At 71.8% G+C, this 113067-nt stretch carries 102 protein-coding genes, 2 tRNA genes, 4 pseudogenes and 1 riboswitch (1 of these 109 cut by a window edge); of the genes and pseudogenes, 67 read left to right on the forward strand and 41 right to left on the reverse strand.

Annotation, left to right across the window (positions count from 1 at the left end; translation table 11 throughout):
- Window position 1 precedes the first annotated feature (1 nt).
- From ACQCO7_RS36035 to ACQCO7_RS36125, 19 genes are all read left to right on the forward strand, one after another.
- Window positions 2–1810: a DUF5941 domain-containing protein gene (locus ACQCO7_RS36035; RefSeq protein WP_464075739.1), complete on the forward strand. Its 1809-nt coding sequence runs from the start codon at window positions 2–4 to the stop codon at window positions 1808–1810.
- Window positions 1807–2544 (forward strand): phosphocholine cytidylyltransferase family protein, encoded by a 738-nt coding sequence (locus tag ACQCO7_RS36040; RefSeq protein WP_464075740.1) that lies wholly within the window; start codon window positions 1807–1809, stop codon window positions 2542–2544. Before ACQCO7_RS36035 ends, ACQCO7_RS36040 begins: the two co-directional genes overlap by 4 nt.
- Window positions 2532–3593, forward strand: coding sequence for an iron-containing alcohol dehydrogenase family protein (locus tag ACQCO7_RS36045; RefSeq protein WP_464075741.1), 1062 nt, complete (start codon window positions 2532–2534; stop codon window positions 3591–3593). The genes ACQCO7_RS36040 and ACQCO7_RS36045 overlap by 13 nt, the downstream gene beginning before the upstream one ends.
- The gene (locus tag ACQCO7_RS36050; RefSeq protein ID WP_464075742.1) at window positions 3571–4350 is read left to right on the forward strand and encodes a CDP-alcohol phosphatidyltransferase family protein; all 780 of its coding nucleotides are present in this window, start codon (window positions 3571–3573) and stop codon (window positions 4348–4350) included. The genes ACQCO7_RS36045 and ACQCO7_RS36050 overlap by 23 nt, the downstream gene beginning before the upstream one ends.
- Before the next feature lie 44 nt (window positions 4351–4394).
- Complete coding sequence (locus tag ACQCO7_RS36055; protein WP_464077373.1) at window positions 4395–5240, forward strand: glycosyltransferase family 2 protein; 846 nt, start codon at window positions 4395–4397, stop codon at window positions 5238–5240.
- 136 nt (window positions 5241–5376) lie between these two features.
- Window positions 5377–6306 carry an ABC transporter permease gene (locus ACQCO7_RS36060; RefSeq protein WP_464075743.1) on the forward strand — a complete coding sequence of 310 codons (930 nt, stop codon included), beginning with the start codon at window positions 5377–5379 and terminating at the stop codon, window positions 6304–6306.
- A complete protein-coding gene (locus tag ACQCO7_RS36065; protein ID WP_464075744.1) occupies window positions 6299–7081 on the forward strand; it encodes an ABC transporter ATP-binding protein in 783 nt (260 codons plus the stop codon). The genes ACQCO7_RS36060 and ACQCO7_RS36065 overlap by 8 nt, the downstream gene beginning before the upstream one ends.
- 359 nt (window positions 7082–7440) lie before the next feature.
- Window positions 7441–8343 (forward strand): squalene synthase HpnC, encoded by a 903-nt coding sequence (hpnC, locus tag ACQCO7_RS36070; protein ID WP_464075745.1) that lies wholly within the window; start codon window positions 7441–7443, stop codon window positions 8341–8343.
- Window positions 8340–9290 (forward strand): presqualene diphosphate synthase HpnD, encoded by a 951-nt coding sequence (gene hpnD / locus ACQCO7_RS36075; RefSeq protein WP_464075746.1) that lies wholly within the window; start codon window positions 8340–8342, stop codon window positions 9288–9290. The genes hpnC and hpnD overlap by 4 nt, the downstream gene beginning before the upstream one ends.
- A gap of 121 nt (window positions 9291–9411) precedes the next feature.
- Entirely contained in the window at window positions 9412–10803 is a 1392-nt protein-coding gene (gene hpnE / locus ACQCO7_RS36080; protein ID WP_464075747.1) for a hydroxysqualene dehydroxylase HpnE, read from the forward strand.
- Between the two features lie 107 nt (window positions 10804–10910).
- Window positions 10911–11978, forward strand: a complete 1068-nt coding sequence (locus ACQCO7_RS36085; RefSeq protein WP_464077374.1) for a polyprenyl synthetase family protein — start codon at window positions 10911–10913, stop codon at window positions 11976–11978.
- Between the two features lie 122 nt (window positions 11979–12100).
- A complete protein-coding gene (gene shc, locus ACQCO7_RS36090) occupies window positions 12101–14191 on the forward strand; it encodes a squalene--hopene cyclase (protein WP_464075748.1) in 2091 nt (696 codons plus the stop codon).
- Entirely contained in the window at window positions 14191–14832 is a 642-nt protein-coding gene (locus tag ACQCO7_RS36095) for a phosphorylase family protein (RefSeq protein ID WP_464075749.1), read from the forward strand. The genes shc and ACQCO7_RS36095 overlap by 1 nt, the downstream gene beginning before the upstream one ends.
- A gap of 5 nt (window positions 14833–14837) precedes the next feature.
- Window positions 14838–15860: an adenosyl-hopene transferase HpnH gene (hpnH, locus tag ACQCO7_RS36100; protein ID WP_010356626.1), complete on the forward strand. Its 1023-nt coding sequence runs from the start codon at window positions 14838–14840 to the stop codon at window positions 15858–15860.
- Entirely contained in the window at window positions 15857–17014 is a 1158-nt protein-coding gene (gene ispG, locus ACQCO7_RS36105) for a flavodoxin-dependent (E)-4-hydroxy-3-methylbut-2-enyl-diphosphate synthase (RefSeq protein WP_464075750.1), read from the forward strand. Before hpnH ends, ispG begins: the two co-directional genes overlap by 4 nt.
- Window positions 17015–17043: 29 nt before the next feature.
- Window positions 17044–18996, forward strand: coding sequence for a 1-deoxy-D-xylulose-5-phosphate synthase (gene dxs / locus ACQCO7_RS36110; protein WP_464075751.1), 1953 nt, complete (start codon window positions 17044–17046; stop codon window positions 18994–18996).
- A complete protein-coding gene (locus tag ACQCO7_RS36115; protein WP_464075752.1) occupies window positions 18993–20378 on the forward strand; it encodes an aspartate aminotransferase family protein in 1386 nt (461 codons plus the stop codon). Before dxs ends, ACQCO7_RS36115 begins: the two co-directional genes overlap by 4 nt.
- A 116-nt stretch (window positions 20379–20494) precedes the next feature.
- Complete coding sequence (locus tag ACQCO7_RS36120) at window positions 20495–21106, forward strand: helix-turn-helix domain-containing protein (protein ID WP_464075753.1); 612 nt, start codon at window positions 20495–20497, stop codon at window positions 21104–21106.
- A complete protein-coding gene (locus tag ACQCO7_RS36125; RefSeq protein ID WP_409118904.1) occupies window positions 21103–21228 on the forward strand; it encodes a DUF6126 family protein in 126 nt (41 codons plus the stop codon). Before ACQCO7_RS36120 ends, ACQCO7_RS36125 begins: the two co-directional genes overlap by 4 nt.
- 29 nt (window positions 21229–21257) lie before the next feature.
- Here the strand turns inward: ACQCO7_RS36125 and ACQCO7_RS36130 are convergent, their stop codons facing one another.
- Window positions 21258–22058: a tyrosine-protein phosphatase gene (locus tag ACQCO7_RS36130; RefSeq protein WP_464075754.1), complete on the reverse strand. Its 801-nt coding sequence runs from the start codon at window positions 22056–22058 to the stop codon at window positions 21258–21260.
- 205 nt (window positions 22059–22263) lie between these two features.
- Here ACQCO7_RS36130 and ACQCO7_RS36135 point away from each other — a divergent pair, with 205 nt between their 5' ends.
- The 18 genes from ACQCO7_RS36135 to ACQCO7_RS36220 all read left to right on the forward strand — a co-directional run bounded on the left by ACQCO7_RS36135 (window position 22264) and on the right by ACQCO7_RS36220 (window position 42831).
- Entirely contained in the window at window positions 22264–24336 is a 2073-nt protein-coding gene (locus ACQCO7_RS36135; protein WP_464075755.1) for an alpha-galactosidase, read from the forward strand.
- 275 nt (window positions 24337–24611) lie between these two features.
- Window positions 24612–24774: riboswitch (cyclic di-AMP (ydaO/yuaA leader) on the forward strand.
- On the forward strand, window positions 24775–25788 hold the full coding sequence (locus ACQCO7_RS36140; protein WP_464075756.1) for a peptidoglycan DD-metalloendopeptidase family protein: 1014 nt from the start codon (window positions 24775–24777) through the stop codon (window positions 25786–25788).
- Window positions 25789–25989: 201 nt separating this feature from the next.
- A complete protein-coding gene (locus ACQCO7_RS36145) occupies window positions 25990–28716 on the forward strand; it encodes an exo-rhamnogalacturonan lyase family protein (RefSeq protein WP_464075757.1) in 2727 nt (908 codons plus the stop codon).
- Window positions 28713–29759 (forward strand): GDSL-type esterase/lipase family protein, encoded by a 1047-nt coding sequence (locus ACQCO7_RS36150; RefSeq protein WP_464075758.1) that lies wholly within the window; start codon window positions 28713–28715, stop codon window positions 29757–29759. Before ACQCO7_RS36145 ends, ACQCO7_RS36150 begins: the two co-directional genes overlap by 4 nt.
- A complete protein-coding gene (locus tag ACQCO7_RS36155; RefSeq protein ID WP_464075759.1) occupies window positions 29743–30456 on the forward strand; it encodes a DUF6250 domain-containing protein in 714 nt (237 codons plus the stop codon). The genes ACQCO7_RS36150 and ACQCO7_RS36155 overlap by 17 nt, the downstream gene beginning before the upstream one ends.
- 149 nt (window positions 30457–30605) lie before the next feature.
- The gene (locus tag ACQCO7_RS36160) at window positions 30606–31391 is read left to right on the forward strand and encodes an SGNH/GDSL hydrolase family protein (protein ID WP_464077375.1); all 786 of its coding nucleotides are present in this window, start codon (window positions 30606–30608) and stop codon (window positions 31389–31391) included.
- A gap of 327 nt (window positions 31392–31718) precedes the next feature.
- Entirely contained in the window at window positions 31719–32483 is a 765-nt protein-coding gene (locus ACQCO7_RS36165) for an SIMPL domain-containing protein (protein ID WP_464075760.1), read from the forward strand.
- Window positions 32484–32715: 232 nt separating this feature from the next.
- Window positions 32716–33888 carry an MBL fold metallo-hydrolase gene (locus ACQCO7_RS36170; RefSeq protein ID WP_464075761.1) on the forward strand — a complete coding sequence of 391 codons (1173 nt, stop codon included), beginning with the start codon at window positions 32716–32718 and terminating at the stop codon, window positions 33886–33888.
- Between the two features lie 317 nt (window positions 33889–34205).
- Window positions 34206–36353 carry a sensor histidine kinase gene (locus ACQCO7_RS36175; protein ID WP_464075762.1) on the forward strand — a complete coding sequence of 716 codons (2148 nt, stop codon included), beginning with the start codon at window positions 34206–34208 and terminating at the stop codon, window positions 36351–36353.
- A gap of 117 nt (window positions 36354–36470) precedes the next feature.
- Complete coding sequence (locus ACQCO7_RS36180; RefSeq protein WP_464075763.1) at window positions 36471–36908, forward strand: roadblock/LC7 domain-containing protein; 438 nt, start codon at window positions 36471–36473, stop codon at window positions 36906–36908.
- Between the two features lie 5 nt (window positions 36909–36913).
- The gene (locus tag ACQCO7_RS36185; RefSeq protein WP_109363650.1) at window positions 36914–37279 is read left to right on the forward strand and encodes a DUF742 domain-containing protein; all 366 of its coding nucleotides are present in this window, start codon (window positions 36914–36916) and stop codon (window positions 37277–37279) included.
- On the forward strand, window positions 37257–37877 hold the full coding sequence (locus tag ACQCO7_RS36190; protein WP_010356656.1) for a GTP-binding protein: 621 nt from the start codon (window positions 37257–37259) through the stop codon (window positions 37875–37877). Before ACQCO7_RS36185 ends, ACQCO7_RS36190 begins: the two co-directional genes overlap by 23 nt.
- Before the next feature lie 28 nt (window positions 37878–37905).
- Window positions 37906–38439 carry a GAF domain-containing protein gene (locus ACQCO7_RS36195; RefSeq protein ID WP_464075764.1) on the forward strand — a complete coding sequence of 178 codons (534 nt, stop codon included), beginning with the start codon at window positions 37906–37908 and terminating at the stop codon, window positions 38437–38439.
- Window positions 38440–38588: 149 nt separating this feature from the next.
- Window positions 38589–39617: an L-threonine 3-dehydrogenase gene (gene tdh / locus ACQCO7_RS36200; RefSeq protein WP_464075765.1), complete on the forward strand. Its 1029-nt coding sequence runs from the start codon at window positions 38589–38591 to the stop codon at window positions 39615–39617.
- Window positions 39618–39626: 9 nt separating this feature from the next.
- Window positions 39627–40916, forward strand: coding sequence for a glycine C-acetyltransferase (locus ACQCO7_RS36205; RefSeq protein ID WP_464075766.1), 1290 nt, complete (start codon window positions 39627–39629; stop codon window positions 40914–40916).
- 43 nt (window positions 40917–40959) lie between these two features.
- Entirely contained in the window at window positions 40960–41862 is a 903-nt protein-coding gene (locus tag ACQCO7_RS36210) for a LysR family transcriptional regulator (RefSeq protein WP_464075767.1), read from the forward strand.
- Window positions 41863–41898: 36 nt separating this feature from the next.
- A complete protein-coding gene (locus ACQCO7_RS36215; protein WP_464075768.1) occupies window positions 41899–42426 on the forward strand; it encodes an N-acetyltransferase family protein in 528 nt (175 codons plus the stop codon).
- 48 nt (window positions 42427–42474) lie between these two features.
- Window positions 42475–42831 carry an MmcQ/YjbR family DNA-binding protein gene (locus tag ACQCO7_RS36220; protein WP_464075769.1) on the forward strand — a complete coding sequence of 119 codons (357 nt, stop codon included), beginning with the start codon at window positions 42475–42477 and terminating at the stop codon, window positions 42829–42831.
- A 1-nt stretch (window position 42832) separates the two neighbouring features.
- On the opposite strand, the gene ACQCO7_RS36225 is transcribed toward ACQCO7_RS36220, so the two are convergent.
- The gene (locus ACQCO7_RS36225; RefSeq protein WP_464075770.1) at window positions 42833–43750 is read right to left on the reverse strand and encodes a transketolase family protein; all 918 of its coding nucleotides are present in this window, start codon (window positions 43748–43750) and stop codon (window positions 42833–42835) included.
- 210 nt (window positions 43751–43960) lie between these two features.
- Between ACQCO7_RS36225 and ACQCO7_RS36230 the strand changes: the two genes are divergently transcribed.
- Complete coding sequence (locus ACQCO7_RS36230; protein WP_464075771.1) at window positions 43961–45163, forward strand: IS110 family RNA-guided transposase; 1203 nt, start codon at window positions 43961–43963, stop codon at window positions 45161–45163.
- A 53-nt stretch (window positions 45164–45216) separates the two neighbouring features.
- On the opposite strand, the gene ACQCO7_RS36235 is transcribed toward ACQCO7_RS36230, so the two are convergent.
- Window positions 45217–45942: a thiamine pyrophosphate-dependent enzyme gene (locus ACQCO7_RS36235; RefSeq protein WP_464075772.1), complete on the reverse strand. Its 726-nt coding sequence runs from the start codon at window positions 45940–45942 to the stop codon at window positions 45217–45219.
- A gap of 137 nt (window positions 45943–46079) precedes the next feature.
- Between ACQCO7_RS36235 and ACQCO7_RS36240 the strand changes: the two genes are divergently transcribed.
- The 3 genes from ACQCO7_RS36240 to ACQCO7_RS36250 all read left to right on the forward strand — a co-directional run bounded on the left by ACQCO7_RS36240 (window position 46080) and on the right by ACQCO7_RS36250 (window position 49052).
- Window positions 46080–46153, forward strand: a tRNA-Pro gene (locus ACQCO7_RS36240).
- A gap of 154 nt (window positions 46154–46307) precedes the next feature.
- Window positions 46308–47081: a TIGR03084 family metal-binding protein gene (locus ACQCO7_RS36245; RefSeq protein ID WP_464075773.1), complete on the forward strand. Its 774-nt coding sequence runs from the start codon at window positions 46308–46310 to the stop codon at window positions 47079–47081.
- Window positions 47082–47282: 201 nt separating this feature from the next.
- Complete coding sequence (locus ACQCO7_RS36250) at window positions 47283–49052, forward strand: ABC transporter ATP-binding protein (RefSeq protein ID WP_464075774.1); 1770 nt, start codon at window positions 47283–47285, stop codon at window positions 49050–49052.
- A 197-nt stretch (window positions 49053–49249) separates the two neighbouring features.
- On the opposite strand, the gene ACQCO7_RS36255 is transcribed toward ACQCO7_RS36250, so the two are convergent.
- From ACQCO7_RS36255 to ACQCO7_RS36270, 4 genes and pseudogenes are all read right to left on the reverse strand, one after another.
- Window positions 49250–49645, reverse strand: a complete 396-nt coding sequence (locus ACQCO7_RS36255; RefSeq protein ID WP_464075775.1) for a (2Fe-2S) ferredoxin domain-containing protein — start codon at window positions 49643–49645, stop codon at window positions 49250–49252.
- 7 nt (window positions 49646–49652) lie between these two features.
- Entirely contained in the window at window positions 49653–50192 is a 540-nt protein-coding gene (locus tag ACQCO7_RS36260; RefSeq protein ID WP_029184246.1) for an NUDIX hydrolase family protein, read from the reverse strand.
- Between the two features lie 15 nt (window positions 50193–50207).
- Window positions 50208–51315: pseudogene (locus ACQCO7_RS36265) on the reverse strand (amidohydrolase family protein).
- A gap of 1 nt (window position 51316) precedes the next feature.
- The gene (locus tag ACQCO7_RS36270; protein WP_464075776.1) at window positions 51317–52720 is read right to left on the reverse strand and encodes a glutamine synthetase family protein; all 1404 of its coding nucleotides are present in this window, start codon (window positions 52718–52720) and stop codon (window positions 51317–51319) included.
- A 428-nt stretch (window positions 52721–53148) separates the two neighbouring features.
- Here ACQCO7_RS36270 and ACQCO7_RS36275 point away from each other — a divergent pair, with 428 nt between their 5' ends.
- A complete protein-coding gene (locus ACQCO7_RS36275) occupies window positions 53149–54021 on the forward strand; it encodes a Cof-type HAD-IIB family hydrolase (protein WP_464075777.1) in 873 nt (290 codons plus the stop codon).
- Here the strand turns inward: ACQCO7_RS36275 and ACQCO7_RS36280 are convergent.
- On the reverse strand, window positions 54018–54734 hold the full coding sequence (locus ACQCO7_RS36280; protein ID WP_464075778.1) for a response regulator: 717 nt from the start codon (window positions 54732–54734) through the stop codon (window positions 54018–54020). The genes ACQCO7_RS36275 and ACQCO7_RS36280 overlap by 4 nt on opposite strands.
- A gap of 868 nt (window positions 54735–55602) precedes the next feature.
- Window positions 55603–56286 carry an ABC transporter ATP-binding protein gene (locus ACQCO7_RS36285; protein ID WP_464075779.1) on the reverse strand — a complete coding sequence of 228 codons (684 nt, stop codon included), beginning with the start codon at window positions 56284–56286 and terminating at the stop codon, window positions 55603–55605.
- A 389-nt stretch (window positions 56287–56675) separates the two neighbouring features.
- On the opposite strand from ACQCO7_RS36285, the gene ACQCO7_RS36290 reads away from it, so the two are divergent.
- Window positions 56676–57893, forward strand: coding sequence for a sensor histidine kinase (locus ACQCO7_RS36290; protein WP_464075780.1), 1218 nt, complete (start codon window positions 56676–56678; stop codon window positions 57891–57893).
- 62 nt (window positions 57894–57955) lie between these two features.
- Here the strand turns inward: ACQCO7_RS36290 and ACQCO7_RS36295 are convergent, their stop codons facing one another.
- Window positions 57956–58429 (reverse strand): hypothetical protein, encoded by a 474-nt coding sequence (locus ACQCO7_RS36295; protein WP_464075781.1) that lies wholly within the window; start codon window positions 58427–58429, stop codon window positions 57956–57958.
- A 176-nt stretch (window positions 58430–58605) separates the two neighbouring features.
- Between ACQCO7_RS36295 and ACQCO7_RS36300 the strand changes: the two genes are divergently transcribed.
- Both ACQCO7_RS36300 and ACQCO7_RS36305 read left to right on the forward strand, forming a co-directional pair.
- On the forward strand, window positions 58606–59250 hold the full coding sequence (locus tag ACQCO7_RS36300; RefSeq protein ID WP_464075782.1) for a PASTA domain-containing protein: 645 nt from the start codon (window positions 58606–58608) through the stop codon (window positions 59248–59250).
- A gap of 97 nt (window positions 59251–59347) precedes the next feature.
- A complete protein-coding gene (locus ACQCO7_RS36305) occupies window positions 59348–60589 on the forward strand; it encodes an amidohydrolase (RefSeq protein ID WP_464075783.1) in 1242 nt (413 codons plus the stop codon).
- Here the strand turns inward: ACQCO7_RS36305 and ACQCO7_RS36310 are convergent.
- A complete protein-coding gene (locus ACQCO7_RS36310) occupies window positions 60558–61361 on the reverse strand; it encodes an alpha/beta fold hydrolase (protein ID WP_464075784.1) in 804 nt (267 codons plus the stop codon). The two genes, ACQCO7_RS36305 and ACQCO7_RS36310, sit on opposite strands and share 32 nt — an antisense overlap.
- Window positions 61362–61458: 97 nt before the next feature.
- Here ACQCO7_RS36310 and ACQCO7_RS36315 point away from each other — a divergent pair, with 97 nt between their 5' ends.
- Entirely contained in the window at window positions 61459–62232 is a 774-nt protein-coding gene (locus ACQCO7_RS36315; protein ID WP_464075785.1) for a sulfite exporter TauE/SafE family protein, read from the forward strand.
- Here ACQCO7_RS36315 and ACQCO7_RS36320 read toward each other — a convergent pair.
- A complete protein-coding gene (locus ACQCO7_RS36320) occupies window positions 62159–63043 on the reverse strand; it encodes a methylenetetrahydrofolate reductase (RefSeq protein ID WP_464075786.1) in 885 nt (294 codons plus the stop codon). The two genes, ACQCO7_RS36315 and ACQCO7_RS36320, sit on opposite strands and share 74 nt — an antisense overlap.
- A 94-nt stretch (window positions 63044–63137) precedes the next feature.
- Between ACQCO7_RS36320 and ACQCO7_RS36325 the strand changes: the two genes are divergently transcribed.
- Window positions 63138–63950, forward strand: a complete 813-nt coding sequence (locus ACQCO7_RS36325) for a cobalt-precorrin-6A reductase (protein ID WP_464075787.1) — start codon at window positions 63138–63140, stop codon at window positions 63948–63950.
- Here the strand turns inward: ACQCO7_RS36325 and ACQCO7_RS36330 are convergent.
- The 4 genes from ACQCO7_RS36330 to ACQCO7_RS36345 all read right to left on the reverse strand — a co-directional run bounded on the left by ACQCO7_RS36330 (window position 63937) and on the right by ACQCO7_RS36345 (window position 67954).
- Window positions 63937–64386 (reverse strand): hypothetical protein, encoded by a 450-nt coding sequence (locus ACQCO7_RS36330; RefSeq protein WP_464075788.1) that lies wholly within the window; start codon window positions 64384–64386, stop codon window positions 63937–63939. The genes ACQCO7_RS36325 and ACQCO7_RS36330 overlap by 14 nt on opposite strands.
- Window positions 64387–64435: 49 nt before the next feature.
- A complete protein-coding gene (locus ACQCO7_RS36335; protein ID WP_464075789.1) occupies window positions 64436–66496 on the reverse strand; it encodes an MDR family MFS transporter in 2061 nt (686 codons plus the stop codon).
- 128 nt (window positions 66497–66624) lie between these two features.
- Window positions 66625–67407, reverse strand: a complete 783-nt coding sequence (gene cobF, locus ACQCO7_RS36340) for a precorrin-6A synthase (deacetylating) (RefSeq protein WP_464075790.1) — start codon at window positions 67405–67407, stop codon at window positions 66625–66627.
- A 49-nt stretch (window positions 67408–67456) separates the two neighbouring features.
- Complete coding sequence (locus ACQCO7_RS36345) at window positions 67457–67954, reverse strand: DUF309 domain-containing protein (protein WP_464075791.1); 498 nt, start codon at window positions 67952–67954, stop codon at window positions 67457–67459.
- 53 nt (window positions 67955–68007) lie between these two features.
- Between ACQCO7_RS36345 and ACQCO7_RS36350 the strand changes: the two genes are divergently transcribed.
- A tRNA-Pro gene (locus tag ACQCO7_RS36350) sits at window positions 68008–68081 on the forward strand.
- A gap of 77 nt (window positions 68082–68158) precedes the next feature.
- Here ACQCO7_RS36350 and ACQCO7_RS36355 read toward each other — a convergent pair.
- Window positions 68159–68878 (reverse strand): FadR/GntR family transcriptional regulator, encoded by a 720-nt coding sequence (locus ACQCO7_RS36355; protein ID WP_464077376.1) that lies wholly within the window; start codon window positions 68876–68878, stop codon window positions 68159–68161.
- Window positions 68879–68968: 90 nt separating this feature from the next.
- On the opposite strand from ACQCO7_RS36355, the gene ACQCO7_RS36360 reads away from it, so the two are divergent.
- On the forward strand, window positions 68969–70156 hold the full coding sequence (locus tag ACQCO7_RS36360; RefSeq protein WP_464075792.1) for a fumarylacetoacetate hydrolase family protein: 1188 nt from the start codon (window positions 68969–68971) through the stop codon (window positions 70154–70156).
- Window positions 70157–70181: 25 nt separating this feature from the next.
- On the opposite strand, the gene ACQCO7_RS36365 is transcribed toward ACQCO7_RS36360, so the two are convergent.
- From ACQCO7_RS36365 to ACQCO7_RS36380, 4 genes are read right to left on the reverse strand one after another with little or no spacing between them, the layout of a single operon-like run.
- The gene (locus tag ACQCO7_RS36365; protein ID WP_464075793.1) at window positions 70182–72563 is read right to left on the reverse strand and encodes a beta-xylosidase/alpha-l-arabinosidase; all 2382 of its coding nucleotides are present in this window, start codon (window positions 72561–72563) and stop codon (window positions 70182–70184) included.
- A gap of 9 nt (window positions 72564–72572) precedes the next feature.
- Window positions 72573–73469 carry a carbohydrate ABC transporter permease gene (locus tag ACQCO7_RS36370; protein WP_464075794.1) on the reverse strand — a complete coding sequence of 299 codons (897 nt, stop codon included), beginning with the start codon at window positions 73467–73469 and terminating at the stop codon, window positions 72573–72575.
- Entirely contained in the window at window positions 73469–74371 is a 903-nt protein-coding gene (locus ACQCO7_RS36375; protein ID WP_464075795.1) for a carbohydrate ABC transporter permease, read from the reverse strand. The genes ACQCO7_RS36370 and ACQCO7_RS36375 overlap by 1 nt, the downstream gene beginning before the upstream one ends.
- Window positions 74368–75678: an extracellular solute-binding protein gene (locus ACQCO7_RS36380; RefSeq protein ID WP_464075796.1), complete on the reverse strand. Its 1311-nt coding sequence runs from the start codon at window positions 75676–75678 to the stop codon at window positions 74368–74370. The genes ACQCO7_RS36375 and ACQCO7_RS36380 overlap by 4 nt, the downstream gene beginning before the upstream one ends.
- A 344-nt stretch (window positions 75679–76022) precedes the next feature.
- On the opposite strand from ACQCO7_RS36380, the gene ACQCO7_RS36385 reads away from it, so the two are divergent.
- Complete coding sequence (locus ACQCO7_RS36385) at window positions 76023–77045, forward strand: LacI family DNA-binding transcriptional regulator (protein ID WP_464075797.1); 1023 nt, start codon at window positions 76023–76025, stop codon at window positions 77043–77045.
- A gap of 323 nt (window positions 77046–77368) precedes the next feature.
- Here ACQCO7_RS36385 and ACQCO7_RS36390 read toward each other — a convergent pair whose 3' ends face one another.
- Window positions 77369–77737 carry a hypothetical protein gene (locus ACQCO7_RS36390; protein ID WP_464075798.1) on the reverse strand — a complete coding sequence of 123 codons (369 nt, stop codon included), beginning with the start codon at window positions 77735–77737 and terminating at the stop codon, window positions 77369–77371.
- Between the two features lie 144 nt (window positions 77738–77881).
- On the opposite strand from ACQCO7_RS36390, the gene ACQCO7_RS36395 reads away from it, so the two are divergent.
- The 3 genes from ACQCO7_RS36395 to ACQCO7_RS36405 all read left to right on the forward strand — a co-directional run bounded on the left by ACQCO7_RS36395 (window position 77882) and on the right by ACQCO7_RS36405 (window position 83206).
- On the forward strand, window positions 77882–80941 hold the full coding sequence (locus tag ACQCO7_RS36395; RefSeq protein WP_464075799.1) for an AfsR/SARP family transcriptional regulator: 3060 nt from the start codon (window positions 77882–77884) through the stop codon (window positions 80939–80941).
- A 75-nt stretch (window positions 80942–81016) separates the two neighbouring features.
- Complete coding sequence (locus tag ACQCO7_RS36400; RefSeq protein WP_464075800.1) at window positions 81017–81376, forward strand: zinc ribbon domain-containing protein YjdM; 360 nt, start codon at window positions 81017–81019, stop codon at window positions 81374–81376.
- Between the two features lie 144 nt (window positions 81377–81520).
- Window positions 81521–83206 (forward strand): SulP family inorganic anion transporter, encoded by a 1686-nt coding sequence (locus tag ACQCO7_RS36405; protein ID WP_464075801.1) that lies wholly within the window; start codon window positions 81521–81523, stop codon window positions 83204–83206.
- On the opposite strand, the gene ACQCO7_RS36410 is transcribed toward ACQCO7_RS36405, so the two are convergent.
- The 3 genes from ACQCO7_RS36410 to ACQCO7_RS36420 are packed head-to-tail and all read right to left on the reverse strand — an operon-like array spanning window position 83193 to window position 84525.
- Entirely contained in the window at window positions 83193–83534 is a 342-nt protein-coding gene (locus ACQCO7_RS36410; protein WP_464075802.1) for an ArsR/SmtB family transcription factor, read from the reverse strand. The two genes, ACQCO7_RS36405 and ACQCO7_RS36410, sit on opposite strands and share 14 nt — an antisense overlap.
- Window positions 83518–83739 (reverse strand): hypothetical protein, encoded by a 222-nt coding sequence (locus ACQCO7_RS36415; protein WP_464075803.1) that lies wholly within the window; start codon window positions 83737–83739, stop codon window positions 83518–83520. Before ACQCO7_RS36415 ends, ACQCO7_RS36410 begins: the two co-directional genes overlap by 17 nt.
- Before the next feature lie 60 nt (window positions 83740–83799).
- The gene (locus tag ACQCO7_RS36420; protein ID WP_464075804.1) at window positions 83800–84525 is read right to left on the reverse strand and encodes a TetR/AcrR family transcriptional regulator; all 726 of its coding nucleotides are present in this window, start codon (window positions 84523–84525) and stop codon (window positions 83800–83802) included.
- Between the two features lie 107 nt (window positions 84526–84632).
- On the opposite strand from ACQCO7_RS36420, the gene ACQCO7_RS36425 reads away from it, so the two are divergent.
- The gene (locus tag ACQCO7_RS36425; protein WP_464075805.1) at window positions 84633–86069 is read left to right on the forward strand and encodes an MFS transporter; all 1437 of its coding nucleotides are present in this window, start codon (window positions 84633–84635) and stop codon (window positions 86067–86069) included.
- Window positions 86070–86257: 188 nt separating this feature from the next.
- Here ACQCO7_RS36425 and ACQCO7_RS36430 read toward each other — a convergent pair whose 3' ends face one another.
- Window positions 86258–86830 (reverse strand): Uma2 family endonuclease, encoded by a 573-nt coding sequence (locus ACQCO7_RS36430; protein WP_464075806.1) that lies wholly within the window; start codon window positions 86828–86830, stop codon window positions 86258–86260.
- A 183-nt stretch (window positions 86831–87013) separates the two neighbouring features.
- On the opposite strand from ACQCO7_RS36430, the pseudogene ACQCO7_RS36435 reads away from it, so the two are divergent.
- Window positions 87014–87498 (forward strand): annotated as a pseudogene (locus ACQCO7_RS36435) (Uma2 family endonuclease).
- Window positions 87499–87565: 67 nt separating this feature from the next.
- Here the strand turns inward: ACQCO7_RS36435 and ACQCO7_RS36440 are convergent.
- The 4 genes and pseudogenes from ACQCO7_RS36440 to ACQCO7_RS36455 all read right to left on the reverse strand — a co-directional run.
- Window positions 87566–87844 (reverse strand): annotated as a pseudogene (locus ACQCO7_RS36440) (ornithine decarboxylase); the annotation flags it as partial.
- Between the two features lie 87 nt (window positions 87845–87931).
- Window positions 87932–88753 (reverse strand): SAM-dependent methyltransferase, encoded by an 822-nt coding sequence (locus ACQCO7_RS36445; protein ID WP_464075807.1) that lies wholly within the window; start codon window positions 88751–88753, stop codon window positions 87932–87934.
- A 109-nt stretch (window positions 88754–88862) separates the two neighbouring features.
- A complete protein-coding gene (locus ACQCO7_RS36450) occupies window positions 88863–90194 on the reverse strand; it encodes an enolase C-terminal domain-like protein (protein ID WP_464075808.1) in 1332 nt (443 codons plus the stop codon).
- 17 nt (window positions 90195–90211) lie between these two features.
- Window positions 90212–91552 (reverse strand): gluconate:H+ symporter, encoded by a 1341-nt coding sequence (locus tag ACQCO7_RS36455; RefSeq protein ID WP_464075809.1) that lies wholly within the window; start codon window positions 91550–91552, stop codon window positions 90212–90214.
- Window positions 91553–91720: 168 nt separating this feature from the next.
- On the opposite strand from ACQCO7_RS36455, the gene ACQCO7_RS36460 reads away from it, so the two are divergent.
- The 3 genes from ACQCO7_RS36460 (at window position 91721) to ACQCO7_RS36470 (ending at window position 94392) form a co-directional block, all read left to right on the forward strand.
- Complete coding sequence (locus ACQCO7_RS36460) at window positions 91721–92293, forward strand: TetR/AcrR family transcriptional regulator (protein WP_010356745.1); 573 nt, start codon at window positions 91721–91723, stop codon at window positions 92291–92293.
- A 159-nt stretch (window positions 92294–92452) separates the two neighbouring features.
- Complete coding sequence (locus tag ACQCO7_RS36465) at window positions 92453–93631, forward strand: acyl-CoA dehydrogenase family protein (RefSeq protein ID WP_464075810.1); 1179 nt, start codon at window positions 92453–92455, stop codon at window positions 93629–93631.
- A 2-nt stretch (window positions 93632–93633) separates the two neighbouring features.
- The gene (locus ACQCO7_RS36470) at window positions 93634–94392 is read left to right on the forward strand and encodes an SDR family NAD(P)-dependent oxidoreductase (RefSeq protein ID WP_464075811.1); all 759 of its coding nucleotides are present in this window, start codon (window positions 93634–93636) and stop codon (window positions 94390–94392) included.
- On the opposite strand, the gene ACQCO7_RS36475 is transcribed toward ACQCO7_RS36470, so the two are convergent.
- Window positions 94389–95174, reverse strand: coding sequence for a GntR family transcriptional regulator (locus ACQCO7_RS36475; protein ID WP_464075812.1), 786 nt, complete (start codon window positions 95172–95174; stop codon window positions 94389–94391). The two genes, ACQCO7_RS36470 and ACQCO7_RS36475, sit on opposite strands and share 4 nt — an antisense overlap.
- Before the next feature lie 207 nt (window positions 95175–95381).
- Between ACQCO7_RS36475 and ACQCO7_RS36480 the strand changes: the two genes are divergently transcribed.
- The 4 genes from ACQCO7_RS36480 to ACQCO7_RS36495 are packed head-to-tail and all read left to right on the forward strand — an operon-like array spanning window position 95382 to window position 98889.
- Window positions 95382–96404, forward strand: coding sequence for a sugar ABC transporter substrate-binding protein (locus tag ACQCO7_RS36480; protein ID WP_464075813.1), 1023 nt, complete (start codon window positions 95382–95384; stop codon window positions 96402–96404).
- Window positions 96404–97453, forward strand: a complete 1050-nt coding sequence (locus ACQCO7_RS36485; RefSeq protein ID WP_464075814.1) for an ABC transporter permease — start codon at window positions 96404–96406, stop codon at window positions 97451–97453. The genes ACQCO7_RS36480 and ACQCO7_RS36485 overlap by 1 nt, the downstream gene beginning before the upstream one ends.
- Before the next feature lie 5 nt (window positions 97454–97458).
- Window positions 97459–98337 (forward strand): ATP-binding cassette domain-containing protein, encoded by an 879-nt coding sequence (locus tag ACQCO7_RS36490; RefSeq protein ID WP_464075815.1) that lies wholly within the window; start codon window positions 97459–97461, stop codon window positions 98335–98337.
- Window positions 98338–98355: 18 nt separating this feature from the next.
- Complete coding sequence (locus ACQCO7_RS36495; RefSeq protein ID WP_464075816.1) at window positions 98356–98889, forward strand: GNAT family N-acetyltransferase; 534 nt, start codon at window positions 98356–98358, stop codon at window positions 98887–98889.
- On the opposite strand, the gene ACQCO7_RS36500 is transcribed toward ACQCO7_RS36495, so the two are convergent.
- Window positions 98798–99730: a helix-turn-helix domain-containing protein gene (locus ACQCO7_RS36500; protein WP_464075817.1), complete on the reverse strand. Its 933-nt coding sequence runs from the start codon at window positions 99728–99730 to the stop codon at window positions 98798–98800. The two genes, ACQCO7_RS36495 and ACQCO7_RS36500, sit on opposite strands and share 92 nt — an antisense overlap.
- 103 nt (window positions 99731–99833) lie before the next feature.
- Between ACQCO7_RS36500 and ACQCO7_RS36505 the strand changes: the two genes are divergently transcribed.
- On the forward strand, window positions 99834–101273 hold the full coding sequence (locus ACQCO7_RS36505; protein WP_464075818.1) for an MFS transporter: 1440 nt from the start codon (window positions 99834–99836) through the stop codon (window positions 101271–101273).
- A gap of 317 nt (window positions 101274–101590) precedes the next feature.
- Here the strand turns inward: ACQCO7_RS36505 and ACQCO7_RS36510 are convergent, their stop codons facing one another.
- The 3 genes from ACQCO7_RS36510 to ACQCO7_RS36520 are packed head-to-tail and all read right to left on the reverse strand — an operon-like array spanning window position 101591 to window position 104556.
- On the reverse strand, window positions 101591–102595 hold the full coding sequence (locus tag ACQCO7_RS36510) for a Gfo/Idh/MocA family protein (RefSeq protein ID WP_464075819.1): 1005 nt from the start codon (window positions 102593–102595) through the stop codon (window positions 101591–101593).
- A 40-nt stretch (window positions 102596–102635) separates the two neighbouring features.
- A complete protein-coding gene (locus ACQCO7_RS36515; RefSeq protein ID WP_464075820.1) occupies window positions 102636–103403 on the reverse strand; it encodes an SDR family oxidoreductase in 768 nt (255 codons plus the stop codon).
- 10 nt (window positions 103404–103413) lie between these two features.
- Window positions 103414–104556 (reverse strand): phytanoyl-CoA dioxygenase family protein, encoded by a 1143-nt coding sequence (locus ACQCO7_RS36520; protein ID WP_464075821.1) that lies wholly within the window; start codon window positions 104554–104556, stop codon window positions 103414–103416.
- A gap of 150 nt (window positions 104557–104706) precedes the next feature.
- Here ACQCO7_RS36520 and ACQCO7_RS36525 point away from each other — a divergent pair, with 150 nt between their 5' ends.
- A complete protein-coding gene (locus ACQCO7_RS36525; protein WP_464075822.1) occupies window positions 104707–105744 on the forward strand; it encodes a LacI family DNA-binding transcriptional regulator in 1038 nt (345 codons plus the stop codon).
- 54 nt (window positions 105745–105798) lie between these two features.
- Here ACQCO7_RS36525 and ACQCO7_RS36530 read toward each other — a convergent pair whose 3' ends face one another.
- On the reverse strand, window positions 105799–106953 hold the full coding sequence (locus tag ACQCO7_RS36530) for a Gfo/Idh/MocA family protein (RefSeq protein WP_464075823.1): 1155 nt from the start codon (window positions 106951–106953) through the stop codon (window positions 105799–105801).
- 133 nt (window positions 106954–107086) lie between these two features.
- Here ACQCO7_RS36530 and ACQCO7_RS36535 point away from each other — a divergent pair, with 133 nt between their 5' ends.
- From ACQCO7_RS36535 to ACQCO7_RS36545, 3 genes and pseudogenes are all read left to right on the forward strand, one after another.
- Window positions 107087–108097: a LacI family DNA-binding transcriptional regulator gene (locus tag ACQCO7_RS36535; protein ID WP_464075824.1), complete on the forward strand. Its 1011-nt coding sequence runs from the start codon at window positions 107087–107089 to the stop codon at window positions 108095–108097.
- Between the two features lie 125 nt (window positions 108098–108222).
- Window positions 108223–108351, forward strand: a pseudogene (locus tag ACQCO7_RS36540) (SDR family oxidoreductase); the annotation flags it as partial.
- 33 nt (window positions 108352–108384) lie between these two features.
- Window positions 108385–109008, forward strand: a complete 624-nt coding sequence (locus ACQCO7_RS36545) for an NADPH-dependent F420 reductase (RefSeq protein ID WP_464075825.1) — start codon at window positions 108385–108387, stop codon at window positions 109006–109008.
- 51 nt (window positions 109009–109059) lie between these two features.
- On the opposite strand, the gene ACQCO7_RS36550 is transcribed toward ACQCO7_RS36545, so the two are convergent.
- The 5 genes in view from ACQCO7_RS36550 to ACQCO7_RS36570 are tightly spaced (at most 9 nt apart) and all read right to left on the reverse strand, a layout consistent with a single transcriptional unit that may run on beyond the window.
- Window positions 109060–110130 carry a class I SAM-dependent methyltransferase gene (locus tag ACQCO7_RS36550; RefSeq protein ID WP_464075826.1) on the reverse strand — a complete coding sequence of 357 codons (1071 nt, stop codon included), beginning with the start codon at window positions 110128–110130 and terminating at the stop codon, window positions 109060–109062.
- Window positions 110127–111350, reverse strand: coding sequence for a glycosyltransferase (locus tag ACQCO7_RS36555; RefSeq protein WP_464075827.1), 1224 nt, complete (start codon window positions 111348–111350; stop codon window positions 110127–110129). Before ACQCO7_RS36555 ends, ACQCO7_RS36550 begins: the two co-directional genes overlap by 4 nt.
- Window positions 111347–112150, reverse strand: coding sequence for an alpha/beta fold hydrolase (locus ACQCO7_RS36560; RefSeq protein ID WP_464077377.1), 804 nt, complete (start codon window positions 112148–112150; stop codon window positions 111347–111349). The genes ACQCO7_RS36555 and ACQCO7_RS36560 overlap by 4 nt, the downstream gene beginning before the upstream one ends.
- Window positions 112151–112159: 9 nt before the next feature.
- Window positions 112160–112453 carry an acyl carrier protein gene (locus ACQCO7_RS36565; protein ID WP_409118616.1) on the reverse strand — a complete coding sequence of 98 codons (294 nt, stop codon included), beginning with the start codon at window positions 112451–112453 and terminating at the stop codon, window positions 112160–112162.
- Window positions 112450–113067, reverse strand: partial view of a beta-ketoacyl synthase N-terminal-like domain-containing protein gene (locus tag ACQCO7_RS36570; RefSeq protein ID WP_464077378.1) — the end only. The gene runs 3930 nt beyond the window's last position; only the last 618 of its 4548 coding nucleotides appear in the window; its start codon lies beyond the right edge, outside the window; its stop codon occupies window positions 112450–112452. Before ACQCO7_RS36570 ends, ACQCO7_RS36565 begins: the two co-directional genes overlap by 4 nt.

Below are 113067 nucleotides of genomic sequence, written 5' to 3' on the forward strand. Positions count from 1 at the left end.
GTTGTCGACCGCCATCCTCACCGGCACTCCGGTCCCCGGATCGTCGATCGAGGCGGATCTGAGGTCCCTGGGGTTCGAGGTCAGGGTTGTCGAGGGCGCCGAAGAGGCGGAACGGGCCATAGCCGAGTCCCCGTGCGAGGGCCGCGTCGCCCTGGTCGACGCCCGGTTCGTGGGGCATGTGCACGCGCTGCGGCTGGCCCTCACCGACCCCCGGTTCCCGCTGTCCGCCGTACCCGGCGCCGTCACCGCCCGCCCCGACGCCCGCGCCGCCCTGACGCGGGCCCTCGCGCGGGAGACCTCTGCGGGCGGCCGTACGGCGATAGCCGTCGACAGCGTCGCCGACCGTGTCGTCCAGGCCCTCGACGCGGAGGGCACCCCCCTGCACCGCCCCGCGCTGGGCAGCCTCGTGGCCGTCGTCCCGCAGGACCCGCAGGCTCGCAACGAGGCCCGGCAGGCGGTCGCCGCCGTCGACGACGAGGCCGTACGCCTCAAGTCCTCCGTGAAGTCCGGCGACGGCTTCTTCACGACCTTCTTCATCAGCCCCTACTCCCGCCACCTCGCCCGCTGGTGCGCGCGCCGGGGCCTGACCCCGAACCAGGTCACCACCGCCTCCCTGCTCACGGCCCTGGTCGCGGCGGGCTGCGCGGCGACCGGCACGCGCGGAGGGTTCGTCGCGGCCGGCATCCTGCTGATCGTGTCCTTCGTCCTGGACTGCACGGACGGCCAGCTGGCCCGCTACGCGCTCAAGTACTCGACCCTCGGCGCCTGGCTGGACGCGACCTTCGACCGGGCCAAGGAGTACGCGTACTACGCGGGCCTCGCCCTCGGAGCGGCGCGCGGCGGCGGCAGTGACGATGTATGGGCCCTGGCGCTCGCCGCGATGGTCCTCCAGAGCGTCCGCCACATGGTCGACTTCGCGTACCACGAGGCCGAGGACGACGTAGCGCCGCCCGCGACCGGCCCGGTCAAGAAGGTCGGCCTGTCGGTGTGGATACGCCGCATGATCATCCTGCCGATCGGCGAACGCTGGGCGATGATCGCGGTCCTGACGGCCGTCGCGACCCCCCGCATCACCTTCTACGCGCTGCTGATCGGCTGCGCCTTCGCCGCCGCGTACACCACGGCCGGCCGCGTCGCCCGCTCGGTCCGCCGCCGCACCCCGAACACGGACCGCTCCGCGCAGGCGCTGGCGGACATGGCGGACAACGGCGCGCTCGTCGCGGTCCTGCACCCCCTGAGCCGACGCATGGGCGTACGCGACCACGGCACCGTCTCCCGCGTCGGCACGGTCGTCGGCGTCACGGCACCCCTGCTGCTCGCCGCCGCCCTCACGGGATACGGCAGCCGCTGGCCCCTGATTTTCGCCGCGCTCTACGTCCTCGGCTCCGCGACCGCCACCGCCCTGCCCCTCAAGGGCAGCCTGGACTGGCTGGTCGTCCCCCTCTTCCGCACCGCCGAATACACCACCGTTCTGTTGCTCGCGGCCCAAGCCGACGTGAACGGAGCGCTTCCGGCGGCTTTCGGGCTGGTGGGTGCCGTCGCCTACCATCACTACGACACGGTGTACCGCATCCGCGGTGGCGCCGGAGCGCCGCCGGCCTGGCTGGTGCGCGCCATCGGGGGGCAGGAAGGACGGACGCTGCTCGTCTGCGTCCTCGCCGCCCTGCTCGACGGGAAGCCGTTCACGCTCGCGCTCACGGCGCTCGCCGTGGCCGTCGCCCTGCTGGTGCTCGTCGAGAGCATCCGCTTCTGGGTCGCCGCACACAAAGCCGGCGCCCCTGCCGTACACGACGAAGGAGAACCCGCATGATCGGCCTCGTGCTGGCGGCCGGCGCCGGCCGGAGACTGCGCCCCTACACCGACACCCTGCCCAAGGCACTGGTGCCGGTGGACGGCGAGACGACCGTCCTCGACCTGACCCTCGGCAACTTCGCCGAGATCGGCCTCACCGAGGTCGCGATCATCGTCGGGTACCGCAAGGAGGCCGTGTACGAGCGCCAGGCGGCGCTGGAGGCCAAGTACGGCCTGAAGCTCACCCTCATCGACAACGACAAGGCCGAGGAGTGGAACAACGCCTACTCCCTGTGGTGCGGCCGTGACGCCCTGCGCGACGGCGTGATCCTCGCCAACGGCGACACCGTCCACCCCGTGTCGGTCGAGCGGACGCTGCTGGCCGCGCGCGGCGACGGCAAGCGGATCATCCTCGCGCTGGACACCGTCAAGTCGCTGGCCGACGAGGAGATGAAGGTCGTCGCCGACCCCGAGAAGGGCGTCCGGAAGATCACCAAGCTGATGGACCCGCTCGATGCGACCGGCGAGTACATCGGCGTCACCCTCATCGAGGGCGAGGCCACCGACGCGCTGGCCGACGCGCTGAAGACCGTCTGGGAGACCGACCCCCAGCAGTTCTACGAGCACGGCTACCAGGAGCTGGTCAACCGCGGCTTCCAGATCGACGTGGCGCCCATCGGCGACGTCTCGTGGGTCGAGATCGACAACCACGACGACCTGGCCAAGGGGCGGGAGATCGCATGCCAGTACTGACCCGGCTGATCCCGTCGCCGGTCGTCGTGGACATCCGCCGGGGTGCCCTCGACGACCTGGCGTCGGTACTCGCCGACGAGCGCATCTCCCATTCGGGGAAGCTGGCGATCGCGGTGAGCCCCGGTTCCGGGGCGCGGCTGAAGGACCGTCTCAAGCCGATGCTCCCGGGCGCGAGCTGGTACGAGGTCGGAGGCGGCACCCTCGACGACGCGATCGAGCTCGCCGGTGCCATCAAGGCCGGCCACTACGACGCGGTCGTCGGACTCGGCGGCGGAAAGATCATCGACTGCGCGAAGTTCGCCGCCGCCCGGGTCGGGCTGCCGCTGGTGGCCGTCGCCACCAACCTGGCGCACGACGGCCTGTGTTCACCGGTCGCGACTCTCGACAACGACGCGGGCCGCGGTTCCTACGGCGTGCCGACCCCGATCGCCGTCGTGATCGACCTGGACCTGGTCCGCGACGCCCCCGTCCGCTTCGTGCGCTCCGGCATCGGCGACGCCATCTCCAACATCTCGGCCGTCGCGGACTGGGAGCTGTCGAACCAGGTCAACGGCGAGAAGATCGACGGCCTCGCCGCGGCCATGGCCCGCCAGGCGGGCGAGGCGGTGCTGCGCCACCCCGGGGGCGTCGGCGACGACGGGTTCCTCCAGGTCCTCGCCGAGGCGCTGGTCCTCACCGGGATCGCGATGTCCGTCTCCGGCGACTCGCGGCCCTCCTCCGGCGCCTGCCACGAGATCAACCACGCCTTCGACCTGCTGTTCCCCAAGCGTGCCGCGGCCCACGGCGAGCAGTGCGGACTCGGTGCCGCGTTCGCCATGTACCTGCGGGGCGCGCACGAGGAGTCCGCGTACATGGCGGAGGTCCTGCGCCGCCACGGACTGCCGGTGCTGCCGGAGGAGATCGGCTTCAGCGTGGACGAGTTCGTCCAGGCCGTCGAGTTCGCCCCGCAGACCCGGCCGGGCCGCTACACGATCCTCGAACACCTCGACCTCAAGACCGACCAGATCAAGGACGTCTACGCCGACTATGTCAAGGCCATCGGTAGCTGAACTCCGGCCGGTAGTCCACCCCGCCGGGGTCAAGGACCGCCGCAGCGGCGAGCACTGGATGGGCCGCCTCTACATGCGCGAGGTGTCCCTCAGGATCGACCGCTACCTGGTCAACACCCGCGTCACACCGAACCAGTTGACGTACCTGATGACGGTCTGCGGCGTCCTGGCCGCACCCGCCCTGCTGGTACCCGGCATCACCGGTGCCGTGCTCGGCGTCGTCGCGGTCCAGCTCTACCTCCTGCTGGACTGCGTGGACGGCGAGATCGCGCGCTGGCGCAAGCAGTACTCGCTGGCCGGGGTCTATCTGGACCGTGTCGGCGCCTACCTGACCGACGCGGCCGTCCTCGTCGGTCTGGGCCTGCGTGCCGCCGACGTGTTCGGCACCGGGCGCATCGACTGGCTGTGGGCGTTCCTCGGGACGCTCGCCGCGCTCGGCGCGATCCTGATCAAGGCCGAGACGGACCTGGTCGGGGTGGCCCGGCACCAGAACGGGATGGCGCCGGTGAAGGAGTCGGCGTCCGAGCCGCGCTCCTCCGGGATGGCGCTGGCCCGCAAGGCCGCCGCCGCGCTCAAGTTCCACCGGCTGATCCTCGGCATCGAGGCGTCCTTGCTGATCCTGGTCCTCGCGGTCGCCGACCACTACCACGGCGACCTGTTCTGGACCCGCCTCGGCACCGCCGTCCTGGCCGGTATCGCGCTGCTCCAGACGCTGCTGCACCTGGTGTCGGTGCTGGTCTCCAGCAGGCTGAAGTGACCACCGCCGAGGCCGGCCCGAAGGTCGGCGCCGTCGTCATCACGATGGGCAACCGTCCCGAGGAACTGCGGGCGCTGCTCGACTCGGTCGCCAAGCAGGACGGCGACCCGGTCGAGGTGGTCGTGGTCGGCAACGGTTCGCCCGTCCCCGACGTACCCGAGGGCGTGCGCACGGTCGAGCTGCCGGAGAACCTCGGCATCCCGGGCGGGCGCAACGTCGGCATCGAGGCGTTCGGGCCGAGCGGGCGGGACGTCGACATACTGCTGTTCCTCGACGACGACGGCCTGCTGCCGGAGCACGACACCGCCGAGCTGTGCCGCAGGGCGTTCACGCAGGACGCGCGGCTCGGGATCGTCAGCTTCCGCATCGCCGATCCGCGGACGGGGGTGACGCAGCGCCGGCACGTGCCGAGGCTGCGGGCCTCCGACCCGATGCGCTCCTCGCGGGTCACGACGTTCCTCGGCGGCGCCAACGCCGTACGCACCCAGGTGTTCGCCGAGGTCGGCGGGTTGCCGGACGCGTTCTTCTACGCCCACGAGGAGACCGACCTCGCCTGGCGGGCGCTGGACGCGGGGTGGGGGATCGACTACCGGTCCGACATGGTGCTGTTCCACCCGACGACGGCGCCCTCGCGGCACGCGGTCTACCACCGGATGGTGGCCCGCAACCGCGTGTGGCTGGCCCGCCGCAACCTGCCCGCCGTCCTGGTCCCGGTCTACCTCGGGGTGTGGCTGGCGCTGACCCTGGTCCGCCGGCCCTCCATATCCGCGCTGAAGGCGTGGTTCGGCGGTTTCCGGGAAGGCTGGAGAACCGACTGCGGCCCACGCCGGCCGATGCGGTGGCGTACGGTGTGGCGGCTGACCCGACTGGGCCGTCCGCCGATCATCTGAAAAGCTCGTCCCCCAGGCCCGGTCGGCAACGGGAATCCGGCGACAGGGCCTACCAGGTCACCCCCGGCCGCGCGACGGCCCCCGCCTCGTGCCAGGCCCGCCCAGGCCGCGCATCCCGAGACGAAAGTTTCCGCTTGTGAGTGAGAGAACCCATGAAGGCGGCGTCATGACGAGTGAGCCCCCGTCACCGGACGACGGACTCACGCCGCTCCAGCTCGCCGAGAAGTACGGCCTCGCGGTCAGCGGCGCACGGCCGGGCCTGCGCGCCTACGTCCGCCAGCTGTGGGGGCGGCGCCACTTCATCCTGGCCTTCTCCTCGGCGAAGCTGGCCGCGCAGTACAGCCAGGCCAAGCTGGGCCAGCTGTGGCAGGTGGCGACGCCGCTGCTGAACGCGGTCGTGTACTTCCTGATCTTCGGGCTCATCCTGAACGCCGGGAAGGGCATGCCGAAGGACGTCTACATCCCGTTCCTCGTCACGGGCATCTTCGTCTTCACCTTCACGCAGAGCTCGGTCATGTCGGGCGTGCGGGCGATCTCCGGCAACCTCGGCCTGGTGCGCGCGCTGCACTTCCCGCGCGCGTCCCTGCCGATCTCCTTCGCGCTCCAGCAGCTCCAGCAGCTGCTGTGGTCGATGCTGGTGCTGTTCCTGGTCGTGATGGCGTTCGGCAGCTACCCCGACCTGTCCTGGGCGCTGATCGTGCCGGTGCTGGCGCTCCAGTTCCTCTTCAACACCGGCCTCGCCCTGATCTTCGCCCGCGCGGGCGCCAAGACCCCCGACCTCGCGCAGCTCATGCCGTTCGTGCTGCGGACGTGGATGTACGCGTCCGGCGTCATGTTCTCCATCCCGGTGTACCTCGCGGAGCGGCCCGGCTGGGTCTCCACGGTGCTCCAGTGGAACCCGACGGCCGTCTACATGGACCTGATGCGTTTCGCCCTGATCGAGGACTACGGCTCGTCCAACCTCCCCGACCACGTCTGGATGGTCGCGGGCGGCTGGGCCGTCCTGTTCGCCGTCGGCGGCTTCGTGTACTTCTGGCAGGCGGAGGAGAGGTACGGCCGTGGCTGAGCAGAACCCCAGGGTGCCCACCGTCATCGCGCAGGACGTGCACATCGTCTACCGCGTCAACGGCGCCAAGGGCGGCAAGGGCAGCGCGACCGCAGCGCTGAGCCGGATCGTCAGGCGCGGGAAGACCGGCGAGGAGCGCGGTGTCCGCAAGGTCCACGCGGTACGGGGGGTGTCGTTCACCGCGTACCGGGGCGAGGCGATCGGGCTGATCGGCACCAACGGCTCCGGCAAGTCGACGCTGCTGCGGGCGATCGCCGGGCTGCTGCCGCCGGAGAGCGGCAAGGTGTACACCGACGGGCAGCCCTCGCTGCTCGGCGTGAACGCGGCCCTGATGAACGACCTGACCGGCGAGCGCAACGTCGTCCTCGGCGGGCTGGCCATGGGCATGTCCCGGGAGCAGGTCAAGGAGCGCTACCAGGAGATCGTCGACTTCTCGGGGATCAACGAGAAGGGCGACTTCATCTCGCTGCCGATGCGCACCTATTCCTCCGGGATGGCGGCGCGGCTGCGCTTCTCCATCGCCGCCGCCAAGGACCACGACGTCCTGATGATCGACGAGGCCCTCGCGACCGGCGACCGCAAGTTCCAGGTGCGCTCCGAGGAACGCATCCGGGAGCTGCGCAAGCAGGCGGGCACAGTGTTCCTCGTCAGCCACAGCAACAAGTCGATCCGCGACACCTGCGACCGGGTCCTGTGGCTGGAGCGCGGCGAGCTGCGGATGGACGGTCCGACGGACGCGGTGATCAAGGAGTACGAGAAGTTCACGGGCAAATAGCCCGCCGGACACCGGGGCCCCGTCGGAACCTTCCGGCGGGGCCTCGCGTCTGCAAAAGAAATGTCAACTCGGCGGGCCCCAAGGAATCTTGACGGCAATCGGTGTGTTGTTGTGATCTGCGGGAGACCCCGACGAACCACCGTGCGCTGTACAACGTAAGCTGTAGCGGTCTCGAATCGCGGCAAGTGGGGCGATAACGTGCGCGGACGACTTCAGCTGGGACACCGCCGCGCGGGGGTCCGGGCGGCGTGTCCGAAATAGTGTGTATTGGGTCGGCAGTGTAGAACGGGAGATGTGACGGCAATGGCTACGGAGACCCCCAGGACCGACGCACAGCGTGCCGTCTTGGGCGGCGGCCGATGACCGACACCACCCTCGCGCACGACGCCCGCGGCACGCGCGGCACGCTCGACAAGGCCGCCGACGAGAACTTCCCCGTCGCCCCCTTCTTCCTCCCCCGCGCCTGGCGCGACGACCTCATGGCCGTCTACGGCTTCGCGCGCCTCGTCGACGACATCGGCGACGGCGACCTCGCCCCCGGCGGCGCGGACGCCCGCCTCCTCGGCGTCCCCGCGTCGCAGGCCGACGACCGCGTGGCCATGCTCGACGCCTTCGAGGCCGACCTGCGCCGCGTCTTCGACGGCACACCCCGCCACCCCCTCCTGCTGAACCTCCAGCCCACGGTCCGCCGCCGCGACCTCACCCCCGGGCCCTTCCTGGGCCTGATCGCCGCCAACCGCCAGGACCAGCTGGTCAGCCGCTACGCGACGTACGACGACCTCCTCGCCTACTGCGAGCTGTCCGCCAACCCGGTGGGCCGCCTGGTCCTGGCCGTCACCGGCACCGCGACCCCCGAACGGATCCGCCGCTCCGACGCGATCTGCACCGCCCTCCAGATCGTCGAACACCTCCAGGACGTCGCCGAGGACCTCGGCCGCGACCGCATCTACCTGCCCGCCGAGGACATGGACCGCTTCCGTGTCACCGAGACCGACCTCGCGCAGGCGCACGCCGGCGCGTCCCTGCGCGCACTGGTCGCGTTCGAGACGGAACGCGCCTGTCAACTCCTGAATGAAGGCGCCCCCCTTGTGGGTAGCGTCACCGGCAGGCTCAGACTGCTGCTCGCGGGGTTCGTGGCGGGGGGACGGGCGGCGGCGCACGCGATCTCCGCCGTCCGGTACGACGTACTTCCCGGCCCGCCGAGGCCCGGCAAGCTCAGGCTGCTGCGCGAGGTGGGCGTGACCCTGCGAGGAGAGGGGTGATCCGGTCCGTGGAACCGTCACCGAACGTGTCCGCGCCGGTACTCGCCGCCTACAGCTACTGCGAGGCCGTCACCGGCACACAGGCCCGCAACTTCGCTTACGGCATCCGGCTGCTGCCCACATCCAAGAGACGCGCGATGTCCGCGCTGTACGCGTTCTCCCGACGCGTCGACGACATCGGTGACGGCGACCTGAAACCCGAGGTGAAACGCACCCGGCTCGACGAGACCCGCGCCCTGCTCGCGCGGGTGCGCGTGGGCGACGTCGCCGAGGACGACACCGACCCCGTCGCGGTCGCCCTCGCCCACACCTCCCGCGTCTACCCGGTCCCGCTCGGCGGACTCGACGAGCTGATCGACGGCGTCGAGATGGACCTGCGCGGCGAGACCTACGAGACCTGGGACGACCTCAAGACGTACTGCAAGTGCGTCGCCGGAGCCATCGGCCGGCTCTCCATCGGCGTCTTCGGCACCCGCCCCGGCGCGCGCGGCGTCGAGCGGGCCCCCGAGTACGCCGACACCCTCGGCCTCGCCCTCCAGCTCACCAACATCCTGCGCGACGTCCGCGAGGACGCCGAGGGCGGCCGTACCTACCTCCCCGCCGACGACCTCGCCAAGTTCGGCTGCGCGGCCGGCTTCGCCGCCCCATCGCCCCCGCCGGGCTCCGACTTCGCGGGCCTCATCCACTTCGAGGTACGGCGCGCCCGCGCGCTGTTCGCCGAGGGCTACCGCCTGCTGCCGATGCTGGACCGGCGCAGCGGCGCCTGCGTGGCCGCGATGGCCGGGATCTACCGGCGCCTGCTCGACCGCATCGAACGCGACCCCGAGGCCGTCCTGCGCGGCCGGGTCTCGCTGCCCGGCCGGGAGAAGGCGTACGTCGCCGCGCGCGGCCTGTCCGGACTCGACGCCCGGCACGTCTCCCGGCAGACCGTCAGGAGGCACCCCTGATGGGCGCACACGCCCCACAGGTACCCCGGGCAACCTCACGCCCCGGCGCGGCGTCCCTGTCTGCGACAGCCCCCGGTGCACAGTTCATCCACCACCGCGGGGGACCGGGAAAGGGCGCACGATGACCGACGAGAGCACCGGCCGCTCCGCCGTCGTCGTCGGCGGCGGCCTCGCCGGGGTCACCGCGGCGCTCGGCCTCGCGGACGCGGGCGTGCAGGTCACCCTCCTCGAAGGCCGGCCACGCCTCGGCGGCCTCGCGTTCTCCTTCCAGCGCGGCGAGTTGAGCGTCGACAACGGCCAGCACGTCTACCTGCGCTGCTGCACGGCCTACCGCTGGTTCCTGGAGCGCATCGGCGGCGCCGGACTCGCCCCGCTCCAGCCCCGGCTGGACGTACCGGTCGTCGACGTCGCCAGACCCGAGGGACGGCGGCTGGGCCGGCTCAGGCGGGACGCCCTGCCGGTGCCGCTGCATCTCGGGCGCAGCCTCGCCACGTACCCGCATCTCTCGCTCGCCGAGCGCGCCAAGGTGGGCCGTGCCGCGCTCGCGCTGAAGGGGCTCGACCTCGCCGATCCGGCGCTGGACGACCAGGACTTCGGCGGCTGGCTGGCCGCGCACGGCCAGTCCGCGCGGACCGTCGAGGCCCTGTGGGACCTGGTCGGGGTCGCCACCCTCAACGCGGTCGCCGCAGACGCCTCGCTGGGGCTCGCCGCGATGGTGTTCAAGACCGGTCTGCTGTCCGACCCGGGCGCCGCCGACATCGGCTGGGCCCATGTGCCGCTGGGCGAACTGCACGACCGGCTGGCCCGCAAGGCGCTCGACTCCGCGGGCGTGAACATCGAGGTCCGAACACGCGTCACCTCCATCTCCCGCCGGGACAACGGCCGGTGGACCGTGGAAGTTCCCGGCCGCGCCCTCGAGACCGACGCGGTCGTCCTCGCCGTACCCCAGCGCGAGGCGTACGACCTCCTGCCGGACGGCGCGCTCGACGCCCCCGAGCGGCTGCTGGAGATCGGCACCGCGCCGATCCTGAACGTGCACGTGATCTACGACCGGCCGGTCATGAACGTCCCCTTCCTCGCGGCCCTCGGCACCCCCGTGCAGTGGGTCTTCGACCGCACCGCCGCCTCCGGGCTCACCGGCGGCCAGTACCTGGCGCTGTCCCAGTCGGCCGTGCGGGACGAGATCGACGCGCCCGTGGCTTCGCTCCGCGAGCGCTACCTCCCCGAGCTGGAGAAGCTGCTGCCGAAGGCGCGCGGCGCCGCCGTACGCGACTTCTTCGTCACCCGCGAGAAGACCGCGACCTTCGCCCCCGCCCCCGGCGTCGGGCGGCTGCGTCCCGGCGCCCGCACGAAAGCCCCCGGCCTCTACCTGGCCGGCGCGTGGACCGCCACCGGGTGGCCCGCGACCATGGAGAGCGCGGTCCGCAGCGGTACGAACGCGGCGGACGCCGCGCTCGGCGCGCTCGGCCGGCCACGCCCCTCCCGGCTCTTCGCATCAGAGGAGGCCGCCTGATGCTCCACCAGCACAGCACGGCAGGTTCCCGCACCTCCGGTACCGCGGCCCCCGATCACGCCGCGCACGCCGCGCACACCGCGACAAGAGGAGAAACTGTGCCCACTGTGCCCCCGGCCTCGCCGGCCGCCGCTCGAAGGACCGCGGTGGACGTGGCCGCGCTCCTGGAGCGCGGACGCACCCTGGCCAGCCCGGTGCTGCGGGCCGCCGCGAGCCGGCTCGCACCCCCCATGGACACGGTCGCGGCCTACCACTTCGGCTGGATCGACGCCCTGGGCAACCCCACCGAGGGCGACGGCGGCAAGGCCGTCCGCCCCGCGCTCGCCGTGCTCTCCGCCGAGGTCACCGGCGCCGACCCGGCCGTCGGCGTACCCGGCGCGGTCGCCGTCGAGCTGGTGCACAACTTCTCCCTCCTGCACGACGACCTGATGGACGGCGACGAGCAGCGCCGCCACCGCGACACCGTCTGGAAGGTGCACGGCCCCGCCCAGGCGATCCTCGTCGGCGACGCCCTGTTCGCGCTCGCCTACGAGGTCCTCCTGGAGTCCGGCACCGCCGGCGCCGGCCGCGCCGCACGCCGGCTCACCGCCGCCACCCGCGCCCTCATCGACGGGCAGGCCCAGGACATCTCCTACGAGCACCGCGACCGCGTCAGCGTCGAGGAGTGCCTGGAGATGGAGGGCAACAAGACCGGCGCCCTCCTCGCCTGCGCCTCCTCCGTCGGGGCCGTCCTCGGCGGGGCGGGCGAGAAGGACGCCGACACCCTGGAGAAGTACGGCTACCACCTGGGCCTCGCCTTCCAGGCCGTCGACGACCTCCTCGGCATCTGGGGCGACCCCGACGCGACCGGCAAGCAGACCTGGTCCGACCTGCGCCAGCGCAAGAAGTCCCTGCCCGTCGTCGCCGCGCTCGCGGCCGGCGGCAGCGCCTCCGAGCGGCTCGGCGACCTGCTCGCCGCCGACGCGAAGAGCACCGACTTCGCGAACTTCTCCGAGGAGGAGTTCGCGGCCCGCGCCGCCCTCATCGAGGAGGCGGGCGGCCGGGAGTGGACGGCCGCGGAAGCGCGCCGCCAGCACACCATCGCCATCGAAGCCCTCGGCGACGTGGACATGCCCGAGCAGGTACGGGAGAAGTTCACGGCGCTCGCCGACTTCGTCGTCGTACGAAAGAGATGATCACTATCGGTCGAATAGCCCTCGCGTAGTCGCCGGCCGGTGCCGCGAGGAGAACGGAAGCACCGGCCGACGGCGGACCCACAGCAGCACGACTTCGCACGACTGCACTGATAGGGGAAGCCATGACAGCGACGACCGACGGAAGCACCGGTGCGGCACTCCCGCACCGCGCTGCCTCGGCCAGCGACACCGACATCACGATCCCCGTGGCGGCCGGGGTACAAGAAGCCGCCGAGCGCGCGATGCGCCGCGCCACCGACCACCTGCTCGCCCACCAGGACGCGCAGGGCTGGTGGAAGGGCGACCTGGAGACCAACGTCACCATGGACGCCGAGGACCTGCTCCTGCGGCAGTTCCTCGGCATCCGCGACGAGAAGACCACACAGGCATCCGCCCTCTTCGTCCGCGGCGAACAGCGCGAGGACGGCACCTGGGCCACCTTCTACGGCGGCCCCGCCGACCTCTCCGCCACCGTCGAGGCGTACGTCGCGCTGAGGCTCGCCGGGGACGACCCCGGGGCGCCGCACATGGCGAAGGCGTCCGCCTGGATCCGTGCGCAGGGCGGTATCGCCTCCGCCCGCGTCTTCACCCGGATCTGGCTCGCCCTGTTCGGCTGGTGGAAGTGGGAGGACCTGCCCGAACTCCCGCCGGAACTCATCTACTTCCCGCGCTGGTTCCCGCTGTCGATCTACAACTTCGGCTGCTGGGCCCGGCAGACCATCGTCCCGCTGACCGTGGTCTCCGCGAAGCGCCCGGTACGCCCGGCGCCCTTCCCGCTGGACGAGCTGCACACCGACCCCTCGGTGCCCAACCCGCCCAAGCCCCTCGCCCCGCTGGCGAGTTGGGACGGGCTCTTCCAGCGGCTCGACAAAGTCGTGCGCGGCTACCGGCCGTTCGCGGTGCGCAGGCTCAGGCGTTCCGCGCTGAACTCCGCCGCCCGCTGGATCGTCGAGCGGCAGGAGAACGACGGCTGCTGGGGCGGCATCCAGCCGCCCGCCGTGTACTCCGTCATCGCGCTGTACCTGCTCGGCTACGACCTCGAACACCCCGTCATGCGCGCCGGGCTTGAGTCGCTGGACCGGTACGCCGTGTGGCGCGAGGACGGCGCCCGGATGATCGAGGCGTGCCAGTCGCCGGTGTGGGACACGTGCCTGGCGACCATCGCGCTCGCCGACGCCGGAGTGCCCGCCGATCACCCGCAGTTGGTGAAGGCCGCCGACTGGATGCTCGGCGAGCAGATCGTGCGGCCCGGCGACTGGTCCGTGTCGCGGCCCGGACTGCCGCCGGGCGGCTGGGCGTTCGAGTTCCACAACGACAACTACCCCGACATCGACGACACCGCCGAGGTCGTCCTCGCGCTGCGCCGGGTCCGCCACCACGACCCCGAACGCGTGGAGAAGGCGATCGCGCGCGGGGTGCGGTGGAACCTCGGGATGCAGTCCCGGGACGGGGGGTGGGGCGCCTTCGACGTCGACAACACCAGCCCCTTCCCCAACCGGCTGCCGTTCTGCGACTTCGGCGAGGTCATCGACCCGCCGTCCGCCGACGTCACCGCGCACGTCGTCGAGATGCTCGCGGTCGAGGGCCTCTCCCACGACCCGCGCACCCGGCGCGGCATCGCCTGGCTGCTGGCCGAACAGGAGCCGGACGGCTCGTGGTTCGGGCGCTGGGGCGTCAACTACGTGTACGGCACCGGGTCGGTGGTCCCCGCGCTCGTCGCCGCCGGGCTGCCCGCCCAGCACCCCGCGATCCGGCGGGCCGTGACCTGGCTGGAGCACGTCCAGAACGAGGACGGCGGCTGGGGCGAGGACCTGCGCTCCTACCAGAAGTCCACGAAGTGGGCGGGCAGCGGCGACTCCACGGCGTCCCAGACCGGCTGGGCGCTGATGGCGCTGCTCGCGGCGGGCGAGCGCGACTCCCGCGCCGTCGAGCGGGGCATCGCCTGGCTCGCCGAGACCCAGCGCGAGGACGGCTCCTGGGACGAGCCGTACTTCACCGGTACCGGGTTCCCGTGGGACTTCTCGATCAACTACCACCTGTACCGGCAGGTGTTCCCGCTGACCGCGCTCGGGCGGTACGTCAACGGGGAGCCGGTGTTCGCGAGGACACCGGACCCGGCGCAGAGGGGGGCCGGTTCAGGCGGCCGGCCTTCCGCGGTCCGGGGTTCGAGGGAAGCGCCCTCCGCCGGGTCGCCCGAAGTCAAGGCGAGCTGATGGGGGCCCCGCCCGCCCCGGCCCCGCTGCTGATCGCCTGTGCGCTGGGGATCGAGCATGTCGCCCTGCGCCTGGGGGACCGCGGTGGGGCCGCCGGGCCCGTGACCGTCCTGCGCACCGGGATGGGGCCGAGGGCCGCCGAGCGGTCGGTCGGGCGGGTGCTCGGGGACCCGGTGCTGGCGGGGGCCGCCGTCCTCGCCACCGGGTTCTGTGCGGGGCTCGCTCCCGGGATGCACCCCGGTGACCTGGTGGTCGCCGAGGAGACCCGGGACCCGCGCGGGAGCGTCCCGTGCGTGGACACGGAACTGCTCGTCAAGGAACTCGCCCGCACCCTGCCGGGGTGCACCGTCCACACGGGCCCCCTCGTGGGGTCCGACCACGTCGTCCGGGGCCCGGAGCGTTCCGCGCTCAGGGCCACCGGCGCGATCGCCGTGGACATGGAGTCCGCCGCCACGCTCCTGAGCGCCGTGCGCGCGGGCACACGCCCCGTTGCGGCCGTCCGGGTGGTCGTGGACGCTCCAGAACATGAACTCGTCCGGATCGGCACGCTGCGCGGTGGAATATCGGCTTTCCGCGTCCTTCGTTCCGTCCTGCCTTCTTTCTTCGAATGGCACCGTAATGTGCTGCTCCCTCGGAGGTGAGCCAGATGGCCATGCCGCTGCGTCAGTCCATCAAAGTCGCCACATACCTGGTCGAACAGAAGCTCCGTAAGCGGGACAAGTTCCCGCTGATCGTGGAGCTGGAACCCCTGTTCGCCTGCAACCTGAAGTGCGAGGGCTGCGGAAAGATCCAGCACCCGGCCGGTGTCCTCAAACAGCGCATGCCCGTCGCACAGGCGGTCGGCGCGGTCCTGGAGTCCGGCGCGCCGATGGTGTCCATCGCGGGCGGCGAGCCCCTGATGCACCCTCAGATCGACGAGATCGTGCGCCAGTTGGTGGCCCGGAAGAAGTACGTCTTCCTCTGCACCAACGCCCTGCTGCTGCGCAAGAAGATCGAGAAGTTCACGCCGTCGCCGTACTTCGCGTTCACCGTGCACATCGACGGGCTGCGCGAGCGGCACGACGAGTCGGTGGCCAAGGAGGGGGTGTTCGACGAGGCCGTGGAGGCGATCAAGGAGGCCAAGCGGCGCGGCTTCCGCGTCACCACCAACTCGACGTTCTTCAACACCGACACCCCGCAGACCATCATCGAGGTCCTCAACTACCTCAACGACGACCTCAAGGTCGACGAGATGATGATCTCGCCCGCCTACGCCTACGAGAAGGCCCCCGACCAGGACCACTTCCTCGGCGTCGAGCAGACCCACGAACTGTTCCGCAAGGCGTTCTCCGGCGGCAGCCGGCGCCGCTGGCGGCTCAACCACTCCCCGCTCTTCCTGGACTTCCTGGAGGGCAAGGTCGACTTCCCCTGCACGGCGTGGGCGATCCCCAACTACTCCCTCTTCGGCTGGCAGCGCCCCTGCTACCTGATGGCCGACGGCTACGTCCCGACGTACCGCGAACTCATCGAGAAGACCGACTGGGACAAGTACGGCCGGGGCAAGGACCCCCGCTGCGACAACTGCATGGCCCACTGCGGCTACGAACCGACCGCGGTCCTCGCCACCATGGGCTCGCTGAAGGAGTCGCTGCGGGCCATGCGCGAGACCGTCGCCGGAAACCGCGAGTGACCTCCGTCCCTCTGGGCGTCCCCGAGGTACCGGCCCGTCCGATCGCCGCGCGACGCGTCTCGCGGCGGATCGACGTCGGGCCGGTACCGGTCGGGGGCGGGGCCCCCGTGTCGGTGCAGTCGATGACGACGACCCGTACGTCGGACATCGGCGCGACCCTCCAGCAGATCGCCGAACTCACCGCGTCCGGCTGCCAGATCGTCCGCGTCGCCTGTCCCACGCAGGACGACGCGGACGCGCTCGCGACCATCGCCCGCAAGTCGCGGATCCCGGTGATCGCGGACATCCACTTCCAGCCGAAGTACGTGTTCGCCGCGATCGAGGCGGGCTGCGCGGCGGTCCGCGTCAACCCCGGCAACATCAAGCAGTTCGACGACAAGGTCCGCGAGATCGCGCGGGCCGCCCGCGATCACGGGACGCCGATCCGGATCGGGGTCAACGCGGGTTCGCTGGACCGGCGGCTGCTCCAGAAGTACGGGAAGGCGACGCCGGAAGCGCTGGTGGAGAGCGCGCTGTGGGAGGCGTCGCTGTTCGAGGAGCACGGGTTCCGGGACATCAAGATCTCCGTCAAGCACAACGACCCCGTCGTCATGGTCGAGGCGTACCGGCAGTTGGCCGCGCAGTGCGACTATCCGCTGCACCTCGGGGTCACCGAGGCCGGGCCCGCGTTCCAGGGGACCGTCAAGTCGGCCGTCGCGTTCGGGGCGTTGCTGGCCCAGGGCATCGGCGACACGATCCGCGTCTCGCTGTCCGCGCCGCCCGCCGAGGAGGTCAAGGTCGGCATCCAGATCCTGGAGTCCCTGAACCTGCGGCAGCGGCGGCTGGAGATCGTGTCCTGCCCGTCCTGCGGGCGCGCCCAGGTCGACGTGTACAAGCTGGCCGACGAGGTCATGGCCGGACTCGACGGCATGGAGGTGCCGCTGAGGGTCGCCGTCATGGGGTGCGTCGTCAACGGCCCCGGCGAGGCGCGGGAGGCCGACCTCGGGGTCGCCTCCGGGAACGGCAAGGGGCAGATCTTCGTGAAGGGCGAGGTCGTCAGGACCGTACCCGAGTCGAAGATCGTCGAGACCCTGATCGAGGAGGCGACGAAGATCGCCGCCCAGCTGGAGAAGGACGGCGCCGGGGCGGGAGAACCGGCCGTCACCGTGAGCTGAGAACAGCACGGACCGAAGGGGGACCGAGCGTGACGATTCTGGAGAGCATCCGGCAGCCGCGAGACCTGAAGGCGCTGAACGAGCCGCAGCTGCGCCGACTGTCCGAAGAGATCAGGGAGTTCCTGGTGCACGCGGTCGCCAGGACCGGCGGCCACCTCGGACCCAACCTGGGCGTGGTGGAGCTGACGATCGCCCTGCACCGGGTGTTCGCCTCGCCCGTCGACCGCATCCTGTGGGACACCGGCCACCAGGCGTACGTCCACAAGCTTCTGACGGGCCGTCAGGACTTCTCCAAGCTGCGCGGCAAGGGCGGCCTCTCCGGCTACCCCTCCCGCGAGGAGTCCGAGCACGACGTCATCGAGAACAGCCACGCCTCCACCGCGCTCGGCTGGGCCGACGGCCTCGCCAAGGCGCGGGACGTGCAGGGCGAGAAGGGCCACGTCGTCGCCGTCATCGGGGACGGCGCGCTGACCGGCGGCATGGCCTGGGAGGCGCTCAACAACATCGCCGCCGCCAAGAACCGGCCCCTGATCATCGTCGTCAACGACAACGAGCGCTCCTACGCGCCCACCATCGGCGGCCTCGCCAACCACCTCGCGACCCTGCGCACCACCGACTCCTACGAACGCGTCCTCGCCTGGGGCAAGGACGTCCTCCAGCACACGCCGGTCGTCGGACGGACCGTGTACGAGGCGCTGCACGGCGCGAAGAAGGGGTTCAAGGACGCGTTCGCGCCGCAGGGGCTCTTCGAGGACCTCGGCCTGAAATACGTCGGCCCGATCGACGGGCACGACATCAAGGCCGTCGAGTCCGCGCTGCGCCGCGCGAAACGCTTCCACGGGCCCGTGCTGGTGCACTGCCTCACGGAGAAGGGACGCGGATACGAGCCCGCCCTCGCGCACGAGGAGGACCACTTCCACACCGTCGGCGTCATGGACCCGGAGACCTGCGAGCCGCTCGCACCCTCCAACGGGCCTTCCTGGACTTCGGTGTTCGGGGAGGAGATGGTCAGGATCGGGGAGGAGCGGGACGACGTCGTGGCGATCACCGCCGCGATGCTGCACCCCGTCGGGCTCGGCAGGTTCGCGCAGCGGTTCCCCGATCGGGTGTGGGACGTGGGGATCGCCGAGCAGCATGCGACGGTGAGCGCGGCGGGGCTGGCCACCGGGGGGCTGCATCCCGTCGTCGCCGTGTACGCGACCTTCCTCAACCGGGCTTTCGACCAGCTCCTCATGGACGTCGCCCTGCATCGGTGCGGGGTGACGTTCGTCCTCGACCGGGCCGGGGTGACCGGGGTCGACGGGGCGTCCCACAACGGGATGTGGGACATGTCGATCCTCCAGGTGGTGCCGGGGCTGCGGATCGCCGCGCCTCGGGACGCCGATCAACTCCGGGCGCAGTTGCGGGAGTCGGTGGCCGTGGACGACGCGCCTACGCTGATCCGGTTCCCCAAGGAGTCGGTGGGGCCCTCGATTCCGGCCGTCGAACGGGTCGGGGACATGGACGTGTTGCGGGCGGGGGCGGACGTACTCCTCGTCGCCGTCGGGGTGATGGCGCCGGTCTGTCTCCAGGCCGCCGAGCTGCTGGCGGCTCGGGGGATCGCGTGCACGGTCGTGGATCCGCGGTGGGTCAAGCCCGTCGACCCCGAGCTGCCCGCTCTTGCCGCACGGCATCGGCTCGTCGCCGTGGTGGAGGACAACTCCCGTTCGGGCGGGGTGGGGTCGGCGGTCGCGCTGGCCCTGGGGGATGCCGAAGTGGACGTTCCCGTACGGCGGTTCGGGATTCCGGAGCAGTTCCTCGCGCACGCGAAGCGGGGGGAGGTGCTGGCGGACATCGGGCTGACGCCGGTGGAGATCGCGGGGCGGATCGGGGCCAGCCTCGCGGTCAGGGAGGCGGGTGCCGGTGGGCGTGGGGAGTTCGCGGATCCCGCCGTCAAGGACGCCGACGGGCAACCCGGCGGCGCAGTCAAGGAGAAGGAATGAGCACGGAGTTCGACCTCGGCGCCCTCCTCGCCGCGCGCGGCGGCGAGCGCTACGAGCTGCACGGCAGGCACCTCAACCCCCAACTGCCGCGCATGCTGCACACCATCGGCTTCGACAAGGTGTACGACCGTGCCGAGGGCGCCCACTTCTGGGACGCCGACGGCAACGACTACCTCGACATGCTCGCCGGGTTCGGGGTCATGGCCCTCGGCCGCCACCACCCCGTCGTCCGCAAGGCGTTGCACGACGTCCTCGACCTCGACCTCGCCGACCTCACGCGCTTCGACTGCCAGCCGCTGCCCGGAATCCTCGCGGAGCGGCTCCTCGCGCACAGTCCGCACCTGGACCGCGTGTTCTTCGGCAACAGCGGCACCGAGGCGGTCGAGACGGCGCTGAAGTTCGCGCGGTACGCGACCGGCAAGCCGCGCGTCCTGTACTGCGAGCACGCCTTCCACGGCCTGACCACCGGCGCCCTCTCGGTCAACGGCGAGGACGGCTTCCGGGACGGGTTCGCGCCGCTGCTGCCCGACACGGCCGTCCCGCTCGGCGATCTCGACGCGCTGGCGCGGGAGTTGCGCAAGGGCGACGTCGCCGCGCTGATCGTCGAGCCGATCCAGGGCAAGGGCGTGCACGAGGCGCCGCCCGGGTATCTGCGGGGCGCGCAGGAGCTGTTGCGCAGGCACAAGGCGCTGCTCATCGCCGACGAGGTGCAGACCGGGCTCGGGCGGACCGGGGACTTCTACGCCTACCAGCACGAGGACGGGGTCGAGCCGGACCTCGTGTGTGTCGCCAAGGCACTGTCCGGCGGGTACGTGCCCGTGGGGGCGACGCTCGGGAAGGACTGGATCTTCAAGAAGGTCTACTCGTCGATGGACCGCGTCCTCGTGCACTCCGCGAGCTTCGGGTCCAACGCGCAGGCCATGGCCGTCGGGCTCGCCGTCCTCAGCGTGATGGAGAACGAGCAGACCGTCGCCCATGTCCGCCGGGTCGGGGAGCTGCTGAAGTCCCGGCTCGCGGCGCTGGTCGGGAAGTACGAGCTGCTCGCCGACGTGCGCGGGCGCGGGCTGATGATCGGCATCGAGTTCGGGAAGCCGTCCTCGCTGAAGCTGCGCAGCCGGTGGGCGATGCTCCAGGCCGCCCGCAAGGGGCTGTTCGCGCAGATGGTGGTCGTCCCGCTGCTCCAGCGCCACCGGATCCTCACGCAGGTCTCCGGGGACCACCTGGAGGTCATCAAGCTGATCCCGCCGCTCGTCGTGGACGAGGCGGACGTCGAGCGGTTCGTGGACGCGTTCACCGAGGTGATGGACGACGCGCACGGCGGGGGCGGGCTGATGTGGGACTTCGGGAAGACGCTGATCAAGCAGGCGGTGGCGAACCGGTGACCGAGCGGGTGTCGGCGGGTCGGTGACCGTGCGGGCGGCGGCGAGCCGCTGATCCGGGATTTTGCCTGTGAGGCAAGAAATTTGCCTCACAGGCAAGCTCGCGGCTGAATGGACGCATGAGCACTCCGGACGCCGAGCCGACCACGGCCCTCCCGGCGATGGCCCCGCACCTGCGGGCCCTGCGCCGCCGCGCCTCCCTCACGCTGGAGGCCGCCGCGCGGTCCGCCGGGCTCTCACCCGCCTACCTCTCCCGGCTGGAGACCGGTCAGCGCCAGCCCTCGCTGCCGATGCTGCTCGCGCTCGCCCGGGTCTACGGTACGACGGTCTCCGAACTCCTCGGCGAGACGTCCGCCGTACGGGACGCGGTCGTGCGCGCCGGGGACATGGAGCCCACCGAGGCGGGCGGCTGGACGTACGTCCAGGCCGGGGCCGCCGGGCGCGGGATGCAGGCCCTGCGGGTGCGGGTGCCGCACGGCGCACAGGGCGACATCGTGCGCGTGCACCCCGGCGAGGAGTGGCTGTACGTCCTCACGGGGCGCCTGCGCCTGACCCTCGGCGACTCCACGCACCTCCTCGACCCCGGGGACAGCGCGCACTTCGACTCGCTGACCCCGCACCGCATCGCCGCGCGCGACGCGTCCGGCGTCGACCTCCTGTTCGTCCACACCCTGCTACAGAGCCCCACGGCCACGCTGTGCCTGGGGCCCAACCCTGGAGACACACCATGAGCGACAACCGTGAGGAAGGCTTCCCGCGCGCGCTGTGGATCAGGCTGCTGATCTACGTCGTCGGCGGTCACATCCTGGCGCTGTTCATCTGGTTCCTGTTCGAGGCGGGCTCGCGGCAGTAGGCGGGGCCGGGGGCCGGGGCTGCGGGGGATCACTCCAGGAAGCGGTCCTTCAGGCGCGCCCGCAGCTCCGGCGTCACCCCGAGGCCCCGCTCCAGATACGCGTCCACCGACCCCCAGTGCTCGTCGATCGCGGCGAAGGCCGCCTGGAGGTACTCGACGCGGGCCTCGAACAGGGGGCTGAGGAGTTCGGTGACCTCGGGGTCGCGCGCGGGGGGCACGGAGCCGTCCGTCCGGCGCAGCTGGTAGCGGCGGTGGGTCGCGTTGGACTCCAGGTAGTCCGCGACGATCGCCTCGCGCTCGACGTCCAGCGCGAGGAGCGTCACCGCGATCGACAGGCCCGCGCGGTCCTTGCCGGCGGCGCAGTGCATCAGCGCGGGCGTGCTGTCGTCGGCGAGGGCGGCCAGCACCCGCGCGTGCTCGGGCGTGCGCCCCTTGATGATCGTCCGGTACGAGGCGATCATCCGCCCGGCCGCCTTGCCCCCGCCGAGAAGCTCGCGCAGCTGCTCGATCCTGCCGTCGCGGACCATCGCCCAGAACTCCGCGCCGTCCGCCGGGTCCGACAGCGGCAGGTTCACGTTCCGCGTGCCCGGCAGCTCGACGTCCGGGCCCTCCAGCTTCTGGTCCGCCGCGTTGCGGAAGTCGAAGACCGTGTGCAGCCCCAGCGAGGCCAGGAACGCGGCGTCCTCCTCGGTCGCGTGCGCCAGATGGCCGCTGCGGAACAGCACGCCCTGGCGCACCCGGCGCCCGTCGGTCGTCGGCAGGCCTCCGACGTCACGGAAGTTGCGCACACCTGCCAGCTCGGGTTCGGTCGAGGGGATCTGCTGCGTCACGGGGTCTCCCTCCCAGTCGGTCCCGGACCGGCGCGGCTCAGGAAAATGGCCGGTGGGACACGCTGTCGACGATACGACATGGGGGTGACACCCCATGAGTTGTCCACAGGCGTTGCAGGCGGCCCCGGGGACCCCCGATGATGTTGCTGTCTGGTCGTACGTGTTCGTATGTGTTTTAACTGATTTTCGATCGTGTGAGGGTCTGATGCTGGAAACCGCTGAGAACGGGCGTACGTGGCTCCTGTCGGGCCCCACGAGCAGTTACGCCCTCCACCTCACCGAGCGCGGCGAGCTGCTGCACCTCCACTGGGGACCGGCGATCGCCCTCGCCGACGCCGAGGCGCTGGCGGCCGTCCCGCTGCCGCACGGCTCGTCCTTCGAGTCCGCACTCGACGGCCGTGAGGAGTACCCCGTCGAGGGCGGCCCCCGCTTCACCCGCCCCGCGCTCTCCGTGCGCACGCCCGCGCGCCGGGGCACCGAGTGGACCTTCGACGCGTACGAGGCGGATGGCGACGAACTCCGGCTCGCGTTCCGCGACGGCGGACTGACCGTCGCGCTGCACTACCGGATGCGCGGGGACGTCGTCGAGCGCTGGGCCGTCCTCGGCAACGACGGCGGCGAACCCCTGGAGCTGCTGCGCGCCGACTCCGCGACCTGGACCCTCCCGCACCGCGAGGGCTGGCGCCTCTCCCAGCTCCACGGCCGCTGGGCGGCCGAGTCCCGCCTCACGCGCACACAGCTCACCTACGGCGAGAAGGTCATCGGCAGCCGCCGCGGCCACACCGGCCACCCGCACCTGCCCTGGGTCGCCCTCGACACCGACGCCACCGAGGAGACCGGCGAGGTCTTCACCACCGCCCTCGGCTGGTCCGGCTCCTGGCGGATCGCCGTCGCCCAGCTCCCCGACGCACGCGTACAGATCACCGGCGGCGCCGGACACGACGACTCGGGCCTGCTCCTCCTCGCCGACGGCGACTCCTTCACGACGCCCGTCTTCGCGGCCCTGTGGTCCGACGGCGGCTTCGGCGGCGCCAGCCGCGCCTGGCACGCCTACCAGCGCGAGCACGTGATCCCGGACGCCGGCCAGGACCGCCCGGTGCTGTTCAACTCCTGGGAGGCGACCACCTTCGACATCTCCGAGGAGCAGCAGCTCGTCCTCGCGCGCAAGGCCGCCGACATCGGGGTCGAGCTGTTCGTCGTCGACGACGGCTGGTTCGGCAAGCGCGTCAGCGACCGCGCGGGCCTCGGCGACTGGACGCCCAACCCCGACCGCTTCCCCCAGGGCCTCAAGCCCCTCGCCGACCAGGTGCACGGTCTCGGGATGCGGTTCGGCATCTGGGTCGAGCCCGAGATGGTCAACCCGGACAGCGACCTCTACCGCGCGCACCCCGACTGGGTGCAGTTCCAGGAGGGCCGCACGCGCAGCGAGTTCCGCAACCAGCTGATGCTGAACCTCGCGCGCGAGGACGTCCAGGAGTACCTCTGGGAGCAGCTCGACACCCTCCTGTCCAGCGCCCCCATCGACTACGTGAAGTGGGACTTCAACCGCTGCTTCACCGACGCCGGCTGGCCCGGCGACCCCTACCCGCAGCGCCTGTGGGTCGACCACGTGCGCGCGCTGTACCGGCTCCTGGACCGGCTGCGCGCCGCGCACCCCGGCGTCGCCTTCGAGTCCTGCTCGGGCGGCGGCGGCCGGATCGACCTCGGCATCCTCAGCCGCACCGACCAGGTGTGGACCTCCGACAACACCGACCCGCTGGACCGGCTCGCCATCCAGCACGGCTTCAGCCAGATCCACCCCGCGCGCGTGATGGCCGCCTGGGTCACCGACAGCCCCAACACCCAGCTCAACCACCGGGTCAGCTCGCTGAAGTTCCGGTTCGTCAGCTCCTTCGCCGGGGTGCTCGGCGTCGGCGGGGACCTCTCGGAGTGGACCGACGCGGAACTCGCCGAGGCGCGCGAGTGGGTGGAGCTCTACAAGAAGATCCGGCCCGTCGTCCAGCAGGGCGACCTGTACCGGCTGCGCGCCCCCGAGGGCGGTCTCAGCGCCGTGCAGTACGTGCGCGGTGACGACACCGTCGTCCTGGCCTGGCTCCAGGCCCAGCACTACGGGGAGACCGCACCGGCGGTGCGGCTGCGCGGACTTGACGCGACGGCGTCGTACGAATGCCTCGAAACCGGCGAGATCCACCGGGGCGCGGTGCTGGTGCATCACGGGCTGCGGACCGGGCTGAGCGGTGACCTCGATGCGGCGGTATTCCGGCTGCGCCGCATCTGAGGTTTCTGTCCGAATTGGGAAATCTGTGAATCGGTTGCGTGAGCAGGGTCATATTTCTGGCCCTGCGCTACGCGTCATGCGCACGTAATAGGCCGGATTTTCAAGGGGATTCAGGGGTTCGGAGGGTTTTCGCGCGGTGTGCGCGGACGGTCGAAACACACCGTGAATCGACAGGAAAGAGATTCATATACAACTTCTGCTTGTCCCCGTGCGTCCGCGTCGCCTACGTTCATCACCAATCCGGGCGGACGCCGAATCCTGCCGCAGTCCGGAGCCGAACACACCCACCAAGGAAACGGCAGGAGCGGGGGACCCACAGGCAGTTCCGCCTGGTCCGGTCTTCCGGAGCAGGCTTGGGGTTAAGCGGTGCCTCGGCACGGCCGGACATCTCCTGTCCGCACCCGACAGCTCACCTCGTAGGCGCAGGAGAGGAAATCCATGCCCGCCAGGGGTAAGCACCGCCGCCCGAAGCCGCCTCGTTTCTCCCGGTCGCTCGCCGTGGCCGGAACGGGTGGCGCGGCGCTCGCCATTCCGCTCATCGGGGCCACCGGGGCACACGCCCAGACGGCGTCCGCCGCGGGCACCACCACCGCCGCCTCCGTGGCGCCGGTCTCCGGGAAGACCGTCCAGGCCGTCCCGGTCGCACGCACGGCCTCGGCGACGACGTCGGCCACCACCCGCAGGACGACCACCTACACCGTCCGCTCCGGCGACTACCTCTCGAAGATCGCCGAGGAGCAGAACCTCACGGGCGGCTGGCAGCGGCTGTACGAGGACAACCGGGACGCCGTCGGCTCCGACCCGTCGCTGATCCACCCCGGGCTGCGGCTGTCGCTCGGCGCGAAGGCGGCGCGGGCGGAAAGCTCCTCCGGCTCCTCGTCGTCGAGTTCGTCGTCCGGCTCGTCCTCCTCCGACTCGCGGTCGTCGCAGCGGTCGTCGCAGAAGTCGCAGGGTTCCTCGGACTCCTCGGCTTCCTCGAAGGGCTCCTCCTCTTCCTCGAAGAGTTCCTCCTCGAAGGCCACCACCGAGAGCGCCTCGTCCTCCTCCGGCTTCACCCTCCCCGTCCGGGGCGCGATCATCGGCACCGGCTACCGCGTCGCCGGCAGCATGTGGTCCAGCGGCTACCACACGGGCGTCGACTTCGTCGTCCCGAGCGGTACGACCCTGCGGGCGGTCGGCGCCGGTACGGTCGTCGCGGCCGGCTGGGGCGGGGCGTACGGCAACCAGGTCGTCATCAAGCTCGCGGACGGCTACTACGCGCAGTACGCGCACCTCTCGGCGCTCAACGTCTCGGTCGGCCAGACCGTCAGCGCGGGCCAGCAGATCGGCTACTCCGGCGCCACGGGCAACGTGACCGGAGCGCACCTGCACTTCGAGATGCGCACGACCCCGGACTACGGCTCGGACATAGACCCGCTCGCGTACCTCCGCTCGCACGGGGTCTCCGTCTGACACCAGCGTCGCCCGACACGCCTCCGAAGGCCGGACCCCCGATCCCCGGGTCCGGCCTTCGGGGCGTTCACCAAGCATGACCCTGTCGGTTCTTGCGCGATCATGATCGTTCTGTTGCGGTCGTGTGGCATCCGTCGACAGCCGGGAAAGCGCGGGCACACAGTGATCTCCGTCCCCCGCAAGCGCTTTCCTGGAGGTCCCGTGTCCGGCGTCCACCGACGTACCGTCATCAAGGGCGCCGCAGTCGCGGCAGCCGCCACCTCGTTCTCCTGGGCCCTGTCCCGCCCCGCAGCCGCGGCGTCCGGCACGGCCGCCGGCACCGAGCTGCACTGGCTGGAGGGCGCCCCCGACGCCCACGCCGGCACCACCTGGGGCGTCCCCTGGGCGCGCGGTACGCACAGATCCGGACAGCCCCTGAAGCTGACGACCGCCGACGGCACCGACGTCCCCGTCCAGACCTGGCCCACCGCCTACTGGCCCGACGGCTCGGTCAAGTGGACGGCCCACGCGATCGCCCCCGACGCCCCCCGCTCCGAGCGCTACCTCCTCGACGCGGGCACCCCGGCCGCACCGCGGCACCGGGTGGCGGTCCGGCGCGCGAAGGGCGGCGTCGAGGTCTCGACCGGCGTCCTGACGGCGCTCTTCGCGGCGAAGGGCGCCGACACCGTCGTACGGAGTCTGAGGCGCGGTGGGGTCGAGGTCGCGCGGGACGGGCGGCTGGTCGCGCTGCGGCAGGGGAGTGTGCAGGGCGGGGCCGAGGTGGAGGCGTTCGCCGGGCGGGTGGAGAAGGTGGAGGTCGAGCAGGACGGGCCGGTGCGGGCCGTGGTACGGGTCGAGGGTCGGCACCGGCACGGCGGGCGGGGGTGGCTGCCGTTCGTGCTGCGGTTCGCGTTCTCGGCCGGTGCGGAGTCGTTCCGGCTCGTGCACACCTTCGTCTGGGACGGCGAGCAGGAACCCGGCCGCGACCAGGGCGACTTCCTGCGCGGGCTCGGGGTGCGCTTCACGGTCCCGCTGCGCGACCAGGCGTACGACCGGCACATCCGCTTCGCCGACTCCGGCGGGGGCCTGTTCGCCGAGGCCGTCCAGGGCATCACCGGCCTGCGCCGCGACCCCGGTGCGGCGGTCCGGGCCGCGCAGGTCGCCGGGGAGAAGCTGCCCGACCTCGCGACCTGGGACACGCGCGTGTCCAGCCGCCTCGCCTACATCCCCCAGTGGGGCGACTACACGCTGGCCCAACTCACCGCCGACGGCTACCAGATCCGCAAGCGCACCAAGGCCGGGCACGGCTGGATCCCGGCCGCCGCCGGTCAACGGGCCGGTGGATTCGGGTACGTCGGCGGCGCGAGCGGCGGACTCGCCTTCGGCGTACGGGACTTCTGGCAGCGCCACCCCACCCAGCTCGACGTGCGCGGCGCCGCGAGCAGCGCCGCCGAGGTCACCCTCTGGCTCTACGCCCCGGAAGCCCAGCCGCTCGATCTGCGCTTCTACCACGACGGGTTGGGCCAGGACACGTACGACAAGCAGTCCGACGGCGGCCTGGAGATCACGTACGAGGACTACGAGCCCGGCTTCGGCACCCCGTACGGGATCGCGCGGACCAGTGAACTCACGTTCTGGGCCGTGGAGAAGACACCGGCCGCCGCTCAACTCGCCAGTTTTTCCAGAGCCGTTGCGACCCCGCCCCTTCTGACCGCCGCACCCGGGCGCCTGCACGCCGCCGGGGTGTTCGGCGACTGGGCGCCCGTCGACCGCTCCTCGAAGGCCCGCACGGCGATCGAGGACCACCTCGACGACCTGTTCGCCTACTACCGCGACCAGCGCGAGGAGCGGCGCTGGTACGGGTTCCTCGACTACGGCGACGTCCAGCACACCTACGACACCGACCGGCACGTCTGGCGCTACGACGTCGGCGGATTCGCCTGGGACAACTCGGAGTTGGGGACCGACCTCTGGCTCTGGTACCACTTCCTGCGCACCGGCTCCGCCGAGGTGTTCCGGTTCGCGGAGGCGATGACGCGGCACACCGGCGAGGTCGACGTCTACCACCTCGGCAAGTGGGCGGGCCTCGGCACCCGGCACGGCGTCCAGCACTACGCGGACAGCGCCAAGCAGGTGCGGATCTCGACGGCGGCCAACCGGCGCTTCTTCTACTACCTCACGGGCGACGAGCGCACCGGCGACCTGCTGCGCGAACTCGCCGACGTGGAGCTGACGTTCCTCGCCGTCGACCCCCAGCGCAAGGTCCGCACCGACGGCTACACCCCCGGCGACCGGCACGCCCTCTCCGTCGGCTTCGGCACCGACTGGGGCGGCATCTCGGCGGCCTGGCTCACCGAGTGGGAGCGACGCGGACCGCGGGCGGAGCGGGCCCGCACGAAACTGGTCAACTCCCTGCGGACCATTGCCGCGCAGCCCAACGGCTTCTTCACCGGAACCGGTCTCCTCGACGCCGACACCGGCCGGTTCGCGCTCACGGCGAGCACAGCGGTGAACGTGTCGCACCTCAGCGCCGTGTTCGGGCTCGTGGAGACCACCAGCGAGATCGTCGCTCTCCTGGGCGACCAGGAACCGGAGTTCCGCACGGCCTGGCTGAACTACGCCCGCTACTACAACGGAACCGACGCCCAGAAGCGCGGACTCACCGGCTCCACCTGGAAGTCGGCCCTCCCGGCCGCCCACTCCCGCATCACCGCGTACGCCGCCCGCCACCAGGACGACCCCGCCCTCGCGAGCCGCGCCTGGAAGGAGTTCTTCACCGGCGCCGACACCTACTTCCCGTCGAACGACTGGTCCCGCGTCACCGTTCCCACGCCCCACGTCCTGCGCACCACACGGGAGATCCCCTGGGTCTCCACCAACTCCTCGGCGCAGTGGGCGCTCGCGGCGATCCAGAACCTCGCCCTGATCGGAGATGAGATCCCGTCATGAAACGCCTCCTGATACCGGCGCTCGGCCTCGCCTTCCTCGTCCCGCAACCCGCCCACGCGGCCGGCACGGACACGGTCCGCCCCGACGACCGCCGCCTCGCCTACGAGGGCCACTGGAGCCGCAGCGCCGAGGCCGCCGTGACCGTCAACTCCGGTTCCCGGCTGCGCTTCTCCTTCACCGGGAACACCGTCCACGCCCTCTTCGACGTCGCCTCCGTCACGGTTCCCGCGCAGGTGTACGTGTCCGTCGACGGCGGCCCCAAGCAGCGGTACGCCGTCGACCGCCCCGACATCGGGATCACCGCGCAGGGGCGCGGACCGCACACCGCCGAGCTGTCCGTGAAGGACGTGTTCTCGCGGGTGAACCGGTGGGTGCCGCCGCTCCAGACGGGGGTGACACTCACCGGGCTCAAGGGGCGGGTGATTCCCCGACGCGCCGAGCACGAGCGGCAGTTCGCGTTCTACGGCGACTCCGTCACGCAGGGCGTCAACGCCCTGTGCGGCAGCAGCACGTCCGACTGCGCCGACGGAACGGCCGCCTACCCGACGCTGGTCGCCGACGCGCTGCACGCCTCGCTGACGCAGGTCGGGTTCGGGCGGCAGGGCGTGATCCTCACCGGGAACGGGGGAGTGCCGAACGCCCGGGACGCGTACGGCTGGAACTACGCCGGATCGGCGGCGAGTCCGGACCGTAAGGCCGATGTCGTCGTGGTCAACCAGGGGTCGAACGACGCGGCGTACGGGGCCGAGGAGTTCACCGCCGCCTACCGTGCGTACCTCGCGCTGCTGCGTCGAGCCGCCCCGCACGCACGGATCTTGGCGCTGCGACCCCTCAACGGCACGCACGCGGCGGACGTTTCGGCGGCCGTCTCCCAACTCGCCGATCCACACACCGAGTTCGTGGACACCACCGGATGGATCTCCGCGGACGATCTCAACGACGCGGTCCACCCGAGCGTCCAGGGTCACCGTAAGGTGGCGGACCGGTTGATCACCTTGCTGACCCCGACCGAAGGAGCGCACCGACATGACGACCACGCGTAGAGCGTTCGGCGTCCTCGCGGCGGGAGCCGCCCTCGCCGCCGTCGCCCCCGCGACGCGGGCCGCCGCCGCACCCCGCCGCCGGCTCCTCGCCCACGACGACTTCTGCCACGGGCTCGGGAAGTGGGCCGTGGAGCTGGAGAAGGGCGGCACGGTCACGGCCTCGCGGGGCGTGCTGGAGGCCGACGTGCCCGCCGGGGCGACCATCTGGTTCCGGCAGCCCCTCCAGGGGCCGTACGTCATCGAGTACACCGCCACCCCCGTCTCCGCCGGGGGTGTCAACGACCGGGTCTCCGACCTCAACAACTTCTGGAACGCCGTCGACGTGCGCTCGCCGGACGACATCTTCGCGACCGCGCGCGGGGGCGCGCTCGCGGAGTACGACTACCTGAAGACCTACTACTCCGGGTACGGCGCGAACTACAACACGACGACCCGGCTGCGGCGGTATGTCGGGGAGGCGGGGGTCCGGCCGCTGATCTACGACTACACCGAGCCGCTGCTCGTCGCGAACGAGCCGAACCGGGTGCGGATCGTCTCCGACGGGTCGACCGTGCGGTGGTGGGACAACGGGCGGCTCGTCTTCGACTACAGCGACCCCGAGCCGTACACCGGCGGGCACTTCGCCTTCCGGACCACCTGGAGCCATTTCCGGATCGAGGGATTCCGGGTGTGGTCCCTGCATCACGGACGCCGCTGAGACCCCGGGTTATTCCCGGATTGGGCAACTCTTTAGGAGTGGCTTATCTCACCGTCCGTCAACCCTTTATTACGGTCGCGTAGGTCACATTCGAAGGTGAATCATGGGCTGTTGTGGCAGACGATTCGAAGAGTGACAGCAAGACAGTGATGATCGGGTCGTACGTGGCGGTGGGGGACAGCTTCACCGAAGGCGTCGGCGACCCCGGCCCCGACGGGGCGTTCGTCGGCTGGGCCGACCGGTTCGCGGTACTCCTCGCGGACCGGCGGGCCGAGGGCGACTTCGCGTACACGAACCTCGCGGTGCGCGGGAAGCTGCTCGACCAGGTCGTCGCCGACCAGCTTCCCCAGGCCGCCGCGATGGCCCCCGACCTGGTGTCCCTGTGCGCGGGCGGCAACGACATCCTGCGGCCCGGGACCGACCCCGACGAAGTCGCCGAACGGTTCGAACTCGCCGTCGCGCAGATGGTGTCCGTAGCCGGCACGGTGATGGTGACGACCGGGTTCGACACCCGGCAGATGCCGGTCCTCAAACACCTGCGCGGCAAGATCGCGACGTACAACGGACACGTCCGCGCCATCGCCGACCGGTACGGGTGCCCCGTCCTCGACCTGTGGTCCCTGCGCTCCGTCCAGGACCGCAGGGCCTGGGACGACGACCGGCTCCACCTGTCCCCGGAGGGGCACACGCGCGTGGCGCTGCGCGCGGGGCAGACGCTGGGCCTCGACGTCCCGGCCGACCCCGAGCAGCCGTGGCCCGCGCTCCCGCCGCGCGGGCCGCTGGACGTCCGGCGCGACGACGTGCACTGGGCGCGCGAGTACCTCGTGCCGTGGATCGGGCGCCGACTGCGCGGCGAGTCCTCCGGGGACCATGTGACGGCGAAGGGCACGTTGTCGCCGGACGACATCAAGATGCGGATCTCGGCGGTGGCCTGAGGCTCGGGCGGGGGCCTTCGGCGACTGCGCACGAGGCGGCGGCGGTGCGGTCCGGGTTCCGTGGGCGGGTGTGGCGCGGTGACCTGGGCCGGACGGTCACGAGGCGGCGGCGAGCGGCCCGAGGGCGGCCGGTGCGCGGCGCCGGATGCCGTCCCAGGTCCGCCGGATCGGCGCCGCCCGCTTGTCACGGGGGCTCGGCCAGTGAGGTGATCGTGCGGGAGTGGTGCGGGTGGGGGCCGTGATGCGGGTGCTGGGATGGCCGGACGCCTCCGGGGGTTTCCCGGATGGCGGAACGTCGTCCCCGATCTGCGTAAAGGACCGGCCCGCATGCCCCGTTCCCGTACGTCCCGCGCCACCGCCGCGCTCGCCGTGACCTTCCTCTCGCTGGGCCTGTCCGCGCCCGGTGCCGCCGCGCTGGACGCGGGGCACGCGTCCGCACCCGTCGCCGCGCGGGCCGCGTCCGCACCGGCCACGGTCACCGTGACCGGGGACGGCAGCGCGAGCGCCGAGCCCGATCTCGCGGTGCTGGGCATCGGGGTCGAGGCGACCGCGAAGACCGCGAAGGCGGCGATGGCCGCGCAGAACAAGGCGGCCGACGCGCTGCTGAAGGCGGTGCGCGGGCAGGGGGTGGCCGACAAGGACGTCCACACCGACGGCATCTCCTTGAGCCCCGTCTACGACTACACGGACGGCACCTCCGTGCTCACCGGGTACCGGGCCGCCCAGTCCTTCACGGTCAAGGTCCGTGTCATCGACCGCACCGGCACCGTCCTCCAGGCCGTCACCGACGCCACCGGCGACGCGGGCCGCGTCAACTCCGTCGTCTTCGACCTCGCGAACCGCGAACCCCTCCAACGCGCCGCCCGCAAGGCCGCGTTCACGGACGCCCGCGCCAAGGCCGAGCAGTACGCCGCGCTGAGCGGCCGGCACCTCGGCCGCCTGGTGACCTTGAGCGAGGGCAGCACGGGGTACGCGACCCCGGCCCCGCCGATGGCCGCGGACATGCCGGCCGGCGGCCTCGGAGCCGTACCGCTGGCGCCGGGCGAGATCAAGGCGACGTCCTCGGTGACGGTGGTGTACGAGCTGGACTGAGCGGGATCGTGTGCGCGGGCCGTCCGGGCTGGGGCTCGGGCGGCCTGCGGTGTTTCGGGGGAATCAAGTCGGCTGTCGCGGCGTTTTCCCGGGTGGTCCGGCGATGCCGGGGCACGGCGCGGCTCGGCCGGAGCGGTTCGGTGGAGGGTTCGCGCAGGGTCCTGGGGGCCGGGCCGGTTGTCAGAGGGGCCGACCATAATGGGAAGTCTCAGCAGAACCATCTGGAGGTACCGTGGCCGGTTCCCGTTCCCTCAGCTCCGGGCTCCGCGCGTTGACACCCGCGGCGTTCGGCGTGGACCCGAGCGGTGAGCGTATGGCGCGGATCCGCAGATCGCCGCATTTCAAGGACGGGGTCTTCGTCAATCCCGGGGCCCCCTCGGCCCCACGGGACTCCGGTACGGCCGTGGACTTCGTGAAGGGCCTCTTCGACAAGGACACCCGCCCCCACCGCGCCCCCTCCGGCACCATCCCCGTCCACGCGACGACCCTCGCCGACCTCGCCAAGCCCCCGGCGACGGGCCTGCGCGTGACCTGGATGGGCCACTCCAGCGTGCTCGCGGAGATCGACGGCCACCGCGTGCTGTTCGACCCGGTCTGGGGCGAGCGTTGTTCCCCCGTACCCTTCGCGGGCCCGAAGCGCCTGCACCCCGTACCCCTCCCGCTCGCCGCCCTCGGCCCGGTCGACGTCGTCGTCATCTCGCACGACCACTACGACCACCTCGACCTGCCCACGATCAAGGCGCTGGCCGGCACGGACACCCTGTTCGCGGTCCCCCTCGGCGTCGGCGCGCACCTGGAGCACTGGGGCGTCCCCGCGGACCGCCTGCGCGAGCTGGACTGGCACGAGGAGACCAAGGTCGGCGGCCTCACCCTGACCGCGACCCCGGCCCGCCACTTCTGCGGACGCGGCCTGCGCAACACGCAGCACACGCTGTGGGCGTCCTGGTCGGTCGCCGGTTCCGAGCACCGGATCTACCACAGCGGCGACACCGGCTACTTCGAGGGCTTCCAGGACATCGGCGCCGCGCACGGCCCGTTCGACATCACGATGATCCAGATCGGCGCGTACTCGGCGCTGTGGCCGGACATCCACATGACGCCCGAGGAGGGTATGCGCGCCCACCTCGACCTCCAGGGCGGCGCCCCGTCCGGCGTGATGATGCCGATCCACTGGGGCACGTTCAACCTCGCGCAGCACCCGTGGGCGGAGCCGGGGGAGTGGACCCTGGCGGCGGGCGAGGCCGTCGGCCAGGCCGTCGCCGTACCGATCCCGGGCCAGCCCTTCGAACCCGGCGGCGAGCTGCCGACGCGGGCCTGGTGGCGGAGCATCTCGGCGCCGCTGGAGAAGGAGTGGCCGGTGCCGGCGGTGTCGCGGAGCGATCTGGGGCTCGTCGGCGAGGGCTGAGACCGGCCGTACGCCGGGGTGGGGTTCTTCGGGACCCACCCCGGCTTTTTGTCTGGCCAAAGCGAACACGCTGAGTGACCGACATCCGGGGCGGGTGTCCGGCTTCCGTACGGGACCGCTTGAGACCGTCCCTGATCAGTTCTTTTCCCTACGTGACACCCGCCGGTGACGGGTTATCGGGCAGGCGTGCGAGCGCTCATACCAGAGCGGGACGATTGCCGCAGGAGTTCGCCAACTGCCCGCCGTACCTGCCTCGTTGGCAACTACTGTGAGTCGCCGCACAGCCAGGGACCCGACGGATCAGGACGAGGACACGGATGTCGCACCTCCGCGCACCCGCCGCACGAGCAGACCGCCGTGAGGGCGGACGGCACGGACGACCGGTCGCCCGCACGGCCGAGACCCATATACGGCCGCACCTTCTGCGGCTCGCGGTACTGCCGCCGACCGCCGTCGCGCTCGGCGCGTGCGCGGTCGTGCTGTTCACCGTGCGCGCCACCGACGTCCCGCTCGGCCCCACCCTGTGGGCCGTCCTCGCGGGCGCGGTCGTCGTCACCGGCGCGGGGATCGGGGTCGCCGCCGTCGCCGCCGGGCGTACCGCGCGGTCGGTCACCGACCGGATCGACGCGCTGCGGCGGGCCGCCGCGCGCGGTGAGGCCGATCTGCGGGCGCTGGTCGAGGCGTTACGGCGCGGGGAGGCGCCGCCTCAGCGCCGTACGCGGGGGCTGCCGCCCGGCGACGCCGACGAGTTCGAGCTGCTCGCGGCGGATCTCGCGCGGGCGCACGACGGGGCCGTGGCGGCGGTCGTCCAGGCGACGCAGCTGTCCAGCCGGACCGGGAGCGAGCAGAAGCTGGAGGTGTTCCTCAATCTCGCGCGGCGGCTTCAGTCCCTGGTGCACCGGGAGATCCTGCTCCTCGACGAGCTGGAGAACGAGATCGAGGATCCCGACCTGCTGAAGGGGCTCTTCCACGTCGACCATCTCGCGACGCGGGTGCGGCGGCACGCGGAGAACCTGGCGGTGCTGGGGGGTGCGGTGTCGCGGCGGCAGTGGAGCCACCCCGTGTCCATGACCGAGGTGCTGCGGTCCGCGATCGCCGAGGTCGAGCAGTACTCGCGCGTGAAGCTGGTCCCGCCCGTCGACGGTGACCTCCGGGGGCACGCCGTCGCGGATGTCATCCACCTCCTCGCGGAGCTGGTGGAGAACGCCACGGTCTTCTCCGCCCCGCACACCCAGGTCCTCCTGCGCGCCAACCTCGTCACCTCCGGCCTCGCGGTCGAGGTCGAGGACCGGGGCCTCGGTATGCCGCCGGAGGAACAGTCCCGCATGAACGCGCTCTTGGCGGACCCCGACCAGGTCAACGTCGGCCGCCTGCTGGCCGACGGCCGGATCGGCCTGTTCGTGGTCTCCCAGCTCGCCCGCCGGCACGGCATCAGGGTGCGGCTCCAGAACAACATCTACGGCGGGGTCCAGGCGATCCTGGTGGTGCCGCAGGCGCTGCTGGGGGCGGCGGGTCGGGGGCCTTCGGGTACGACGACGGCGGGGCCCCAGCCGATGGACGGCACCGGCATCGTCGTACCGGAGGCCGCGCCGACCGCCACGCCGCCGCACGGCACGCGCGCGATGCCGACGGCCACTTCACCGCAGGGAATGCGGGCGACGCCGACGGCCGCCGCCTCACCGCAGACCACGCACACATCGCCCCCCGCCACCCCGGGTCCCCGCCACGCGAGCCCCCGGACGGTACCGAGAGCCAACGGCACGCAGCCCGCCGCCGGGGCACACCGGGTCAACGGCACGCATCCTGGGGGGCACAGCGCGGACGCCTCTGCCCCTGGGACCGGTACGCGGCCCACGGGCACGGGTTCCGAGGGCGGGCACGGCGGCGGTGGCCCGGCGGGGGGTACGCATCGGGGCGACGGTGCGGGAACGGGTGGTGCCGGGTACGGCGTCGGGGGCCAGGCCACGGGGGGTGTGCCTCGGGTCGACCCCGCCGGTCCGCCCCCTGGGCCCGCCCCCCTCAACGGCACGTACCCCACCGACCCCGCCCGCCCCGCCCCCCTCCCCATGCGCAACACCCGGGACGCGCGGCCCAACCCCGCCGAGGCGCGGCCCGGGATCAGGGTCGGGGACCGGGCCGCCGTCGAGGAGATGCAGGGGGAGGTGCCGGTACCGAGGGTGGGGGCCGTGCGGGGGACGATCGGGAAGCCCCGGCTGCCGCGGCGCCGGGCACAGGAACACCTGGCTCCGCAGTTGCGCGGGGGCCCCGTGCAGAGGCCCGAGAACGAGGAGCCCGGGGGACACGATCCGGGACTGATGGCGGCGTTCCAGCGGGGGATGGGCCTCGCGGAGGCACAACTCGGCATGGAAACGGACCGACTCGGCCAGGCCCACGCCCCCGACACCCCCCTGACCTCCCCCACGCCCCTCACCCCGCCCTCCGACGGAAACCCCCTCTCACGATGACCCCGTTACCAAACCCCACCACCCCGTCCCCCGAGCCCTCCACCCATCGCGGCCCCCCGAACCACCCCGCGCCCCCACCCCACATCTCCACAACCCCCCTCAAGGAGTCGATCCACCATGGCGAGCGACGCGCCGGCCACCGGGCAGGTATCCGATCTCGACTGGCTGATGAGCGGCCTCGTGCAGCGTGTGCCCCACACGACGAGCGCGGTGCTGCTGTCGTGCGACGGGCTCGTGAAGTCCGTGCACGGGTTGGACCACGACAGCGCGGACCATATGGCGGCGCTGGCGTCGGGCCTGTACTCGCTGGGCCGCAGCGCGGGCGTGAGGTTCGCGGACGGCGGGGACGTACGGCAGGTGGTGGTGGAACTGGACTCCGCGCTGCTGTTCGTGACGACGGCCGGATCGGGGACCTGTCTCGCCGTGATGGCCGGCAGGGAGGCCGACGCGGCGGTGCTCGGCTACGAGATGGCGATGCTCGTCAAGAGCGTACGGCCGTACCTCGTGACCGCCCCCCGCCAGCACCCCGTCGAACCCCCGGCGATGAGGTCGTGAACGTGATGGCGGCCGACGGGCCGTGGCTCGACGACGCGGCCGGCCGCCTGGTGCGTCCCTTCACCGTGAGCAACGGCCGCACCAGGCCCACCGTCGCCCTGGACCTGATGTCGCAGGTACGGGCCACCGGGACGAGCCCCCTCGGCTATCTGGGCCCGGAGCACGCGCAGGCGCTCGACCTGTGCCGCGCCCCGGTACCGGTGGCCGAGGTGGCCGCCCATCTGAAACTCCCGGCGGCGGTCACCAAAGTGCTGCTGTCGGACCTGGTGGACTGCGGGGCTCTGACCACGAAACCCCCGGAGTTCCACCACAACCCCACCGACCGGGCCCTACTGGAGGCGGTGCTCGATGGACTACGACGACAGCTGTGAGTACGACGCGTACGGCTCCCGCGATGATCAGACCCCGTTCCCGACCGCGCTGAAGGTGCTGGTCGCGGGCGGGTTCGGGGTCGGCAAGACCACCTTCGTCGGCGCGGTCAGCGAGATCGCGCCGCTGTGCACGGAGGAACTGCTCACGACCGTCAGCGCCGGCACCGACAGCCTCGACGGCGTCGAGAACAAGGTCGAGACGACCGTCGCCATGGACTTCGGCCGCATCAGCCTGGACCCCGACCACGTCCTCTACCTGTTCGGGACGCCGGGCCAGCAGCGGTTCTGGTTCATGTGGGACGAACTGTGCGAGGGCGCTCTCGGCGCGGTGATCCTCGCGGACACGCGCCGCCTCCAGGACTGCTTCGCGGCCGTCGACTTCTTCGAGGAGCGCGGCCTCGGATTCATCGTCGCCGTCAACGAGTTCGACGGCGGCCACCGCTATCACCCGGAGGAGGTCCGGGCCGCTCTGGACCTCAACCCGGCGATCCCGGTGGTCCGTTGCGACGCGCGGATCTCCGCGTCCGGCGTCCAGACCCTGCTGACCCTCGTCAAGCACCTCATCGCCCACACACCCGCTGAGAACGCCCGCGCATGACCCCCAACTCGCAGAGAGGAGCCCTGGGATGAGCTACGGACCGCCGCGGCCGGTGGGGCGGCTGCTGGTCACGCCGGAGGACCGGGAGGCGCCCGCACGGGCCCGGAGGCTGAGCCGACTCGGCCTCGGGAAACGCGCGGAGCCGATGCTGGACCGCCTCGCCGAACGCCTCGCGGAGATCACCCGGACGCCGTACGCGATGGTCAACTTCGTGGGCGAGGAACGCCAGTTCTTCGCCGGTCTGTACGTCGCACCGGGCGCCAAAGGGTCGTTGGAGCGCGAGCTTCCCCGCGACCACGGCTACTGCCCCCATGTCGTCGTCAGGCGGCGGGCGTTGGCGCTCGGCGACGTCGGCGACTATCCGCGCTTCGCCGGCAACCCGATCGTGGATGAGTACGGCGTCCGCTCCTACCTCGGCGCCCCCCTGATCGACAGCACCGGCATGGTCCTCGGCACGGTCTGCGTCGCCGACCTCACGCCAAGGGCCTGGGGGACCACGGGACTTGAGACGGTCAAGGCGACCGCCGCCGAACTCGTCGTCCGGCTGGAGGAGAGGGCGTGAAGCGGATCTGCGGCGCCGCTTAAGAAAAGCTCGATGGACCGGGGCGGCCCGGGTACGGCAGATTCGTCGTCGTATCCATCCCCCTCCCCGGACCCGGGTCACGTCGTCGTGCCCGCGAGGCCGGTCGACTCACGTCAGGAGCCGCTGCGTTGAAGGCGCTGGTCAAGGAGAAGGCGGAGCCGGGACTGTGGCTGCGGGACGTCCCGGAGCCGGCGGTCGGCGCCGGGGACGTACTGATCAAGGTGCAGCGCACCGGGATCTGCGGCACCGACCTGCACATCCGGTCCTGGGACGGCTGGGCGCGGCAGTCGATCCGGACGCCGCTGGTCGTGGGGCACGAGTTCGTCGGCGAGGTCGTGGAGACCGGCGCGGGCGTCACGGACGTCGCGATCGGCGACCGGGTCAGCGGCGAGGGGCACCTCGTGTGCGGGAAGTGCCGCAACTGCCTCGCCGGGAGGCGGCACTTGTGCCGGGCGACGGTCGGTCTCGGGGTGGGCCGGGACGGCGCGTTCGCGGAGTACGTCGCGCTGCCCGCGTCCAACGTGTGGGTGCACCGCGTCCCCGTGGACCTCGACGTCGCCGCGATCTTCGACCCGTTCGGCAACGCCGTGCACACGGCCCTGTCGTTCCCCCTCGTCGGGGAGGACGTCCTCATCACCGGCGCCGGTCCGATCGGCTTGATGGCGGCGGCAGTCGCCCGCCACGCCGGTGCGCGCAACGTCGTGATCACCGACGTCAGCGAGGAGCGCCTCGACCTCGCGCGGAAGGTCGGCGTGAGCCTCGCGCTGAATGTGGCGGAGCGTCAGATCATCGACGGGCAGCGGGAGTTGGGGCTGCGCGAGGGCTTCGACGTCGGCCTGGAGATGTCCGGCCGCCCCGAGGCCCTGCGCGACATGATCGCCAACATGACGCACGGCGGCAAGATCGCGATGCTGGGCCTGCCGACCGAGGAGTTCCCCGTCGACTGGTCCCGGATCGTCACCTCGATGATCACCCTCAAGGGCATCTACGGCCGCGAGATGTTCGAGACCTGGTACGCGATGTCCGTCCTCCTGGAGGGCGGCCTCGACCTCGCCCCCGTCATCACCGGCCGCTACGGCTACCGCGACTTCGACGCCGCCTTCACCGACGCCGCGAGCGGCAGGGGCGGCAAAGTCATCCTCGACTGGACGAGCTGAAGGATCACCATGTTCGACTCCGTACGCGACGACCTGCGCGCCACCCTCGAAGAGATCCGCGCCGCCGGGCTCCACAAGCCCGAACGCGTCATCGACACCCCGCAGTCCGCGACCGTCAACGTCAGCTCCGGCGGCCGGCCCGGCGAGGTCCTCAACTTCTGCGCCAACAACTACCTCGGCCTCGCCGACCACCCCGACGTCATCGACGCCGCGCACCGCGCCCTCGACCGCTGGGGTTACGGCATGGCCTCCGTCCGCTTCATCTGCGGCACCCAGGAGGTCCACAAGGAGCTGGAGGCCAGGCTCTCGCGGTTCCTCGGCCAGGAGGACACGATCCTCTACTCCTCCTGCTTCGACGCGAACGGCGGCGTCTTCGAGACGCTGCTCGGCGAACAGGACGCGGTGATCTCCGACGCCCTCAACCACGCGTCGATCATCGACGGCATCCGCCTCTCCAAGGCCCGCCGCTTCCGCTACGCCAACCGCGATCTCGCCGACCTGGAACGGCAGTTGAAGGAAGCGGGGTCGGCCCGGCGCCGCCTGATCGTCACCGACGGCGTCTTCTCCATGGACGGCTACCTCGCGCCGCTGAAGGACATCTGCGACCTCGCCGACCGGTACGACGCGATGGTCATGGTCGACGACTCCCACGCCGTCGGCTTCACCGGGCCCGGCGGACGCGGCACCCCCGAGCTGCACGGCGTCATGGACCGGGTCGACATCATCACCGGCACCCTCGGCAAGGCCCTCGGCGGAGCCTCCGGCGGGTACGTCGCCGCCCGCGCCGAGATCGTCGCGCTGCTGCGCCAGCGCTCACGGCCGTACCTGTTCTCCAACACCCTCGCGCCGGTCATCGCGGCGGCCTCCCTGACCGTCCTCGACCTCCTGGAGTCCGCCGGTGACCTGCGGGAACGGCTCGCCGAGAACACGGCGCTGTTCCGGCGGCGGATGACCGAGGAAGGTTTCGACATCCTCCCCGGCGAGCATCCCATCGCGCCGGTGATGATCGGGGACGCGGCGAGGGCGGGGCGCCTCGCGGAGCTGCTGCTGGAACGCGGGGTGTACGTGATCGGGTTCTCGTACCCGGTGGTGCCGCAGGGGCAGGCGCGGATCCGGGTGCAGTTGTCCGCGGCGCACTCGCTGGAGGACGTGAACCGGGCGGTGGACGCGTTCGTGTCGGCGCGGGAGGAGCTGGAGGCATCGGCCGGGGCGGAGCTGGAGGCGTTGGCCGGGGCGGGGCTGGAGGCGTCGGCCGGGGTGGAGCCGGGGGCGTCGGCCGGGGCGGAGCTGGAAGGCTGAGGGCATTTCGAGAGGCTTGGGGCATCTTGCGATAATCGGACCCATGATCGAAGCTCGGCGGCTCCACATCCTCCGCGCGGTGGCCGACCACCGTACGGTCACCGCGGCTGCCGCCGCGCTCTACCTCACCCCCTCCGCCGTCTCCCAGCAGCTCGCCGCGCTGGAACAGGAGACCGGCCACCGCCTCGTCGAACGCGGCGCCAAGGGCGTACGGCTCACCCCGGCCGGCGAGATCCTGCTCGGCCACACCAACGCCGTGCTCGCCCAACTGGAGCGCGCGGAAGCCGAGTTGGCGGCGTACAGCAACGGCGAGGCGGGCACGGTCACCGTCGCCGCGTTCGCGACCGGCATCGCGCTCGTCGTCGCGCCCGCGATGACCCGGCTCGCCCGCACCGCGCCCGGCATCCGGCTGCGCGTCCAGGACGCGGAGGGGGACGCGAGCCTGCCGATGGTCCTCGACCGGCAGGTGGACGTCGCCGTCGCCGTCGAGTACCGGGGCGCCCCCGCCGCCGACGACCCCCGCCTCACCCACGTACCCCTCTACGCGGAACCCTTCGACGCGGTCCTCCCCTCGCACCACCGCCTCGCGGACACGCCCGAGGTCCCGCTCGCGGAGCTGGCCAAGGACACGTGGGTCGGCCCCTACCCCGGCAACCCCTGCCACGACGTCGCCGTCCTGGCCTGCGAGAACGCCGGTTTCCAGCCGCGTATGGAACACGCCTCGGACGACTTCCGCGCGGTCGTCGCGCTGGTCGCCGTAGGCGCGGGAGTCGCCCTCGTACCCCGTTCCGCCCTGCTCGGAACCGATCTCGCGGGGGTTTGTGTCCGGCCCGTGGACGGGATCGCGCCGACGCGGCGGGTGTTCGCGGCGATAAGGCGGGGCGCGGAGACACATCCGCTGATCAGACCTGTCCTGGAGGCGCTGGGCGAGGTGAGTCATCCGTAACGGGGGCGTTTCGCGCCGAGGGTAACGTCCCGGGACATGACGCGCTTGGTGAGTGATGACCCGATCGTACGACTGGACCCCTCCGCCCTCGACGGCCTCGCCGGCCTCCTTGTCGAGGTCGTGGACGACGGCGCCTCCGTCGGCTTCCTCGCACCGCTGGACCCTGCGGAGGCCCTGGCCTGGTGGTCCGAGCGGGCGGCCGACCCCCGGCTCGCGGTCTGGGTCGCGTACGACGGTCCGCGCGTCGTCGGAACCGTGTCGCTGGCGTACCCGGACAAACCCAACAGCCGGCACCGGGCGGAACTGGTGAAGCTGATGGTCGCGAAGGACGCGCGGGGGAGGGGGCTCGCGCGGCGGCTGCTGGACGTCGCCGAGGAGGCCGCCGTCGCCGCCGGGGTGACGCTGCTGCATCTCGACACCGAGACCGGCAGCCCCGCCGAGCGGCTGTACGAGGGGGCCGGGTGGACGCGGGTCGGGGTGATCCCGGACTACGCGGCCGATCCCGGCGGGGTACTGCGCCCGACCACCTTGTACTACAAGCGGGTTGGGGTCCTTGAGGGGTAACCGTCCTGCGGAGGGTGACTGTCAGTGGTGGCCGGTACGGTCTGGAACATGCCGGACGCCGAAGATGTACGCCGAATCGCCCTGTCGCTGCCCGACACCACGGAGAAGACCGCCTGGAACATGCCGACCTTCCGGGTCGCCGGGAAGATGTTCGTCACGCTCCCCGAGGACGAGACGTCCATCGCGGTGCGCTGCCCCAAGGAGGAGCGCGACGAACTCGTCCTCGCCGAGCCGGGGAAGTTCTGGATCGCCGGCCACGAGGCCCAGTTCGCGTGGGTGCGGGCGCGGCTCGCGGAGGTGGAGGACGAGGAGGAGCTGCGGGCGATCCTCGCGGACTCGTGGAGGCAGGCCGCGCCTACGCGGCTGCTGGAGGCGTATCCGGGGCTGGGGGTGACGGAGGTGTGAATCAGACGGTTGCCGGCCCGCGTCCCTTCAGGAAGCTCCCGATCCGCTCCCGCAGGGACCCGGCGTCCAGACCGTGAGCTGCCGTGTGCTCCTCGACCGTGCCGTACCTGCGCAGTTCACGGCGGCCGACCCCGAGGCCGAGGACCCTGTGCGGGCGGTCCGCCAGCGCGTCGTTCGCGGCCGATGCCGAGGTGCCCGCGAGGTACGGCTCGACCAGGACGACGTCCGTGCCCGCCGCGTCCGTCGCCCGGCGCAGCGCCTGTGCGTCGAAGGGGCGGACCGTCGTGCCGTACAGGACCGTCACGTCCAGGCCCTCCGTCGCCGCGAGCACCGCGTCCAGCGTCGGCCCCACGGCGAGGACGACTCCGCGCCGGCCCTCCCGTACGGTCAGGAAGCCGTGCCCGTCGACCGGGCGGGCCTCGTCGTTGGACAGTTCCGACAGCCGGACGTACACCTTGTCGTCCCCGGCGGCCACCGCGTGCCGCAGCAGCGTCTCGGCCTCGTCGGGGTGGCCGGGGACGTGGACGGTCCAGCCGTCCAGCGTGTCCAGCAACGCGACGTCGCCGGGCGACATGTGCGTGAAACCGCCCGCGGGCCAGTCGTACGACGCTGCCGCGCTGACCAGCACCGCGCCCAGGTCCTGGTGCCCCAGATCCAGCTTGACCTGCTCGAAGGGGCGCTCCACGAGGAAGCTGGCGAAGGTGTGCATGACCGGGCGCATACCGGTGAGCGCCAGCCCCGCGCCCGCGCCGATCAGCAGCTGCTCCCTGATGCCGACGTCGATGACGCGGCCGGGGTGGCGGCGGCGGGCTTCGGCGAAGCTGTCGGAGCCGATGACGGCGAGGACGACGGCGAGGCGGGGGTCTTCGTCGAGGAGACGAGTGAGGGTGGGGGCGAGGCGGTCGCGCATGGTGTCCATGAGGGTTCCCTAAGAATGTGAGGCGGTCCGGGAGGACCGGGTGTGGCTGATGAGGGTCTGTCGTTGATGGCTCGGAAGGAATGGCCGCCCGGTCCTCCAGGACGCTCCGACCACTGATTGAGAACTGCGGTCATCGCTGGTTAGGGACCTGTCGGCGGGGTGTTCTTCGGACCATGAAGTACTGGTCACGAGGGGTACGGAGCGACGGGCTTGAGCACACGGCAGGCGCGGATATGGGTCGGCATCGACGCGGGGAAGGGGCACCACTGGGCGGTGGCTGTGGACGCCGACGGCGAGACGCTGTTCTCGACGAAGGTGATCAACGACGAGGCCCAGATCCTCACTCTCATCGAGACGGCCCGTGAGCGGGCTGATGAGGTGCGGTGGGCGGTGGACATCTCCGGCCGGGCCTCCACCCTGCTGCTGGCCCTGCTGGTCGCCCACGGGCAGCAGGTCGTCTACGTCCCCGGCCGGACGGTCAACCGCATGTCCGGCGCCTACAAGGGCGAGGGCAAGACCGACGCCAAGGACGCCCGTGTCATCGCTGACCAGGCCAGAATGCGACGGGACTTCGCCCCGCTGGACACGCCCCCGGAGCTGGTCTCCACCCTGCGGGTGCTGACGAACTATCGGGCAGACCTGATCGCCGACCGCGTCCGCCTGATCAACCGGCTCCGCGACCTGCTGGTGGGCATCTGCCCCGCGCTGGAGCGGGCCTTCGACTACTCCGCGGCCAAGGGCCCGGTCGTCATGCTGACCGAGTATCAGACCCCGGCCGCCCTGCGTCGGATCGGCGTCAAGCGGCTGACGACCTGGCTGGAACGCCGCAAGGTCCGCGGCGCTGTCGACGTCGCGGCCAAGGCCGTCGAGGCCGCCCAGTCCCAGCAGATCGCACTGCCCGGCGAGAAACGGGCCGCCAAGCTGGTCTGCGACCTCGCCCACCAGCTCCTGGCCCTGGACGAGCGGATCAAGGACCACGACCGGGAGATCCGCGAGACCTTCCGCACCGACGACCGCGCCGAGATCATCGAGTCCATGCCCGGCATGGGCCCCATCCTCGGGGCCGAGTTCGTCGCCATCGTCGGGGACCTGTCCGGCTACCGCGACGCGGGCCGTCTGGCCTCGCATGCCGGCCTGGCCCCGGTCGCCCGGGACTCCGGCCGCCGCACCGGCAACTACCACCGGCCCAAGCGCTACAACCGGCGCCTGCGGCACATCTTCTACATGGCCGCCCAGACCGCGATGATGCGACCCGGACCTTCCCGGGACTACTACCTCAAGAAGCGGGCCGAGGGACTGCTGCACACGCAGGCCCTCCTCTCGCTTGCCCGCCGCCGGGTCGACGTGCTCTGGGCGATCCTGCGTGACAAGAGGCTGTTCACCTCCGCCCCACCGGTCACGCAGGCGGCTTGACACGGTCATTGAGATTCCTTCGGAGTGCCGGTGCTTTTGTTTTTTGTGGGGCTTCAGCCCCGTCGGGCCTGGGCCGGGTTCTTCGGTTCCACCTGTGCGATCACCGCGTGCGGTCGCCCGGCGTGCGGTGTCGTGTACGCCTCGTACAGGGCCGTGTGGTCCCGTCCGTCGACCGTGGCCGTCGACCACCCCGCCGCCTCGAACCGCGCGGCGATCCCGCCGGGCCGGGCGTGGCCGGCGGAGGCGTTGTCGACGACGACCGTGTGCAGGCGGTCGAGGCCGGCCGGACCGGCGTACGCGATGGCCTCGTGGTTGCTGCCCTCGTCGAGCTCGGCGTCGCCGGTCAGGACCCAGACGGCGGGGTCGGGCCGGTCCTGGGCGCGCAGGCCCAGCGCCGTACCGACGGCGAGCGGCAGACCGTGCCCGAGCGAGCCGCTGCCGATCTCCGCGCCGGGGACGAGGACGCGGTCGGGGTGGTGGCCGAGGGGCGAGTCGTACGAACCGAAGCCGTCCAGCCACTCCACCGGCAGGAACCCCTTCGCGGCGAGGACCGCGTAGTACGCCATCGGCCCGTGCCCCTTGGACAGCAGGAACCGGTCCCGCTCCGGATCCTCGACCCGCTCGGGCGTGACCCTCAGTACCCGGTCGTACAGCACCCACAGCACGTCCAGCGTCGACGTCGCCGCCGGTCCGTGCTTCTCCGCGCCGGTCATCCGCCCCATCAGCCCGGCCAGTTCCTCGTACCCGTACGTCCGGCGTGTTCCCTCGGTGATCGTCATGCCATCGATCGTGCAACCTCGACCAAGCTTGAGGTCAACTCCGCTCCGCCGCGGAAAGGGATGCGCGACCAGCGATCCGAGTGCGGTATATTTTCCCTGCGCGTTCAACCAGGGGAAACCCCAGGTCAAACGGGCAACGGGACGTGGCGCAGCTTGGTAGCGCACTTGACTGGGGGTCAAGGGGTCGCAGGTTCAAATCCTGTCGTCCCGACTGTGAAAGTCGGAGGCCGTGCCAGAGAGATCTGGTACGGCCTCCGATCTGTTTGTGTGTGTGGGGGGGGCGCCGTCGAGGAAGAGACATCGGGGAGGGCCCCTCGGGTGTCTCGGTAGCCTGGCCGCACCCGATCAAGGCGAAGGCGACCCCGATGCTTGATTACGGTCTCGACCTGTCCGGCGTGGAACACGGCCTCGCGCTGCCCGACCTGGTGGCCGAGGGTGCCGCTCTCGACGCGCTGGCGTCCGCCCGGCCCGACTGGACCCTCCCGACTCCCGCACGGGGCTGGACGATCGCCCACCAGATCGCCCACCTCACGGCGGCCGACGCGAACGTCCTCGTCGCCCTGCGCACACCGGACGCCTTCGACGCGGTCCTGAAGCGCACGGAAGCCGGGGGCGCCGGGTACGCCGATGCCGAAGCCGCGGAGGGCGCGGCCATGCCTCGCGCAACTCTGCTGGAACAGTGGCGTGTTGGCCGTACGGAGGTCGCGGCGGCACTGCGCGAGATCCCGTTGGACCACGAATTCCCTTGGTACGGCTCCCGGTTGACCCCGGCCCTCATGATTCCGCTCCGCCTGATGGAGACCTGGGCCCACGGCCAGGACATCTACGACGCCGTGGACGTACCGCACCCTCCCACGGGCCGCCTCCGGCACGTCGCCGCCCTGGGCGTGATCGGCCGCGAACTCTCCTTCTACGCAGCCCAGTTGCCCCCCCCGACCCACCCCTTCCGCGTGACCCTGACGAGCCCCGACGACCAGACCTGGACCTGGGGTCCGGAGGACGCCGGACAGCAAGTCCATGGCAGCGCGGTGGACTTCGGTCTTCTCGTCACCCGGCGCAGAACTCCGGCGGAGACAGGGCTCGTTGCGGTGGGGGAGGATGCGCGGACGTGGCTCGGGATCGCCCGCGTCTTTCTCTGACGCCGTACGCGTTTCTTTGTTCGACCCGGCCGGAAATCCCTGCCGCCGCCGAAAAACGCTTGGACGTTGCCCCCGCCCGCGCGGGAGACTTCCCGTTCCTCCTCCGATTTGTCCCGCTTGCGCGTGCCGTTTTTCGCGTGCCCGGGGCCTGAGCGATGCAGGGACGGGATGGATACGGCTGAATCACGCAAGGGCGCGGTGATGCTCGCCCTTCGGTACTACGGACGGGAGTTGGGGCGGCTGAAATGGCTGGCGCTGCCGGCGTTGCTGCTGCCCGCGCTGGGGAACGCGGGCATCAACTACGTGGCGCCGCTGGTGGTGGCGAAACTGGTGGGGCGGATCGCGGACGACGGGGATGTGGTCGTCTCGACCGCGCTGCCGTACGTCGTGGGGTTCGCCGTCGTGATGCTGACGGCCGAGGTGCTGTGGCGGATCGGCATCCACTGCCTGAACCGGGTCGACGCGCTCGGCATCGAGAACCTGTACGTCGTCGGCATGGACGAACTCTTCGCGAAGGACGCCGCGTTCTTCCACGACAACTTCGCGGGGTCGCTCACCAAACGGGTGTTGAGTTTCGCCGGCCGGTTCGAGGAGTTCGCGGACACGCTGGCTTTCGAGATCGTGGGGAGCCTCGTACCGCTCGTGTTCGGGTCGATCGTGCTGTGGCAGTACGAACCCTGGCTCGTCGTCTGCCTGTTGACGATGATCGTGCTCACGGCCGTCGGGGTGACGCCGCTGATCCGGCGCAGGCAGCGGCTTGTTGCCCAGCGCGAGGAGGCGATCGCCCGGGTGTCGGGGCACGTCGCCGACAGCCTCATGAACATGGACACCGTGCGCGCCTTCGCCGCCGAGGAGCGCGAGGCCGCCGAACACCGGGTGCGGGTCGCGGAGTCGAAGCGGCTGACGCTGAGGTCGTGGGACTACGGGAACCTGCGCATCGACACGTTCGTCGCGCCGATGTCCGTCCTCACCAACGCACTCGGTCTGCTGCTCGCGGTCACGCTGGCCGGGGGCGGGCACAGTGTCGAGGGCGTCATCGTGGCGTTCATGTACTTCATGAGCGCCACGCGCATCATGTTCGACTTCAACAGGATCTACCGGCGCATGGAAGGCTCCATGACCGAGGCGGCGCAGTTCACCGAACTGCTGCTCACCTCGCCGACCGTCGTCGACCCGCCCACCCCGGAGCCGCTGGCACCGCGCTCCGCCGACGTCCGCTTCGAGCAGGTCACCTTCGCGCACGGCGGGGGCAACCCCCTCTTCGAGAAGCTCGACCTGGACGTGCCGAGCGGGACGAAGATCGGGCTGGTCGGCAGGTCCGGCGGCGGGAAGACGACGCTCACGCGGCTGCTGCTGCGGATGACCGACATCGACGGCGGACGCATCCTCGTCGGCGGCCAGGACATCAGCCGGCTGCGCCAGGCCGACCTGCGCGGCCTCATCGCGTACGTCCCGCAGGAACCCGCCATGTTCCACCGCAGCCTGCGCGACAACATCGCCTTCGCCCGGCCCGACGCCACCGACGCGGACATCCGCCGCGCCGCCGAGGCCGCCCACGTCACGGAATTCGCCGACGGGCTGCCGGAGGGCTTCGACACGATGGTCGGCGAACGGGGCGTCAAACTCTCCGGCGGCCAGCGCCAACGCGTCGCCCTCGCCCGGGCGATCCTGCGCGACGCACCGATCCTGCTGCTCGACGAGGCGACGAGCGCGCTGGACTCCGAGAGCGAGATCCTGGTGCAGGACGCGCTGTGGCGGCTCATGGAGGGCCGTACGACGCTGGTCGTCGCGCACCGCCTCAGCACCGTCGCCGGGATGGACCGGCTCGTCGTCCTCGACCGGGGGCGGATCATCGAGCAGGGGAGCCACGGGGAGTTGCTGGCGGCGGAGGGGGCGTACGCGAAGTTGTGGCAGCACCAGTCGGGCGGGTTCCTGGACGATACCGAGGAGCCGACGGGGGTGAGGGCGTGAGGTGAGGGGCGGACGAGGGCGTTGTACCGGGACTGCGGTACGTCGTCCGCCTCTCGCGGGTGGCGCGGGCGCGTACGACGTTGATGGAGCAGGTCGTGCGGGGGCGACGGGGGGAGGGAGGCGCTCGGCGTCGATGGCGCCCCTCTCGCCGCCGCCCCCGAGCCCTGCCCCCTCACGGACGCCCCCGAGCTGCCCCCTCAGCGCCGATTCCGCGCCTTGCTCCCCCTCGGCGCCTTCACGAACTGCATCTCCAGCGTCACCGGCGGCTCGGCCACCCCCGGGCCGCCCGCCTCCGCCCACGCGATGACCTCCTCCGTCGCGTCGTCGTCCGTGGCGAAGCCGATCCACACCGCCCGCGCCCCGGCGAGGCGCGCGGCGGTGGACGGCTGGACGACGATGACGTTCGCCTGGTCGCAGGGCCCGAGGCAGTCGGTCGTACGGACCGTGAACGTACCGCCGGACGCGGCGGCCGAGGCGCGGAGCCGGTCGAGCTGCCAGCCGTGGTCGAAGCCGGGGTGCTTGCGGCGGTCGCCGCAGCAGCAGCCCCTGCACACCACGACCGTGCAGGGGGCGCCGCGCTGGGAGGGGAACATCAGAACGTCAGGACGCGGAGAGGCCGACGTGCGCGAGGGCCTGGCGCAGCAGGAACCCGTGCCCGCCGGGCATCTCGCTCTGCACGGCCGGGGACGCGGCCTCCTGCGGCTCGAACCACACGAGGTCCAGCGCGTCCTGACGCGGCTGGCAGTCACCGGTCACCGGAACGATGTACGCCAGCGACACCGCGTGTTGACGCGGATCGTGGTAGGGAGTGACGCCCTGCGTGGGGAAGTACTCGGCCACCGTGAACGGCTGGAGCGCGGCCGGCAGCCGGGGCAGCGCTACCGGCCCGAGGTCCTTCTCCAGGTTGCGCAGCAGGGCGTCGCGGACGCGCTCGTGGTGCAGGACCCGGCCCGAGACCAGGGTCCGGCTGACGTCGCCGTCCGGTCCGATGCGCAGGAGCAGGCCGATGCTGGTGATCTCGCCCCGCTCGTCCACGCGGACGGGCACAGCCTCGACGTACAGGATCGGCATCCGGGCGCGGGCCAGTTCCAGCTCGTCCTGGCTCAGCCAACCGGGCGTGGTCTCGGTCATGTCAGACATTGCTTGATCATACTTTCAGAACCGGTCGGACAACCGGTAGACCCGGCGGGCGTTCTCCGCACCCGCCCACCGCGCGAGACGTACCGCGTCGGGCGGACTCAGCTCGCCCGCGTCCACCCGGTCCTGGAGCAGATCCCCAAGACCCCGGCGGAACGCCAGCGCGCCGAGCGCGTAGAACTCGGCCAGACCGTACGCGTCGGAGCTGTACAGCAGCTTGCCGAACGGTGTCATCTCCAGCGCCTCCGCCAGCACGGCCCGCGCCCGCACCGGCCCCACCTGGTGCAGCGTGAGCCCCACATCCAGGTACACCTGAGGAAACACCGAGGTCAGATAGCTCGCCTGCCGCTGAAACGGCCAGCAGTGCAGCAGCAGCACCGGCACGTCCCCCGGAACCGCGCGCAGCCAGTCGGTGAGCAGACTCGGGTCCACCTGATGCAGCCGGATGTCCCTGTCCCCGAACCCGGTGTGCAGCTGGAGCGGCAGTTTCAGGTCCACGGCCGTCCACAGCAGATGGCGGACGAGTACGGGGTTGTCGAGGCGCCCCGCGTCCCCGAGCCACTCCCGGGCGGCCCGCTCGATCTCCTGCGCGGTCGGGCGTGTCGGCGCGAGGGCGAACCCGGTGCGGTAGGCGGCCACCGACTTGACGCCGACGACTCCCGGGGCGCGCACGGCGTCGTGCACGGCCCGCGTGAACTCCTCGGCGTAGGCGCTCGGTTCGACTCCCCGCGCCTTCAACTCCTCGGCGACCGGCTCCAGCCGGACCACCTCGTACGCGGTTGTCCGCGCGGCGTCGGCGAGTTCGGCCGGGGTGGTGAGGGGGAGCGGGGTGTGGCCGGTGTCGACGAGGAAGGCGCCGGTGCGGGAGGCGTGCAGGAAACGCCGGTTGACCTCCTCGGCGCCCAACTCGGCGCGCCGGTCCAGGTATTCGTCCGGCGGCGCGTGCGGCGGGAGGTCCAGGACGGGCGCGCAGTGGCGCCGTACCGCGACGCCCGTCGGGGTGTCGAAGGGGGTGACGCCGCCCTCGGTGAGCAGGGACTCGAAGGCGGGGCGGGTCGTGGGCGGCCACGCCGTGGCAGTGGTGGTCCACCAACTCCAGTTCGGCGAGCGCCTCGTGGACCCGCATGTCAGTAGGCCCAGCGGTAGGCGGCGGCGATCTGCTCGTCGTCCAGGCCCTGTACGGCGTCGAGTTCGCCCTCGCGGACCGCGAGCACGGCGTCCGCGAGGAGCGGGCCGAGGGCGGCGCGCACGACCTTGTCCTCCCGGAACTCGGCGACGGCCTCGGCGAGGGAGGCGGGCAGCCGGCGTACCCCCTTCTTCCGGGCCTCGGCCGGAGTCAGCGCGGCGGGGTCGCCCGTCGTCTCCTCCGGGAGGTCCCTCTGTGCCGCGAGTCCGTCGAGCCCGGCGGCGATCAGGCCGGTCAGCGCCGCGTACGGGTTCGCGGCCAGGTCGACCGGCTTCACCTCCAGGTTGGCCTGCTCGGCGCGGTGGCCCTTCGTGCCGGGGACCAGACGGACGGCCGTCTCCCGCGTCTCCAGGCCCCACGCGGTGAACACCCCCGCCCACTGGGACGGTTTGAGCCGCAGATAGCTCGCCGGACTGGGCGCGGTGAGCGCCATCAGCGCGGGCAGGTGCGCGAGGACGCCGGCCGCGAACGACTCCGCCTCCGGGGTCAGGCCGTGCCTGCGGTCGCCGCCCGTGTGCAGGTTGCGGCCCTCGCGCCACGCGGAGAGGTGGACGTGGCCGCCGTTGCCGACCCCCGTCGCCGCCACCGCCGGGGCGAACGAGACGCGCAGACCGTGTTGTTGCGCGACCGCGCGGATCGTCTGCCGGGTCAGCGCGCAGCGGTCGGCCGCCGCGACCGGGTCCGCCGCGCCCACCGAGATCTCGAACTGGCCCGCCGCGTACTCCGGATGGACCTGGTCCACGTCCAACTCCTGCGCCGCGCACGCCTCCAGCAGGTCCGCGAGGAACGCGCCCAGCTCCACCTGGCGCGTCGCCCCGTACGCCGGAGCCGTCGTCACCGGCACGAACGCGCCGGGGGTCGCTGTGTCCAGGCCCAGCATCCACTCGACCTCGATCGCCGCGCGGAAGGCCACGCCGTGGTCGAGGGCCGCGCGCTCGGTGATCCTGCGCAGGGCCGTGCGGGAGCAGCCCGGGTGCGGCTCGCCGTCCTGCGTGATCCGGTCGACCGGCGCCCACGCCCAGCCGGGCTGCGCGGCCAGCACCGTCAGCAGGTCCAGGTCCGGGTAGAGGCGCAGGTCGCCGTCCGGGGAGCCGAGGACATCCGTCGTGGCGATGTGGTCGTTCGCGAGGAACGTGTCGAACACCGGCGACATGCCCACACCCCAGGCCGCGGCGGCGGGGAGCTTCGCCGTGGGGACCGTCTTCACGCGGTGCACGCCGGCCGTGTCCACGTACGCGAGGACGACGCCGTGCACCTTCCGGGCGGCCAGGGTCTCGGCGAGGGACACGGCCCGCTGGACATCACCCGGCCTGCCGCCGGGGATCGGGTCGGTGAGGGTGGTCATAGAGGGCGCTCCTCGGGCAAGTCGGGCTTTCGGGTCAGGGTTTCACGTCCGGGGGATGGGGGTGGGGCGGTTGGGGGGTGCGTCGGGGTGCGGGCGGGGTGGGGAGCTGAGGGGCGGGTGGGGCGGGGCGCCGGGTGGTGAGTGAGAGCGGTGGGGGTGAGGCGGCGGAGGGGCGCGGGCGGGGTCGCGGCGGTGGGCGCCGGGGTCGTTGCACGGGATGCCTGTGGCGTGGGGTGTTTGTGGCACGGGGTGCTCGTGGTGCCCAGCTCCGGTGGGCGCCGTGCCTGTGCCGGTGGCGTTCGGCGGTGGAGTTCACCCGTACCGGTGTCCTCCTGTGCCGGGGTGTTCCCGCCGGTGGGACGGGGCGGGGGGCTTTCGGGTGCCCCGGTAGTCTGACAATCGGCCCGCCTCCGTACAGAAAGCAGGACATGCCCTCCTCCGCCGCGCCCCATCTCGCCCCGACCGAGCCGTCCGCCCCCGCCGCCGACATCCGGCTGATCGTCACCGACATGGACGGCACGCTCCTCGACGACGACAAACGGCCACCGCGGGGTCTCGGGGACATGCTGGGCCTGCTGCGCGAACGCGGCATCCTCTTCAGCCCGGCCAGCGGACGCCAGTACGCCACCCTGGAGCGTGACTTCACCGGCCTCGCCGACGGCATGGTCTTCATCGCCGAGAACGGCACCTACGTCGTCCGCGACGGCCGCGAACTCAGCTCCGACCCGCTGGACCCCGCCGTCGCCGCCGAGGTCGTCCACACCGTACGGCGGCTCGCCGCGGCCGGGGTCGACGTGGGTGTCGTCGTCTGCGGCAAGCGGTCCGCTTACGTCGAGCAGACCGACGCCCCGTTCCTCGCCGAGGTGCGCCGCTACTACCTGCGCAACGAGATCGTCGAGGACGTCACCACCGTCGACGACGACATCATCAAGGTCGCCCTCTACTCCTTCGGCTCCGCAGAGCGGACCGTCGCCCCCGCGCTCGCCGACTTCGCCGAGGCCCACCAGGTCGTCGTCTCCGGCGAACACTGGGTCGACATCATGAACCGCACCGCCAACAAGGGCGCCGCCCTCCGCCGCCTCCAGGGGGAACTCGGCATCACCCCGGCCCAGACCATGGTCTTCGGCGACTACCTCAACGACCTGGAGATGCTCGACGCCGCCGAGTGGTCCTTCGCGATGACCGGCGCCCACCCCGAGGTGATACGCCGGGCCCGCCACCTCGCCCCCTCCAACAACGACAACGGCGTCCTGCGCACCATCGCCCGCGTCCTGGACCTCGGCCCCGGCGCCGCCCGCTAGACCGGGTTCACCTGCCCGTGCTGCCAGGCCCACGCGGCGATCTCCACCCGGTTCCTCGTCCCCAACTTCACCTGCGCGCTGGAGAGATGCGTCTTCACCGTGGACAAGGAGACGAACAGCTCGGTCGCGATCTCCGCGTTCGTCCTCCCCAGCGCCACCAGCCGTACGACCTCCAGCTCCCGGTCCGTGAGCGGGTCGGCCGGCGAGGGCGCCGGCGCGCTGGACCTGGCGGCGCGGCTCTCCTCCTGCCGCGTCAGGTGCTTCAGCAGCCGGACCGTCACCGACGGTGAGACCAGCGAGTCGCCCGCCGCTGCCGCCCGCACCGCCTCCGCGAGCAGCGTCGGCCCCGAGTCCTTCAGCAGGAACCCGCACGCCCCGCCCCGCAGCGCCCCGTACACGTACTCGTCGAGGTCGAACGTCGTCACCACGACGACCCTCAGCGGATCCTCCACGCCCGGCCCCGCCAGCAGCCGCGTCGCCTCCAGGCCGTCCAGCCTCGGCATCCGGATGTCCAGCAGACACACGTCCGGCCGCATCCGCCTCGCCAGCGCCACCGCCTCCTCCCCGTCCGCCGCCTCCGCGACCACCGTCATGTCCGGCTGCGCGTCCAGGAAGAACCGGAACCCCGTACGCACCATCTCCTGGTCGTCGGCGATCAACACCCTGATCGGGGCGGCGGGGTTCGGCGTCGGAGCGGGGGAGGGGGCGGTCATGGGACAGATCATGCCTCACGGGGAGGATGGGGGCGGGCGTGCGCCTTGGCGGGGGTTCGAGGGGGCGGGGGAGACGGGCTCGGGTCGGGGAGAGGGGGCCGGATGCCTGGTTCTGGGGTGAGGGGAGAGGGTTGGGGCGCTGGGCTCGGGATGGAGAGAGGGGGGCGGGGCGCTGGGCCTGGGTCGGGGAGCGGGGGTCGGGGCGCTGGGCTCGGCGCGAGGGGAGAGGGGCGGGGCGCTGGGCCTGAGGTGGGGAGAGGCGGCCGGGGGGCTGGGATTGGAGTGGGGAGAGAGATCCGGGGCTGTGGGGCCGGGGTGGGGAGAGGTGGCTGGGGTGCTGGGCCCGGGGTGGGTCGAGGAGGTGAGGTCGTCGAGCCTGTGGTGAGGTGGGGCGGCCGGGGTTCTGGGCCTGGAGTGGGCAGAGAGGGCGTGGCCTTCGAGTTTGCGGTGAGGTGAGGCGGCGGTGGTATCGGGTCTGGCATGGGGTGAGGGGATGGGGGTGTCGGGTCTGGAGTGGGCCGAGGGGGCGTGGCTTTCGAGTTTGCGGTGAGGTGAGGCGGCGGTGGCATCGGGTCCGGCGCGGGGTGAGGGGATGGGGGCGTCGGCCCCTGGGCGTGCCGAGGGGATGAGGACGCTGGTCCCCGGGCGGGCGGAAGGGGTGGGGGCGTCTGCTCCTGGGCGGGCCGAGGCTGTGGGGGCGCTGAGAAGGGCCGTTGTCGGTGTGGGGGCGTTTTGTCACGTGGCCTTGCCTTCTTTCTCGGGTTCCTCCGGGTCGTGGCGTGTCCGACGGGTTCCGTGGGTCCGGGCGCTGTGCTGGTGGGGGCGTTCGCCGGGAAGCCGGTTCGTGCGGGCCCGTGCTCCTGTGCCCTCAGGCCACCGTGTACTGCGTGTGCCCGCTGATGCGGCCGTCCCTGACCTGGAGGATGCGACCGCAGTGGGCGGCGACGTCGGGGTCGTGGGTGACCATGACGAGGGCGGCTCCCTGGGCGCGGGTGACGGACGTCAGGAGCGTGACGACCTCCGTGCTGGTGCGCTGGTCGAGCGCGCCGGTCGGCTCGTCGGCGAAGACGACGTCCGGCTCCATGACGAGGGCGCGGGCGATGGCGACCCGCTGTGCCTGCCCACCGGACAGGGCGCCGGGGCGGCGCGCCTCAAGCCCCTCCAGACCGAGCGGCGCGAACCAGCGGCGGGCCCGCTCCACCGCCTGCCTGCGCGGCACGCCCTCCAGCATCAGCGGCAGCGCCACGTTCTCCTCGGCCGGCAGCTCGGGCAGGAGCTGGCCGAACTGGAACACGAAGCCGAACCGCTTGCGGCGCAGCGCGCTCAGCCGGTTCTCGCCGAGCCGCTCGATGCTCTCGCCGCGCAGCATGACCGTCCCCGAGTCGGGGCGGACGATGCCGGCCAGGGTGTGCAGCAGCGTCGACTTGCCGGAGCCGGACGGACCCATGATGGCGAGCGAGTCGCGCTCCTGGACCTGGACGTCCACGCCGTCGAGCGCGACGGTCGAGCCGTACTTCTTCACGAGGCCGAGACCGGCCAGAACGGGGGTCATGAGAGGGAGAGCCTTTCGCCAGGGGGTGAGTGAGCCTCTGCTCAGCGTTCGAACTTCCAGGTGACGGAGGACGGCGTCGCCTTGACGACGCGGACCGGTATCCCGACGCTCCGCCCGTCGTCGACTGCGTACCCACCACGCCCACGGCGGCGGCACAGCCCACCAGACCGATCACGAACCCGTCGCGCCGCATGACATGCCTCCGAACCATGAGCAGGGGAGAAGAGGAGGAGAGGCGAAGCGACCGTTTCGCTCCGTGCCTCCACTCTCGCCGCCCGACCCCGCCCTCCGCCTCGGCCGTCCGGCCAGGTTCTCGGCCCGTTTCACCCACTCGCCCTCGGCCGTTCGGCCGATACGGGGAGGGATCCGGCGGCGCTACCGTGATCGCCATGTCATCAGTCACCGGCAGGGCCCGGGGCTGTGCACGGGGCCTGGCTGTCGGGACCCTGCCCGCCGCCGCGGTCCTGGACCTCATGTACACCGAATCCGTGGGCGGGTCGGTCTGGGCGGCGGGCGCCGTCCTCGCCGCAGGCATCGCCGCCGTGCTGTGGCCCGTGAAGAAGCGGCCCGCCTGGCTCACCGAGCAGATCCGCACCGCCGTACCCGCCCTGTTCTCCCTTCTCTACACGGGCGTGATGCTGGGCCTCGGAAGGCCGGCGGCGTTCGGGCCGGGCGAGGTCCTCGTCCTGCTCTGCCTTCTCTTCCTCGCCGTGCGGCAGGTGCCGGGGCCGTGGGCCGCCGGGTGCGCCGTTCTGAACGGCCTCGCGCTGTTCGCCCTGCCGGTGCGCTACCTCCAGTCCTTCTCCCTGCGCGACGACGAGTTGCTCGCGGCGCTGGTCATCGGCCTGGTGCTCGTCGGGCCCGTCGCCGGGATCGCCGGATATCTGCGGTCGCTGGACTACCGCCGCGTCGTCGCCGTGGGGGAGACCCGGCGGGCCGAGCGGCTCGCCATCGCCGCCGACCTCCACGACTTCGTGGCGCATCACGTGACCGGCATCCTCGTCCAGACCCAGGTCGCCCGCATGATGTCCGACGCCCCGCAGTACGAGATCGACGGCGTCCTCGCCGGCATCGAGCGCGCCGCGACCGAGGCGCTCGCCTCGATGCGGCGCACGGTCGGCGTCCTGCGGGACGTCGGACCCGAGGCCGTCGAACACCGCCCCGTCGGCGACCTCGACGGCGTCCACGAACTCGTCGACCGCTTCCCCGGCCCCGGCCAGCGCGCGATCCTCCACCGCGACCCCGAACTCCCCTCCGGCCTCCCCCACGAGATCCAGGCCGCCGCCTACCGAGTCGTCCAGGAGTCCCTCACCAACATCCGCCGCCACGCGGCCGACGCCACCGACATCCTCGTCACCCTCTTCCCCCACGCCGGCCGCCTCGTCGTCATCGTCCAGGACAACGGCCACGGCACCACCCACCTCCCCACCGAGGCCCACGGCGGCGGCTTCGGCCTCGTCGGCCTCAAGGAACGCGTCACGGCCCTCGACGGCGAACTGACCGCGGGGCCGCGACAGGGGGAGGGATGGGAGGTCCGGGCGGAACTTCCGACAGGGGTGAAGTCCCGGGCGAGGAGCGGGGGCACGGGGGAGAGGGAGCCGCGGTGAGGCGGAACCGGGGCTGGAGGAGGGTGCCGTCTGTACTCAGGGACGGCCGAGCCCTGGGCGGGTCACGGCCGGTAGGCCGACGGCGGGCCTGTGCGTATGCCGAGGAGGCTCATCTGCACCAGAGCGGGGCGGGCGTCGGTACGGCCCGTGGCATCGGCGGCGAGGGAGACCATGCGGGCGCGCAGTTCCTCGGCGGGCTCGGACAGGGCGTACGTGCGCAGGACGAGTTCCAGCATCACCGCGTCGAACTCCGCTCCGAAATCCGGGTACCGGTCCGGGTCTCGCTCAGCCTCGGCCCGGACGACGCGCCACCCACCGCCCTCGGACGCGCCCACCGGGCCGAACTCGGCCCGGTAGATCTCGTGCCCCGTCCAACTCCTCAGCAGCCGGACGGTGTCCCCCTCGGAGGCCACGTTCCACTTGCCCTCCATCTCCCGGCTGACGTGACCGAGCCGGATCGCGTCCCACTCGTCGTCACTCCATACGCAGGTGGGAAGCAGGGCCAAGGACTCCGGGCGCACCAGGGAAGTCTCCATGGGCGGGATCGTAGTCGCCCGTTTTTCCTCGCCGCGCAGGGCGAACCGGCAACCCCGGTCGATCGCGGCTCCACCGAACCGGCATCGAACACAAAATCACGGAGCGTTCACGTCGTCGCCACATTCAGTACACGGGCCGCATCATGGTCCTCCAGCACCGAAATGTGGGGGGAACCATGCACCAGCGCACCGTCATGACCGTTCTGGCCGCTACCGGGATTCTGGCCCTCTCGGCCTGCAACCCGGCCGCGAGCGACAGCGGCAGTGCGAAGACCAGCCCCGCCGCGTCGGCACCCGGCACGCCCGCGCCGGCGGACACGGCCAGGACCGGCAGCGCATCGGCAAAGGCCGGCACGTTGCCGGAGATGAAGGGCAAGGGTCTTCAGGCCGCCCAGGACCAGGCGCAGGCCGCCGGGTTCTACCACCTCACGTCGCACGACGCTCTCGGCCGTGGACGGATGCAGGCTTTCGACCGGAACTGGAAGGTCTGCTCGCAGACCCCGGCCGCCGGTGGGCATCCGACGGACACGAAGGTGGACTTCGCGGCGGTCAAACTGGCGGAGAGCTGCCCCGCCAAGGACGAAGGCGCTGTGCGGCAGGCGGGATCGACGATGCCCGACTTCAGAGGCAAGTCGGTCAAGGCCGCCCGCCAGTCCCTCGACTCCTCCACCGGCATCACCGTCAATGACGTCTCGGGCGAGAGCCGCATGATCCTCCTGGAATCCAACTGGAAGGTGTGCACCCAGACCCCGAAGCCGGGAGCCAAGCTCGACGGGCAACCCGTCGAGTTCGGCGCGGTGAAGTTCGGGGAGTCCTGCTGACGCCCGGTGCGCGGCTGGACCTGGCCGGCCGTCTTACGAGCCCCTTCCCGCCCGCGAGATACCGTGCGCCCACGCCCCGCCCAAGGAGGGAAACCCCATGCCGGCCCCCCACACCCTCGACCTCACCGCGGCCTTGGAGGCCGGTGACCTGGAGGGGTTCTACCAGGACCTCCACCGCCACCCCGAACTCGCCTTCGAGGAACACCGCACGGCAGGCAGACTCGCCGCGCGCCTCGAAGCCGCCGGTTACGAGGTCACGGAGGGCGTCGGAGGCACCGGCGTGGTCGGTGTGCTGCGCAACGGTGACGGGCCGGTCGTGTGGCTGCGGGCCGACATGGACGCACTGCCCGTGCGGGAGGCGACGGGGCTGCCGTACGCCTCGACGGCCGACGGGGTGATGCATGCCTGCGGTCACGACCTGCACGTCACCTGGCTCGCGGCTGCCGCCGAGGCGCTGGCCGGTGGGCGGGATGTGTGGGCGGGGACGGTCGTGGTGATCGGGCAGCCCGGGGAGGAGGCCGGGAGCGGCGCGGCGGCGATGGTCGCGGACGGGCTGCACCAGCGGTTCCCCCGGCCCGATGCCGTTCTGGGGCAGCATGCCGCGCCCGGTCCCGTGGGGTTCTATCCGCACACCCCCGGCCTGACCATGTCCGCCTCGGACGACATCGACGTCGTCGTGCACGGCGTCGGCGGGCACGGTTCGCGGCCCGAGTCGACGGTCGATCCCGTCGTCATCGGCGCGTACATCGTCACCCGGCTCCAGACCGTCGTCGCCCGGGAGATCGCGGCGAGCGAGTCGGCCGTTCTGACCGTGGGCGCGTTCCAGGCGGGGGCCACGCACAACGTCATTCCCGCCGAGGCGCGGCTCGCCCTCAACCTCCGTACGCAGAACCGGCGTACGCGGGACAAGGCGCTCGACGCGATCCGGCGGATCGTCACCGGCGAGTGCGGCGCGGCCGGTTGTCCGCAGGCGCCCGAGGTGGACGTGGTCTCCAGCTATCCCGTCACCGTCAACGACGCCGCCCTCGACGGGCGTATCGCCGCGACGCACCGGCAACTCTTCGGCGAGCACACCGTGTTCGACTTCGGGCCCGTGATGGGGAGCGAGGACTTCTCCGAACTCGCCCCCGAAGGCGTCCCGTACGACTACTGGTACGTCACCACCACCCCCGCGGACGTCTGGGAGGCGGCGGAGGGCGAGGAGTTGAGGGAGAAGTTCGCAGGCGTGCCGGGAAACCACAGCCCGTTGTTCGCCCCCGACCTGTCGGTGCTCGTGCCGGGGGCGCGGACCCTCGTCTCGGCGGCCCTCACCGTACTGCTGAGTCCAGGAACCGCGTGAGGTCCCCGAACACCTCCGCGCGGTTCGTCTCCGCGAACACCTCGTGCCGGGCCCCCGGGTAGACGCACGAGGTCAGCGAGCCGCCCTCGGCGAGCCGCTCCACGCCGGGGCGGCTCCCGGCGAGGGGGACGAGGCGGTCGTCCTCGCCGTGCAGCCACAGCACCGGCACCCGCCCCACGTCCCCGCCCGAAGCGACCGCTCCCAGCGACGCCGAGAACGCCTCCAGCGTCGCCCGCTTCATCGCCCCGTGCCACACCAGAGGGTCCGCCGTGTACGCCGCCCCGACCGCCGGGTCCCGCGAGAGCGCGGCGGGGCTGATCGGGACGTCCGGGATCTCGTCGTACGCCAGGAGCCGGCCCGGCAGCGCCCAGTCCCCGATGACCGGCCCGGACAGGACCAGCGCGGCGAGCTGTTCGCCGAGGCGCTGAGCGAGGCGGGCGGCGATCAGGCCGCCCATGGAGTGGCCCACGACGACCAGCGGCACCCCCGGCCACGCCCCCCGCGCCACCGACACCACCGCCTCGGCGTCCGTGACCACGTCCTCGAAGTCCCCGACCAGCACCCGCTCCCCGTCCGACAGCCCGTGCCCGGCATGATCCGGCCCCAGCACAGCCGCACCGTGCGCCCGCAGCACCCCCGCGACCTCCTCGTACCGGCCGAGGTGCTCCCCGTAGCCGTGGACCAGCAGCGCGACGTACCGAGGCCGGGGCGCCGGCCACTCGTGCACCGCGATGCGGCCCTGTACGCCGGTCAAGTAGCGGATGTCGGCCACATTGCCTCCGATGATCTGAAAAGCGCCGTCATGGGTTTCACGCGGTGAGACGGTCTTTCCCTACCCCGGATGCATGGGCATAGCATCGGTCAACGCAATGAACACGATGACTCTGTGGCACATCACCGGCTGGGAGTTCGCCGCCCTCGCCCTCGCCGCCCTCCTCGTCGGCTTCTCCAAGACGGCCGTCAGCGGCGCGAACACCGTCAGCCTCGCCGTCTTCGCGGCGGTCCTGCCGGCCCGCGCGTCCACCGGCGTCCTGCTGCCGATCCTGATCGCCGGGGACGTCCTCGCCGTCCTGACCTACCGTCGGCACGCCCACTGGCCCACGCTGTGGCGGCTCTTCCCGGCCGTCGCGGCGGGGGTGATCGTCGGGACGGTGTTCCTGGTGTGGGCCGACGACGAGGTCGTACGGACCTCGATCGGGGCGATCCTGCTGCTCATGGCGGGGGTGACGGTGTGGCGCCGGCGCCGGGCCGACTCCGCCGACGAGCCCGACGCCGTCGTCACCCGCGCCGGGCGGCTCAAGGCGCGGTCGTACGGGGTGCTCGGGGGGTTCACGACGATGGTCGCGAACGCCGGGGGGCCGGTGATGTCGATGTATCTGCTGTCCGCCGGGTTTCGGAAGCTGGGGTTCCTGGGTACGTCCGCGTTCTTCTTCCTGATCGTCAACGTGTCCAAGGTGCCCTTCAGCGCCGGGCTCGGGCTCATCGACGGGAACTCGTTGCTGCTCGACGCGGCGCTGGTGGTGTTCGTCGTGCCGGGGGCGGTGATCGGGCGGTGGGCCGTCGACCGGATCAACCAGCGGTTGTTCGAGAGGCTCGTGATCGCGGCGACCGTGCTGGGAGGGGCGCAGCTGCTGCTCCGGTGAGCCACGCCGACGTCGCCTCCAGGCCGCCGAACGTGTAGAAGTGCAGGGCCACTTCGCCGTGCCGCGCCGCGACGAGGTCCGCCGCGAGCGCCTCCAGGAAACGGTCCGGGCCCGCCGTACCCATCAGGTGCGTCAGCGAGAAGCCGTACTTGCGGGCTATGCCGGTGCTCGTGCTCACGCCGAAGCGGCGGGCGTACGAGACGAGACGCCGTACGCCGGCCGGGCCCGGGACGCCGATGCGTACGGGGACGTCGATGCCCCTCGCCCTCGCCTCCTCCAGCCACGCCAGGACCGGTTCCACCGCGAAGCCGAACTGGGTGGTGACGGTCGCCGTGAGGGACTGTTCCTTCAGCGCCGCCGTCTTCTCCTCCAGCGCCGACCACAGGGCCGGGGTGCCGATCGCCGGGTGGCCCTCCGGGTAGCCGGTGATGCCGACGTGCCGTACGCCGTGCTCCTCCAGCAGGCCCGAGCGGATCACCGACAGGGCGTCGGGGTACGGGCCGTGCGGGGTCGTGGGGTCGCCCGCGACGACGAACACGGACTCCGTCGCCCCCGCCGAGCGCAGGGCCGCGAGGGTTTCGCCCAGCTCGGCCGGGGAACGCAGGCGGCGGGCCGAGAGGTGGGGTACGGGTGTCAGGCCGTGCTTTCCGACAGCCCGCGCGGCGTCGATCCTGGTGTCCAGGTCCTCGGACGCGAGGTGCGTGATGTTGACCCGGGTCCCCGGCGCGAGCGCCGCGCCCTCCAGGGCCGGGGCGTCCTTGCCGGTCATCTCCAGGGACGCGTCGAGGAACAGGGGGTGCGGGGCCGTCATACGTCGTCGAGTTCCTCACCTGGTGAAAGGGGCGGACCAGGCTAACAAGCGGGGGTACGGCCGCGCTGTGGCGGACGTCTCGTAGGGTCGGGGCATGCATGTGCTGATCCTCGGGGGGACGACGGAGGGGCGGGAGCTTGCCGCCGCGCTGAGCGGGGTGGGGGCGGCCGGCTCCGAGGCGCGGGGGGTTGCTGCCGAGGTGAACGGGGTACGAGGGTCCGCTTCCGAGGTGCAGAAGGTCGCCGTGCGGGTGACCACTTCGCTCGCCGGACGCGTTTCGCGGCCCGGTGCCCTCGCCGGGGACGTGCGGATCGGGGGGTTCGGTGGGGTTGACGGGCTCGCTGCGTGGGTGCGGGAGCATCGCGTGGACGCCCTCGTCGACGCCACCCATCCCTTCGCCTCGCGGATCACCGCCAACGCCGTCGCCGCTGTCGCCGTCACCGGGGTGCCGTTCGTCGTGCTGCGGCGGCCGGGGTGGGAGGCGGGGGAGGGGGACCGGTGGTACGACGCCGGGTCCCTCGCGGAGGCCGCCGCGTTGCTGCCCCGGCTCGGACGGCGGGTGCTGTTGACCACCGGGCGGCTGGAGCTGGCGGCCTTCGCCCGGGTCGCCGGGGCGCATTTCGTCGTACGGTCCGTCGAGGCGCCCGAGCCGCCGCTCCCGGCCGACTGCGAAGTGCTGCTCACGCGTGGGCCGTTCACCGTCGAGGACGAACTCCGGTTGCTGCGGGAGCGCCGTATCGACGTCGTCGTGACGAAGGACAGCGGGGGCACCGCGACGGCCGCGAAGCTGAGTGCCGCCCGGGAGTCGGGGATACCGGTGATCGTCGTACGCCGGCCCCCGGCGCCGTACGGGGTGGACCTGGTCGGCGATGTCGCGGGTGCGGTCGCGTGGGTCAGGGGGCTGTGACCGACGCCCGCAGGCGGTCGATCGTACGGAGGATCCCGGCGCGGTTCTTGGCGGACTTGATCCAGGTGGGGAGCTTGCCGACGTAGGTCATCCGGCGGTGCTCGTGCTCGTGCCAGGGGGCGTGTTCGCGGAGGTCGGCGGCGACGAAGTCCCGCAGGACGGTGAGGTGTTGGAGGTTGTAGGCCCAGATCGTGCCGTGGCGGGTGCCGGCCTGGAGCCAGAGGGACAGGGAGTGCGGGTCGGGTCCACAGCCTCCCTCCCGGACCCAGGACAGTCCGCACGAGCGGCAGACCACCCGCCTCTGCGAGGCTCCCCCGGCCGTCCCGCGCCGGTGCTCGCGGTGCGCGAGGCGGTCGCAGCGTGGGCAGTGCACGAGAGCCGAGTCCGCGTAGTGGAACAGCTCCGTGCGGAGGTCGTAGAAGCGGGTCGGGGACATGGGAGGAGTATGCGAGGGGGTGGGGGGTGAGGCATCCGGTTTTCGGCACCTACCCCGCCGTGACCTCCTTCCGCTCCCGCATCCCGCTGCTCAGGTCCTCCACCAGGAGCCTCTTCGCGATCGCGTCCACCGCCGCGTGGAGGTCGCCGCTCGACGGGCGGCCCAGGTCGCGTTCGATGTGGTCCTTCAGCCAGTCGCCCCATGCCTCCGAGATGATGTGGGCCTCTCGGGTGCCCGCGTCCGTGTGGGAGAGGAGGGTGCCGGTGCGGGTGAGGTAGCCCTCCTCGACCATGCGGTCGAAGACCGGGAGGAGGACCTCCGGGGGGAGGTGGCGGCGGGCCGCGATGAGGCCGAGGCTCGCGTGGCCGACCATGCGGGTGTGGAGTTCGACCTGCATGACGGCCCACGCGCCCGCGATGTCGAGGCGGGTGTCGGAGTCCTCGACGATACGGCGGGTGGTCTCCAGGTCCGTGCTGCCGATGATTTTGGCGACCGAGGTTTCGAGGACTCTGCGGGAGTCCGTGCCGCTGGGGGACGCGAAGCCCTCGCCCATGTCCGTGGAGCCCGCGCGGGCGCTGTCGCGCAGCGGGACCTGTTTCAGCAGCAGGGCGACCAGGAAGCCGAGCGCCGCGATCGGGACCGTCCACAGGAACACCGTCTGGATGGTGTCGGCGTACGCGCCGATGATCGGCCCGGCGGCCCGCGCGGGCAGGTGGTGGACGCCGTCCGGGCTGCTCGCGGCCTTCGTCAGCGACGCCACGTCCGCCGTACCCGTCGCCGCCGCCTCGCGGATGCCGTCCCGCAGGTTGGGGGTCAGCGCGTTCGTGTAGATCGTGCCGAAGACGGCCGTACCGAAGGAACTCCCCAGCGTACGGAAGAAGGTGACGCCCGAGGTCGCGGTGCCGAGGTCCGCGTACTCGACCGTGTTCTGCACGGCGATCGTCAGGACCTGCATGCACAGCCCGATCCCGAAGCCGAGGACGAACATGTACAGCGACTCCAGCCAGGCCCCCGTATCCGGCCCCATCCGCGACATCAGGAACAGCCCGAGCCCCATCACCAGCGAGCCGATGATCGGGAACACCCGGTACCTGCCGGTCTGGCTGATCACGTTGCCGCTGCCGATCGACGCGATCAGCAGGCCGATCACCATCGGCAGCGTCCGTACCCCGGAGACGGTCGCCGAATCGCCGTCCACGTACTGGAGATAGCTCGGCAGGTACGTCATCGCGCCGAGCATCGCGAACCCGACGATGAAGCTGAGCACCGAGCACACCGTGAACACCGGGTTGCGGAACAGCCGCATCGGCAGCATCGGCTCCGCCGCCCGCGTCTCCGTCCAGCAGAACAGGCCGAGCGCGACCACACCGCCCACGAACAGGCCGACGATCACACCGGAACCCCACGCGTACTCGTTGCCGCCCCAGCTCGTCGCCAGGATCAGGGCGCTCGCGCCGACCGCGACCAGCGCGATGCCGAGGTAGTCGATGACCGGGCGGGACACGGACTTGACCACCGGGATCGTGCGGGCCGCCGCGATGACGACCACGATCGCGATGGGTACGTTCACGTAGAACGCCCACCGCCAGGTGAGGTGGTCCGTGAACAGGCCGCCCAGCAGCGGGCCGATCACCGTCGCCACGCCGAACACCGCGCCGATCGCGCCCTGGTACTTGCCGCGCTCCCGCAGCGGGATGACGTCCGCGATCAGCGCCATCGCCGTCACCATCAGGCCGCCCGCGCCGATGCCCTGCACCGCGCGCCACGCGATCAGCAGCGGCATGTTCGTCGCAAGGCCGCACAGGAACGAGCCCGTGATGAACACGATCGCCGAGACCTGGAAGACCACCTTGCGGCCGAACAGGTCGCCGAACTTGCCGACCAGGACCGTCGCGACGGTCTCCGCGAGGAGGTACGCCGTCACCACCCACGACATGTGGGAGGCGCCGCCGAGGTCCGACACGATCGTGGGCAGGGCCGTGCCGACGATCGTCTGGTCCAGGGCCGCGAGGAGCATGCCCAGCACGATCGTGACGAACACGACGTTGCGGCGGCGGGGGTCCAGTACGGGGGGCTGCGCGGCCGGTGGGGAATCCTGGGTGACGGTCACGGGGACACCATCGCGCCGGGGAGTGGGAGGCGCACGCGGGGAGGGCCGACCGGGGGGTGTCCGGTGGGGGCGGGTGGGTGTTGGCGGGGGACGCCGGGTACGGGGTGCCGGTCACCCCTCCTTCGGGCTCACCCCTCCTCGGGCCTGCGCCGCAGCAAGTACGTGTCCATGATCCACCCCTTCCGCTCCCGCGCCCGAGCCCGCGCCTCCTCGATCCGGGGCGCCGCCTCCGCGATCGGGCCGGACACCAGGATCTCGTCCGGTGTGCCGATGTACGCCCCCCAGTAGATGTCTATGTCCTCCCCGTTCTCCTGCGCGAGCCCCCGGAACGCCTGGTGCGCGTCCAGCATCACCACCACGTCGTCCACCCCCTCCGGGAACCCCTCCGCGAGCCGCCGCCCGGTCGTGATCTGCACCGGCCTCGCCACCCGGTTCAACCCCGTACGGTGCCGCGCGACCAGCGCGGAGACACTGCTGACGCCCGGGATCACGTCGTACGCGTACGCGACGTTCCCCCGCGCGAGGACCTCGTCCAGGATCGCGATCGTGCTGTCGTACAGCGCCGGATCGCCCCAGACCAGGAACGCGCCGGTCTCCCCGTCGGAGAGTTCCTCGGTGATCAGCCGCTCGTAGATGTCCGCGCGGGCGCTGCGCCAGTCGCCGACGGCGGGGGAGTACGCGGCGGTGCCCGCCGTACGGTCCCGCTCCGGGTCGCGGGCCTCGACGACCCGGTACGTGCCCTCCGGCACATGCGTCCGCAGCATCTCCCTGCGCAGGTCCGTGAGGTCGCTCTTCACCTCGCCCTTGTCCAGGACGAAGAACACGTCCGCCTCCCGCATCGACCTGACCGCCTGGAGGGTCAGGTGTTCCGGGTCGCCCGCGCCGATACCGATGACAAGAATCCTTCGCACGTCCCCGAGTGTGCCGTACGGCACTGACAACGAGGTCGGCGCGGGGTGATCAACGCAGTCCCGGCGCCCGCGCCGCCGGGTCCACGGGGTGTCCGTCGACCTCGTCCGCGAGGGCCCGTGCCCAGGTCACGACGCCGGGGAGATCCATGCCGTACGCCGCTCCGGCCCACCGCTCGACCTCGTCCGCACCGCGCCGCAGCAGCCGTACCCCGCCGGTCCGGTTGCCCCGCGCCGTGTGCGTCAGCCCCACGGCGAGCTGCGCGAGCGCCCGCCACAGGGGGCGCTCCTCCTCGGGGCCCGTCTTCCAGGCGTCCTCGAAGACCTCGTGGGCGTGGAACGGCTTACCGGCGTCGAACAACGCCTGCGCCTCGGTGACGGTCTCCTCGGGACGGCGTGCGATCCCCTCCGGCTGCCTCGGCACGCCCTCCTCCCCGTACGCCAACGGCCGCCCCAGCCCGTCCCTGGGCCGCGCACTCCTCGCCCGACCCGCACTGTCCCTGTCCCGCGCCTCAGCCATACCCCGATTGTCCCGCCTGCGGAGCGGCATGCCGGGTGGGGTAGAGTTCGGTTCGCGCGATCGCACATGTGTGGGCCGCGCATCGGGACGTGGCGCAGCTTGGTAGCGCACTTGACTGGGGGTCAAGGGGTCGCAGGTTCAAATCCTGTCGTCCCGACTTAGATAGTCGCAGGTCAGGGGCCTTGCCGGAGAGATCCGGCAAGGCCCCTCGATCGTTTTCGGGGACCAGGGAGTTCATGCGGCATCGCCGGGCATTCCGGGCGACTGGGCGATCTCCTGTTCGGCGGCTTCGATGATGGCCAGTACGGCCGCCGCCGCGGCTGCGGGATCGCGGGCCTCGACGGCTTGCACGATGGCGCGGTGCCTGGGCAGCGAGGCTTCCACCGCGCCGGGGGTCCGGGTGCTGACGAGGAAGCTGTGTTCCAGCGCGATGTCGACAGCGCGGCCCAGTGAGCCGAGGAGACGGTTGCCGCTGGCGTCGAGCAGGGCCCGGTGGAAGGCGATGTCGGCCTCGACATAGCCGCTGCGGCCGGGTTCCGTGGCCGCGGCCTCCATGGCCGCCAGGGCGTCGTACAGGGCTCGTACATCGTCGGGGCCGGCCCGGTCGGCGGCGAGCCGGGCCGCCTCGGGCTCGACGATCCGGCGGAGTTCACCCGTGTCGCGCAGCAGAGTCGTGGCGTTCCCGGCCTGTTTCCAGCGCAGCACGTCACGGTCCAGGTGGTTCCAGTGCTCCGGGGGCAGCACGCGCGTGCCGGTGCGCGGGCGTACGCGCAGCATCCCCTTGGCCACCAGTGCCTTGACCGCTTCCCGCACCACCCCTCGGCTGACGCCGATCTCGGCCGCGAGCGCGTCCTCGATCGGCAGCGGATCACCCGGCTCCCACGCGCCACCCACGATGCGCCGCCCGAGCCCGTCGACCACGCGCTGATGCGTGGTCGGGAAGTGCACCACGATCTCCGCTCACCCCCTGGACGGCATTCATCGAATCATTTAATGATTGCACGGCCCCCGCGACTCCCACTGAGCCCCAGGAGAGCATCGATCGTGGAATCGGCAGCAGCACGCCCTCGTCCGGTCCTCACGGCCGGCTCCGTCCTGCCGGTGGACGCCGGCCGAGCCGCGCTCGTCGCGCGTGTCCACGACCCGGAAGGGGACGGGCCGTGTGTGGCCGCGGTCCGCGGCGGTCAGGTCGTCGACCTGACCGCCATCGCACCCACCGTCTCCGACCTCGTGGAACGCGACGACGCGGTGGAGGTCGTCCGCGAGGCCGACGGCGGACGTGTCTGGCGCCTGGACGAACTGCTGGACGCGCCGGCCGGTCGCCGTGACGTTCCGCGTCTGCTCGCCCCCGTCGACCTGCAAGTGATCAAGGCCGCGGGCGTCACCTTCGCCCGGAGTCTGCTGGAACGCGTCATCGAAGAGCGCACGGGCGGCGATCCGGCGCAGGCCGCGCGGATACGGGCCCGCGTCGGGCAGGCGGTGGGCGGCACGCTCGACGGCATCCGTCCCGGATCGCCGGAAGCGGACAAGGCCAAGGAACTGCTCGCCTCCGAAGGACTGTGGTCGCAGTACCTGGAGGTCGGGATCGGGCCGGACCCGGAAGTGTTCACCAAGGCCCCGGTCCTGTCCGCGGTCGGCACCGGCGCCGACATCGGCGTGCTCGGCGCCTCGGTGTGGAACAACCCCGAGCCCGAGGCCGTCCTCGTCGTGGACTCGCGCGGCCGGGTACGCGGCGCGACGCTCGGCAACGACGTCAACCTCCGCGACATCGAGGGCCGCAGCGCCCTGCTGCTGTCCCGCGCGAAGGACAACAACGCCTCCTGCGCGATCGGCCCGTTCGTCCGCCTGTTCGACGAGGACTTCGACCTCGACACCGTACGCGGGCTCGACATCGACCTCCGGATCGACGGCACGGGCGGCTACGTCCTGCGTGGCAGCAGTTCCATGCGCGAGATCAGCCGCGATGTACTGGACCTGGTGGCCGCCACGCACGGTCCGCACCATCAATACCCGGACGGCTTCGCGCTGTTCACCGGAACGCTGTTCGCCCCCACCGAGGACCGCCAGGCACCCGGCGCGGGCTTCACCCACGAGTACGGCGACATCGTGCGGATCTCCAGCCCGCGACTCGGTGCTCTGGTCAACACCGTCGTCACCAGCGAACAGGCCGCGCCGTGGACGTTCGGCGTGGGAGCGCTGATGCGCAACCTCGCCCGGCGCGGCGTGCTGTGAGCTGACGAAGACTCGCATGCTCGGTTCATGTCCGGGGGACCGGCTCCTGCCCGATCGTGGCGTGCAGGCGCCGGGTGTGGTCCACGTGGCGCGCGGCCCCGGTCAGCAAGACCCTGGCCGTCAGGCGAGGTTGAGCGCTGGACGCGGCCAACCGCACTTCCAGCTCGCCCGGTTCGACGACGCGCCGCCCGTCGCGTCCGGTGAAGGAGGCGACGTCGGCCGGGACCGTGACATGCAGGCGCCGGGCCTCACCCGGCTCCAGCTCGACCCGGGTGTAGCCGACGAGGCGCTGCACCGGCTGGACGACGGAGGCGACCGGGTCGTGCAGATAGACCTGGACGACTTCGGTCCCGGACCGCCCGCCGGTGTTGCGGACGGTGAAGGCGAGGGCGAACTCGCCGTCCGTCGGGGCCTCTTGGACGTCCACGGTGAGGTCTGTCCAGTCGAACCGCGTATAGGACAGGCCGTGGCCGAAGGCGAACGCCGGGGTCGGGTCGACGCTGGACACCTTCCCGGCGTGGGCGAGCCGCGCCCCGAGGTACGTGGCCGGCTGGGAGCCCGGCCCGCGCGGCACGCTGACCGGGAGGCGTCCGGAGGGCTCGGTACGGCCGCTGAGCACTCCGGCGATCGCGTGGGTGCCTTCCTCGCCCGGGAAGAAGGACTGCACGATCGCGGCGGACTCCTCCACGGCGCGGCCGAGGGCGTACGGCCGGCCCGCGAGCAGGACGGTGACCACGGGTGTCTCCAGGTCGAGCAGGGCGTCGAGCAGGTGCTGCTGCGCGCCGGGCAGCACCAGCGAGCCGGCGTCGCATCCCTCGCCGGTGGTGCCCTGTCCGAAGAACCCGGCGCGGTCACCGAGCACGACCAGGGCGATGTCGGCCTCGCGTGCCGTCCGGACGGCCTCGGGGATGCCGGAGAGGTCTCCGTCGTCGATTCCGGTGCCGTGGGCGAGCGTGATCTCGGCGTCGGGGAACTCGGCGGTGAGAGTGGCGTGCAGGGTGGGCAGTTCGATGCCGGGTGGGGTGCCGGGGTGGTGGACGCCGATGTGCTGGGGGAAGGAGTAGCAGCCCAGGACGGCGTTGGGCTCGTCGGCGTTGGGGCCGAGGAGGGCGATGCGGCGGGGCCTGGTGAGCGGCAGGGTGCCGTCGTTGCTCAGCAGCACGACCGCTTCCTCGGCGATCGTGCGGGCCAGCGCGCGGTTGTGCGGACTGTCCAGGTCGATCCGGCCGCGCAGGGCGTCCGGGTCGTCCGGGTCCGCGCCGTCGAGCGCGGCCGGTACGGGGTTCCAGTCCGGGTCGAGCAGGCCGAGCGCCGCCTTCTGGGTGAGTACCCGGCGCAGGGCGCGGTCGACCAGCGCCTCCGGCACCCGGCCGTCGGCGACGGCCTCGGCCAGGGGTGCGCCGTATGTCTTGACGTTGGGCAGTTCGACGTCGATGCCCGCGCGCAGTGCCGTGCCGGCGGCGTCGGCCCAGTCGGCCGCGACGCCGTGCAGGGTTGTCAGGAAGGCGATGGCGAAGTAGTCGGCGACGACCGTGCCGTCGAAGCCCCAGGTGTCGCGCAGCAGCCCGGTGAGCAGTCCCTCGTCGGCCGCCGAGGGTATGCCGTCGGTGTCGGTGTAGGCGTTCATCACCGATCGGGCGCCGCCTTCACGGATCGCCATCTCGAAGGGCGGCAGCAGGACGTCGGCGCGTTCGCGCGGGCCCATGGAGGAGGGGGCGAGGTTGCGGCCGGCGCGGGAGGCCGAGTAGCCGGCGAAGTGCTTGAGAGTGGCGACGATCCCGGCGGACTGAAGGCCCCGCACGTAGGCCGTTCCGATGGTGGCGACGAGGTACGGGTCCTCGCCGATGGTCTCCTCGACCCGGCCCCAGCGGGCGTCGCGCACCACGTCCAGGACGGGCGCGAGTCCCTGGTGGACGCCGACGGCACGCATGTCGCGGCCGATCGCGGCGGCCATCCGCCGCACCGTGTCCGGGTCGAAGGTGGCGCCCCAGGACAGCGGAACGGGGTAGGCCGTCGCCCCCCAGGCGGCGAAGCCGGCCAGACACTCGTCGTGCGCGAGAGCGGGGATGCCGAACCGGTTCGTGGCGGCGATCCGGGCCTGGGTGCGGGCCAGCGACAGCGCGCCCACGGCGGGGTCGACCGGGACCGTGCCGAAGGGCCGGGTCAACTGGCCCAGCCCGGTGGGCAGAAGCGCGTCGAGATCGACGGCCTCCTCCATGTCGTGCTGGTGCGGGGCCACTTCACCGCCCTGATCGGAGGCGCCCACCCACACTCCGTACAGCTGGGCGGTCTTCTCCCGAAGGGTCATCGCGTCGATCAGGGCGTCGACTCTCGCGGTGACGGGAAGGGCGGGATCGTTCCAGGGGGAGAGCCCGGTGCTGGTCTCTTCAGCCACGTCGGCGTTCACTTTCGTCGGTCAACGGCTGAACCCGGCGGTCAGACCGCTCAGCAGCTGACGGCGGCCGAACACGTACAGGATGATCAGGGGCAGGGTGGTGAGGACGACGGCGGCCAGGAGGGCGGGGACGTTGACCCCGTACTCGCCCTGGAAGGTCCACAGGGCGAGCGGCAGTGTCCGCCGGGAAGGGCTCTGGGTGAGGATCAGCGGCAGCAGGAAGCCGTTCCAGATGGTCAGCGCGTTGAAGATGGTCACGGTGAGGATGGCCGGGCGGGTGAGCGGCGCTGCCAGGCGCCACAGCGTCCCCCACTCGGTGGCGCCGTCCACCCGCATCGAGTCGAACAGCTCCTTGGGCACGTCGCGGATGAAGTTGGCGAGTATCAGCACGGACAGCGGGATGGCGAAGGCGATCGACGGCAGGATCAGCGCCAGCAGGCTGTCGTACAGCTGTAGCTTGATGATGATCAGATAGATCGGGATGACCGTCGCTTGCAGCGGGATGGCGAGGCCCATGAGGAACATGCCGTTCACCACGCGCAGGAACCGCATGCGCCAGCCGCGCACGATGGCGTAGGCGGCCATGAAGGAGACGGCGACCGCCGGTACCACCGCGCCGACGGTGACCACGACGCTGTTCCACAAGTAGCTGAAGAAGTCGGACTCGAAGACCAGCTCGTAGTTGTCCAGCGTGGGGTCGGCCGGCGGCGCCAGCGGGTTGCTCGCGTAGTAGGTGCTCTGGGCCTTGAGGCTGGTGACGAGAATCCAGTAGAGGGGGATGACGACGACGGCGAGCCAGAGCCATCCGGCCAGACCGCCGGCCCAGTTGCGCCGGCGGGCCGCCGGACGGGAGCGGCGTCGCTGCTTGCGGTGGGTGGTCTTCTGCGGTCGTCGCGGCTCGGTCAGCGTGGTGGTCATCAGGCCCCCTCGAGTTGGCTCTCACCGGCGTCCCGGCCGCCGAGCCGGCGCAGCAGCAGGGCGATGACGAGGCCCACCAGGACGAGGATGACCGCGATGGCGCTGGCCGGCCCCATCAGGCTGGCCTGGAAGCCCCGTTTGTACATGTCCAGCGCGAGGACCCGGGTGGCGTCCGACGGGCCGCCCTCGGTCAGGACGAAGATGAGGTCGAAGAAGGTCAGGGAGCCGACCACCATCAGCGTCGACGAGGTGATGACGGTGTACCTGAGCTGGGGCAGCGTGATGCTGAAGAACTGGCGGATCTGCCCGGCGCCGTCCAACTGCGCGGCCTCGTACAGGGACTTGGGGATCTGCTGGACGCCGCCCTGGTAGATCAGCGAGTGGAACGGGACGAACTGCCAGGAGACGACGAAGATGACGACCCCGAACGCGAGCCAGGGGCGCCCCAGCCAGTCCTTGCTGAGCCACTCGGCCCCCAGCCCGGCGCCCAGCCCGAAGTTGGGGTCCAGCAGCGCCTTGTACGCGACCGCGATCGCCGCCGAGCTGAGCAGGAGCGGGACGAAGTAGATCAGGCTCAGCACCGCACGGTAGCGCTGGCGGCCGGCCAGGAACGTGCCGAGCAGGATGCTCGCCGGTGTCTGGACCGCCCAGGACACGGCCATCACCAGGAACGTCACCCACAGGGCGTGCGGCAGCCCGGGGTCGGTGAGCACCGCACGCCAACTGGTCAGCCCGGACGGGTGGATGGCGCCGATCCCGTCCCACGTCGTGAAGCTCAGCACGAAGACGCCGACGAGCGGGACCACGGCGAAGCCGACGAAGAACAGCAGCGCCGGCACGGCCAGCCAGGGCAGGATGCCGCGCCGGCCCTCGTGCCCCGCGGAGCGCGTGAGTGCGCTCACGTGCCGATGACCTTGTTGAGATTGCCGGCGAACTGCTGCGGCGATATGGACAGCTGGAACAGCTTGGCGATGTTGTCCAGCAGCGCTTCGGCGGCCGTCGGGCTGAGCGCCTGGTCCCAGGACTGGCTGAACGACTTCGCGTTGCTCGCGATGCCGTACACGAACTCCAGGAACTCGGAGCTCTTGGAGCCGGCCAGTAGTTTCTGCGAGTCCTTCCGGATCGGCACCGCACCGGTGTCGATCCACTCCTTCACCTCCTCGTCCGTGAGGACGCCGGTGGCGAAGAAGTTCTTCGCGATCTTCTTCTGCTCGGCACTGGCCTTCGAGGAGAGGGACAGGTACTGGGCGGGGTTGCCGACGGAGTTGCTCGGATCGCCCTTGCCGCCTTCGACGGGCGGGAAGTTCATGAAACCGAGGCCGCCGCCGGAGACGAAGTCTTTGCCCTCGTTCTGCTGGATGCCGTACGACCAGGAGCCGTGCAGCATCATCGCGGCCTTGCCGGTGTACAGCAGCGCCTGGTCGGCGTTGGAGTCCGCGGTGATCGAGGAGAAGCCCTTGATGAATCCGCCCGCCTTGACCAGGTCCTGCACCTTGGTCAGCGCCTCGATGGCGGCCGGGTGGGACCAGGCGTCCTTCTTGCCGTCGTAGGCGGCCTGGAACACCTCGGGGCCGCCGATGCGGTCGAACAGGAACTCCAGCCACATCATGTTCGTCCACCGGGACTGGCCGCCGAGGGCGAACGGCGCTATGCCCTTCGCGTTGAACCTGGGCACCAGGGCCATGATGTCGCCCCACGACCGGGGCGGCTGGACGCCGACCTCGTCGAAGACCTTCTTGTTGTAGAACAGGACGATCGGCTCCACGCTCTCGGTCGGCACCGCGTAGATCTTGCCGTCGACGGTCGCCGGGCCGAACGAGTTCGGGAAGAGCCGGTTCTTGAGGTCGGGGTGCTCGGCGAACCACGGGGTGAGGTCGTCCACCTGGCCGGCCTTCACGTACGTGCGCAGCGTGCCGCCGCCCCACCCCCAGATGATGGTGGGTGCTTTCCCGGCGCCGATGGCGGTCTTGATCCTCGTCTTGTAGGCGTCGTTCTCGAAGGTGGTGACTTCGATCTTCCCCTTGGGGTTGGCCTTGTCGAACCGCTCCACCGCACCGGTCCTGACGCCTTCCTGAGGCTGACCGCTCAGGTGCCAGTACGTGGCCGTTTTGCCGCTCTTGTCGGGGCCGGACGAGCCGCAGGCCGCGAGGGCCGCGGAGGCCGGCACGCCGGCGGCCAGGCCGAGGAGGGTACGTCGGGAGAGCGCCATGCTTCTTCTCCGCACTCGAGAGCCAACGGCATCTCGTGAGTCATGGTGAAAGGTTTTCGAAACAGCTTTCTCCGAGCTCTGTTCGTGCAAATTAGGTTTCGAACTGACGCCCTGTCAAGGTGCGTGCAGGCCCGTTGTCGTGCTGTGACCAGCCCCGTAAAATCAGGACAGGGCGGCCTTCGAGGGGTCTCGCCAGAGATCGAAACTCTTTCGAAAATGGCTGGTTGAGGGTGGGAGGGGTATGCGATGATCACGGCTGACGCACTGTCGGCGCGGGCTCCGGTGCCGGCCCGCCGTACGGTTGACCGGTTCCACGCCGGTGGACGTGAAACTGAGAGGGAGCGATGCGACCGAACGCCAGGCGCACCACTTTGGCGGACATCGCCCAAGCGGCCGGGGTCTCCATCGCGACCGTGTCCAAAGTGGTCAACGGCCGTGGGGACGTGGCGCCGCACACCCGCACCCGGGTGCAGGAACTCCTGAACCAGCACCACTACCTCGCGCCCGTCTTCCGCCACACCGAGGCCGCCGAGATCCCGACCATCGAGGTCCAGTTCCAGGGTGGCCTCAAGTCGTACGTGGCCGAGACCCTGGAAGGCATCATCGACTCCGCCGCCGAAGCGGGGGCCTCGGTGGTGATCAGCAAGGCGTCCCACGCCCCGCACTGGGCCCGGGACCTGGTCTCGGCCGGGCGCAGCGCCGTCATCGCGGTCACCAGCGTGTACACCACGGCGCACCTGAACGAACTGGCCCGGTTCGGGCTGCCGTTGGTCGTGCTGGACCCGCTGCACCTGCCGGACAGCCGCGTCCACAGCGTCGGGTCGACCAACTTCGGCGGCGGCCTGGCCGCGACCCGGCACCTGCTCTCCCTGGGGCACCGCCGCATCGCCTACATCGGCGGACCGGCCATGGCCGTGTGCAACCAGGCACGCGTGCACGGCTACCGCGCCGCCATGGAGGCGGAAGGAGCGCGGGTGCCCGATGACTACGTCCGGCCCGGAGAGTTCACGTACGAGGCCGGGTTGCTCGGCGCCACGGCGCTCCTGGGCCTGCGAGAGCCGCCCACGGCGATCTTCGCGGGCAACGACGAGATCGCCATCGGTGTCATCGAGGCCGCCCGCATCCGGGGCCTGCGCGTCCCCGAGGACCTGAGCGTGGTCGGCTTCGACGACACGAGCTTCGCCCGGATGGCCTCGCCGCCGCTGACCACGGTGCGCCAGCCGCTACGGGAGATGGGCGGTGCCGCCCTGCGCACCGTCCTTCGACTGGCCGGCGGTGAAAAGGTCGAGTCCCACCACATCGAACTCGCCACCGAACTCGTGGTACGCGCCTCGACGGGGCCACCCCGCGAAGAGACCTCGGCGTAGCGGTACCTGCCATGCCGGGTTGCCTGGAGCGCGACGATGCCTCCAGGCAACCGACTTCCGGATGGTGCTGCTCTCGGGGGGTGTCTGGCGAGATCGCGCGGTACGGGCCGGGCGACCTCGTACGGGTCGAGCTGTTCGCCGGCCCGGAAGACCTGGACGACGAACCCGACCACCGGCATCCGAACGATGTCATCGGCCGCGACCCCACCGCCGAGATCGAGACCAACGGGCAACGCGGAGGTGCCCGGACACCCCTGTGCGCAAGACGCCGCGGGAGTGCGGTGCCCGGCCCAGGGGCGCTCACTTCACCGGCGTCGGTGGGGTCAGGCCTGGAGCCTGATCGAGTTGATGGGGGTCATGTCCTTGTCGATCCAGTCGCCCATCTGGAGTTTGCCCTCGCAGCGGGTCCCGTTGGAGCCGAGGCAGGTCGACATGGTCGCGCGGCCGGTCTGGTTGTTGAAGATGCGGTACAGCCCGTAGAAGCCACTGAGGTTGTAGTAGCCGTAGTCGAAGTAGCGGTAGCTCGGCTTGTCGTTGTTCCAGCTGGGGCCCGGGTAGATGCAGACGTACCCCGACTTGCAGCCGTGGGCGTCCGCGCGCACGGCCGGTGCGGCGGAGGCCGAGGCCGCGAGGCCGGTGCCGGCGAGGACCAGGGATGCGAGGGTTGCTGCGACGAACGTGCGTACTGCCATGGTTCCCCCTGAGTGGGTTCGGTTCCGAGGGATCGGAGGCTCCCCACGTGGTCTCCGATCCGGGGCACCAGGGTGTGGCGTGAATGTGGGCAGGAACCTTGCGCAAACCTTGCTTCACTGGTCCAGGACGTATGGGGGCGGCGCGTGACGGAATTCCTGCTGCTGGGCCCGGTGGAGTTACGGGGCCCGGACGGTACGGCGGTGGAGCTGGGCCCGGCGAAGCGGCGCACGGTGCTGGCGGCGCTGCTGGTGGACGCCGGCCGCTGGGTGAGTGTGGAGACGCTGGTCGACCGGGTGTGGGGCGAGGACGTACCGGCCCGGGTACGCCCCTCCCTGTACGCCCACATCGCGCGGATCCGCCGGTCGCTCGCCGCCCTGCCCCCGGCGGCGGACGGGCCCCGGCTGCGGCGCGGACCCGGCGGCTACCTCCTCGACGTACCTCCCGGCCAGGTCGACGTCCACGGCTTCCGGCACCTCGTCCAGCGGGCCCGCAGCGCGGACTGCCCGGATGCCGAGCGCGTGGAACTGCTGCGCCGCGCCCTCGACCGGTGGCGCGGCGAGCCGCTCGCGGGGCTGGCCGGCATATGGGTGGAGCACACGCGGGAGAGCTGGGCGCAGGAACGGATCGAGGCGGTGCTGGAGTGGGCCGGCGCCGAGTACCGCACCGGCCGGCACGCCGGGGTGATCGGCGTACTGACCGGCCTCGCGGCCGAGCACCCACTCGTCGAGCCCCTCACGGTGGCGCTGATGCGCGCACTCCAGGGGGCAGGACGGAGCCCGGAGGCGCTGACCCGATACGCCGTCCTGCAAAAGCGGCTGACCGAGGAACTCGGCACGGACCCGGGCACGGAGGCCCGGCAGATACACCAGGCGATCCTACGGGGCGAGAAGATCCCGCCGCCCGCGTACGGCACTGCACCGCCCGGTTACGGCGCCTCGCCGCCGACTTACGGCGTTCCACCGTCCGCCCCTGGCGCCCTGCCGCCCGGCCACGGCGCCTCGCCGCCAGCTACCGGCGCTCCGCCATCTGCCCTCGGCACCCCACCTATCGCCCCCGGCGTCCTGCCCACCGCTTCCGGTGCTCCGCTGCCCGGCCACGGAGCTGTGCCGCCCGCCTACGGACCCCCGCTGCCCGCTTACGGGGCTCCACCGCCCACCCCCGGCACCTCACCCACCACCCCGCCGCCCGCCCACGCAACCCCACCCCCCGCCCCAGCCCAACTCCCCATAGAAGCCCGGGGTTTCATCGGCCGAGAAGAAGAGCTCGCCCGCCTGGACCACATCCTCGCCGCCGCCTCCCACCGACCCGCCGCCGTCGTCGTCTCGGCGGTTTCCGGTACGGCCGGTGTCGGTAAGACCGCGCTGGCCGTGCACTGGGCGCATCGGGTCGCCGACCGGTTTCCGGACGGTCAGTTGTATGTGAATCTGCGTGGCTTCGACCCCTCTGGTGTGGCCGTGACGTCCGATCAGGCGGTGCGGGACTTTCTCGACGCGCTCGGGCCGGCCCAGCACGTTCCGGCGGATGCGCAGGCGCGTGAGGGGCTCTACCGCAGCCTCCTCGCCGGGCGCCGCATGCTCGTCGTGCTCGACAACGCCCGGGACGCCGACCAGGTCCGCCCCCTGCTGCCGGGCGCGCCCGGGTGTCTGGCCGTCATCACCAGCCGCAACCGGCTCACCGGCCTGGTCGCCGCCGAGGGTGCCCACCCGCTGCCCCTGGACCTGCTCTCACCGGCCGAGGCCCGCGCCCTGCTGGGCCGGCGGCTCGGTGAGGAGCGGGTCGCGGCCGAACCGGACGCCGCCGAGGAGATCATCGCCCGGTGCGCACGCCTCCCGCTGGCCCTCGCCATCGTCACCGCCCGTGCGGCGGCGCACCCCGGTTTCCCGCTCCGCGTGGTCGCCGAGGAACTCCGCGACAGCCTCGACGCGTTCACCGGCGGCGACCTCGCCACCGACGTACGGGCCGTCTTCTCCTGGTCGCACGACGCCCTCACCCCCGTACAGGCCCGCCTGTTCGCGCTGCTGGGGCTCGCTCCCGGGCCCGACATCGGGCTCTTCGCGCTCGCCTGCCTCGCCGGGCTGACCGGGCCCGCGACCCGTACGGCGCTCCAGGCGCTGGAGAACCTGCACCTCGTCGAGCAGCCGGAGCCGGACCGCTGGCGGATGCACGACCTCGTACGCCTGTACGCCGCCGACCGGGGCCGCCAGGACCTCGAACCCGGCGACCGGGACGCGGCGCTGCGCCGGCTGACCGGGTTCTACCTGCACACCGTGTGCGGAACCCTCCGGCTGATGCCGCTCGACGACGTACCGCCCGACCTCGGCGCGCCCGAACCCGGCTGCCTCCCCCAGCCGCTCGCCACCCGCGCGCAGGCCCTGGAGTGGCTGACCCGCGAACTGCCCAACCTGCTCGCCGCGCAGCGCCTGGCGGCCGAGCGGGGCTGGAGCCGGACCGTGTGGCAGTTCGCCTGGAGCCTCGACCAGTTCTACGGCCTGATGGGCCACGTCCACGACCGGGTGGCCATGTGGCGGGCGGCCCTCGCCGCGCTCGGCCCCGACGACGCGCCCCACGTCCGGATGCGCGTCCACCGGCGCCTCGGGCACGCCGTCAACCACGCCGGGGCGCACGACGAGGCCCTGCGCCACCTCGACCACGCGCTGGACCTCGCCGACGACCCCGCGGACCGGGTCCGCGTCCACATCGCGCTCGCCCAGACGTACGGCCGGCAGAACCGGCTCCGCGAGGCCCTGCGCCACTCCTACCGCGCCCTGCGCGACCTGCGCGAGGAGGACCTCCCGGCGCTGAGGGCCGCCGCCCTCAACTCGGCGGGCTGGTACGAGGCACGGGCCGCCCACTACGCGCCGGCCCGCGCCCACTGCGAGTCCGCCCTCCCGCTCGCCCGGGGCGCCGGGCACGACAGCATCGAGGCGGACATCCTCGACAGCCTCGGCTACATCGCCCACCACACGGGCCGCCACGAGGAGGCCGTCGGCCACTACCGGCTCGCCCTCGCCCGCTACCGGGGCTCCGGCTCGGACCACTGGGTCGCCGACACGCTCGAACGGCTGGGGCGCACCTACGCCGCGCTCGGGCGGACCGGGGAGGCGCGGGGCGTGTGGGAGGAGGCCGCGGCGATGTACGGCGAACAGCATCGCGGCGAGCCCGCCGAACGCGTACGGCGCCGGCTCGGCGAACTCGGGTCCTAGGCGGCGGAGTCGGGGCGGTGGCACGCCACCACGGCCCCGCCGTCCCGGGCTCCCGGGAGCGGATAGGCTCCCGGGATGATCGAGAACCCTCCTCCCTGTCCGACGTGCTCGTGCGAGTACACCTACGAGATGAACGCCCTGATCGTGTGCCCCGAGTGCGGCCACGAGTGGGTGCCCGGCGAGGCCGCCGCCGTCCCCGTCCTCGTGGAGAGCGAGCGGGTCGTCAAGGACTCCGTCGGGAACGTGCTGCGGGACGGGGACGCCGTCGTGGTCGTGAAGGCGTTGAAGGTGAAGGGGAGTCCCTCGGGGATCAAGGCGGGGACCAAGGTGCGCGGGATCCGGCTGGTGGACGGGGTGGACGGGCACGACATCGACTGCCGGATCGACGGGTTCGGGGCGATGCAGCTGAAGTCGAGCGTGGTGCGCAAGGCGTAGGGACGGGCCCTGGCGGGCCTCGGCATCCCCCTGATGAGGAATTGCTAAATTTCGCAAGTAGTTAGATGCTGTATTCGCTGTGCCCGCAGGTTGCCGCGGGCGCAGCGTCTTCGCGCCGGGGCCACCGACCATGGGAAGGCAGCTGTGTCCGTTCCGCTGTACCGGGGGGCCGTCGCGCGGCTCGCCTCGCTGCTGCCCTCGCGTACGGACCTGGAGCAGATACGCCGCGACCCGCGCCGTGACCTCCTCGCCGGGCTGACCGTCGCGGTCGTCGCGCTGCCCCTGGCCCTCGGGTTCGGCGTCTCCTCCGGGCTCGGCGCCGAGGCGGGGCTCGCGACGGCTGTGATCGCGGGTGCGCTGGCCGCGATCTTCGGCGGCTCGAACCTCCAGGTGTCGGGCCCGACCGGCGCGATGACCGTCGTCCTGGTGCCGATCGTCGGCGAGTACGGACCGGGCGGCGTCCTCACGGTCGGGCTCATGGCCGGCGTGATGCTGGTCGTGCTGGCCGGGCTGCGGGCGGGCCGGTACATGCGGTACATCCCCGCGCCCGTGGTCGAGGGGTTCACGCTCGGGATCGCCTGTGTGATCGGCCTCCAGCAGATACCCAACGCGCTGGGCGTGCCCAAGCCGGACGGCGACCGCGTCCTCGTCGTCGCCTGGCGGGCGGTCGAGGAGTTCGCGAAGGCGCCGAACTGGACCGCCCTCGGTCTCGCCGTGTCCGTGGCCGCGGTGATGCTGGCCGGCGCCCGGTGGCGGCCCACCGTCCCCTTCTCCCTCGTCGCGGTGGCCGCCGCGACCGCCGTGGTCCAGTTCGCCCACCTCGACGCGGCTCGTCCCATCGGCGACCTGCCGGCCGGGCTCCCCGCACCCTCCCTCGCCTTCCTCGACCCCGGCGCGCTCGGCACCCTGCTCGCCCCGGCCGTCGCGGTCGCGGCGCTGGCCGCGCTGGAGTCGCTGCTGTCGGCGTCCGTCGCGGACGGCATGACCGTCGGCCAACAGCACGACCCGGACCGGGAGTTGTTCGGCCAGGGCCTCGCGAACATCGCCGCCCCGCTGTTCGGCGGCGTCCCCGCGACCGGCGCCATCGCCCGTACGGCGGTCAACGTCCGCACCGGCGCCGTCTCCCGCCTCGCCGCCCTCACCCACGCGGCCGTCCTCGCACTGATCGTCTTCGCCGCCGCACCCCTCGTCTCCAGAATTCCGCTGGCCGCGCTCGCCGGGGTGCTGCTCGCGACCGCGATCCGGATGGTGGAGGTCGGCTCCCTCAAGGCGATGGCCAGGGCGACCCGTTCGGACGCCGCGACACTCGTCCTGACCGCCGCCGCTACCCTCGCCCTCGACCTCGTGTACGCGGTCGTCATCGGCCTCGCCGTCGCGGGCGCCCTCGCACTGCGCGCCGTCGCCCTCCAGGCCCGCCTCGACGAGGTCCCGCTCGACCGGGGCGACCACACCGCCGAGGAACACGCCCTGCTCGCCGAGCACATCGTCGCCTACCGCATCGACGGGCCCCTCTTCTTCGCCGCCGCCCACCGGTTCCTGCTGGAACTGACCGAGGTCGCCGACGTCCGCGTCGTCATCCTGCGCATGTCCCGGGTGACCACCATGGACGCCACCGGCGCCCTCGTCCTCAAGGACGCCGTCGACAAGCTGCGCCGGCGCGGCATCGCCGTCCACACCTCCGGCGTACGGCCCGGCCAGCGCCAGGTCCTGGAATCCGTCGGCGCCCTCGACCCCGCACACGACCACCCCAGCACCCCCGAGGCGATCCACGCCGCCCGCGCGCACCTCGTACGGACCGGTGTCACCGGGTTCCGGCTCAGCCAGGCCTGACGCTTTCCGCCGCGCGCAGTTCGGCCAGCAGGCCCTGGCGGTCCGTCAGCAGGGTGGTCAGGATGCGGCGGGCGGCGGCCAGGAGCGCGGCGACGTCGCCGCCGGCCAGCTCGTACGTCACCGTCGAGCCCGTGCGCGTCGCCGTCACGATGCCGAAGCGGCGCAGGACCGCGAGGTGCTGGGAGAGGGTCGACGGTTCGACCCCGATCCGGGCGAGAAGCTCCCGTACCGGCTGGGGGCCGTCGAGGAGGAGTTCCAGGACGCGGATGCGTACGGGGTGGCCGAGCATCCGGAACAGGTCGGCCTTCGCCTCATACAGCGGGACCATCGGTGTCCTCCTCCACGCTCACCCCGTGCGCCCGCGCGATCCGCAGGGCGTCGTCCAACTCGTCCTCCGCGACCGCCCGCTCGTACGCGTCCCCCTCCGAGGCCGCCGCCGCGACCCGCGCCCGCGCCGCCCGCACCCGCTCCCGCAACGCCTCCGCGAACCCACCCACCAGGACGACCCCTCCACGATCCGCGTGCTCGGCCAACTGATGAATTCAGCAAGTCCGCAACGGCAAGTGTACTGAGGATCACGGGAGTTCGGCGGGTCACGGCTGCTCCGGTCCGAGCCCTCCGAGCAGTGCGGTCAGGGTGAACTCGAAGCGTTCGTGGCCCTCGCCCGAGGTCAGTTCGTCGAGGTGGGCGACCGTGTTGGGGAAGCGGTCGGCGGGGAGCATGCGGTAGCGGTCGGCGAGGGCGGCGCGGTCCAGGACGCGCTGGTCGGTGCCGGTGGCGGGGTCGTGGCGCAGGGAGACCTCGAAGCAGTACGCCGAGACGTAGAGGAACGCGGCGTCGATCGCCCACGCGGCGGACCGGGGGGTCACTCCGGCGGCCAGCAGGATGCCGAGCATGCCTTCGCTCAGGCGCAGCGCGTCGAGGCTGTCGGGCGCGGCGGCCAGCGCGGCGCGGGAGATCCCCGGGTAGCGGAGGTACTCGTCGCGCAGGGCCCGGCAGACGTCCAGCATCTGCTCGGTCCAGCGGGCGGGGTCCGGCCGCGGTACGGGAATCCTGGCGCAGACCTCGCTGATCAGCAGCTCGTCCAGTTCGGCCTTGTTGCGTACGTGGGCGTACAGCGAGGCCGGGCCGGTCTGGAGCGCGGCGGCGACCTTGCGCATCGTCAGGGCCTCGTAGCCGTCGGCCTCGATGAGGCGGAACGCCTCGGCCATGATCCGGGCGACGGTGATCGGGGGTTTTCCGGGCGGCCGGTCCGGCTTGTCGAGGGCGGCGATCTTCGCGGCCCAGTCGTCCCGGTCTGCGGCGCTCTTGTTCGTCACGGGGGTCAGCATAGCTTGACTCGAACGTCGTTCCTTGCGTAGAACAGTGTTCGCCAATGGAACACAGTTCGTCTCGCTTCGTCGTTCGTCACGGTCCAAGGAGCCCCATGACCACCACCGCCCGGGAGCCCACCTTCCGCTCCCTCCGCGAGGCCCGCCTCGCCCTCGTCGGCCTCTCGGCCGTCTTCCTGTTCGAGATGATGAGCAACACCGTCCTCAACGTCGCCCTGCCCACCATCGGCCGCGAACTGGACGCCCCGACCGTCGCCCTGCAATGGGTCACGAACGGCTACTCCGTCGTCTTCGGCGGCCTCATGCTCGTGTTCGGTGTCCTCGCCGACCGGCTCGGGCGGCGTCGCGTGATGATCACCGGGCTCGTCCTGCTCGGCGTCGCGAGCCTCGCGACGGCCGCCGTCACCAGCACCGGTGAGCTGATCGCCGTCCGCGCGGTGATGGGGCTCGCCGCCGCGATGACCACGCCGGGGACCATGGCGATGGCCTTCCGGCTGTTCGAGGACGAGGGGCTGCGGGTCCGGGCGATCACGCTGATCTCGACGGTCGGGATGGTCGGGCTCGCGATCGGGCCGACCGTCGGGGGGTTCGTGCTGTCCTTCGCTCCGTGGCAGGTCCTGTTGCTGGTGAACGTGCCGATCGTGGTGCTCGCGATCGTCGGTGTCCGGGCCGGGGTGCCCGCTGATGACCCTGGGGAGCCGCATCGGGCGCCTGTGGATCTGCCGGGTGGGGTGCTCGGTACGGCCGCGGTGGTGCTGGTTCTTGTCGCGCCCAGCCTGTTCGTGGAGTTCGGGGCCGGGGGGTGGGAGCCGTGGGGCGCGGTCGGTGGTGCCTTCGTCGCCGGGTTCCTGTTCGTGGCGCGTCAGCGGTCCGTCGCGTATCCGCTGCTCGACCTCTCGCTCGTCGCCCGGCCCCAGGTGTCCGGCGGGCTGGCGTACAAGGCGGCTGCCGGGCTCGCGAACGCCGGGCTGGCCTACCTGGTCACGCTCCAGTTGCAGCTCGACCGGGGGTGGTCGCCGGCGCTGGCCTCGCTCGGGATGCTGCCGCAGGTCGTCGTGCTGATCGCCGGGGGCCCTTTCGTGCACCGGTTCGTCGGGCGGGTCGGCATCGACCGGGCCGCCTGGACGAGCGCCGCGTCCGTCGTCGCCGGGCTCGCGGTCTACACCCTGTCCGGGCGCCTCGGCTATCCGTGGGTGGCGCTCTCGCTGGTGTTCGTCGCCGCCGGGATGCGTGTCGTCGGTGCGGCGGCCGGCGTCAACGTCCTCAACGGGCTTCCCGCCGACCGGACGTCCACCGGCGCGGCGCTCATCGACACGGCCGCCGAGGTCACCGCCGCCGCCGGGGTCGCCACGGTCGGCACCGTACTCGCCGCGGTCTTCGCCGGGAACGTCACCGCCGGACACTGGACCGCGGCGCAGACGGGCCAGTTCCACGAGGCGGTCACCCTCTCCGGGACGATCCTCACGCTCGCCTCGGCGGGGCTGCTGGGCTGGGCCATGCACCGTACCCGCCGGGCCGTCGCCTCGGCCTGACCGGCGGGCGGGGGAGCACCGTGCGCGCCGGGTTCCCGCCCCGGTCCGGGCTCAGCGACGGAGCCGTACGCGGCCTGCGGGTGCTCCGGGCCGACCTCCCCTTCCCGGCGGCCCTCGAACTCGGCGCGGAGGCGGGGCGGTTCATCGCGGGCCACGTCCGACACGGGCGGGCGCGAGGGGCTCTGTGGTCAGGAGCCGTAGAGCGGCAGGACGCCGGTGTCGACAGGGGACGGCAAGGGGGCGGGCAGCTCGACCGTCTCCCCGTACAGCCCGTGCACCTGCCCTCGGTACTCCCCGTCCTTGGGCCTGGTGTGCAGCGTCCAGCGCCCGGTGCGGGGATCCAGGACCAGAAGCACGGCGACCCCGGCACGGGCGTACCAGCCGTTCTTGTCGGTGATGTCCTTCGCCTTCTCGGACTGCGAGATCACCTCGACCGCGAGAGCGACGTCAGCGGGGTCGGCGAGCCAGGAGTCGTCCTCGTCCCACTCCACCGGGAGGACCGTCAGGCCGGGCGTGGCGTAGTCGTCCGGGTCCTCAGGTATGGAGATCGAGGACATCTCGTACGGAGCGAGGCCGACGGGCAGCCGGGATTCGATCTGCACCCGGAGCCGACGGACAGTTCCCGCGTGCTTGCCGCGCGGGGTGGGGGACATCACGAGGCTGCCTCCGATGATCTCGACCTGTAGTCCGGTGGACGCCTCGATCCGCTCAGCGACCTCTCGCAGATTGCCGGGGTGCGGGCGCGGTACGGGCCGGGCCACTACTACCCACCTCCTCATCAGCGGTCGATCGCTCACCACGGTACCGGGCCATTGCACGAGGCCGTGTGCCTGCCGACGGTTCTTGGTCCGCACCGGCGTACCGGCTTCCATCGGGCCGGCCGGACCGTCGGTAGGTCGAGCCCTGCGGGACCGCGCCCGCGCAGGGTGTCCAGGAGGTACGTCATGACAGCCCCCACGTGGATGCGTGCGCCGATCACGGCGGATGCGTACGACTCCTGGCCCGAGGAACAGTGCGTGGGAATCGAGATCGCGGACGGGACGGCCGTAACGATCCCCAGTGCGTCCAAGCGTCACGCCCGCCTGGCCCGACACCTGGCCAACGCCCTGGACGCCGCGGGCGGACCGGTCTGGAACGCCGATGCCGACTTCGACGTCCGCCTCCAGGACGTCCTGAGCACGTCCTCCTGGTCGCGGAGGTGGTCTCACCGGGCTCGGAGACCACCGACCGGATCGTCAAGACCGACCAGTACGCCAGGTCAGGCATCGCCTTCCACTGGCGCGTCGAGCAGACCGCGACCGGCGTCCCGCTCGTCTGCACCTACGTACTCGACCCCGCGACCAGGACCTACCGGGACGGCGACGTCTTCACCGGCACCGTCAAGGCCGCAGCGCCTTTCCCCGTGGAGATCGACCTCGGTGCGATCTGACTGAGGGGGCAGAGGCAGGCCATCTCCCGGCCGACCTCCCCAGATGCTCCAGGACCCCGGCGCCGAGGCGTTCGCCCGGGAGGGCCGGCCCCGAGACCACCGGCTTGTGCGCGTCCCGCCCGACCAGCAGCTCCTCGTGCGGGCCCGCGACCCCGAGCATCGCCGCCTTCGCGTACAGGGAGCTGCCGCAGGTGGAGAAGAAGGTGTGCTCGGCACCGACGGCGTCCGCCGTCAACTCCTGCGCCCGCTCCAGGATCCGGCCGGAGGCGGCCCTGTCGTCGAGACCGCCGGTCGCGAGGACGTCGGACCGGAAGACGGCGTCGCCCAGCACGGCCCGTACCCGGGGGAGGGGGTGGCACACACGGCACCTGGGCGCTGCTGCGGGGGATCGGGCGTACGGTGTGCACGTCCGTGGCCTGGACCGCCGCAGGCGTTACGCGTCCTTGCGCCCGACACCCCCGTAGAACCCGATCGGCGGCAGGTTCGGGTCCGGGGTCTCGTTCGTGGCGTCCGGGCGCCAGTTCGGGACCGTCACCACGCCCGGTTCGAGGAGCGTGAAGCCGTCGAAGAACTCCAGGACGCGGGCGTGCGGGCGGGGGTTCATCGTCGCCGAGGCGTTCTTGTAGATGGCGACCGCGTCCTCGCGGCGGTCCTCGTGGAAGTCGACCGTGGCGTGGGTGAGGACGAGGTAGGAGCCGGTGGGGAGGGCGTCCAGGAGGGTCGACAGCAGGGACGCAGGGTCCTCCTCGTCCCGGACGAAGTGCAGGACCGCGACCAGCAGGAGGGCCACCGGCTCGTTCAGGTCGATGACCTTGCGGACGTCCGGGTGGTCCAGGATCGCGCGCGGGTCGCGCAGGTCCGCGAGGACGACGGAGATGCCCTCGTCGTCGTCCAGCAGGGCCATCGAGTGGGTGCCGACGATCGGGTCGTTGTCGACGTACGCGACCCGGGTCTCCGGCGCGATCTCGCGGGCGATCTGGTGGACGTTCGGCTCGGTCGGCAGGCCCGTGCCGATGTCCAGGATCTGCCGGATACCGCCCTCGCCCACCACGTGCCGCACGGCCCGCCGCATGAAGGCACGGTTCGCGCGGACGGCGACCCGGACCTCGGGGGCCGCCGCGATGAAGCGTTCCGCGGCCTCCTGGTCGACCGGGTAGTTGTCCTTGCCGCCGAGGAAGTAGTCGTACATCCGCGCCGGGTGCGGACGGCTCGTGTCGATCTTCGGCGGGCGTGCGGTGGGGTCGGGGGCGGTCATGGGCGGGCTCCGTCCTGGCGGTCGGCTTCGCGGAGCCGGACGCGGGATGACTTGCGGAACATCATCTTGGCACGCGGACAACCGTGCCGGACGCCGGGTTCCCGTACGGTCAACTCCGCACCAGGCAGGGGCGTTTGGCATCGAACGTCCACTCCGGGACCAAGTACCGCATCCCCACGGCGTCGTCGCGCCCCGCGAGGGAGTGCTCCGCGTACAGCGCCTCGGCGGCGGCGAGCCGGTCCCGGTCGAGGGTGACGCCGAGACCGGGCGCGTCCGTCACCGCGACCTCACCGGCGACGATGCGCGGCGGCTGGACGGTGAGGCGTTCCAGGCCCTCCTGCCAGATCCAGTGCGTGTCCAGGGCGTTGTACTCGCCGGGCGCGGCGGCGCCGCAGTGGGCCATCATCGCGAGCGAGATGTCGAAGTGGTTGTTGGAGTGGCAACCCCATGTCAGGCCCAGGGAGTCGCAGAGCTGCGCGACCCGCACCGAGCCGGACATCGTCCAGAAGTGCGGGTCGGCCAGCGGGATGTCGACCGAGCCGAGCGCGAGCGCGTGGGTGAGCTGGCGCCAGTCGGTGGCGATCATGTTCGTGGCCGTCGGCAGCCCGGTCGCCCGGCGGAACTCCGCGAGGATCTCCCGCCCCGAGAACCCGTCCTCGGCGCCGCACGGGTCCTCGGCGTACGCGAGCGTCCCCCGCAGCGGACGGCACAGCTCGACCGCCTCCGCCAGCGACCAGGCGCCGTTGGGGTCGAGGGTGATCCGCGCCTCGGGGAACCGCGCCTTCAACTCCCGTACGGCGGCGACCTCCTGGTCTCCCGCCAGCACGCCCCCCTTCAGCTTGAAGTCCCGGAACCCGTACCGCTCGTACGCCGCCTCCGCCTGCCGCACGACCGCCTCCGGCGTGAGCGCCTCCTCGCGGCGGACGCGGTACCACTCGACGTCCGCGTCCTTCTCCCGGACGTACGGCAGGTCGGTGCGGTCCGGGTCGCCGACGTAGAAGAGGTAGCCGAGGACGCGTACGGCGTCGCGCTGCTTGCCGTCGCCGAGGAGGGCCGCGACGGGCACCTCCAGATGCCGGCCGAGGAGGTCCAGGAGCGCCGACTCGATCGCCGTGACGGCGTGGACGGTCGTGCGCAGGTCGAAGGTCTGCTCGCCGCGGCCGTGCGCGTCGCGTCCCGCGAAGGTCTCGGAGACGGCGCGCAGGACCCGCTTGTAGTCGCCCAACTCCGCGCCGACGACGAGGTGTTCGGCGTCGCGCAGGGTACGGGTGATGGCCTCGCCGCCGGGGACCTCGCCCAGGCCGACGTGGCCCAAGGAGTCCTCCACCACCAGCACGTTGCGGGTGAAGAAGGGGGCGTGGGCGCCGGAGAGGTTGAGGAGCATCGAGTCGTGGCCCGCGACGGGGTGCACGGAGTAGCGGGTGACGACGGGCTGGGGCATGGGGTTCCTTACGTGAGTCAGAGGGTGTCCAGGACGAGTTCCAGCAACAGCGTTCCCCCCAGACCCAGGATCGCCAGGACCGTCGTGTAGGTCGTCCGCGCCTTGATCGCCTGGACCACCGACAGGTTGAAGTACTCCTTGAACATCCAGAACCCCGGATCGTTCACATGGGAGAACGCGATGGAGCCGCAGGACACCGCGAGGACCATGATCTCGGCGTGCGCGCCGCTGCCCGCGACCAGCGGGAGGACGACGCCGGAGGCGGTGACGACGGCGACCGTCGCCGAGCCGAGCGCGACCCGCAGGATCGCGGCGACCAGCCAGGCGAGGATGATCGGCGAGATCGACCAGCCGTCGGTGGCGTCCTTGATGTAGTCGGATATCCCGCCCTCCACCAGGACCTGCTTGAACGCGCCGCCCGCGCCGATCACCAGCAGGATCATCGCCATCGCCTGCGCGGCGCCCCGGCAGGACGCGCTGACCTCCTCCAGGCTGCGCCCGATGCGCGGCCCGAACGCCCAGATGGCCACGAGCAGCGTGAGCAGCAGGGCGACCGGCGCGGAGCCGATGAACTCGACGGTGTGTACGAGGCGGGACCCCGATGATTCGGCGTCGGTGGCCATGTCGGTGACGGCGGCGCCCGCGATGAGGACGACGGGCAGCAGCGCGACCGCCAACGACCAGGCGAGGCCCGGGAGTTCGTCCTCCTCGAAGACCTTGTCGCTGACCAGGCCGGTCGGCACGGCCGGGTTCATCGCGCGCACGAACGGCAGCCGGGGCCAGCTCAGGGCGATGGCCGCGCCGATCGGGACGGCGATGAACAGGCCGTAGAACAGGGTGAGTCCGACGGACGCGTGGAACGTCGCGGCGACCGCCGTCGGGCCCGGGTGCGGGGGCAGGAAGCTGTGCATCGTCGACAGCGCGATCGACATCGGCAGCCCCACCCACAGCAGGTTCACGCCCGTCACCCTGACCAGCGTGAACGCCACCGGCACGATGATCACGAACGCGACCTCGTAGAACATGGTGACGCCGATCAGCATCGCCGTCAGCACCATCGCGACCTGTACCCAGCGCGGGCCGCACACCTCAAGGAGCCGCCCCGCGATCCGCTGCGCGGCGCCCGAGTCGCCCATCACCCGGCCGACCATCGCGCCGAGCCCGATCGTCAGCATCGTGTCGCCGATCTGCCCGCCGAGGCCCTCCGCGAGGACGTCCGGGATCGTGGCGACAGGAATCCCCCTCACCAGCGCGACCCCTACGGCGACCAGCAGGAGCGCGGCGAATCCGTTGAGCTTGAGCCTCGTCATGAGGAACAGGAGGACCAGGACGCTGATCCCGACGACCACGAGCGGCATGTGCGGTTCCCCTGTCCACGGAGGAGACGCTGACGATGTTCTGTCTATGTCCTGAGACGAAGGTTAAGTATGTGGACGGGAGTTATCAATGAGCGTGCACGGACGGGATGGAAACGGTTCGCTCGCGCCCTCCCTACCCACCGGTCACTTCTGGACTACGCTGGGATCATGCCCTCCGCTCGCCGCACCGCCCGCCAGGCGGACCTGCTGGAACGCCTCGTCGCGCTGGTCACGGCGGAGGGGTTCGCCGATCTCACGCTGGACGACCTCGCCGAGCGGCTGCGGTGCTCCAAGACGACGCTGTACCAACTGGCGCGCAGCAAGCAGGGGTTGGTCGTCGAGGCCGTGAAGCACTACTTCCGGGGGGCGACCGAGGCGGTCGAGAAGCGGGTCGTGCAGACCGCCGACCCCGCCGACCGGGTGCGGGTGTACCTGACGGCCGTCGCCGAGCAACTCCGGCCCCTGTCACGGCGGTTCGTCGACGACGTCGCCCACTTCCCGCCCGCCCGCGAGGTGTACGAGGCGAACACGCGGTGGGCGTCGGAGCGGGTGCGGCAGCTGATCGCCGACGGGGTCGCGCACGGCGCGTTCAGGGATGTGCACGCCGGGTTCGTGGGGGAGGTGGCGGCGGCGACCATGCGGCAGATCCAGGGGGGCGAGCTGAAGGCGCGTACGGGGTTGTCGGACGCGGAGGCGTACGAGCAGCTGGCTTCGCTGATCGTGCACGCGGTGTCGTCGTAGCGGTTGTGTCGGGCGCGGGCGCGGGCGCGCGGAGTGTTCGGCGTATTACCTGATCTTTGCCGGAAGGGCTGGACCCCTGTCGCCGTCGGCCCCGCTGGCGTACTGTGGATGATACGCAGGTACTCGTTCCAGTATCGTTTCCACCCTCGGGAGGCCCCCGTGCCCGCCACTCGCGCCCTGCCCACCGAGGAAGCCCTCGACCTGGTCCGGCTCACGCGGATGCTCGCCGCGAAGGAGCTGGCGCCGCGCGTCGCCGATGCCGAGGCGGAGGCGGAGTTCCCGAGGGACGTGTTCCGCACGCTCGGCCGCAGCGGGCTGCTCGGGCTGCCGTTCGCCGAGGCGGACGGCGGGGCGGGACAGCCGTACGAGGTGTACCTCCAGGTCCTCGAAGAGGTCGCCGCCGTCTGGTCGAGCGTCGCCGTCGGGATCTCCGTGCACGCCCTGTCCTGCTTCCCGCTGGCCCGGTTCGGGACGGCCGAGCAGCGCGCCGAGTGGCTGCCCGAGCTGCTCGGCGGGGAGCTGCTGGGCGCGTACTGCCTCTCCGAGCCGCACGCCGGGTCCGACCCGGCGGCGATGCGGACGCGCGCGGTGCGCGAGGGCGACGAGTACGTCATCAACGGCGCCAAGGCATGGACCACGCACGGCGGTTACGCCGACTTCTACACCGTCATGGCACGCACGTCCGAGGACCGGACGCACGGCATCTCCTGCTTCCTCGTCCCGGCCGGCACCCCGGGGCTGAGCGCCGATCCGCCGGAGCGGAAGATGGGGCTGACCGGGTCGGCGACCGCGACGATGCGGTTCGACGACGTCCGCGTACCGCTCTCGCGGCGGATCGGGGAGGAGGGCCAGGGTTTGCGGATCGCGCTCGCCTCACTGGACTGCGGACGCCTCGGGATCGCCGCCGTCGCCACCGGCCTCGCGCAAGGGGCCCTCGACCACGCCGTGCGGTACGCGCGCGAGCGCGAGACGTTCGGGAAGCCGATCATCGAGCACCAGGGGCTCGCGTTCGTCCTCGCGGACATGGGGGCCGCCGTCGAGTCCGCGCGCGCGACGACGCTGGCCGCCGCGCGGCTCAAGGACCAGGGGCTGCCGTTCACCAGCGAGGCGTCCATCGCCAAGCTCGTCGCCACCGACAACGCGATGAAGGTGACCACCGACGCGGTCCAGGTCCTCGGCGGGTACGGCTACACGCGGGACTTCCCCGTCGAGCGGTACATGCGCGAGGCCAAGGTCATGCAGATCTTCGAAGGAACCAACCAGATCCAGCGCATGGTCATCTCCCGTGCGCTCGACCGGAGCGAGGGCGGTGCGCTCACCGTCCTCGGCAAGGAGTGAAGATGCAGCTCGCCGACACCGCCGCGCTCGTCACGGGCGGGGCGTCCGGACTCGGTGCCGCCACCGCGAAGGCGTTCGCCGGGGCCGGGGCGCGGGTGTTCGCCGTCGACCTGAAGTCCGCGATCGACGGTGCGCCCGAGGTGGCCGGGGTGACGTACGTCCCCGCCGACGTCACCGACCCCGAGCAGGTGGCCGCCGCCGTCGCCGTCGCGTCCGGGGCGGGTCTGCCGCTGCGGGCCGTCGTCAACTGCGCCGGGATCGGGCCGTCCATGCGGATCCTGGGCAAGAAGGGGGTCCACGATCTCGCGCTGTACGCGAAGGTGATCCAGATCAACCTGGTCGGGACGTTCAACGTGCTCGCGCTCGCCTCCGAGGCCATCGCGCAGACCGAGGCGGACTCCGGCGGGCAGCGCGGGGTCATCGTCAACACCGCGTCCATCGCCGCGTACGACGGGCAGGTGGGGCAGGCCGCGTACGCGTCGTCCAAGGGCGGCGTCGTCGGGCTCACCCTGCCCGCCGCCCGGGACCTCGCGCAGTACGGGATCCGGGTGTGCACGATCGCGCCGGGCATCGTCGACACGCCGATGATGGGGACGGTCTCGGAGGAGTTCCGTACGTCGCTGGCGGCGGGGGTGCCGTTCCCGCACCGGTTCGCGTCGCCGGAGGAGTACGCGAAGCTGGCGCTGATGATCGTGGATCACGACTACCTGAACGGGGAGACGATCAGGATGGACGGGGCGCTCAGGATGGCGCCGCGTTAAGCGCGTACGAGGAGCTGGAAGTCGAACGCGTAGCGGGACGCCCGGTAGATGTGCGTCCCGTACTCCACCGCTCGGCCCGTGTCGTCGTACGCCGTGCGTTGCATCGTCAGGAGGGCCGCGCCCGGTGACTCCTCCAGGAGCTTCGCCTCCTCGGGGGTCGCCGCGCGGGCGCCGATCGTCTGGTGGGCGCTGTGGAGGGTGATGCCGGCCGTGCGGAACAGGGTGTAGAGGCCGGTGGATTCGAGGTGGGGGGTGGAGAGGTCGAGGAGGTTCGGGGGGAGGTAGTTGGAGAGGCGGGCGACCGGCTGGCCGTGGGTCGCGCGGAGGCGTTCGATGTGGGTGACCTCGCTGCCCTCGGGGACGGAGAGGGCGGCGGCGACGTCGGCGGGTGCCGGGACGGTCTCGTTGCGGACGACGACGGTGGTGGGGCCCTGGCCGGCCGCGGCGAGGTCGTCGTACAGGCTGCTGAGTTCGAGGGGGCGCTTCACCTGGCTGTGCACGACCTGCGTACCGACGCCTCTGCGGCGCACCAGGAGCCCCTTGTCGACGAGCGACTGGATCGCCTGGCGGACCGTGGGGCGGGAGAGGCCGAGGCGGGTGGAGAGGTCGATCTCGTTGCCGAGGAGGTTGCCCGGGGCGAGCGTGCCGTGCTCGATCGCCGACTCCAGCTGCTGGGCGAGCTGGTAGTACAGCGGGACGGGGCTGCCCCGGTCCAGCGCGAAGTGCACCGCGTCCAGCGCGGAGGCGGACACGGGACGGGCCCGCTCACCGGTCTTCGGCATGCGAGGCACCTCCTCGGGGGTAGAGATCGGCTCCGGAGTGTGCGTTCCTCAGGTGTAGGTCCCGGCAGTCTCCCCTGTCAATGATTTGTTCTTACATTCGGACCTGTTACTGAAATGATGTCTTAACAAAGTATTGACGCCGGGTTCGGCAAAGGGTTTGATCCCGTCCCAACAGCGCAGCGTCCCGCACAGTGAGGTGCCGGAAAGATGGACAGTGCAATGTCAGCCCGCTCCCGTAGATTCGTCCCGGTCGTGGCCCTCGCCGCCGCCGCGGCACTGACCGTCGCGGGGTGCTCCAGCAGCTCCGGTGGCAAGAAGGCCCAGGAGGACACCTCGTCCGGCGCCTCCGCCGGCAAGGCCACCACCGCCCGGATGAAGGTCGCCTTCGTCACCCACGCCGCCCCCGGCGACACCTTCTGGGACACCGTCCGCAAGGGCGCCGAGGCCGCCGCCCAGAAGGACAACATCGAGCTGATCTACTCCCACGACCCGATCGCCGGCAACCAGGCCAACCTGGTGCAGAACGGCATCGACCAGAAGGTCGACGGCATCGCCGTCACCCTCGCCAAGCCCGACGCGCTGAAGAGCGTCATCGCCAAGGCGAAGACCGCCGGGATACCCGTCGTCGGCCTCAACTCCGGCCTCAGCGACTGGAAGAGCCTCGGCCTCCTCGAATTCTTCGGCCAGGACGAGTCCGTCGCGGGTGAGGCGTTCGGCAGCCGCCTCAACACCGACGGCGCGAAGAAGGTCGTCTGCGTCATCCAGGAACAGGGCAACGTCGGCCTCACCCAGCGCTGCGACGGCCTCAAGAAGACGTTCAAGGGGACGACCGAGATCCTCAACGTCAACGGCGTCGACATGCCGTCCGTCCAGTCGACGATCACCGCCAAGCTCCGCCAGGACACCGGCATCGACCACGTCGTCACCCTCGGCGCGCCCTTCGCGCTGGCCGCCGTCAAGTCGGTCTCCGAGGCCGGGTCCAAGGCGAAGGTCGCGACCTTCGACCTCAACAAGGACCTCGTCAAGGCGGTCCAGGCCGGCACCATCGAGTTCGCCGTCGACCAACAGCCCTACCTCCAGGGCTACTTGGCCGTCGACGGACTGTGGCTCTACAAGAACAACGGCAACTCCAGCGGCGGCGGCGAGCAGGCCGTGCTGACCGGTCCCGCCTTCGTCGACAAGACCAACGTCGAGAAGGTCGCCGAGTACGCGGCGAAGGGGACGCGGTGATGAGTACGGCCCAACTGGCGCCCCCCGCACGGGACAAGGACGGGCGCACGGCCGAACGCCCCGTTGTCGTACGGGTGCTGGCGCGCCCCGAAGTCGGTGTGTTCCTCGGCGCGGCGGCCGTGTTCGTCTTCTTCCTGATCGCGGCGCCCACGCTGCGTGACGGCGGCTCGATGGCGACGGTCCTCTACCAGTCGTCGACCATCGGGATCATGGCCCTGCCGGTCGCGCTGCTGATGATCGGCGGCGAGTTCGACCTCTCGTCCGGTGTCGCGGTCATCTCCTCCGCGCTCACCGCGTCCATGCTCAGCTACCAGCTCACCATGAACGTGTGGGTCGGTGTGGTCGTCGCGCTGATCGTCTCCCTCGCGGTGGGGTTCTTCAACGGCTGGATGGTCGTCAGGACCGGACTGCCCAGCTTCCTGGTGACCCTCGGGACGTTCCTGATCCTCCAGGGCGTCAACCTCGCGGTGACGAAGCTGGTCACGGACAACGTCGCGACCGACGACATCAGCGACATGGACGGCTTCGACCAGGCCCGCAAGGTCTTCGCGTCGTCCTTCGACGTCGGCGGCGTCCAGGTGAAGATCACGGTGGTGTGGTGGCTCGTGTTCGCCGCCCTGGCCACCTGGGTGCTGCTGCGCACCAAGTACGGCAACTGGGTCTTCGCCGTCGGCGGCAGCAAGGAGTCCGCCCGCGCCGTCGGCGTCCCGGTGAACTTCACGAAGATCACCCTCTTCATGGCCGTCGGGTTCGGCGCCTGGTTCATCGGCATGCACAACCTGTTCTCCTTCAACACCGTGCAGTCCGGCGAGGGCGTCGGGCAGGAGCTGATCTACATCGCGGCGGCCGTCATCGGCGGCTGCCTGCTCACCGGCGGCGCCGGCTCGGCCATCGGCCCGGTCTTCGGCGCCTTCATGTTCGGCATGGTCCAGCAGGGCATCGTCTACGCCGGCTGGAACCCCGACTGGTTCAAGGCATTCCTCGGCGTCATGCTCCTCGGCGCCGTCCTCATCAACCTGTGGATCCAGCGCACGGCCACCCGGAGGTGACTTCCATGACGACCGAAGGAACACACGGGGCGATCCTCCAGGACACGCCCCCCGGGAGCGGCGCGATCGTCGAACTGCGCGGGGCGGGCAAGTCGTACGGCAACATCCGTGCCCTGCACGGGGTTTCCCTCGCCGTGCACCCCGGCAAGGTGACCTGCGTCCTCGGGGACAACGGGGCCGGGAAGTCCACGCTCATCAAGATCGTCTCCGGGCTCCACCAGCACACCGAGGGGGAGTTCCTCGTCGACGGGGAGGCGGTGCGGTTCTCGACCCCTCGCGACGCTCTGGCGCGGGGGATCGCCACCGTCTACCAGGACCTCGCCACCGTGCCGCTGATGCCGGTGTGGCGGAACTTCTTCCTCGGGTCCGAGATGACCAAGGGACCTTGGCCCGTACGGCGGCTGGACATCGAGCGGATGAAGAAGACCGCCGACGAAGAGCTGCGCAACATGGGGATCGTCCTCGACGACCTGGAACAGCCGATCGGTACGTTGTCGGGCGGTCAGCGGCAGTGTGTCGCCATCGCGCGGGCCGTGTACTTCGGGGCCCGGGTGCTGATTCTGGACGAGCCGACCGCCGCGCTCGGGGTGAAGCAGTCCGGGGTGGTGCTCAAGTACATCGCCGCCGCCCGGGACCGGGGGCTCGGGGTCATCTTCATCACCCACAACCCCCACCACGCCTATATGGTCGGCGACCACTTCAGCGTACTGCGCCTGGGAACCCTGGAGTTGAGCGCCGCCCGCAGCGAGGTCAGCCTTGAGGAGCTGACCAACCACATGGCCGGTGGCGCTGAACTCGCGGCTCTCAAGCACGAGTTGGCGCAGGTCCGGGGCGTGGACGTGGAGGGGCTGCCGGACGGTGTGGGTGCGGGGGAGGGGGCCTGATCGGCTTACTCTGCGTCCATGGACAAGATCGTCGTACCGCTGGAAGCCGGCTCCTCGGGGCCGGCTTCCGCGCTGTCGCTGCGGCCCTGGCGGCCGTCCGACGCCCCGGCCCTGCTGGTCGCGGCCCAGGACCCCGCGCTGCGGCGCTGGACGAGCCTCGCCGTCGAGGACGAGGCCGACGCCGGGCGGTGGATCGACGAGCAGCGGCGCGGATGGGAGAGCGGGGAGCGCCTCGCCTTCGCCGTCGTGGGGGAGGAACTCCTCGGGCACGTGGTCCTGAAGCGTTCGGCGGGCGCGGTCGCCGAAGTCGGCTACTGGACGGCTGCGGCGGCCCGGGGGCGAGGCGTCGCCCCCCGCGCCCTGCTGGTCCTCACGGACTGGGCCTTCTGCCGCCACGACTCCCTGGAACGCCTGGAGTTGATCCACCAGGTGGACAACGCGGCGTCCTGCCGGGTCGCGGCTAAGTGCGGGTACGGCCTCGAAGCGACGCTGCCCGCGCATCCGCCGACGCGTCCGCTGGACGGGCATCTGCATGTACGGGCCCGGAGTTGATGCTCAGCAGGCTCAACGCGTCCGCGGATGCCGGGTCGTTCGGCGTGTAGATCTCCAGCCGGTGGTCGGGGCTCTCGGGCTGGAGCCACACCTGGTAGTCCACGGCGAGATCGCCGACGCCCGGGTGGCGCAGCCGCATCGTGCCCACCGTGCAGTCGGCCACCTCGCCCTGAGCCCACAGCCCGGCGAACTCCCGGCTGTGCATGGCGAGTTCGCCGATCAGTTCCGCGAGGCGGGCGTCCGTGGGGTGGCGGCCCGCGGTGAGGCGGAGGTAGGCGACGTGGACGCGGGCGAGGTCGGCCCAGTTGCGGTGCAGGGCCCGGGTGTGGGGGTCGAGGAAGAACATCCTCGGGACGGACGGGCGTCGGGCGGGGTCGTGCGGCGCGTCGAAGGCGGTGTGTTCGGCGACCAGGGCGTGGCCCGTGCGGTTCCAGGCGAGGATGTCTCCCCGGCGGCCGAGGATCACGGCGGGCGTGCGGTCGCCCAGGGACGCGAGGAGGGCCAGGACCCGGGGGTGGGGTGTCTCCGGGGCGGGACGCCTCGGCCGCCGCTGCTGCGAACCGGCCCTTCCCCGGGCGAGGTTGCGCAGGTGCGCCGCCTCGGCGGCGTCCAGCCGCAGCACCCGGGCGAGTGCCTCCAGGACCTGCTCGGACGCCGTGCCCGCCTGGTTCTGCTCCAGCCGCGTGTAGTAACCGACGCTCACACCGGCGAGGTGGGCCAGCTCCTCGCGGCGCAGGCCCGGGACGCGGCGGACGGTGCCGTAGGTGTGCAGCCCGGCGTCGGCGGGGGTGACACGGCCTCGGCGGGTCCTGAGGTAGGTGCCGAGAGTCTCCAGTTCCATGCGCCGAGCGTAGGCGGGGTCAGGGGGTCGGCGGGTGCCCCTGTGAGGGGTACCCATGAGGCGGGGATGGCCGGTGCACGGCGCCGGCGGCACCGTCGTACGCATGAACTCTGTTGGTCTGTCGGCCCGTTCGCGGGCCTGGGTCGGGCTGGGCGTCGTGCTGGGGCCCGTGGTGCTGGTGTCGATGGACGGGGCCGTGCTGTTCCTGGCGATGCCGGAGGTGACCGAGGCGCTGGCGCCGAGTGCCGGACAGGCGCTGTGGATCCTGGACGTGTACGGGTTCGCCGTCGGGTCGCTGCTCGTCGCGTTCGGGAGCGTCGGGGACCGGTACGGGCGGCTGCGGCTGCTCCAGGCGGGGGCGGCCGTGTTCGGGGCGGCGTCCGTGGGGGCGGCGTTCGCGCCCAGTGCCGGACTCCTCATCCTCTTCCGGGCGTTGATGGGGGTGGCCGGGGCGACCTTGCTGCCGTCGGCGCTGGCCGTGGTGAGTGAGCTGTTCGCCGATCCCCGGGAGCGGTCGAGGGCGGTCGGGGTGTTCGCGGCGGCCTTCGCGGGCGGGTTCGCGGTGGGGCCGGTCGTCGGGGGGTGGCTGCTCAGCGGGTTCTGGTGGGGGTCGGTGTTCCTGGTCAACCTGCCGGTCGTCGTGGTGTTCCTGGCGCTCGCGCCGGTCACTCTGCGCGAGGTGCGGGGTGGGCGGGGCGTGCGCGTGGATCTGCCCAGCGTCGTGTCGTCCGCCGCCGGGATCCTGTCGAGCGTCCACGCGGTCAAGCGGTTCGCCGCCGAAGGGCCGGACGCGGTCGGCGCGGTCACGGGAGCCGGGGGCGTCCTTCTTCTCGTCTGGTTCGTGCGGCGCCAACTCCGGCTGGACGCACCGCTGATCGACGTCCGGCTGTTCCGGGACCGGGTCTTCGCGGTCGCCGCCGTCACCGGGTTCCTGCCGTTGGCCGCGTGGTCCGCGTCGGCCTATCTCGGTGGGGTGTACCTACAGCGGGTTCTCGAACTCACCGTCATGGAGGCGGCGTCGGCCGCGCTGCCGGGGGCGGTCGTCCTGACGGTGACCTGTGTCGTCACCCCTTCCGTCGTGGAGCGGATCGGGAGCCGGGCGGCGCTCGTCGCCTGCCATCTCCTGGTCGCGGCAGGGGTGTTGATGCTGGCCGCCACCGGGGTGACCGGTGGCCTCGGGTGGTACGTGCCGGCCACGGTCGTCGCCGGGGTCGGCTACGGGATCTCCTTCAGCGTCGTCGCCGACACGGCCATCGCCGCCGTCCCCGTCGAACGCGCCGGCTCGGCAGCCGCGATCGCCGAGACCGCCAACGAGATCGGCAACGCCCTCGGCATCGCGCTGCTCGGGTCGCTGGCGGCGTTCGTGTACCGCCTTGAGGGGGCGGGCGAACTCTCCCACGGCGCACCCGGGTCGGGGTCCGCCGGGAAGGCGGCGTTCGTCGCCGGGTTCCATGCCGCGGTCCTCGTCGCGGGACTGCTCCACGTCGCCCTCGGCGTGTTCGCGCTGCGGAGGCTTCCCCGGGTCGGGAAAGCGGGCGGGTGAACACGGCCATGGGCTCGCCGGGCCCGTTGCACCACGGTCACGCTGAACCCCAACGCCCGGTGAAACGCGACCGACCCTGCGTTGCCCGCACCGGTGATCGCCTTCACCCGCACAGTCCCCTGCGCCAGGCCGCCTCGGCGAACGCCCCGTACAGCGCCCGCCCCAGTAGCGGGGGTGGTCGGCGAGGGCTTCGTGGAGGTCGGTGATAGGGGCGGGTGGCAGAGGACGCCGGGGCGTTCCGAGGTGGGGGCAGTCGGCGGGCGCTCACGGTGCCGTACGGCCACCACCTCGTCGTACGGCACAGCGCGCGGCGCGCCTCAGACCCCCCGTACCTCCGCGATCGTCACCGGACGGTGTTCGTGCAGCGACAGGGTGCACGCCTCCGCGATCCAGCCCGCCTCCAGGGCGTCCTCGATCGTGCACGGGGACGGGCGGGTGCCCGCTACCACCTCGGTGAAGGCGGTGAGTTCGGCTCGGTACGCCTCCGTGAAGCGGTCCATGAAGAAGTCGTGCGGGGTGCCGGAGGGGAAGGTGACGCCGGGTTCCACCGAGCGGAGGGGGAGTTTGTCCTCCAGGCCGACCGCGATGGAGTCGGTGAAGCCGTGGATCTCCATACGGACGTCGTAACCGCGGCCGTTGTGGCGGGAGTTGGAGACGACCGCGATGGTGCCGTCGTCGAGGGTGAGGACCGCGCCCGTCGTGTCGGCGTCGCCCGCAGCCTTGATGTAGTCGGCGCCCCGGTTGCCGCCGACCGCGTACACCTCGGTGACCTCGCGGCCCGTCACCCAGCGGATGATGTCGAAGTCGTGGACGGAGCAGTCGCGGAAGATGCCGCCGGACGCGGCGACGTACGCGGCGGGCGGCGGCGCCGGGTCGAGGGTCGTCGAGCGGACCGTGTGGAGGGTGCCGAGCTCGCCCGCCTGGACGGCCGTACGCGCCGCGACGAAACCGGCGTCGAAGCGGCGGTTGTAGCCGATCTGGATGGGTACGCCGCTGCCCTGGACGGCCTTGAGGACCTCGACGCCCTCGGCCATCGTCTTCGCGACCGGCTTCTCGCAGAAGACGGGGATGCCGGCCTCGACGCCCGCGCGGATCAGCGCCGGGTGCGCGTCGGTCGCGGCGGCCACGACGATGCCGTCCACGCCCGCCGCCAGCAGCGCCTCGGGCGAGTCGACGACCTGCGCGCCGAACTTCTCGGCGGCGGCCTTCGCGGCCTCGGCGAAGGGGTCGGTGACGACGAGGGAGTCGACGGCGTCGAGTTGGGAGAGGGTCTCGGCGTGGAAGGCGCCGATGCGGCCGAGGCCGAGGATTCCGATGCGCATGGGGGTGCAGCTCCTAAAGGGTGGTGCAGAAACAGGGGGATTAGTCGAGGCCGCCGAGCACGTTCTGGTCCCAGTCGATCACCGAACCGGTCACCACGCCCGACCGCTCCGACAGCAGCAGGACCACGAAGTCGGCGATCTCGTCGGGCTGGCCCAGCTTGCCCATCGGCAGCTTCGCGGACGCCTCCGCGAGCCACCCGTCCTCGGCCCCGTGGAAGGCCCGCTGGGTCGCGTCCTCGCCCTCCGTGGCCGTCCAGCCGATGTTCAGCCCGTTGATCCGGACCCGGTCCCACCGGTGCGCGTGCGCGGCGTTGCGGGTGAGCCCGACGAGCCCCGCCTTGGCGGCGACGTACGGCGCCAGGAACGGCTGGCCCCCGTGCGCCGACGAGGTGATGATGTTGACGACCGTGCCGGGCTCGCCCCGCGCCACCATGTCGGCGACGGCCGCCTGCATCGCGAAGAACGGCCCCTTGAGGTTGATCGCGATGTGCGCGTCGAACAGCTCGGGCGTCGTGTCGAGGAGCGTCCCGCGCGAGGTGAGGCCCGCCGAGTTGACGAGGCAGTCGACACGGCCGTACACGTCGACGACCGTACCCACCGCGGCCTTCGCCTGGCCGGCGTCGGAGAGGTCCGCGCGGACGTACAGCGCGCCCTCGCCCAGCTCGGCCACCAGCGCCTCGCCCACCTCCGGGCGGCGGCCGGTCACGGCGACCTTCGCGCCCTCGCGCACGGCCGCCCGCGCGATCGCCGCCCCCACGCCCTGGCTGCCGCCGTTGACGAGGACGACTCTGTCCTTGAGGAGTGTCATGCCGGTCCTTTCAGCTCTCGCGCCGCACGGCGCCGGCCCGCAGCGCGTCACGCAGCGCACGGGTGGTCCAGCCCTCGGCGAGCGCGCGCCGCACGACGTCGGCCTGCGAGGGCGGGGCCATGCCGTCGACCGGCGGATCGCGGTCGAGGTTGGTGGGGAAGGCGTAGCCCTCGGCGCTCGCGGCGATCACCCGCTCCACCCACCCGGGGTCGTCGGCGTGCTGGAGGAGCGCCGGATAGACGGCGTTCGCGATCGCCTCCCGGTCGACGGTCTCCATGGCCCGCCCGAACGGCGACGACACCTGGAGGAGGTTCGCGACCCGCCGTACGTCGAGCGTGCGGTTGGTGCCGGCCGCGTGGAACACCGCCGGGTTGAAGAACACCGCGTCACCCTTGGCCAACGGCAGCTGGACGTGCCGCTCCTTGAAGTACGCCTGGAACTCCGGCCGGTGCCACGCCAGATACCCGGGGGTGTAGCGCTGCGAGTACGGCAGGTACAGCGTCGGCCCCGACTCCACCGGCATGTCGCAGTGCGCGACCGCGCCCTGGAGGGTGAGGACGGCCGACAGCCGGTGGACGTGCTCCGGGTACGCGGCGACGGCCGACGCGGACAGGAACCCCAGGTGGTAGTCGCGGTGCGCGGTCTGCGCGGCCCCGCCCGGGTTGACGACGTTGACCTGCGAGGTGACCTGGTAACCGGGTCCCAGCCAGGCGCCGGAGACCAGGGCGACGACGGGGTTCGCGTAGTAGTCGGCGAACGCGGCCGGGTCGTACAGGGCCGCCTTCTCCAGCGCGTTCCACACGCGTTCGTTGGCGCCCGGCTTCGCGAAGTGGTCGCCCGCCGGGGCCTCCGCCGCGTGCTGCTCGTTGATGAGGGCGTCGAACACCGAGGTCAGCCGGTCGACGACCGCCGTGTCGGGGAAGGCGCGGCGGAACAGGACGACGCCGGGGCCGTCGGTGAGCGCGCGCACCAGCTCGGGGCCCTGAGGGAGGTCCTCGCTGTCGTACACGAGGACGTTGTCCTCGACCGCACACGCGCGCGGGTAGTCGGCCGCGTCGGTGGTGCGCTCGACGAGCGCGCGGAAGGCGTCCAGGTCGCAGTCCTGGTCGGTGAGCCAGGCGGCAGGCGCGGGGGCTTCGGGAGTGAAGGACATCCTCGTCCTTTCGGTGCACAGGAGGGCGACTCGGGACACGTGGTGCTGCGGCTCTGTCATTGTTGTCAGTACAAACCCCTCGAACAACCGGCAGTGGGCCATCAAAAACCCTTCAGGAATCCGGTGCCGGTGAGGTCTTAGGAGTCAGCTGTGGGCCACCCCTTCCCGATCCGCGAGATCGCCCGCCAGGCGGGGCTCAGCGAGGCCACCGTCGACCGCGTGCTGAACGGGCGCGGGGGCGTGCGCGCCTCCACCGAGCAGGAGGTACGGCGGGCCATCGCCGACCTCGACCGGCAGCGCACGCAGGTCCGGCTGGTCGGACGGACCTTCATGCTGGACATCGTCATGCAGGCGCCCGAACGGTTCACGACGGCCGTACGCGCCGCCCTGGAGGCCGAACTCCCCGCCCTGCACCCGGCGGTCCTCCGCTCCCGTTTCCACTTCCGGGAGACCGGTCCGGCGCGCGAGACGGTCACCGCCCTGGAGCGCATCGCCCGGCGCGGCTCCCAGGGCGTCATCCTCAAGGCGCCCGACGCGCCCGAGGTCACCGACGCCGTCGGCCGCCTCGTCGATGCGGGCATCCCCGTCGTCACCCTCGTCACCGACCTGCCCGCGAGCGCGCGCCTGGCGTACGTCGGCATCGACAACCGCGCCGCCGGTGCCACGGCCGCCTACCTGATGGGCCAGTGGCTCGGCGAACGGCCCGGGAACGTCCTGACCAGCATCAGCAGCGGGTCGTTCCGCAACGAGGAGGAGCGGGAGATGGGGTTCCGCAGCGTGATGCGGGCGCGTCATCCCGCGCGCGTGCTGGTCGAGATCACGGAGGGGCAGGGGCTGGACGCGACGCAGTACGACCTGGTGCGGGCCGCGCTGGAGAAGGACACGGAGATCCGCGCCGTGTACTCCATCGGCGGCGGCAACAACGCGACGCTGCGGGCGTTCGCGGATCTCGGGCGGGAGTGCGCGGTGTTCGTCGCGCACGATCTGGATCAGGACAACATGCGGTTGCTGCGGGAGCAGCGGATCTCTGCGGTGTTGCACCATGACCTACGGCAGGACATGCGGGACGCGTGTCAGACGGTGATGCGAGCGCACGGGGCGTTGCCGCCGACGGGATCGGTGCTGCCGTCAGCGATCCAGGTCGTAACGCCGTACAACTTGCCACAGGGGTCGGCGAGACGTACTTAGGGGCGCGGGGAACTGCGCGACCAGCCACAACGGCGCAGTAGACGAACAACAGCCTTAGGACCCGACGGTGACCCAGACGCCGCTTGCCGCCGATTCAGCCATCGCGTCCAACACCGTCGCACTGCGCACCGCGTCCAAGAGGGTGGTCCCGTACGCCGTCCCCTCCGCCACGGACCGGAGGAACCTGTACGCCTCGATCACCTTCAGGTCGTCGTACCCCATCGCGTTCGCCGCCCCCGGCTGGAACGCCGCGAACTCGCCGTCCCCGGGGCCGACGTACACCGTGCTGACGGGCTGGTCCTGGTACGACGTACCGGCGCTCACGCGCAGCTCGTTCATGCGGCGGAAGTCCCAGAACACGGCGCCCTTCGTGCCGTGCACCTCGAACCCGTAGTTGTTCTGCTCGCCGACGGACACCCGGCACGCTTCGAGCACCCCGCGCGCGCCCGAGGCGAAGCGCAGGAGGCAGTTGACGTAGTCCTCGTTCTCGACGGGGCCGAGGACGCCGCCCGAGGCGAGCGCGTGGCCCGACGTCGCGCCCGTGGGACGCGCCCTCTCGGGGACGAACACGGCCGTGTCGGCGGTCAGCGAGACGATGTCGCCCAGCAGGAAGCGTGCCAGGTCGGCGCCGTGCGAGGCGAGGTCGCCGAGGACCCCGCTGCCGCCGCGCTCCCGCTCGTACCGCCAGGTGAGCGCGCCGTCCGGGTGGGCCGCGTAGTCGCTGAAGAGCCGTACGCGCGCGTGGGTGACGTCTCCGAGCTCGCCGGAGGCGATGAGGTCCCGCGCCTTCTCGACGGCGGGGGCGTTGCGGTAGTTGAAGCCGACCGTCCCCTGGACGCCCGCCTTAGTCACCGCGTCGGCCACCGCGCGCGCGTCGCGCGAGGTGAGCCCGACCGGCTTCTCGATCCAGAGGTGCTTGCCGGCCTCGGCCATCGCCACGCCGATCTCGCGGTGCAGGAAGTTCGGGGCGGTGATGCTCACCGCGTGCACGCGCGGGTCGTCGGCGATGTCCCGCCAGTCCCGGGTGGCCGCCGTGAACCCGTACCGGTCGGCGGCCTCCTGCGCGCGGCCGGGTACCTCCTCGGCGACGGTCACCAGGCGCGGGCGGACGGTCAGGGCGGGGAAGTGGTGCGGTACGCGCGCGTACGCCTGTGTGTGGACGCGGCCCATCCAGCCGAATCCGATGACGGCGATACCCAGGTCGGTCACGGCAACCCCTTTGTTTGGACCGGTCCACAAACTGTCCGGGCCACCTTGAGGCCGATGGAGCGGGGCTGTCAACGGGGTGGAGGCGTTGAGGTGCGGCTTTGACAACGGGTCGGGCGGATGGAACGGTCCACGCATGAGACCGCCCACCATCCGTGACGTCGCCGAGCGGGCCGAGGTGTCCAAGTCGCTGGTCTCCCTCGTGCTGCGCGGGGCGCCCCAGGTCCGGCCCGAGAAGCGGGAGGCCGTGCTGACGGCGATGCGCGAACTCGGCTACCGGCCCAATGCCGCCGCGCGCAGCCTGAGCGAACAGCGCACGCGTACGGTCGGTGTCCTCCTCAACGACCTGCGCAATCCCTGGTACGTCGATCTGCTGGACGGGCTCAACTCGCTGCTGCACGCGAGCGGGCTGCACATGCTCCTCGCCGACGCGCGGCTGAACCGGCGGGTCGGGCAGGACCTCGCGGATCCGTTCCTGGCCCTTCAGGCGGACGGACTCGTCGTCGTCGGGACATTCCCCGAGGGGACCGCTCTCGACGCCGTGGCGGGCCGTATGCCGGTCGTCGTGGCCGGTGCGCGGGAGGCGGTGCCGGCGGGGGTCGACGTCGTCGCCGCCGACGACGAGTTGGGGGCTCGGCTCGCGACCGAGCATCTGCTGTCGCTCGGGCACCGGCGGATCGCGCATGTCGCCGGGTACGGGGCCGTGGGGGAGCTGCGGCGGGAGGGGTACGAAGGGGCCATGCGCGCGCACGGGGTCGATCCGGTGGGGCTCGGTCTCGTGGAGGCGAGCGATATGACCGAGGAGGGCGGATACCGGGCGACCGTGCGGCTGCTGAGCCGTACCGAGCGGCCCACCGCCGTGTTCGCCGTCAACGACATCGCCTGCGTGGGGGCGTTGTCGGCCGCCGAGGAGATGGGGGTGCGGGTGCCCGGGGAACTGTCGGTGGTGGGGTACGACAACACGAGTATTTCCCGGCTGCGGCATCTGTGGCTGACGACGGTGGATCCGGCCGGGCGCGAGGTGGGGCGGGAGGCGGCTCGGTTCTTGTTGTCGCGGTTGGACGGGGAGCGGGGGGAGGGGCGGGTGCGGTTGGCTGTGCCGGTGTTGGAGCGGAGGGGGAGTACGGGGCCGGTTGGGCGGGGGTAGGGGGGAGTTGGGGGGTGGGGTGGGTGGGGTGGAGGGCTGTGCGGGCTGGCGGGTTGGGTGGGCCGGAAGTTGGACCGGGCGCCGGGGGGCGGGCTGAACAGTGCGCGCTCGTGTAGCTGCGGCAGGTGATCCCGTGCGGCGAGATGGGCCGCCCCGACGAGATCGCGACCGTCGCCCTCTTCCTCGCCTCCGACGACTCCAGCTACGTCAACGGCATGGAACTCGTCGCCGACGGCGGCGCCACCGCCGTCTGAACCGGACACCCCACACCCAGGGCAGGACATCTCATGAGCGGCATCAGCATCATCGGCACCGGGAACATGGCCCGCACCATCGGCGCGCGGGCGCTGGCGGGCGGCAGCACCGTCGAGGTCATGGGCCGCGACCGGGCCAAGGCCACCGACCTGGCCAAGGCGCTCGGCGACGGCGCCACGACGGGAGAATGGGGCACCGCCCCGGCGGGCGACATCGTCATCGTGGCCCTGCTGTACGACGGTGTCGTGCCGGCCGTCGTCCAGTACGCGGACGCGCTCGCGGGCAAGGTCATCGTCGACATCAGCAATCCCTTCAACTCCACGTTCGACGGGCTGGCCCACCGCGAGGAGACCTCGGTCGCGCAGGAGGTCGCCAAGGTGGCCCCGGCCGGTGCCGGTGTGGTGAAGGCGTTCAACACCGTCTTCCGCCATGTCCTGGAGAAGGGGCGGCCCGACATCTTCATCGCCGGTGACGACGCGCGGGCCAAGGCGCGTGTGGAGGCGTTCGTCGAGAGCCTCGGGCTGCGCCCGCTGGACGCCGGCGGCCTGGGAATGGCGCACTGGCTGGAGGGCGCGGCCCTGGTCACGGCGGGCCTCGCCAACCACGGGGTGGGAAACTTCGACTTCTCCCTCGGCGTCACCGAACTCCCCGTGTGAGCAGACGGGTTGACGGACCGTCGAAGGGGGTCCGCCGAGACGTGGGTCGCCCTACTCCCGGCGGGCGATCACCCGGTACGCGTTGCACATCCGCAGCCGCCGCGCCAACGGGCGTACGGCGATCCGGTCCAGGACCGTCGCGGCGAGCAGCGCCGGAATTCCCGCCAGGAACACGGCAGTTCGCGTCGCCCGCCGCAGCGCGCCCGGCGGCTGCTCCAGCCAGGGCGCGTTCTCGCGCGGTGAGACCTGGCCCAGCAGCAGCCATACGGCGGCCACCAGGTCGATCACCTCATGGGGCTCGGCGTGCTCCTCGGCGACCACCGTGAACCCCAACTCCTCAAGCCGGGCCCGCAGGTTGGCCACCGGGATGAAGTGCAGGTGCTGCGGCTGGAGCCAGGGCAGCCACCACCGCCCGAGCACACGCGACAACCGGCTCTCCGCGTCGGGCACCTCGATCAGGAGGTGCCCGCCCGCCCGCACCACCTGCTGGGCACCCCGCAGCTCCCGGTCGGGATCGGCGCTGTGCTCCAGGTAGTGGAACATGCTCACCACGTCGTACTGACCGGCGAGTTCGCCCGCGAGCGCGGGGAAACTCCCCCGGTAACCGCGTTCTACGCGTTTCTCCCGCTCGGCGATCTCCACCCCGTCGGTGAAGTCGAGCCCGTCGAAAGCGGTGTCCGGCAGTACGTCACGCGCGACCGCGCAGAAGTGCCCCTGCCCGGTCCCGACATCCAGCCACCGCTTCGGCGCCGGATCGTGCGCGGCCATGGAGCGCGCCCGCCCCAGATACGACGAGCCCCGCCCGTCGAAGAGATCCCCGAGCTGCTTCTCGCCGAGCCCGTCGTAGAAGTCCCGGTAGTAGAACTCCAGTCCCTCGGCCGTCAGTCGGGGGTTCTGGAAGATGTGCCCGCACGTCTCGCACCGGTCGAGCACGAACCGTCCCGGCTTGTGCTGCAACAGGTCGGTGGTCCGCAGCCGCGTACTGAGCAACTCCCCGCCGCACCAGGGGCAGTCGGCCCGGCGCGCCGCGAAGAACCGCTCCGTCCCGCCCGCCAGGTCCCGCTGATAGCGCGGCCGTAGCTCCGCGATCCGCCGCTCCCGCTCGTCCTTCGCCCCGCTCACGCACGACTCCTCTCGGCAAGCTCTTCGAGATGGACGGCCGCGGCGTCCGCACCCCCGGCCGCCCGGAACGCCGCCCCCACCCGCGCGGCCCGCTCGCGGTACGACGGCTCGTCGAGCACGGCGTCCAGCGCCGCCCCCAGCTTCTGCGCGCCGACCCGCCCGAACCGCACCCGCACCCCGGCCCCGGCGGCCACGACCTGCCCGGCGATCAGCGGCTGGTCGTCCCGGATCGGCGCGACGACCAGCGGCACGCCGTACCAGAGCGCCTCGCACACGGTGTTGTGCCCCGCGTGACAGACGACGGCGTCAACTCCCTTGGCCAGCAAGGCGATCTGCGGGACGGACGGCACGACCAGGACGTTCTCGTCGGCTCCCGCCCCGAGTACCCCGCCGGGGTCGGCCACCACGGCTTGGAGCCGCCCCGCCCGTTCGCGCACCACGTCCCGGCACACGGCGAGGAACCGCTCCCCGGCGTCGGTGTTCGCGGTGCCGAGGCTCACGAGGACGGTCGCGCGGTCCGGGTCGAGCCACTCCCACGGGAACCCTCCGGCGTCGGGCCGGCCGGTGACCGAGGGCCCCACCCACTGAACAGCCTTGATGTCACCGGCGAGTTCGGGCGTGCTGAACCCGATGACGAGATGCGGGGAGAACCGGGGATCGGTGGCCTTGGACGCGTCCCCGACGGCCCGTCGCAGCGCGTCCAGCCGGGCCTCGATCCACTCCCGCACCTTCGGCAGCCCCGCCAGCGGGTCCATGAACTCGGCCGTGGTCGTCGCGGACGTCGCCCACGGGATCCCGGCCCGCTCCGCGACCAGGGCTCCGGCGAATGCCTGTTGGTCGGCGACGACCACATCGGGGCGGAACACCTCCACGGCCCGCCGTACGCCGGGCGCCATCGCCTCCGCGAGCGGCAGCAGAAACCGCTCCCACAAGAATCTCAGCGCCTCGGGGCCACGGAGGCCGGGAGGGCGGTGGGAGGAGGCGGTGGCGGAGCAGGGGATGTGCGATGCGCCGGTCCCGGCCTCGGTGTCCGCGCGGTACGACACCTCGTCCTCGCACCCGAACACCACCGCGTCCACCCCCGCCAGCCGCCGCACCAACTCCCGGTCCGGGCACACCCACGCCACCCGGTGCCCCCGCGCGGCGAGGCGCGCGGCGACGCCGACGGCCGGGTTGACATGGCCCGTGAGGGGCGGGACGACGAAGAGGAAGCCGCTCATCGGGCGGTCACCGCCGCGAGGGTCCCGGTGATGAGGGACCGGACGTGCTCGCCGACCGTCGCGGGTGCCTCGACGAGGATCGAGTGCTCGTGGCCGGGGAGGATCACCGTCCGGCAGTCGGGCAGCAACTCCGCGAGCCGGGGCGCGAGTTCGGCGACGTCGGACTCACCGCCGTACAGCGCGAGGACCGGACAGGACACCGACGCGATCTGATGGTCCGTCAAGGTCCGGCTGGCGGGGATGTCCTGGCCGAGCGAGGTCTCACGGGCCAGGCGGGCGGCGCCTCGTGCGAGGCGGGCCATGTTGTGGCCCCGGTGGGCGGCGATCCACGTGACGGTGTCGGACTCGTTGTGCGCCAGCTCGTGCACGACCCGCCCGAGGATGCGGTGAAGCTTCGACGCCCAGGCGGGCGTGGCCGGTTCGGACTCGATCAGACTGAGGCTCGCGACCCGCTCCGGATGCCGGACGGCGTACCCGAACGCGATCGTCCCACCGTACGAGTTGCCCACCAGATGCACCGGCCCGGTCACCTTCAGCCGCTCCAACAGGGCTTCCAGATCAGTGATGCTGTCGTCGAGGGAGTACCCGCCGGGCGGCCGGTCGCTGCGGCCGTGGCCGCGCAGGTCGTACATGACCACATCGAGCCCGGCCGCCGCGAACGAGGGCGCCACGGTGAAGTAGTAGCTCGCGAGACTGTCGGTGAGCAGCCCGTGGACCAGTACGACCGTGGCGCGCGAACTCCGGCTGCCCCGGGGCCCGATGCGCTGGACGTGCAGCCGCAGCGCGCCGGTGTCGACCATCGACACGGGTCAGCCCTCCTCGGCCGCTTTGAGGCCGAGCACGACGTACTCGACGAGCCGCCCGACGGTGAGTTCGATGATCTCCTCGAACTCCATCCCGGCCAGGAACTCGGCGAAGTTGATCCGTTCGCCGTACCGCTCCTGGAGGAGCCCGGCCAGCGTCACGAGGTCGATGCTCTCCAGCTCCAGGTCCCGGTTGAAGGACGTCTCCATGCTGATCTCGGCGTCGTCGACGCCGTACTCGTCCTCCAGGAGGCGGGCGAGCATGCCGGACACGTCGGCGAGAACGGTTTCCTCGTTCATCGGGCCTCGTACTCCTCTTCGTTCGCGTGTCCCGTCGTCCAGGCCACGACGTACTCCCGCGCCGGCAGGCCCGGCGGGTTGGCGGCCGGTGCGCAGTGCACCGGGTAGGCGCGCTCCAGACGGCCCGAGACGGTCAGCAGATCGCCGTCCGGGGTGGCGTCCAGGACCGTGAACTCCCGTGGTCTGCCGCCGAGTCCGGTCCCCTCGGCCTTGGCGACCGCCTCCTTCGCCGCCCAGAACCGGGTGAACCACAGCGCGCGGGACCCCACCAGGCCGTCCAGCAGCCGGAGTTCGGCCGGAGCGAGGGCGACGGCCTCCGTCTCCGGGGTGCGTACGGTGACTTCCTCGATGTCGATGCCCGGCCCCGGTCCCGGCCGGCGCGGGCGGACGATCGCCGCGCCGGCCTCCGCGCAGTGCGCCAACGACACGTCCAGCGCGGGCAGTTCACGCCCGTGCACGCCCACGACGTACGGCCGTCCCAGGCCGTCGTTCTCCACGCGCAGCTCCGCCGGGAACACCGGGCCCTCGCCGTGCTCCCACAGCCACTTGCGCACCGCGTCCTTCACGGCGATCCGCCCCAGCAGCCACTGCCGCCGGCCGCGCGGCGCGTGCTC

The organism is Streptomyces saintjeani (assembly GCF_055409605.1).

Excerpts from the sequence above, each read along its gene's own strand:
- ACQCO7_RS36040 (WP_464075740.1), top strand. The coding sequence starts at position 1,807 with ATGATCGGCCTCGTGCTGGCGGCCGGCGCCGGCCGGAGACTGCGCCCC.
- ACQCO7_RS36045 (WP_464075741.1), top strand. The coding sequence starts at position 2,532 with ATGCCAGTACTGACCCGGCTGATCCCGTCGCCGGTCGTCGTGGACATC.
- ACQCO7_RS36050 (WP_464075742.1), top strand. The coding sequence starts at position 3,571 with ATGTCAAGGCCATCGGTAGCTGAACTCCGGCCGGTAGTCCACCCCGCC.
- ACQCO7_RS36055 (WP_464077373.1), top strand. The coding sequence starts at position 4,395 with ATGGGCAACCGTCCCGAGGAACTGCGGGCGCTGCTCGACTCGGTCGCC.
- hpnC (WP_464075745.1), top strand. The coding sequence starts at position 7,441 with ATGACCGACACCACCCTCGCGCACGACGCCCGCGGCACGCGCGGCACG.
- hpnE (WP_464075747.1), top strand. The coding sequence starts at position 9,412 with ATGACCGACGAGAGCACCGGCCGCTCCGCCGTCGTCGTCGGCGGCGGC.
- shc (WP_464075748.1), top strand. The coding sequence starts at position 12,101 with ATGACAGCGACGACCGACGGAAGCACCGGTGCGGCACTCCCGCACCGC.
- ACQCO7_RS36095 (WP_464075749.1), top strand. The coding sequence starts at position 14,191 with ATGGGGGCCCCGCCCGCCCCGGCCCCGCTGCTGATCGCCTGTGCGCTG.
- hpnH (WP_010356626.1), top strand. The coding sequence starts at position 14,838 with ATGGCCATGCCGCTGCGTCAGTCCATCAAAGTCGCCACATACCTGGTC.
- ACQCO7_RS36115 (WP_464075752.1), top strand. The coding sequence starts at position 18,993 with ATGAGCACGGAGTTCGACCTCGGCGCCCTCCTCGCCGCGCGCGGCGGC.
- ACQCO7_RS36120 (WP_464075753.1), top strand. The coding sequence starts at position 20,495 with ATGAGCACTCCGGACGCCGAGCCGACCACGGCCCTCCCGGCGATGGCC.
- ACQCO7_RS36125 (WP_409118904.1), top strand. The coding sequence starts at position 21,103 with ATGAGCGACAACCGTGAGGAAGGCTTCCCGCGCGCGCTGTGGATCAGG.
- ACQCO7_RS36135 (WP_464075755.1), top strand. The coding sequence starts at position 22,264 with ATGCTGGAAACCGCTGAGAACGGGCGTACGTGGCTCCTGTCGGGCCCC.
- ACQCO7_RS36140 (WP_464075756.1), top strand. The coding sequence starts at position 24,775 with ATGCCCGCCAGGGGTAAGCACCGCCGCCCGAAGCCGCCTCGTTTCTCC.
- ACQCO7_RS36150 (WP_464075758.1), top strand. The coding sequence starts at position 28,713 with ATGAAACGCCTCCTGATACCGGCGCTCGGCCTCGCCTTCCTCGTCCCG.
- ACQCO7_RS36155 (WP_464075759.1), top strand. The coding sequence starts at position 29,743 with ATGACGACCACGCGTAGAGCGTTCGGCGTCCTCGCGGCGGGAGCCGCC.
- ACQCO7_RS36160 (WP_464077375.1), top strand. The coding sequence starts at position 30,606 with ATGATCGGGTCGTACGTGGCGGTGGGGGACAGCTTCACCGAAGGCGTC.
- ACQCO7_RS36165 (WP_464075760.1), top strand. The coding sequence starts at position 31,719 with ATGCCCCGTTCCCGTACGTCCCGCGCCACCGCCGCGCTCGCCGTGACC.
- ACQCO7_RS36175 (WP_464075762.1), top strand. The coding sequence starts at position 34,206 with ATGTCGCACCTCCGCGCACCCGCCGCACGAGCAGACCGCCGTGAGGGC.
- ACQCO7_RS36180 (WP_464075763.1), top strand. The coding sequence starts at position 36,471 with ATGGCGAGCGACGCGCCGGCCACCGGGCAGGTATCCGATCTCGACTGG.
- ACQCO7_RS36185 (WP_109363650.1), top strand. The coding sequence starts at position 36,914 with ATGGCGGCCGACGGGCCGTGGCTCGACGACGCGGCCGGCCGCCTGGTG.
- ACQCO7_RS36190 (WP_010356656.1), top strand. The coding sequence starts at position 37,257 with ATGGACTACGACGACAGCTGTGAGTACGACGCGTACGGCTCCCGCGAT.
- ACQCO7_RS36195 (WP_464075764.1), top strand. The coding sequence starts at position 37,906 with ATGAGCTACGGACCGCCGCGGCCGGTGGGGCGGCTGCTGGTCACGCCG.
- ACQCO7_RS36205 (WP_464075766.1), top strand. The coding sequence starts at position 39,627 with ATGTTCGACTCCGTACGCGACGACCTGCGCGCCACCCTCGAAGAGATC.
- ACQCO7_RS36210 (WP_464075767.1), top strand. The coding sequence starts at position 40,960 with ATGATCGAAGCTCGGCGGCTCCACATCCTCCGCGCGGTGGCCGACCAC.
- ACQCO7_RS36215 (WP_464075768.1), top strand. The coding sequence starts at position 41,899 with ATGACGCGCTTGGTGAGTGATGACCCGATCGTACGACTGGACCCCTCC.
- ACQCO7_RS36220 (WP_464075769.1), top strand. The coding sequence starts at position 42,475 with ATGCCGGACGCCGAAGATGTACGCCGAATCGCCCTGTCGCTGCCCGAC.
- ACQCO7_RS36225 (WP_464075770.1), bottom strand. The coding sequence starts at position 43,750 with ATGGACACCATGCGCGACCGCCTCGCCCCCACCCTCACTCGTCTCCTC.
- ACQCO7_RS36235 (WP_464075772.1), bottom strand. The coding sequence starts at position 45,942 with ATGACGATCACCGAGGGAACACGCCGGACGTACGGGTACGAGGAACTG.
- ACQCO7_RS36245 (WP_464075773.1), top strand. The coding sequence starts at position 46,308 with ATGCTTGATTACGGTCTCGACCTGTCCGGCGTGGAACACGGCCTCGCG.
- ACQCO7_RS36250 (WP_464075774.1), top strand. The coding sequence starts at position 47,283 with ATGCTCGCCCTTCGGTACTACGGACGGGAGTTGGGGCGGCTGAAATGG.
- ACQCO7_RS36255 (WP_464075775.1), bottom strand. The coding sequence starts at position 49,645 with ATGTTCCCCTCCCAGCGCGGCGCCCCCTGCACGGTCGTGGTGTGCAGG.
- ACQCO7_RS36260 (WP_029184246.1), bottom strand. The coding sequence starts at position 50,192 with ATGTCTGACATGACCGAGACCACGCCCGGTTGGCTGAGCCAGGACGAG.
- ACQCO7_RS36270 (WP_464075776.1), bottom strand. The coding sequence starts at position 52,720 with ATGACCACCCTCACCGACCCGATCCCCGGCGGCAGGCCGGGTGATGTC.
- ACQCO7_RS36275 (WP_464075777.1), top strand. The coding sequence starts at position 53,149 with ATGCCCTCCTCCGCCGCGCCCCATCTCGCCCCGACCGAGCCGTCCGCC.
- ACQCO7_RS36280 (WP_464075778.1), bottom strand. The coding sequence starts at position 54,734 with ATGACCGCCCCCTCCCCCGCTCCGACGCCGAACCCCGCCGCCCCGATC.
- ACQCO7_RS36285 (WP_464075779.1), bottom strand. The coding sequence starts at position 56,286 with ATGACCCCCGTTCTGGCCGGTCTCGGCCTCGTGAAGAAGTACGGCTCG.
- ACQCO7_RS36290 (WP_464075780.1), top strand. The coding sequence starts at position 56,676 with ATGTCATCAGTCACCGGCAGGGCCCGGGGCTGTGCACGGGGCCTGGCT.
- ACQCO7_RS36295 (WP_464075781.1), bottom strand. The coding sequence starts at position 58,429 with ATGGAGACTTCCCTGGTGCGCCCGGAGTCCTTGGCCCTGCTTCCCACC.
- ACQCO7_RS36300 (WP_464075782.1), top strand. The coding sequence starts at position 58,606 with ATGCACCAGCGCACCGTCATGACCGTTCTGGCCGCTACCGGGATTCTG.
- ACQCO7_RS36305 (WP_464075783.1), top strand. The coding sequence starts at position 59,348 with ATGCCGGCCCCCCACACCCTCGACCTCACCGCGGCCTTGGAGGCCGGT.
- ACQCO7_RS36315 (WP_464075785.1), top strand. The coding sequence starts at position 61,459 with ATGAACACGATGACTCTGTGGCACATCACCGGCTGGGAGTTCGCCGCC.
- ACQCO7_RS36320 (WP_464075786.1), bottom strand. The coding sequence starts at position 63,043 with ATGACGGCCCCGCACCCCCTGTTCCTCGACGCGTCCCTGGAGATGACC.
- ACQCO7_RS36325 (WP_464075787.1), top strand. The coding sequence starts at position 63,138 with ATGCATGTGCTGATCCTCGGGGGGACGACGGAGGGGCGGGAGCTTGCC.
- ACQCO7_RS36330 (WP_464075788.1), bottom strand. The coding sequence starts at position 64,386 with ATGTCCCCGACCCGCTTCTACGACCTCCGCACGGAGCTGTTCCACTAC.
- ACQCO7_RS36345 (WP_464075791.1), bottom strand. The coding sequence starts at position 67,954 with ATGCCGCTCCGCAGGCGGGACAATCGGGGTATGGCTGAGGCGCGGGAC.
- ACQCO7_RS36370 (WP_464075794.1), bottom strand. The coding sequence starts at position 73,469 with ATGACCACCACGCTGACCGAGCCGCGACGACCGCAGAAGACCACCCAC.
- ACQCO7_RS36380 (WP_464075796.1), bottom strand. The coding sequence starts at position 75,678 with ATGGCGCTCTCCCGACGTACCCTCCTCGGCCTGGCCGCCGGCGTGCCG.
- ACQCO7_RS36385 (WP_464075797.1), top strand. The coding sequence starts at position 76,023 with ATGCGACCGAACGCCAGGCGCACCACTTTGGCGGACATCGCCCAAGCG.
- ACQCO7_RS36390 (WP_464075798.1), bottom strand. The coding sequence starts at position 77,737 with ATGGCAGTACGCACGTTCGTCGCAGCAACCCTCGCATCCCTGGTCCTC.
- ACQCO7_RS36400 (WP_464075800.1), top strand. The coding sequence starts at position 81,017 with ATGATCGAGAACCCTCCTCCCTGTCCGACGTGCTCGTGCGAGTACACC.
- ACQCO7_RS36410 (WP_464075802.1), bottom strand. The coding sequence starts at position 83,534 with ATGGTCCCGCTGTATGAGGCGAAGGCCGACCTGTTCCGGATGCTCGGC.
- ACQCO7_RS36425 (WP_464075805.1), top strand. The coding sequence starts at position 84,633 with ATGACCACCACCGCCCGGGAGCCCACCTTCCGCTCCCTCCGCGAGGCC.
- ACQCO7_RS36445 (WP_464075807.1), bottom strand. The coding sequence starts at position 88,753 with ATGACCGCCCCCGACCCCACCGCACGCCCGCCGAAGATCGACACGAGC.
- ACQCO7_RS36450 (WP_464075808.1), bottom strand. The coding sequence starts at position 90,194 with ATGCCCCAGCCCGTCGTCACCCGCTACTCCGTGCACCCCGTCGCGGGC.
- ACQCO7_RS36455 (WP_464075809.1), bottom strand. The coding sequence starts at position 91,552 with ATGCCGCTCGTGGTCGTCGGGATCAGCGTCCTGGTCCTCCTGTTCCTC.
- ACQCO7_RS36460 (WP_010356745.1), top strand. The coding sequence starts at position 91,721 with ATGCCCTCCGCTCGCCGCACCGCCCGCCAGGCGGACCTGCTGGAACGC.
- ACQCO7_RS36470 (WP_464075811.1), top strand. The coding sequence starts at position 93,634 with ATGCAGCTCGCCGACACCGCCGCGCTCGTCACGGGCGGGGCGTCCGGA.
- ACQCO7_RS36475 (WP_464075812.1), bottom strand. The coding sequence starts at position 95,174 with ATGCCGAAGACCGGTGAGCGGGCCCGTCCCGTGTCCGCCTCCGCGCTG.
- ACQCO7_RS36480 (WP_464075813.1), top strand. The coding sequence starts at position 95,382 with ATGGACAGTGCAATGTCAGCCCGCTCCCGTAGATTCGTCCCGGTCGTG.
- ACQCO7_RS36485 (WP_464075814.1), top strand. The coding sequence starts at position 96,404 with ATGAGTACGGCCCAACTGGCGCCCCCCGCACGGGACAAGGACGGGCGC.
- ACQCO7_RS36490 (WP_464075815.1), top strand. The coding sequence starts at position 97,459 with ATGACGACCGAAGGAACACACGGGGCGATCCTCCAGGACACGCCCCCC.
- ACQCO7_RS36495 (WP_464075816.1), top strand. The coding sequence starts at position 98,356 with ATGGACAAGATCGTCGTACCGCTGGAAGCCGGCTCCTCGGGGCCGGCT.
- ACQCO7_RS36500 (WP_464075817.1), bottom strand. The coding sequence starts at position 99,730 with ATGGAACTGGAGACTCTCGGCACCTACCTCAGGACCCGCCGAGGCCGT.
- ACQCO7_RS36505 (WP_464075818.1), top strand. The coding sequence starts at position 99,834 with ATGAACTCTGTTGGTCTGTCGGCCCGTTCGCGGGCCTGGGTCGGGCTG.
- ACQCO7_RS36510 (WP_464075819.1), bottom strand. The coding sequence starts at position 102,595 with ATGCGCATCGGAATCCTCGGCCTCGGCCGCATCGGCGCCTTCCACGCC.
- ACQCO7_RS36515 (WP_464075820.1), bottom strand. The coding sequence starts at position 103,403 with ATGACACTCCTCAAGGACAGAGTCGTCCTCGTCAACGGCGGCAGCCAG.
- ACQCO7_RS36520 (WP_464075821.1), bottom strand. The coding sequence starts at position 104,556 with ATGTCCTTCACTCCCGAAGCCCCCGCGCCTGCCGCCTGGCTCACCGAC.
- ACQCO7_RS36535 (WP_464075824.1), top strand. The coding sequence starts at position 107,087 with ATGAGACCGCCCACCATCCGTGACGTCGCCGAGCGGGCCGAGGTGTCC.
- ACQCO7_RS36545 (WP_464075825.1), top strand. The coding sequence starts at position 108,385 with ATGAGCGGCATCAGCATCATCGGCACCGGGAACATGGCCCGCACCATC.
- ACQCO7_RS36555 (WP_464075827.1), bottom strand. The coding sequence starts at position 111,350 with ATGAGCGGCTTCCTCTTCGTCGTCCCGCCCCTCACGGGCCATGTCAAC.
- ACQCO7_RS36560 (WP_464077377.1), bottom strand. The coding sequence starts at position 112,150 with ATGGTCGACACCGGCGCGCTGCGGCTGCACGTCCAGCGCATCGGGCCC.
- ACQCO7_RS36565 (WP_409118616.1), bottom strand. The coding sequence starts at position 112,453 with ATGAACGAGGAAACCGTTCTCGCCGACGTGTCCGGCATGCTCGCCCGC.